Genomic DNA, 114,403 nt, shown 5'->3' on the forward strand with positions numbered 1-114,403 from the left:
CCACGGGCATCGCCGTGGCGCTTGTGCTGCACGCTGAACAGCCCCGCCAGCGGCAGGGATTGCAACAGCAGATCGCTCACGACAGCTCCGCGTACAGGTTCAGTTGATCGAGGGTGACGGCCCTCAAGTCATCGCCGCGCTTCCACGCCAGGTGCCACTCCAGGGTGTGCTCCAGGCATTCACGCAGCGACCAGCGGGTGCGCCAGCCGAGCAGTTGCCGGGCACGGCCACTGTCCAGGCGCAGGACGCCGGCTTCGTGCAACTCGCTTGGCTCGACCCGCATACCCGGCGCGTCCGGCCATTGCCGGGACAGGTGAGTGACGACATCGCCAACGCTGCACATATCGCCTTCGTTCGGACCGAAGTTCCAGGCGCCGGAAAACTCCGGGCCGTTGCTGTACAACCGGTGCGCCAGCAACAGGTAGCCGGCCAGCGGCTCCAGGGCGTGTTGCCACGGGCGGACCGCCTGTGGATAACGCAGGATCACCGGCTCGCCGGCGGACCACGCCTTGAGCACGTCGGGAATCAGCCGCTCTGCGGCGAAGTCGCCGCCACCGAGGACGTTGCCGGCCCGCGCCGTGGCCAGGGCCAGGCCGTGTTCGGCATGGCTCGCCGGCGGGAAGAAGGACGCGCTGTACGACTGCGCCAACAGTTCGCAGCAGGCCTTGCTGCTGCTGTAGGGATCGTGCCCGCCCAGCGCTTCGTTCTCACGGTACGGCCACGGCCATTCCTGGTTGGCGTAGACCTTGTCGGTGGTGACCAGCACTACCGAGCGCACGCCGCCGATCTGGCGGATCGCTTCCAGCAGGTTGAGGGTGCCGATGACGTTGCTGGAATAGGTACCCAGCGGATCGCGGTACGCCTCGCGCACCAGCGGTTGCGCGGCCAGGTGCAGGACGATTTCCGGCTTCGCCTCGGCCACCACTTCCAGCAGCGCGCCGAGATCACGCAAGTCACCGCGGACGTCCTTGATGTCGCGGCCGACGTTGGCCAGTTCGAACAGGCTCGGCTCGGTGGCGGGGTCAAGAGCAAAGCCGGTGACCTCCGCCCCCAGCTCACGCAGCCACAGTGCCAGCCAACTGCCCTTGAAGCCGGTGTGGCCCGTCAGCAGGACGCGCTTGCCTTCCCAGAATTCACGACTCACGCCCACTGTTTCCATGGTGCCTCCCCGCTCTGCCAGAGTTGTTCCAGGTGATTCTTGTCACGCAGGGTGTCCATCGGATGCCAGAAGCCGTCGTGCTGGAACGCCTGCAACTGGTCTTCGGCGGCCAGTTGAATCAGCGGCTCGGATTCCCAGGAGGTCTGGTCGTCGGCGATATACGGCAGCACCTTCGGCGAGAGCACGAAGAAGCCGCCGTTGATCCAGCCGCCATCACCGCGGGGTTTCTCGATGAAGCCGCTGACCTTGTCGCCGTCACGCTCCAGCGCGCCGTAGCGTCCGGGCGGCTGCACTGCGGTAACCGTGGCGAGCTTGCCGTGCTCCAGATGGAAATCCACCAGCGCGCCGATGTTGATATCCGACACGCCGTCGCCGTAGGTGAAGCAGAATGCCTGTTCGCCTTCCAGGTAACGCGAGGCGCGGCGCAGACGGCCGCCGGTCATGGTTTCTTCCCCGGTATCGACCAGGGTGACGCGCCAGGGCTCGCTGTAGTTCTGATGGACGTCCATGCGGTTGTTGCACATGTCGAACGTGACGTCGGAGGTATGCAGGAAGTAGTTGGCGAAGAAGTCCTTGATCGCGTAGCCCTTGTAGCCGAGGCAGATCACGAAGTCGTGGATCCCGTGGGCCGAATACTGCTTCATGATGTGCCAGAGAATTGGCTTCCCGCCGATTTCGATCATCGGCTTGGGTTTGAGGTGCGACTCTTCGCTGATGCGCGTGCCCAGTCCACCGGCCAGTATTACCGCCTTCATGTCATCCCCTCTTGTTCGTCACCGGCTCGCGCGCGGCGGGCCGTCCTTATAAATCACGCGCGACGTGGCAGCGCGGGATTTATGGCGATATCAGAGGGGACTTGCAGGAAACGCGCCAAGCCGGGGGCGGTGTGAGGCCGGCGGATTGAGGCAGGTCAGTGAAAGATTGGGTTCGTTGGTGGCCTCATCGCTGGCAAGCCAGCTCCCACAGTGAGGACCGAGAATCCTGTGGGAGCTGGCTTGCCAGCGATGAGACCCGAGCCTCACCACACCTCTCAGCTCGGCATCCACCCGTCATACCAGACCTGAATATTCTCCGGCCGCAACACGTAGTTGCGCATCACCTCGTCATGCAACTGGTCGCCCATCCGGTAGCTGGCATCGGGGTCAGCCAGGTGCATGCGGATTGCCTCCAGCCATTCTTCGGTGGAGTTGCTCTTGACCCGGGTGCACGGCAGGTAGCCGCGATAGGCCGCGGTGTCGGTGACGATCACTGGATAACCGCAGGCGCCGTATTCAAGCAGGCGCAGGTTGCTCTTGCAGTCGTTGAAGATGTGGAATTCCAGCGGCGCCAACGCCAGGTCGAGGTTGAGGCTGGTCAGCTTGGCCGGGTAGGCCGACAGGCCCACCGGTGGATGGAACTCATGGATGTACGGCCGCAGGTCCGGCGGGCACATGCCGAAGAACACCCACTCGACCTCGTTGGCCAAGGTCTTGACCACGTCGGCAATGACTTCCAGGTCGCCGGTGTGGCTGGTGCCGCCACCCCAGCCAACCCGTGGCTTTTTCGAAGTACGGCGCTGGCCACGACGGCCGACCCACAGTTCTTCTGCAAGCAGGTTAGGCAGCACGCGAATGTCGTGGTGGGTGTCGCGCAGGGCATCGGCCAGCGGTTCGGTGGAAACCACCAGACGGTCGCAGCGGGCGATGCCACGACGCAGCGAGCCTTCGAGGTCGCGCGGGGTATGCTTGAGGTGGCCGTTTTTCTTCGGCACCTTGATCACGTAGTCATCCAGTTCGTAGATGACGAAGCCCTTGGAGTAGTTCTTCAGCCGCTCGATTTCCTTGATGAAACCTTCGGTGTAGCGTCCCTGGAGAATCACCACATCCGGCGAACTGCGTTCCAGCTCGACGCTGGTGGGAATCTCGAAATACTGCTGCTGGGTGACCCAGCCCGCCGCTTCCAGTTCGGTCAGCGGCTTGGTTACCCGGTAATGGCCGACCGCGGTCTTGTTCATCGGCAAGGCCAGTACGTGGGGCAGCGAACGGCCGAGGAACGGCAGCCAGCCTTCCTTGAGCCCGGGCTCCAGGCGGAAGGCCGAGCCCTTGAGGGTCAGGTTGATGTTGTAGGCCGGATCGCGGGCGATGATCGGCATCCAGTCACGCTGGAACGCCTCATGCTGTTCGGCCAGGACCACCTGCCGCGCCGCTTCCTTCTGCGGATCCGGCGCAGGTCCCGGCGGGGTGTCCAGCACCAGTCGCGCACGCGGCGTCCAGACGCTGAGGTAACCGGCCTGGCGCATACGCAGGCTGAGGTCGACATCGCTGAACGCGGCGTTGAAGCGGGCGTCATTCAAGCCGCCCAGTTCCAGGAACAGATGTTTGCGCAGCAGCACGCATTCAGCGCTGAGCACCGTGTAGTTCTGCGCCACTTGCAGGCGTTGCATGTAGCCGCCCGCCTGAACCATTTCGCCCACGAACGGCGAATACACCGAGCCGCGCAAGCCCAGCACGCCCCCCGCGTTGACCACCAGACCTTCGGCGTTGCACAGCTCGGCGCCGACCATCCCCACTTCCGGACGCTGGCCGTGGGCAAGCAAGACGTCTAGCCAGTCGCCGTCGGTGACAACGGTGAACGGGTTGAGCATCAGCAAGTAATCGCCACGGGCATGCTGCGCGGCCAGGTTCTGCTGTGCGGCGAACGAGGTTTCCTCGTCCAGCGACAATACCCGCAGGCGCTCGCCACCCATCTGCGCCATGGCCGCCAGCCAGACGCGGGATTCCTCGCGTTCACTGGCGTTGTCCAGCACCAGTACTTCGTAGTGAGGGTACGTGGTCTTGCCCAGCACGCTTTCCAGACAGCGCTCCAGCGCGGCCACCTGGTCGCGGAAGCTGATGATCAGGGTCACCAGCGGCTGTGAGGCGTGCAGGTAGCGAATCTGGTTGATCGCACCGCCCGCTTCATTTTCCAGGCGGTAGTCCAGGCCCAGGCGCTGCAGGTGAGCCTGTAGCACACGCGGGTTTTCCGCGACCACCGGCGCCGAGGACAGCCAAGCGGCGTAGCCAAACGCAGACTCCACCAGCACTTCGGGAATGTGCTCGATGGTTTGCGGGCCCTGGCTTTCGACCAGACGCCACAGCAGGTCATGGGGTGCCAGTTCGCGATAGCCCGCAGCAAAGCCGCCGGCCGCGAGGAATTGCGTGCGGGAGAACGCCAGCACTCGGCCGGTGAAGGGATAGGCCCGCTGCAGGTCGAGGTTGAAGTCAGGCTTGAACACCGGATCCTGCGACTCGCCCTCCAGCAGCCCGCCCTCGTCGCCATAGCAACAGGCGATCTGCGGCAAGCGCACCGCGCGCTCGGCCAGCAGCATCAGGCTGAACTCGCTCAGACGGTCACCCGCGCGCAGCAGATAGAACCAGTCGACACCTTCCAGTTCGGGCAGCAGCTCATTGAGTTGCTGCCCCCAGTCCGCTTGCAGCGGGCGGCCGATCAGGGTGTCGTCGAGACTGGACGCAACGCGGGCGCTGGACAGCACCAGTGTGCTGGCCGCGCCGTAGCATTGACGGTTGATGCTCTCCACGGTGCGTTGCAGCGCCGGGCTGTCGCCCTCGGCATCAATCACCACCACGGCGATTCGCGGGCGCCAGTCCCAGTGTTCGCTCAGGCGCATCAACCGGCGCAGGACAAGGGGATCCTGACGGCAGCCCAGCCACTTGCCATAGAGGTCGGCAAAGGTGTCGCTGTCGAAACCCACCTGCGATTCCTGGATCGCCTGCAAGCCGCGCAGTACGTGAACCAGGAACAGGTTTTCCCATGTCCGCGGCACCACCCGGCCATCCACCGGCAACACATGAATCCGCGCCCAGCCAGTAAAACTCTCGGTGGCCGGCGGGCGCGCGGCGAGCATGCTGCGCAGCCACTGCAACTCGGCGACACGTGCCGCCACCATCTGCGGTTGCTGGCGCAACTGGTCGGGGTGGATGCGCTCGATGCAGTGCATCTGCGCCGTCACCACCAGATTGCCGCGACGCAGCAGGCAGATGAACAGCGCGAAGTCGAGCAGCGCAACGAAGCCCGCCTGCACCAGTGCCGGCAGCAGTTCGTTGAGGTCGCTGGTGCGCATCAGGGTATTGCTGAAACCACCGATGAAGTTCAGCGGATTGCTGTCGAAGAAATCCAGCAGGTCGTCGCCGTTGTAAACCGTGGCGCCCCAACTGAACCAGCTGTTTTCCAGGCGCTGAGACAGCGCGAAGTCCTGACCGTCGGCGAGGTTGCGGCGAGTGGTGACCAGGCTGACGTCGTCGTTGGCGAGGAACAGGCGCATCTCGCTGCTGATGCAATCGGCCATCAACCGATCGTCGTCGCAGAGGAATTGCACGTAGTCGCCCCGCGCCAGTTCAAGCCCCGCCAGCAGGTTGCCGCCCAGGCCCAGTGGCTGTGGGTTGCGCTGGTAGTAGAGCGGGCAGCGGGCGAGCGGGTCCAGCTCATCCACCAGCGCCTTGATTTCGTCGCCTTCGCTATCGTCGCAGACGATGACTTCGAGGTTTTCGTAGTTCTGGGCCAGGGCACTGACCAGCGCCGCACGGAAGAAACGGGGATTGCAGGCGGGAATGACGAGACTGACAAGAGGCGCTGGGTTCACGACGAAGACTCTCGACCGGTGACTGCCCTCGGAGGAAATTCAGAACAGTCTGGACCGTGGGGATAAGGAAGGCGAGCCGCCGTCCCGAACCAACGGGACAGCGGGCATGCAGCAGTTACAGAACCTTGAACAGGCTCAACTGGCTAACGCGGCTGAAGGCCATTTGCGAGGCTTCAAGCATGGTCTTTTGCAGGGTCAGGCGGGTCATCACCTCGGCCGGATCGGAATCACGAATCGACGACTGGGTGGTGGAGTTGGCAATGCTCAGGCTTTCGTTGGCCAGCTCTTGCAGGTCCAGCGCCTTGCCCCGTGCACCGATCGAGGTGACGGTGTAGGCCACTTGGTTCTGCCCGCTGCCGATGTTGGCGATGGCCGAGTCGAGTGCAGCGCGCAGTTCCTGCGAGGCCTTTTCGCTGCCGTCGATCGGTTTCTCCAGCGCCTGGCGCAACTGGCTGACGGTGTCGAGGATGTTCTGGGTATGGTGCTTGTTGACCGTCACGCTGTACTGCTCGCCGTCGACCGGCGTAGCGCTGAAATCGAACTTGACCCCGGCGGCGGTGACGGAGGTAGCACCCGCCGCCACCGTACCGTTGGCGACCGGACGGCTGCCGGAGGACAGCGGTTGGGCATAGAGCTCATAGTTGCCGCCAGTGGTGAACTTGATCACCGCACCTTCCGGGAAGGACTTGGCGTAGAGGTCCGCGTCGACCACCGAGGTACCGGTCATCTGCACGCCGGAACCGTTGCCCGGGCTTGCGGTGCCGGTGATGGTGTCCGGCTTGGACTGCAGGGTGAACTGGTGTCCCGTGATCAACGCGTCGGTCTCGCCGCTCTTCAGGTTGAAGTTCAACTTCAGGTCGACACCGCGGAAGCTCACGGCGACCCCGCCGGCAGTGGTTGAGTTGAACACGCCGTTGCCGCTGGCCTCGGAGGTGTAGTCGTTGCCAGCCTGGTCCTTGATCGAGAACTGGGTCGGGCTGACCATGGTGATGACGTACGGCTCGTCGGCACGGAAGGCATCGTTGTAGTTGATATCAGCGGACACCTGGCCATTGGACAGCGCCACCCGTACATCCGCAGCGTTGGTCGGTGAGGTGACGGTGGTCTGCGTGCGGCTGGTGTTCAGCGCTTGCTGGAAGGTCGCCCAGCCGCTGTCGTTGCCTGCCATGGTCAGCATGTCGCCAACTTGCAGTTGCAGTTGGGTCTGGTCGCCCTGGTAGCTGTAGGTGCCATCGGCGTTGCGCACGAACGGCTGGGTATCACCCTTGGAACCGGAGAACAGGTACTGACCGTTCTCATCGCGGGTGTTCATCAGGCTCAGCAACTGCTCTTCGAGCTTGCCCAGTTCAGTGGCAGTGGCTTTACGCTCGGTGTCGGTGAAGCCTGCGTTACCCGCGCCCAGCGCCAGTTCGTTGACCCGCTGCAGGATGGTGTTGATCGAGTTGAGCGTGGTCTCGGACTGACTCAGGCTGTTGCGAATCATGCCGGTGTTGGTGTCGTACTGGGCCAGCATCGAACTCTGGTGATCGAGTTGCAGCAGACGGGCCGCGCCCACCGGATCGTCAGCGGCGGTACGCACGCGGATCAGGTCGCTGGCCTCTTCGCCGGTCTTCACCACGTTGGAGTAGTTCCGCTGATAGTTGGAAGCGCTGGTTTCGTAATACTGGGAAGTAGAGATACGCACGGTCTACGACTCCTTAAAGAGCACTGATCAGCGTGGAAAACATTTCCTGCGCCGCTTTGATGATCTGCGACGAGGCGGTGTAGTACTGCTGGTACTTGACCAGGTTGCCGGCTTCTTCATCCAGCTGCACACCCGACAGCGAGTCGCGGGAGGCCTTGGCCTGGGTCAGGATGGCAGTGGTCGCCGAGCTGTCCATCTGCGCCTGCTTGGTCTTGGCGCCAACGCTCTCCACCAGCTTGCCGTAGGCATCGGTCAGGCTGACGCCCTTGGTGGCGCTGCCGACATCGACGGTCTGGGCTTTTTGCAGTTCGAGCAGCGACAGGCCGTTACGGTTGTCCGAGGAGCCTGCGCCGGTCAGGGCAATGCTGTAGCTGTCGTTTTTCTTCGGCGAGCCGGCGACATCCATCTGGAAGCTGAAGGTCTTCTGGACGCCGTTGGCATCTTCGATTGCCGCACCGTTGGCATCGACCATCGGTACGTTGATCTGCAGGGTGTTGTTCTGGCCAGGCACGAACGTGCCGCTGCCGATCGGGTCACCCTTGGAGTCGACCACCGAGTAGGTCTGCGGAGTGACAGTTTCATCACCGAACACCAGGCGCACCGGCGTCGAGTACTTGATGCCGGTCTGCAATTCCAGGCGCTGGGCCGGGTCGGCGATATCGAGCACCGATTTCAGCACCGGCTGGGTGATCACGCCGGTACCAGTGTTGCTGCCACCGGTCGTCGCCGTCAGCGGCGCGGCCACGGCCAGGCGCTTGGAGTCGGTCATCACCACTTCGAGGGACGCAGCAGCGTTACGGGTCGGGGTGATCTTGAAACTGTCGCCGGCTTTGACCGTACCGCCGTTCAGGTCGAGGCTGAAGCCGTCGATCACTGCGGGCGGATCGTCATTGATGTTGAAGGTGCCCATGTTGGTGTTATCGGGCAGCTTGCGAACGATGAAGCTGCCCGCGGTCGGCTGGTCGGTGATGGTCACCTGGTAGTCGCTGGTGGTCAGCCGGCCAGTGTCCTTGATCACCACGTTGAGGTTGGTCGAGCTGGCATCGTTGCCGGTCATGGCAATGCTGCGCCCGACCATCGCCGCCGCGCTGTTGATGTCGCTGAACAGGGCCGCACCGAATTCGCCGTTCTTGTCGATGCCCTGGGCCAGCTGCGAGTTCATCTTCTCGGCCATGACCAGCGCGATACGACCAATCTCGTTCTGGGCAGGCACCAGGGTCTCGGTGCGATAACGCAGCAGACCGCCGATTTCGCCGCCGGTCAGGGAGTTGGTCACATCGACGAAGGAGTTGTTGTAGCTGAGCTTGATCGACACCTGGCTCGGGTCGGTGGTGCTGGTCACGGTGCTGAGGGTGTTGACGGAGGTACCCAGTACCAGCGACTGGCCGTTGGCCAGGGTGATGTCGATATTGCCGTTGCGCTGGCTGGTCTGCACGCCTACTAGCTCGGACAGTTGGCGAACGGTCTCGTCGCGCTGGTCCATCAGGTCGTTGGGCTGGCCATTGAGGGCCGCCACCTTGGCGATCTGGTCGTTGAGCGAAGCAACGGTCTTGGCCAGGTTGTTGACCTGTTCGGTCATCGACTTCAGGTTGCCGTTGATGTTGCTGTTCTGTTCCTTGAACTGCGCGGCAATGGTGTTGAAGCGGTTGGCCAGATTCTGCGAGTTGGTCAGCAGCAACTGCCGCGAGGCATCGTCGTTGGGCTTGGCGGAAAGGCCCTGCAGCGACGTGAAGAAGTTGGTCAGCGCGCCGGTGACGCCGGTGTTGGCATCGGACAGCAGGTTGTCCACCGAGGTGATCTGGCTCAGGTACGACGCGGCATCGCTGTTGAGCGAGGTGCTGGTCTGCAACTGGTTGTCGAGGAAGGCGTTGTACACCCGGCGCACGTCAGCCAGGGTGGTACCGGTACCGATGAACACCTGGCCATAGCGGACCGAGCCGTTAGTGGTCTGGACGTTCTGCTGGCGCGAATAGCCCGCCACATCGGCATTGGCGATGTTGTTACCCGTGGTATGCAGCCCCGATTGAGCGGCCCCAAGCCCCGACATCCCGATACTGATCAAACTCGCCATGGTTCAAACCTTATAGTTTCGTAGTTGCGCCAATCGCCGCGTAGCTATCGTACGACTTCATCTGTTTTGCGATCTGCGAGATCTTGCTGGCGTAGTCCGGGTCGGTTGCGTACCCGGCTTTTTGCAGCTCTCGCACAAACTGTTCTGGGTTATCGGCCGACTTCACTGCTTCTTGATAGCGGCTGTTGTTCTGCAACAGGCTGACCAGATCGTGGAAGCTGTCCTGGTAGGAATCGTAGGAACGGAACGCCGCCGTTTCCTTGACGAACTGGCCGTCGCGGAATTCGCTGGTGATCGCCCGCGCCGAATCGCCCTGCCAGTTGCCGGTGGCCTTGATGCCAAACAGGTTGTGGCTGCTGCTGCCATCGGAGGAGCGCATGACCGATTTGCCCCAGCCGGTTTCCAGCGCAGCCTGGGCCACCAGGTAGCGCGGATCGATACCGATGCGCTTGGCGGCCTGCTCGGCCATCGGCAGCATGGTGCTGACGAATTCGTCGCTCGACGAGAACGCTTTCTGCGCCGGCGCCAGCGGTGGCTGAGCCACGGCACGACCATAGATGCGCATCGCGCCGGGTGCGGCGAATGTCTGCGCCGGCTCCCAGTCGCCCTTGATCACGGCATCGGTCATCGCCGTGGTGCGCTGCGGCAATGCCGCGGTATTGGTGGTTGCCGCGGCGGCATCGGCCGACGGCACGATACCGGCCAGCAGGCGGTCGGTCAGCTTGCCCGGCAACGCCAGGCGCCGGGAGTTGAGCGCAGCCACATCGTTGCGGGTGGTGCCGGTTTCTTCGGCATTGCGCACCGGTTCGGCGACCTTGCTCGCCCACAGCGCACGCTGCTGCACATCAACCCGCGGGAACGGACTGGTGTTGACGCTCACGCCCTTCTGCTTGGACAACTGACGCATCAGCACGTCCTGCAGACCAATGCCGCCGCCCTCGCGGGACAGACTCACCGACAGTTGCTGGTCGTACATCTGTTGGTACTGCTTGGTGGTCTCGGTGTTGAGCGGGTTGTCCTTGGCCAGCACATCGGTGGCCGAACGCACTGACTTGAGCATTTCGTTGAGGAACAACGACTCGAATTCCTGCGCCACCTTGCGCAGGTTGCCTTCGCTGTCGCGGTCGCCGACCTTCATCGAGTTGAGGCGATTGAGGTCGGTATAGGCACCGCTGTCGGTGGCGCTGTAGTTGGTGCTTTTAGGCATGTCCATACGCGCGAGGCCTCAGATCACGATCAGGTCGGCCTGCAAGGCGCCGGCCTGTTTCAGGGCTTCGAGGATTGCCATCAGGTCGCTCGGCGCGGCGCCGACCTGGTTGACGGCACGGACGATCTCGTCAAGCGTGGTGCCCGGGCCGAACTTGAACATCGGCTTGGCTTCCTGCTCGGCATTGACCCGCGAACGCGGTACCACGGCAGTCTGGCCGTTGGAGAACGCGCCCGGCTGGCTGACGATCGGGTCTTCGGTAATGGTCACGGTCAGGCTGCCGTGGGTTACCGCAGCCGGCGACACTTTGACGTTCTGGCCAATGACGATGGTGCCGGTACGCGAGTTGATGATGACCTTGGCCACCGCCTGACCCGGATCGATTTCCAGGTTCTCGAGGATCGACAGGTAATCGACCCGCTGCCCCGGATCCAGCGGCGCGGTGACCCGCACCGAACCGCCATCCACCGCCTGGGCAACGCCCGGGCCGAGCAGCTCGTTGACCTTGTCGACGATGCGCTTGGCCGTAGTGAAGTCCGGACGATTGAGGTTCAGGGTCAGGCTGTTGCCCTGGTTGAAACCGCTGGGCACGGCGCGCTCCACCGAGGCACCGCCTGGAATGCGACCGGCCGACGGCACGTTGACGGTGATCTTCGATCCGTCACGACCCTCGGCGTCGAAACCGCCCACCACCAGGTTGCCCTGGGCGATGGCGTAGACGTTGCCGTCGATACCCTTGAGCGGCGTCATCAGCAGACTACCGCCACGCAGGCTCTTGGAGTTACCGATGGAGGACACGGTGATGTCGACCACCTGGCCCGGCTTGGCGAACGGCGGCAGGTCGGCATGAATCGACACCGCAGCGACGTTTTTCAACTGCACGTTGCCCGAGCCGGCCGGCACCTTGATGCCGAACTGCGAGAGCATGTTGTTGAAGGTCTGCAGGGTGAACGGGGTCTGGGTGGTCTGGTCACCCGTACCGTTCAAGCCCACGACCAGGCCGTAACCAATCAACTGGTTGGAGCGCACGCCGGAAATACTGGCGATGTCCTTCAGGCGCTCGGCGTGGGCGCTGAACGCCGCACTGAGCAGAAGGGTCGCGGCAAGCAGTTGCTTGAAGTTGAACATGGGCATCCGGACCTAGAACGGGAAAAGCGGGCTGAGGAAGAAGCGGTCGAACCATCCCGGCTGGCTGGCGTCGGCGAAGGAACCGGTTCCCGAATAGGTGATGCGCGCATCGGCGACCCGGGTCGACGGCACGGTGTTGTCGGTGGCGATGTCGTCGGCGCGAACCATGCCGGCGATGCGGACCAGTTCGTCACCGGTATTGAGCGTCATCCATTTCTCGCCGCGCACGGCAATGATGCCGTTGGGCAACACGTCGGCCACGGTGACAGTGATCGAGCCGGTCAGGGTGTTGCCCTGGGCCGCCTTGCTGTCGCCCTTGGTGGTGCGGTCGCCGCTGTAGCCGGCGCTGAGGCTCAGGTCGTTGCTGCCGATCGGGTTGTTGGTGGTCAGGCTCGAACCGAACAACGAGGTCAGACCCAGCTCGGCATTGCTGTTCTTGGCGATCTGCGAGTTGGCGTTCTTGCTGGCCTGGGTGCGCTCGTTCAGGGTGATGGTGATGATGTCACCGACCCGGAACGCCTTGCGGTCGCTGTACAGGTTCTGCTCGAAGCCCGCCTGGTAGATCGAGCCGTTGTTGGCCGCCGCCGGCAGGGGCGTACGCGGTAATACCGGCGCGTAGTACGGATCGTTGGGCTTGGGCGTCGGCGCGACGCAACCAGCCAGCAACACCGCCCCCCCCAGGGCGAATACGGATAGCAAACGGCTCATGACTCTGACCTCACGGTGTAACAGCTACTTCAATTACAGGTTCTGGGTAACGTACGAGAGCATCTGGTCGGCGGTGGAAATGACCTTGGAGTTCATTTCGTAGGCGCGCTGGGTGGTGATCATGTTGACCAGCTCTTCCACGGTGCTGACGTTGGAGTTTTCCAGGGTCTGCTGCAGGGTGGTGCCGAAGCCGTTGAGGCCCGGGGTACCAATTTGCGGCGCGCCGCTGGCGGCGGTTTCCAGGAACAGGTTGCCACCCATGGCCTGCAGGCCGGCCGGGTTGATGAAGTCGGCGGTCTGGATGTTGCCGATGACCTGCGCAGCCGGGCTGCCGGCGGTGGTGATCGACACGGTGCCGTCCTGACCAACGGTGAAGGTCTGCGCATCCGGCGGCACGACAACAGCCGGTTCCAGGGCGAAGCCGTTGGCAGTAACGACCTGACCATCGGAGTTCAGGTGGAAGGTGCCATCACGGGTGTAGGAAACGGTGCCATCCGGCTGCAGAACCTGGAAGAAACCACGGCCGTTGACCGCGAGGTCCAGCGGGTTCTCGGTGGTTTGCAGGCTGCCGGTCATGAAGTTTTTCTGGGTGCCGACGATGCGCACACCGGTACCCACCTGCAGACCCGACGGCAGTTCGCTGTCCTGGGTCGACTGGGCACCTGGCTGGCGCTTGACCTGATAGAGCAGGTCCTGGAACTCGGCGCGATCACGCTTGAAGCCGGTGGTCGAGACGTTCGCCAGGTTGTTGGAGATGACGGTGAGGTTGGTGTCCTGGGCGGACAGACCGGTTTTACTGACCCAAAGAGCCGGAAGCATGCTGTTCTCCTCGTACGCCTGTTTTACGGCGCTACGCCTGTGTAATTAGCTGATTTGCAAAACCCGAGCCATGGCTTCGTCGCCTTCCTTGGCCGTGTTCATCATCTTGACGTGCAGTTCGAACTGCCGGGCCAGGGCGAGGACCGAGGTCATCTCTTCCACGGCATTGACGTTGCTTGCTTCCAGAAAGCCGGACACCACCTGCACATTGGCATCGGCGTCGGCAGGCTGGCCGCTCTTGGTATGGATCAGGCCATCGAGGCCTTTGGTCATGGTCTTCAGGTCCGGATTGACCAGCTTGATCCGGTCAACCTCAGCCATCACCCGCGGACCTTCGCCCATGGCGCGGATGCTGATGGTGCCGTCCTGGCCAATCTCGACCTTCTGCTCTGGTGGCACGGCGATCGGACCACCGTTGCCCATCACCGGCATGCCGTTGCCGGCGCGCAGGACGCCAACGGCGTCAATGTTCAGGCTCGCGGTACGCACATAGGCTTCGCTGCCGTCGGGCGCCTGTACGGCAATGAAGCCGTCGCCGCCGATGGCAACGTCCATGTCACGGCCGGTTTCCTGCAGCGCACCGGGGCTGAAATCGGTCGCCGGGCGCTCGGTCATGGCATAGGCCCGCGCCGGAAAGCTGTCACCGAAAACCGGCATCGAACGCGCCTGCTCCAGGTCACGCTGAAAACCGCTGGTGGAAATGTTCGCCAGGTTGTTGGCGTGGGCCCGCTGGGCCAGCGCGTTCTGGCTGGCGCCGGTCATGGCCACGTATAGCATCTTGTCCACAGTCATCCTCCGCTGCGCTGGCGAACACTTGCCGTTCACCGCTGCTCTGGCACGGTGAAGCAATTTTCGAACCAATTAATGAAGTGCGTGCAAAAGCCCAGTGTTTTCGGGCTTTTGTCGATTGAGGGTGATTTCAGCCAAACAGAGAAAGACAAATTATCGGCGGCGAGCTGCCGCCAGCGGCAAGATCCCGCCCCCGGACAATCAGGGACGGCACCCGGCATTGTTAAAGGGCCCGGCAAACTGCCGCCAACCCTCTCCCGGCGAATGCTGCGAACACACCAGACGCCCATCGGCCTGGCTTTCCCAGCGGTACCAGGGCGCCATTGCCGCCCAGGACTGGGCCGCCAACAGTACCAGCACAAGACACAGGGATCGCTTCATCACACACCTCCGAAAACAACGAACCCCCGCCCGGATCGGGAAGGGGCTCGCGTAACGCTCAGGGCACCGGATCGACCGGCGCCACCGTCATCAGGTCATCTGGATGATGGTCTGCATGATGGAGCTCTGAGTGGAGATGGTCTTGGCGTTGGCCTGGTAGTTGGACTGCGCCTTCACCAGTTCGACCAGCTCCTGGGTCAGGTTGACGTTGGACTCCTCCAGGGAGTTGGACTGGATCGAACCCAGGGTGCCGGTCTTCGGCGTATCGACACCAGGAATGCCCGACGCGTAGGTCTCTTTCCAGCGCGTACCGCCCTGCTGCTGCAGACCCTGCTCGTTGGCGAAGCTGGCGATTGCCACCTGGCCAATGGCGCGAGACTGCTGGTTGCTGAAGCTTGCGAACATGACACCGGTGGAGTCGATGCTCAGGCTCGACAGGATACCGGTGGCATAGCCGTCCTGGGACTGCGACAAGCGCGCGGTCTCGGTGTTGTAGGAGGACGTCGAGTTCATGTCCACGCGGATGCCGTCGGCATTGCCGACGGAACCGTTCGGGCTCCAGGTACCGGTAGTAGCGTTGTACGCCGACGGAATCCAGCCCTTCAGGGTGAAGACGTTGTTGACCACCGCGAAGCTGTCATCCGGAGCGGTCGTACCGGTCATGGTGTTGATGGTGCCGTCGGACTTGAAGGTCATGCTGCCCACCAGCGGCGTGGTGCTCGCCGGGTTCTGCGGGTTGCGACCGTCGACCAGGGTGTACATGGTCCAGGTGTTCTGATCGGTCTTGCGATAGTACTGCTCCATGGTGTGTTTATTACCCTGGCTATCGTAGATCTCGGTCGAGAACTTCTTGTTGTACGTGGTCTCGTCGGTTGGCACGAAGGTCGGGCCGGCCGGCGTTGCGGTCGGCAGCGGAATGCTGTCGGCCGAGGAGTTCAGGTTGATGCCCTGGTCGATCAGGCTGGTGGCCTTCGGCGCCAGTGCGGAGGTATCGATCTTCAGGTCGGTCAGGCCGGACTTGAGGATGGTGCCGTTTTCGTCCGCGGCATAACCCTGCAGGCGTACGCCGTCGTTAGTGACGACGTAGTTGTCCTTGTTGGTCTGGAAGGCGCCGGAACGGGTGTAGCTCAGCGAACCGTTGTCGCTGAGGATGAAGTAACCCTGACCCTGGATACCCATGTCCAGCACGTTGCCGGTGTTGTTGATGTCACCCTGGCCGAACTGTTGCGAGACCGCAGCCAGACGCACGCCGTTACCGACGGTCTTGCTGCCGACGCCCAGCTTGCTGGCCGAGTAAACGTCTTCGAACTCCGCGCGGGAGGATTTGAAACCGGTGGTCGCGACGTTGGCAATGTTGTTGCCGGTAACGTCGAGCTGCTTGCTGGCTGCATAGAGACCGCTAAGGCCGATATTGAAAGACATCTTTCCACTCCTGTGCCGCGTTAGCCGGCTCTATATACCGATGGTTTGGACTTTGGACAGCGCGACGCTGCCCTGACCGGCGAGGTTCAACATCATCTCGCCCCCTGTCTGACTGATGGTGACGCTGCTGACCGTGGCCGGCAGCAAGGTGTACATTTCCATGGCCTTGCCATCGACGGTGGTGGTGGCCTTGAAGTTGTAGGTCCCCGGCGAAAGCACTTCGCCACTTGCGTTCTTGCCGTCCCAGACGAACGCGGCGTTGCCGGCCGCTTGTGCACCCATGTCGATGGTACGCACGACGTTGCCGTCCTTGTCGGTGATGGAGAGCGTGACACTGCTCACCGACTGCGGCACCACGACTGAACCGCTCAGGCTCTTGGTGGTATCAACCACGGCCTTGTCGGTCTGGGCGATCACCGAGCGACCCACCAGCGACGACGCCTGCAGCGCCTGCGACGATTTGTAGTTGCCGGAAATCGCGGTCACCGACTCGTTCAGCGAGGTGATGCCTTCCAGGCTGCTGAACTGCGCCAACTGAGCGACGAACTCGCTGTTGTCCTGCGGATCGAGCGGGTTCTGGTGCTGCATCTGGGTAACCAGCAACTGCAGGAACGCATCCTTGCCCAGCGTCTTACCGCCGGTCGAGCTGTTGGTAGCGGAGGCGACACCCGTTTGAGTCGTCGTGGTCTTCGCCGACGCCTTGATGACGTCGTTCAGGTTAACCCCTGCGGTTGTATCGTTGACGCTGGCCATTGGCGCGGTCCCCTATCACTGACCCAGGGTCAGGACTTTCTGCATCATGGTCTTGGCCGTGTTCATCAACTCGGCGTTGGTCTGGAAGGAACGACTGGCCGAGATCATGTCAGCCATTTCCTCGACGACATTGACGTTCGGGTAGTAGACGTAGCCGTCCTTGTTCGCCGCCGGATGGTTCGGCTCGTAGCGGGCTTCGAGATTGCTCTGGTCCTCGACCACGCCAAGCACCTGCACGCCCTGCCCTGCCGCATCCTGGTCCTGGAACAGCGACTGGCTGCCGTTCTGTGCCTGCTGGAAGGTGGTGGCGAACACCGGATGACGGGCGCGGTAGGTCTGGTCGATGCTCGACGAGACGGTCTCGGCGTTGGCGATGTTCGAAGCGACGGTGTTCAGACGGGTGGTCTGGGCGCTCATGCCGCTACCGGCGATATTGAAAACACTGGCGAGGGACATGGATTACTCTCCGCGCAGGGCCGAAACCAGCCCTTTGAATTTACTGTTGAGCAGCGTGAAGCTGGCCTGGAAACCGACCGAGTTCTCGGCATAGCTCGATTGCTCAAGCTGCGCATCGACGGTGTTCTGGTCGATCGACGGCTGCATCGGCGTGCGGTATTGCAGCGCTTCGTCGCTGAGGGTCACGCCTTCGGCTTCGATGTGCTTGGAATTGGTCCGGTCCAGGGCGAAGTGGCCGTTCTTGACCTTGTCGGTCTCGGCCTGCAGGACGGACGAGAAGTCCATGTCCCGCGCCTTGAAGTTCGGCGTATCGGCGTTGGCGATGTTGTTGGCCAGCACTTCGGCGCGCTGGGCGCGGAAGCCGAGGGCCTTTTCATGGATGCCAAGCGCTTTGTCGAAACTGATGCTCATGTCGGGGAAACCTTCGAAGGTTGGCCGGATGGTTCGTTGCCGATGAAAGAGCAAGTCCCATGCCAAAACACTAAACCCCAGTAAAACCGGGGCTTTTGCCGAAATGCCGCACGCGGCAATGCCAGAAAAGCGGCAATGGATTTCCGCTTGCCGCCAGCAAAGCGGCAATGCCGCGAGTTGCCGCTTGCCGATGGCCGCCGCTGAAAGGGTTCTGTTGTGGCAACCGAGCGCACGGAACGCTGGCGTCAAAAGGATGTCATTTCAATGGCAGGTTCGTTACCATCCGCCGCGCTCGTTGCGTGGCTCTAGCGCCGCCATTACCAGCCAGGCCTGTACCACGCAAGGACGCACCGTGAATCCCAAGACGTTTAAGGAATGAACTGTGGCCTCCCCGATTTTCCGCAAAACCCTGCTCGCCCTGGCGGTAACCGCCACCACCCTGCCTGCCTGGGCACAGACCGTGCAGTTGACCAATGCCGGTTTCCTCAGCGAACGCCAGACTTACAGCGAAAACCTCGAAATCACCGGCACCTACACCGGCGGTAGCGACGAGGACGCCATCGAATTCAATGGCAGCCACCTGCAGAAAGACCTGATCCTCAACGCCACTATCAATAGCACCGGCGACTTCGCCGGCGGCGTGGACATGGATGTCTACGAAGACGGCAATATCTGGATCAACAACCGCATCGACGGCAGCGTGATCAACAAAGGCAGCATCAGCGCGATCGGCGGCGGCGCCAACGCTCTGATGATCGACCCGGCCATCATCGGCGGCAGTGTGATCAACGAAGGCCTGCTGCTGGCCAAGGGTGAACCCCTGACCGACGATGGCGGCACCGACGTGGCCCGCGCCATCGATATGAGCGGCTCGACCACCATCAAGGGCGATCTGGTGAACGCCGCTACCGGCCGTATCATCGCCGAAGGCCGTGACGCCAAGGGCATCAACCTGGAAGGCGGCGAAATTGTTGGCAAGGTCATCAACCGCGGCCTGATTCAGGTCACCGGTGCAGGCGCCACCGCCATCGACGTCACCTCGAACGAGCGCTGGCAGCAGGTCGACATGACCGACCTGGCCGGTATCGAGAACCACGGCACCATCATCGCCAGCGGCGACGACGCCGAAGGCATCCGCATCGATGGCGCCAGCTTCACCAGCGAAGAAAATCATCTGATCAACACCGGCACGATCCAGGCTACCGACGCCGCTATCGTTATCGGCGGGTTTGACGTTGACCTGGAAAACGACCCCACCGGTCAACGCGGTCAATACGCTCCGCTGCGGATCATCAACAGCGGCAAACTGATCTCCGAAGATGAAGCCGTCGACGCCAGCGAAAGCCGCGGCCGCGTTACTCTGGAGCTGCGCAACGGCAGCCAGGTCGTCGGCAACCTGATCGACCTGTCCAACGTAGGTGTGACCGGCAACGTCGACTTCACCGGCACCAGCGCCGAAGCCGATGGCTACAACATCCGCATGAAAGACACCGGCAGCTGGTTCGAAGTGGGTGATGCGCCAGGCAATCCGACATCGCAACTGAACCTGCTCGGCACGCACACCAGCCTCTACGGCAACCTGTACATGGCCACCAACTCGACACTGGGCCTGAACCTGAGCAGCGCCACCAACCCAGATGTCGCGGTGTTGAGCGTCACCGGCATCGCCGAGTTCGACAAGAATGTGAAGGTCCTGCTGGCCGCCCAAGGCGCAGACTTCTCCGCCAACGGCAGCACCTACAAGTTGATCGAAGCCGGCCGGATCGATTTGCTGGACGAAAACGACAAAATCGACCCGAACGCCAAGTTCAACCTGGCCAGCTCCTCGGCCCTGCTGAAAATCGACAGCTACAGCGTCGAGAACAACACCCTGGTAGCCACCGTCACCGGCAAGGGCAAGGAAGAAGTTGAGCAGATCATCGTCGGCAACGGCGGTTCGGCTAACAGCCAGAAAGCCATTGGCAGCCTGGTCAACGATGGCGTGATCAACCGCATCCGCGCGCAGAACCCGAACGACCCGCTGCTGCAGGCCCTGCTCAATACCGACGAAGCGCAACTGACTCAACTGGCCGAGCAACTGTCGCCAGAAGTGAACGGCGGCGCCACCCAGGCTGCAACCACCAGCCAGAGCCTGGTCAGCAACGTCACCGGCAGCCGCACCAGCAGCCTGCGCGGCGCATCGTCCGGCGAAGGCTTCAAGGAAGCTGGCGTCTGGGTCCAGAGCCTGTACAGCGACGCCTCGCAAGACCTGCGTGACGGCGTGGCCGGCTACAACGCCTACAGCCGCGGTATCGCAGTGGGTGCGGACGGCAAGCTGAACGACCAGCTGACCCTGGGCCTGGCCTACAGCTTCATCAACACCGACGTGAACGGCAAAAGCGGCAACAAGACCGAAGTCGACAGCCACGCCTTCACCCTGTACGGCGGCTACGAGCTGGGCAACTACTTCGTCGATGCCAGCCTGACCTACGGCGTCAACGACAACGACAGCAAGCGCAGCATCGCCGGCACCCAGGCCAAGGCCAGCTATGACAGCGACCTGCTGGGTCTGAACCTGGTCGGCGGTTACACCTGGAAAATCAGCCCGCAAATACTGGTCGAACCACGTCTGGCCGCGCGTTACAGCCAGGTCAACATCGACGGCTACCGCGAGAAGGGTTCTTCGGCCGCATTGAAAGTCGAAGACCAGCGCTACGAAGCCATCGAACTGGGCGCTGGCGTCCGGGTAGCCGGCAGCTACGCACTGGGCGCAGGCACGCTGGAGCCGCAGGTCAAGCTGATGGCTTATCACGACTTCGCCGCCGACCAGTCCAGCAGCACCTCGACCTTCCTGCTGGGCAACACGCCGTTCGTGACCACCGGCGCCAAAGCCGTACGCAACAGCTACGAAGCCGGTATCGGTACCGACTACAAGCTGGGCGCAGTGACCCTGGGCGTGAACTACGACTACGTCGGCAAGTCGGGCTTCGACGCTGACGTGTTCAGTGCCAAGGTACGTTACGACTTCTGATGCCGGTTGCGATCAGTTGAAATGAAAAAGCCCCCGGTCGCGAGACCGGGGGCTTTTCATTTGGTGCGGTTCAGAACAGCAACCGACAATCCCGCTTACTTGGCCTGGTAGATGATCCCCGGGCTGCACTGGACCATCTGGTAATGGTCCGGCAGGCCGTTCAACGCCTCGGAGGCGCCGAGGAACAAGTAGCCACCTGGTTTCAGCGTTGCGTGGATACGGGTCAGGATGTCTTTCTTGACCTGGGCCGAGAAGTAGATCAGCACGTTACGGCAGAACACCACGTCGAACTTGCCCAGCGCAGCGTAGCTGTCGAGCAGGTTGAAGGAGCGGAACTCTACACGGCTGCGGATCGGTGCCTTGATCGCAAAGCGGCCTGCGCCCTTGGGATCGAAATAGCGTTGCAGGCGTTCCTGGGACAGGCCGCGCGCGATCGCCAGGCTGTCGTACTCGCCGGTCTTGCAGTTGGCCAGCATCGCGCCGGAAAGATCGGTCGCAACAATCTGCGCGCCCGCTTTCATTTGGCCGAGGTTGCCACGCTCGAACTCGTCGAGGGTCATGGAAATCGAATACGGCTCCTGACCGGACGAGCAGGCCGCCGACCAGATGCGCAGGCGCTGACCCGGATTGTTGCGGACCAACTCCGGCAACACCTTGTTCTTCAGCACTTCAAAGGGATAGGTATCGCGAAACCAGAGCGTTTCGTTGGTGGTCATGGCATCAACCACCTGCTCGCGCAAACCGCTGCGCGGCTGGTTCTGGATACGCTGTACCAGTTCGGTCAGCGTCTTGATGCCCTGCTGTTCCATCAGCTTGTTGAGACGGCTGGAAACCAGGTACTGCTTATTTTCGCCCAGCAGGATGCCACAGGCTTTTTCCAGGAAGACCCGGAACTGCTCGAAATCCAAATTACCCGTAGACAATGGTGCCGCCTCTTAAATCATGCACAACACCAGGGGCCGCGACCCCTGGCCGTTATTAGTGTGTGGCCTTGATCCGGTCAACCACGCGCTGAGCCAGGTCGTCAGGCCTGAACTTGGCGAGGAAGTCGTCTGCACCGACCTTCTTGACCATCGCCTGGTTGAAAACACCAGACAGTGAAGTATGCAGGATGATGTGCAGTTTTTGCATGCGCGGGTCGTTGCGGATTTCCGCGGTCAGCGTGTAACCGTCCATCTCCGGCATCTCGATGTCGGAAATCATCATCAGGAACTCTTCTTCCGGACGCTTGCCTTCATCAACCATCTTGCGCAGGTACTCCAGCGCCTGACGACCGTCGTTGAGCGCAACCACCTCGACACCGACAGTCTGCAGACAGCGACTCACCTGCTTGCGCGCCACCGACGAGTCGTCGACGGTGAGCACCCGCAACGACACCGCCTTGCTCTGCACCTCGGGATCGATCACGCCGGAAGACACCGATTCGGAACTTGGTGCCACTTCGGCAAGGATCTTCTCGACGTCGATGATCTCGACCATCTTGTTGTCGACCCGGGTCACCGCCGTGAGGTAGTGATCGCGGCCGGTTCCCTTGGGTGGCGGATGGATCTCTTCCCAGTTCATGTTGACGATGCGTTCGACCGAATGCACCAGGAACCCTTGGGTCTTGGTGTTGTACTCGGTAATGATGACGAAACTCTTGCTCGAATCCTCATTCAGACCGGGCAAGCCGGTCGCCATCGCCAGATCCAGAATCGGGATGGTCGCCCCACGAATATTCGCAACACCGCGCACAACCCGGCTGGATTTTGGCAGAAGCGTCAGGCTCGGGCATTGCAGCACTTCCCGGACCTTGAAGACGTTGATCCCGTACAACTGATTGCCATTAAGGCGAAACAGCAGCAGTTCAAGACGATTCTGACCAACCAGTTGCGTGCGCTGGTTCACCGAATCCATAACACCAGCCATGCCAGACTCCTCAACCGAAGCTCGGGGCAGCGCACCAGGTCGGCACGCGCCTTGCTTTTTTAACTGTATGAAAACGAAAACGACATTTTTCCGACGCCTGCACCGCCATCTGCCCGGCTTCCTTGCTGCGCTGTGCTTTTTGACTCCCGGCGCTCGAACTCTGGCTGACACCTTCACCTTGCCTGAACAGCTTATCGGTGTCACCCAGGGGTTTCTTGAATTCACTGTTGAAGACTATCTGGAAAAGAGCCAGACCGAAGGCCGCTACGAGATCCAGGTCAACAACCTCGACCCGCGTCTGCGCATGCCGCTGTGCAGCGAACAACTGGGCGCCAACCTGGAAAGTCCGGCGCAGCCGCTGGGCCGGGTAACCGTGCGGGTGCGCTGTGATGGCAGCTCGCCTTGGACGGTGTTCGTTCCCGCCCAGGTCAAGCTGTACCGCGACGTGGTGGTGGTCACCCGCCCCCTCAAGCGCGAAGCCGTGGTCAGCGAAGAGGACATCGCCCTGCGTGAGCGCGACGTCGGCCTGCTTGGCCAGGGTTTCCTCGCCAGCCTCGACCAGGCACTGGGACAGAAGGTTATCCGACCAATGGTCATCGACCAGGTCATCACCCCGGTTCACCTGGAGCAGGCCGAGGTGATCCGCAAGGGTGACCATGTCGTCATCACCGCCCGCAGCGGCACGTTGAGCGTGCGCATGCCCGGCGAAGCCTTGACCAAAGGCGGCATAAGCGAGCAAATTCGCGTGCGCAACCTCAACTCCAAGCGCGTGGTGAAGGCCAGGGTAACCGGTCCCGGCCAGGTGGAGGTTGCCATGTGACCTTGTGCCGCATCGCACGCACGGCTGATGAAAGCTGGCGATCAGGAACTGCATTTCCTAAACTGTGTCCCAGTACGGGCTGATGGACCTGCCGCGAAGGATCATTCATTCGCGCCTAAAGTTTTTTTCGGGTCGGCCGAAAAAAGGGCAAGCGTCCAAATTCCCAGAGGTTTTCTGATCATGGTCATCGACTTCAGTCGTTTGAATAATTCCCCGTCAGTGACGGGCGGCCTGCGCACTGGCAATAGCCAGGAAAGCGCCGCCAGCAACCGCGCAGGCCAGTCCGAAGCAGTTGCCAGCACCGCCCAGAGCGGGGAAACGGTACACCTCAGCCACGAGGCACAGCAGTTGCAACAGGTCAGCGACAAGCTGCGCGACCAGCCTATCGTCAACAGCGACCGTGTGGCCGCGTTGAAACAGGCGATCGCCGACGGTAGCTACCAGGTCGACGCCAACCGTGTCGCCAGCAAACTGCTTAATTTCGAAGCTCAGCGCTAGCCCTCTGGCGCGCTGACTTCAAGGACGCTACGACTCCAAGAGCCAGCCATGCACGACACTACCCTGCTGCAACTGATCGAAGACGATATCGGCCCGGCACAACAACTGCTCCAGCTCCTGCAGGACGAATACGTCGCCCTGCACGGCCGGGACATGCCGGTGCTGGAAAATATCCTGGCCTACAAGCAATCGCTGGTAGTGCTACTTGATCAGCAGGGCCGTCGGCGCAGTGAACTGCTCACCAGTCTGGGCCTGCCCCCAGACCGCACCGGCGTCGAGAAACTGGCCAGCCAGTCGCACCTGGGTGCGCAATTGCTGCAGCAACTCGATGTGCTGGGCAATCTGCTCAACGAATGCAAGACCATCAACGAACGTAACGGTCAATCCATCGTTCTGCAGCAGGCCACCACGGCCAACCAGATCAGAATCCTCATGGGCGGTGAAGCCCCTTCGCTCTACGACAGCCGGGGCTCCACCTCGCCACTTGCCAAGCCTCGTGCGCTCAGCCAGGCGTGACCCTCTATCAAGGCACAACACATGCTGGCAGAATGCTGGCTGCGTGTGTCGTTTTTGCCTGGAGATTCATCAACCGTGTTCAATGACGTAGAAGCTCCGCAGCCTCCGAAGGTCTTCACCACGCCTTTGGAAATTGCCGCCAACTTGCGGATGCTGCAAGAGAGCCATGATCCGCTGATCATTACCTTCCATGAGCGCAGTCAGCGTTTCCAGAGTTACGTGGTCGACGTAGACCGCGACAACAACGTCCTGTCCCTGGACGAAATGATTCCTCGCGACGGCGAGCGTTTCCTGGAAAACGGCGAACCCTTCCGGGTCGAAGGCTTCCATGACGGTGTACGGATCGCCTGGGAATGCAACGAGCCACTGACGGTCGTGACTGCCGATAATGCCCGTTTCTACCGCGGCTCCCTGCCTGCCGAAGTGACCTATCACCAGCGTCGCAACGCTTTCCGCGCCGCGCTGAAACTGTCGCAACTGGTGGACGTCGTACTCGACGGCGAGAAGCTGAAGGGCGCTGGCGCCATTCGCGGCAAGCTGCTGGACGTTTCCGCCACCGGCTGCAAGCTGCGCTTCGAAGGCAATATCGAAGAGCGTCTGCAATTGGGTCAGGTCTACGAGAAATTCGCTGCGGGCAGCCCGCTGGGCCTGAGCAATATGTCGGTCGAACTGCGCCACCTGCATTTCGAAGAGCGCCTGGGCGCCACCTTCGCCGGTATCCGCTTCCACAACGTCACCGGCCAGATGCAACGCAAGATCGAAAGTTTCGTCTATCAACTGCAGCGCGAAGCTCGCCGTTTCGACAAAGACGACTACTAAGTACCCCTTGGGACCGCGATGCGGTCCCAGTCTTTCCAGATCACACCGGCTTCTGTTCTTCCCCTTCCTTGCCGGCATCTTCCTCTTCTTCCTCGGTATCCTCCGCCGCCACTGGCGTCTGCATCTGATCCTGCACCACCTGCTCCGTCACCCGTGGGTCCAGGGCCGCGGCAAGGGGCGAGCTGGCGGCTGGCATGGCCACGTGGGACAGCGGCGCATCATCGACCTGATGCAGCCCGGTAACCGCCTTCGGCCGAATCCGCCAGACCAGCACCAGCGCAAAGAAGGTGAAGAAGGCGTAGAGCATCTGCTCGCCGAAGGCCTTCATCAGCACACCCGCAGCCAGCGGCCCGATGCTCGCGCCAACGCCGTAGGTGACCAGCAGCATGGCGGTCAGCGACACGCGCCGCTCGCTCTCCACATGGTCGTTGGAGAACGCCACAGCCAGCGGGTACAGGCAGAACTGCAACAGCGACACCACAAACCCGGCGACGAACAGCACCACCATCGGCACCTCCGGCAGCACGGCAAGCGGCAACGAAGCCACCGCCAGGCCCACCGCGACACTGCGGATCAGCACCGCCCGGTCATAGCGATCGGACAACCAGCCCAGCGGCCATTGCACCAAAAGGCCGGCAAAAATGCAGCAGCCCATGAACAAACCCACTTGCTCGGTGCTCAGGCCCTGCCGCGAGGCGTACAACGGCGCCAGACCATAAAAGGACCCGACGATCAACCCCGAACCCAGCACTGTGCTCAGGGACTGCGGTACGCGCTTGATGAAGAACCGCGGCTCCATGGCGGCCGGCCGCAACGGCGCCGGGTGGATGCGCCGGGTCAACGCCACCGGCACCAGGCACAGGGCGAAGCACATGGCGACCAGCATCAGCAGTTCAAGGCCCAGTTGCGGATGCGCCACCAGAATCAACTGACCCAGCACCAGGCCGAGGTAGGAGGCAATCATGTAGCCGCTGAACACCGCGCCGCGCTGCTTGGCGTCGGCCTGTTCGTTCAGCCAGCTCTCGATGACCATGTACTGGCACATCATGCCGAGGCCGACGATGACCCGTAAAAACAGCCAGGCCGGCAGCCAGCTGACCAGGCCATGACCAAGCACCGCCGCGCCGACGATCCCCGCACAGGTGGCGTAGGCGCGAATATGACCGACCCGGGCGATCAGCCGGTGGCCGATCTTGCCGCCAAGGGCCAGGCCGAAATAGTTGGCCGCCATCAGCGCACCGACCCAGAGACTGTCCACATGGTCGGCACTCAGGCGCAGGGCCAGGTACGTACTCAACAGACCGGAACCGATCAACATCATCAAAGCGGCGAAGTACAACGCGCGAAAAGACTTCCAGATTGTGCGCATCAGCGTCCCGAACGGCCTCTTGAGCAGATGGAAAAACTGCGTGAAAGCATAAGTGATTATTCCTGCCACAGGCTCGGGCACGGAGAAAAAAACAAGAGGCCGATCACGTTACCGGGATCGGCCTCTTTTACTGGGTGGTTCTACCGCAACCTGCGTTCGGTCAGGCCTGGGCGGCCAGCACACGTCGCTCCCACGGGGTGATTTCATCGAAGAAGCTGGTCAGCTCCATGGTCTTGGTGGCGTGGTAGCCCTCGATGAACTCCTTGCCGAACAACTCGCGCGCTAGGTCGCTGCGCTTGAGCCGGTCGAGCGCCGCATGCAGGGTGCATGGCAATGACAAATGGTCCGGCACTTCGAACTCGCCCTGGATCGCCGGCGCCGGTTGCAGACGCTGCTCGATGCCGTGCAGGCCGGCGGCAAGGCTGGCGGCAATCGCCAGGTAAGGGTTGGCATCGGCACCGGGCAGGCGGTTCTCGACCCGCCGCGCCACCGGCGAACTGGCCGGAATCCGTAAGCCCGCAGCACGATTGTCCTCGGACCAGCAGGCGTTGTTCGGCGACGCATACGGGTGGCACAGGCGCTGGTAGGAGTTGACGTTGGGCGCGAACAGCGCAGTGAAATCCGCCAGACAAGCCTGCTGGCCGCCGATGAAGTGGTAGAACGCATCGGTCGGCTTGCCGTCGGCATCGCTGAAGGCATTTTTGCCGCTGTCGATGTGCACCACGCTCTGGTGGATATGCATCGAGCTGCCCGGGGTTTTCGCCAGCGGCTTGGCCATGCACACCACGGTCAACCCGTGCTTGAGCGCAACCTCCTTGAGCAGGTGCTTGAACAGGAAGGTCTGGTCGGCCAGCAGCAGCGGATCACCGTGCAGCAGGTTGATCTCGAACTGGCTCACGCCCATTTCGTGCATGAAGGTATCGCGCGGCAGCCCAAGCGCCGCCATGCAGCGGTAGACCTCCTGGAAGAACGGCCGCAGGCCATTGTTGGAACTGACGCTGAAGGCCGAGTGACCGTCCTCGCGGCGCCGGTCCAGTCCAACGGGGGGCTGGAATGGCTGAGTGGGGTCGCTGTTGGGCGCGAAGACGAAAAACTCCAGTTCAGTGGCCACCACCGGCGCCAGGCCGAGGGCGGCGTAGCGGGCGATCACCGCCTTGAGCTGGCAGCGGGTCGACAGGCCGGAGCCTTCGCCGCTCAGTTCGCTGGCGTCGCAGATGGCCAGGGCACGGGGTTGATCACTCCAGGGCAGCAAGTGGATCTGCGTCGGATCGGCGACCAGCGCCAGGTCCCCGTCATCACTGCCGTAGAAGCGGGCCGGCGGGTAGCCGCCCATGATGCATTGCAACAACACGCCGCGGGCCAATTGCAGGCGTCGACCTTCGAGGAAACCCTCGGCGGTCATCACCTTGCCGCGCGGTACGCCATTGAGGTCTGGCGTGACGCATTCGATTTCATCAATGCCCGTCAAACGCTCGGCCAGGGAGCGCTGGTCATTGGTCGTCATGACTCTATCCTTGTTGTTTTCGCATGCCGGAAACGGCGACCCCCACAACATACTCAGCCACTGTTAAAAATATCAAGCATATAAGTGGCCAATTGATCGTGATTTTCTACACTCCCCGGAGACTGATCGCTGCTGGCTCCTGCTCAGAAACCTAGCGAGCCTCACGCAACGTCAACCCATTCGCCGGCAACGGCAGCGCCGTCTTGTAGCGCACCTGCTTGAGGGCAAAGCTTGAACGGATATTGGCCACGCCCGGCAGCCGGGTCAGGTAATCGAGAAACCGCTCCAGCGCCTGGATGCTCGGCAGCAATACCCGCAACAGGTAGTCCGGGTCGCCGGTCATCAGGTAGCACTCCATCACTTCCGGGCGCTCGGCGATTTCTTCCTCGAAGCGGTGCAGCGACTGCTCCACCTGCTTTTCCAGGCTGACATGGATAAACACGTTCACATCCAGCCCCAGCACTTCCGGGGCCAGGAGGGTCACTTGCTGGCGAATCACCCCCGACTCCTCCAGCGCCTTGACCCGGTTGAAACACGGTGTGGGCGAGAGGTTCACCGAGCGCGCCAGCTCGGCGTTGGTGATGCGGGCATTTTCCTGAAGGCTGTTGAGAATGCCGATGTCGGTCCGATCCAGTTTCCGCATGAGAATAATTACCCTGCCGATTGTTATTTTGCAGAATATTTATCCGCGTACCGTGGCAAAGGCAACCAACATCAGAAAAATATTCTTTCGGGGGCGGAATATCATGTAGCCAAGACTGACTCTCTGGTCACAAGCCGGGTTCAGTAGCGACCGCTTCAAAGCTCAACAAAAACACAAGACAGAGCGAGCGTAAAAAAGCATGAACGAGTACGCCCCCCTGCGTCTGCATGTGCCCGAGCCTACAGGCCGGCCAGGCTGCCAGACCGACTTTTCCTACCTGCGCCTGGCCGATGCCGGCCTGGTCCGTAAACCCGCTATCGACGTCGAACCTGCCGACACCGCCGACCTGGCCTACAGCCTGATCCGCGTGCTCGATGACAAGGGCAATGCCCTCGGCCCATGGGCCGAAGACATCGACCCGCAGGTGCTGCGCCGCGGCATGCGCACCATGATGAAAACCCGGCTGTTCGACAGCCGCATGGTGGTCGCGCAGCGCCAGAAGAAGATGTCCTTCTACATGCAGAGCCTCGGCGAGGAAGCCATCGGCAGTGCCCAGGCGGCAGCGCTGAACCGCACGGACATGTGCTTCCCGACCTACCGCCAGCAAAGCATCCTGATGGCCCGCGACGTGTCGCTGGTGGAAATGATCTGCCAGTTGCTGTCCAACGAGCGCGACCCGCTCAAGGGTCGCCAGTTGCCAATCATGTATTCGGTGCGCGAGGCCGGCTTCTTCACCATCAGCGGCAACCTCGCCACCCAGTTCGTCCAGGCTGTCGGCTGGGCCATGGCCTCGGCCATCAAGGGTGATACCAAGATCGCCTCGGCCTGGATCGGCGACGGCGCCACCGCCGAATCCGACTTCCACACCGCCCTCACCTTCGCCCACGTCTACCGCGCGCCGGTGATCCTCAACGTGGTCAACAACCAGTGGGCGATCTCCACCTTCCAGGCCATCGCCGGCGGTGAGGCGACCACCTTCGCCGGCCGTGGCGTCGGTTGCGGCATCGCGTCGCTGCGGGTCGACGGCAACGACTTCATCGCGGTCTACGCCGCCTCGCGCTGGGCCGCCGAACGCGCCCGTCGTGGCCATGGCCCGACCCTGATCGAGTGGGTCACCTACCGCGCCGGTCCGCACTCCACCTCGGACGATCCGTCCAAGTACCGTCCCGCCGACGACTGGAGCCACTTCCCGCTGGGCGACCCGATCGCCCGTCTCAAGCAGCACCTGATTGCCGCCGGCCAGTGGTCCGAAGAGGAACACCAGGCGGTCACCGCCGAACTGGAAGCCGAGATCATCAAAGCGCAGAAGGAAGCCGAGCAGTACGGCACCCTCGCCGGTGGGCAGATGCCGAGCCCCGCCTCGATGTTCGAGGACGTCTACAAGGAAATGCCGGAGCACCTGCGCCGGCAGCGCCAGGAACTGGGGATCTGAGATGAACGATCACAACACTTCAATCCAGTTGGAAACCGCCATGGCGACTACCACCATGACCATGATCCAGGCCCTGCGCTCGGCCATGGACATCATGCTTGAGCGCGACGACAACGTGGTCATCTACGGCCAGGACGTCGGTTACTTCGGCGGGGTATTCCGCTGCACCGAAGGCCTGCAGACCAAGTACGGCAAGTCGCGGGTATTCGATGCGCCGATCTCGGAAAGCGGCATCGTCGGCACCGCCGTGGGCATGGGTGCCTATGGCCTGCGTCCGGTGGTGGAAATCCAGTTCGCCGACTATTTCTACCCCGCCTCCGACCAGATCGTTTCGGAGATGGCGCGCTTGCGTTATCGCTCGGCCGGCGAGTTCGTGTCCCCACTGACCCTGCGCATGCCCTGCGGCGGCGGTATCTATGGCGGCCAGACCCACAGCCAGAGCCCCGAGGCCATGTTCACCCAGGTCTGCGGCCTGCGCACCGTGATGCCGTCCAACCCCTACGATGCCAAGGGGCTGTTGATCGCTTCGATCGAATGCGATGACCCGGTGATCTTCCTCGAACCCAAGCGCCTGTATAACGGCCCGTTCGACGGCCACCACGACCGCCCGGTTACCCCCTGGTCGAAACACCCGGCCAGCGCCGTGCCGGACGGCTACTACAACGTGCCGCTGGACAAGGCGGCGATCACCCGTCCCGGCAACGACGTCACCGTGCTGACCTATGGCACCACCGTCTATGTCTCCCAGGTTGCCGCCGAGGAAACCGGTATCGATGCCGAAGTCATCGACCTGCGCAGCCTGTGGCCGCTGGACCTGGAAACCATCGTCGAGTCGGTGAAGAAGACCGGCCGCTGCGTGGTCGTCCATGAAGCCACCCGCACCTGCGGCTTTGGCGCCGAACTGGTGGCGCTGGTGCAGGAACATTGCTTCCACCACCTGGAGGCGCCGATCGAGCGCGTCACCGGCTGGGATACCCCCTACCCGCATGCACAGGAGTGGGCGTACTTCCCCGGTCCTTCTCGGGTTGGCGCGGCATTGAAACGGGTCATGGAGGTCTGAATGGGAACGCACGTCATCAAGATGCCGGACATTGGCGAAGGCATCGCACAAGTTGAACTGGTGGAATGGTTCGTCAAGGTCGGCGATACCGTCACCGAAGACCAGATTGTCGCCGATGTCATGACCGACAAGGCCACGGTTGAAATCCCTTCGCCGGTCACCGGCAAGGTCCTGGCCCTCGGCGGCCAGCCCGGCGAAGTCATGGCGGTGGGCAGCGAGCTGATCCGCATTGAAGTGGAAGGCGCCGGCAACCACCAGGAAGGCGCCAGCAAACCGGCGGCCGCAGTAGTCCCCGAGGCGAAACCCGCCACACCGATCGAGACGCCTCCACCCGTGGCAGCCGCGCCTGTCGCCGCTGCCAGCCCGGCCCGCAGCAGCGCGCCCGAAGCGGCGATCGTCCCGCGTGCGGCCAATGAACGTCCGCTGGCTTCCCCGGCCGTGCGCAAGCGCGCCTGGGACGCCGGCATCGAGTTGCGTTATGTGCACGGCAGCGGCCCGGCCGGGCGCATCCTCCACGAAGACCTCGACGCGTTCCTCACCCAGCCGACCCGCAGCCAGGCAGCACCGAGCGGCTACGCCAAGCGCGAGGACAGCGAGCAGATCCCGGTGATCGGCCTGCGCCGCAAGATTGCCCAGCGCATGCAGGACGCCAAGCGCCGCGTCGCGCATTTCAGCTATGTCGAGGAAATCGACGTCACCGCGCTCGAAGAGCTGCGCGTGCACCTGAACAAGAAATGGGGTGACAGCCGCGGCAAGCTGACCCTGCTGCCGTTTCTGGTGCGGGCCATGGTGGTGGCCCTGCGCGAATTCCCGCAGATCAACGCGACCTATGACGATGAAGGCCAGGTCATCACCCGTCACGGCGCGGTGCATGTGGGCATCGCCACCCAAGGCGACAACGGCCTGATGGTTCCGGTGGTGCGCCATGCCGAAGCCGGCAGCCTGTGGGACAACGCCAGCGAGATCGTCCGCCTGGCCAACGCGGCCCGCAACAACAAGGCCAGCCGCGAAGAACTGAGCGGCTCGACCATCACCCTGACCAGCCTCGGCGCCTTGGGCGGGATTGTCAGCACGCCGGTGGTCAACACCCCGGAAGTGGCGATCGTCGGCGTCAACCGCATCGTCGAACGGCCAATGGTGGTCAACGGCCAGATCGTTATCCGCAAGATGATGAACCTCTCCAGCTCGTTCGATCACCGGGTGGTCGACGGCATGGATGCCGCGCTCTTCATCCAGGCCATCCGTGGCCTGCTCGAACAACCCGCCAGCCTGTTTGTGGAGTGACCATGCAGACCCTCAATACCACGCTGCTGATCATTGGCGGCGGCCCCGGCGGCTACATCGCAGCGATCCGCGCCGGGCAACTGGGCATTCCCACGGTACTGGTGGAAGGCCAGGCACTGGGCGGCACCTGCCTGAACATTGGCTGCATTCCGTCCAAGGCGCTGATCCACGTAGCCGAGCAGTTTCACCAGACCCAACAGCACAGCGAGCACTCGAACCTGGGCATCAAGGTCCAGCCGCCAACGCTGGACATCGGCCAGAGCGTTGCCTGGAAAAACGGCATCGTCGACCGCCTGACCAGCGGCGTCGCAGCGCTGCTGAAAAAGAACGACGTGAAGGTGATTCACGGCTGGGCCAAGATCATCGACGGCAAGCATGTCGAGATCGACGGCCAGGACCTGCGCATCCAGTGCGAGCACCTGCTGCTGGCGACCGGTTCCAGCAGCGTCGAGCTGCCGATGCTGCCGCTGGGCGGCGCGGTGATCTCGTCTACCGAAGCCCTGTCACCGAGCCAGTTGCCCAAGCGCCTGGCGGTGGTGGGCGGCGGTTATATCGGCCTGGAGCTGGGTATCGTCTACCGCAAGCTCGGGGTCGAGGTCAGCGTGGTGGAAGCGCGCGAGCGCATCCTGCCAACCTATGACGCCGAGCTGACCCAGCCGGTGGCCGAGTCGCTGAAAAAGCTTGGCGTAAAGCTGTACCTGGGACACAGCGTCGAAGGCTTCGACGCCGCCGAAAAACGCCTGCGGGTGCGCACGCCGGACGGCGCAGAACTCTCGCTGGAAACCGATCAGGTGCTGGTGGCGGTGGGCCGTCGTCCGCGCAGCCAGGGTTTCAACCTTGAGGCCCTGGCGCTGAAAATGAACGGCGCCGCCATCGCCATCGACAACCGCTGCCAGACCAGCATGCGCAACGTCTGGGCGATTGGCGACCTGACCGGAGAGCCGATGCTGGCGCACCGCGCCATGGCTCAGGGCGAGATGGTTGCCGAGCTGATTGCCGGCAAGCAACGCGCGTTCACACCGGCGGCAATTGCTGCGGTGTGCTTCACCGATCCGGAGCTGGTGGTGGCCGGCAAGACCCCGGAAGCAGCGAAAGACGAAGGGCTCGACTGTCTGGTGGCGCAATTCCCGTTCGCCGCCAATGGCCGGGCGATGACCCTGGAGTCGAAGAGCGGCTTCGTGCGCGTGGTGGCGCGCCGCGACAATCACTTGATCGTCGGTTGGCAGGCGGTGGGGGTTGGCGTGTCGGAACTGTCCACGGCGTTTGCCCAGTCACTGGAAATGGGCGCGCGGCTGGAGGATGTGGCAGGGACGATCCATGCGCATCCGACGCTGGGTGAGGCGGTGCAGGAAGCGGCGTTGCGGGCGCTGGGGCACGCGTTGCATATCTGATCGGCGTTTGCTTGAAAAAGCCGGGGCCGCTGTGCGGCCCTTCGCGGGTAAACCCGCTCCTACAGAGGCATGTGCTGTTGTAGGAGCGAGCTTGCTCGCGAAGGGCCGCGCAGCGGTCCCGGCTTATTTGATCTGGAATAGATCAGACGCGGAAGTAACCCACCGAAGAATCAAACGGCAGGCGCTTCAGCTCGACCTTGTTCAGGTCCAGCACATCGCGCAGCGCAGCGGTTTCGCCAGGGAAGTTGCGGTAGGCGACTTCGTCCAGCACCACGATGGCGCCCTTCGGCATGTACGGCAGGAAGGTTTCCAGCGCAACCTTGGTCGAGGAATACAGGTCGGTGTCGAGGATCAGCATCGCCACCACCAGGTCAGGACGGGTCTTGACGAAGGCCGGCACGGTTTCAAGGATGTCGCCCTTGACGATCTCGCAACGCGGGATGCGGTTGACCGGGCGAACCAGGTCGTTGGCGTCGATCATGTCCTGGATCAGGGTCTCGTCGGTATCGGAGAACATGCTCTCGTTGATATCCGCCGGGTCTTCCTTCTGGTCGATGCTGGCAAAGCCCTGGAAGGTGTCGAAACCGATGATCGAACGGTTGATCGCATACGGCTCGAGAATCATCGACAACTGCATGTACAGCATCAACGAATTGCCCTTGTAGACGCCGCACTCGACGATGGCGCCAGGAATGTCCTGGACCATCTTGAACAGCTCGATGCGTGACAGGGCCGCGGTCACCGCGATGCGGTTGGCGAACACGAAGGGGGCGTCAGCCACGTATTGGGCATCGACGCGGCTCAGCACGCTGGCGCGCTTTTCGTTGTACTCGACCTCGGCAGCAGTCAGGCGACGCTTGGTCATGGGTTAACTCCCTGGAATTGCGAAAAGTCGCTGGCATGGAAAAGGTCTTTGAAGCCGGCCTCGACGTCGAAACAGCCGTTGTCGACGTTCGGCGCGCCGCGCTTCTGAATCAGGTCCTGCAGGTGGATCAGGCGGAAGTCCACGCTGAACCGGATCCTGTCGGTGTGGTTGGCCACGGTGCCGTGCAGGTGCGAGCCGGAGAACATCAGCATCTCGCCGCTGTTGGCGGCGACGCGGATTTCCGCGCTGTTGTCGATGTTTTCCAGCGGCACCGGGTGCACCCGGGCTTCCTCGGTGATGTTGTCCTTGGCCTTCAGGCGCTGGTTGTTGATCCAGTCGGTCAGGCTCCAGGTGTGCGAGGAGTTTTGCACCGGCTTGGTGAAGTAAGCCGGGTTGATCATCATGGTCTGCTCGGGCTCGATGCTGTAGATCGGCATCCAGGTGTTCAACTGGCAATCGACGCTGCCGTACCAGGTGTCGCGGTGCGCCTTGTAGGCGTAGCTGACGCCGGCGTGCAGGTAGTCGTAGTTCGGCACTACGCGCACCCGTGGCACGTCGAAGATGTAGTCGCTCGGATCGGCACCGATTTCAAGGATGTAGTCGCGGATCAGCGCCTTGGCCTGCGGGCCATTGGTGAACTTGCGCTTGAGCCGGGTGACGTGCTCGACGAAGGTTTCCACCGGCATCTTCTTGTGCAGCGACAGGTGATCGAGCTCGCCGTCGAAGGCTTCGGTGATGCTGTGCCGGGCCAGCGCACACAGTTCGTGGGCGCTGCGCAGGTTGGTATCGAGGAAGATGTCGCCCGCGTAGACGCGCTCGCGGAATGCCGGCTTCTTCTGCAACTGGTTGATGTAAAGATTCATACGCCTCTTCCTCATAAAGACCAATGCCCGCCACTCAGGACGGACCATGAATTGAAGTGGACGCAAGGCGACGTCACTCTGCCTGTCCGGCAGGGAACTTCAACCCCATGGGGGTCCGGGTCGTGGCCCGGATGTAGTGCTCTTTGGATCGGCACCGGGTGCGCAAACTTTAATGCCGCCCGGCGGTACAAGACTTGCCGCAAGCGGCAAACGTCTTCCGCCGTACAACCGCACCGCACGGCTGAAAGGCCCGTGCTGCGGGGACTCTCCAGACTGGCACAGCAATTGCGATATCGCGCCTGATCCAGTGTCCCACTCCAAGGAGAATGATCCCGTGAGCATCATCAATGGCCATGGCTGGCAGAATATCGCGGTGAGCCAGCACCGCACCCTCGCTGCCATCCCCGGCGCCGACGCGCAAGCTTACCAGTCGGAAACGGCCACCGCGTCGGCGGTTTCCACGGTCAGCAGCGCGACCGCCTCCGGCAGCGCTTCGAACTCGACGTACCAGGACGCTCAAGATGCCCAGGACGAGGCCTTCGCCAAGCTCAAGGTGATCCTGCAGAATTCGGGGTCCAGCGAGTCTGACGAATCCACCGGCGTGACGGCGTCCGGCGCCAGCACCACGAGCAGCAGCGCCGCCCAGGAGTTTCGCGATTACATGGCCCTGTCGCCGGCCGAGAAGATCCGCCTGAAGATGCTCAACGAGCTGGGGCTGACAGAGGACGACTACGAGGCGTTGCCGCCGGAGAAGAAAGAGAAGATCGACCTGGCGATTGCCCAGCGCATCAAGGATGAAACCGAGCTGAAGTCCATGGGCCAGGCAGAACCACAGATGCAGGCGGCGATGGCAGCACAGAACCTGAGCGCGTCACTGAGCGAACGACCGCAGGACGCAGCCGATCCGGCGCAGGCGCGCAAGGACAAGGAGGATCGGGAGGATCCGTTGAATATGTGATCGGCGGAGTGGTGATGGCCAGAAACCGGACCATGACCACCTGGCACATGTCTGAAGTTTTCCAGTGCTCTTGAGATCGAGCGCCGCCCTCGCGGCGCATCGCCGGCAAGCCGGCTCCCACCTGTACCGATGAAATCTGTGGGAGCCGGCTTGCCGGCGATGCGCCGCGAGGGCGGCGCTCGATCTTGAAGGCGCTTAAAAACTGTCGGCTGACACCGTGTTGCCGTCACCCGCCTCAGGCAATCGGAATCAACGGATCCGCCGCCGCCAATGCCACCGCCCGCTCCGCTACCGGCGGGTAGATCCACACGGTGTTGATCTGGGTCTTGAGCTGCTTGCCCTCCTCTTTCACCAGTTTCACCTCGCGCCCCCAGCCTTCGGTGAACACCGCGCCCCAGGCGCCGAGGTCCAGGCAAGTCACGTACTTGGGCTGGCTGTAGATGACCGGCGCTACACCCAGCAGGTCCGCCGCGACGTTGTTGCCGGCATGGCGGCCCAGCGGAATAGCGTGCTGGCAGGTCATCAACGCATGGTTACCGAGGTCGTCGCTGGCTGCGTAGGCAGTATCGCCGGCGGCATAGATATCGGCCTGCCCTACCACCTTCAAAGCGCCATCCACATGCAGCCGGCCCTGGCGATCACGCTCGCCGGGAATCTGCGCGGTCAGGTCGCTGGCCCGGACGCCGGTGGTCCAGATCACGGTGCTGGCCTCGATGCGCTGGCCGTCCGACAAGGTCACGCCCTCGGCATCCACCGCTTCCACCGACGACTTCAAGCGCCACTGCACACCCAACTCGGCACTGGCCTCGGCGATCGAGCCGGCAATTTCGTTGCCCATGGACGCGCCAATGGCCTCGCCACGGTCAACGATGATCACGTTCACCTCGGCGTCTTCGCCCAGCACCGCACGCAGGCGGGCCGGCATTTCGGTCGCGGTCTCGATGCCGGTGAAGCCGCCACCGGCGACCACCACGGTATTGCGCGCCGCCGAAGCCGGGCGCTGCGCCAGTGACTTCAGGTGCGTTTCCAGGCGCAGCGCTTCTTCGAGCTGATCAACATCGAACGCATGCTCGGCCACACCCGCCAGGTCCGGCCGGGCCAGGACGCTACCGGTGGCCAATACCAGCTTGTCGTAGTGGCTGACCGCGGTATTGCCCTGGGCATCCCGGTACTCGACGCGCTTGCCAGCCACATCGATGCGCTGTGCGGCGCCCTCGATGAAACGCACACCCACCGCGTCGAACAACGCGCCCAGCGGCGCCACGGTGCGGGCGACATCCGCTTCGTAGAAACGCGGGCGGATGCGCAGTTCGGCCTGGGGTGCGAGGACACTTACGGCAACGTCCGTGCGGCCATGGATGTCCAGCAGGCGCGTGGCGCTCAGGGCACTCCACAGTCCACCAAAACCGGCACCGAGAATCAGGATGTGCTGTTGCATTGTTCTGCTCCGCTTGTAGAAGGGTTCGAATTCACAACTACGACTTTATTGGTCGTAGTTAATAAAAACAAGCCGCCACTCGTCGCCAGCCGCCGGGTTGCGCCGTGGAAACCGCCTTAAAGCCACAGAATCAGCGGCTATAGGCGCTCTGAAAAATTTTCGGGCAGACGGAAGGTGACCGCCGGCTTTGCTCGGCAGCCACAGAGACTGGTAACATTTGCGACCAGTTCAGTCGGAGATAACGTGATGTCGCTTTACAGCGCGGGTGTCGAATACGGCATTCACTGCCTGATATTCCTGGTGGGTGACGGCGGCGAGAGCCGCGAGGCCAGCGTGCGTGATCTCGCCGAACTGCAAGGCGTGCCGCTGGACTACCTGGCGAAGATTTTCACCAAGCTGGCCAAGGGCAAGCTGGTGGCGGCCACCGAAGGCGTCCGCGGCGGCTTCCGCCTGGCCCGCCCCGCCGACGAAATCACCTTGCTGGACATCGTCAACGCGATCGACGGGCGCAAGCTGATCTTCGATTGCCGCGAGATTCGTGGTCGCTGCGCGCTGTTCGACGGCGAGCCGCCTGAGTGGGCGACCGAAGGGCCCTGCGCGGTTCACGCGGCGATGATCACCGCGCAGAAACGCATGGAAGAAGCGCTGGCCCAGCAGACCGTGCTCGACCTCGCGCGCAAGGTCGGACGCAAGGCCCCCGCCGGCTTCGGGGCGAAAGTCGGCGACTGGATGAGTGAGCGGCGCGAGAAGAAAAATGCGGGCGACATCCCGCTGACCGAAGTCTGATCAGAGACTCCGGTCACGCAGGTACTGAATCAGAAGCGGTATTCCACGCCCGCCCCCGCGTACCACGAGCGGCCCGGCGCCGCCTCGTAGTACCGGCCATTGCCGTCACCGACAATCACCGAGCCGACATACTGCCGGTCCAGCAGGTTATCCAGCCGCACCATTTCATAGACCGTGAAGCGGTCCAGTTGCTGCTCCATCCGCGCCCGCCAGTTGAACACGGTGTACGCCGGCGCAGCCTTCTGGTCATTGCTGTCTTCGACATACACCTGGCTGCGGTACTGGCCTTCCAGCGCAGTGCTCAACCCCGCCACCGGCTTCCACACCAGTTCACCGAACAGGCTGTCCTTCGGCACGCCCGGCAGGCGGTTGCCTTTCTCGATCTGGCTGGTGCCGCCAATGACGTCGTCGCGGTAGGTGGCATCGAGGTGGGTGTAGGCCAGGTTCAGTTCCCAATCCGCCGCCAACTGCTGTTGCAAGCCGACTTCCAGGCCGCGACGCAGGGTCTTGCCGGCGTTGGTGTAGCTGGTCCGTCCGGAATTGGAACCCGCGACCACGAGTTCATCGTCGGTGTGGATCTCGAAGACCGCCACATTCAAGCGGCTCCGCTCGGTGAGCCGGGCCTTGAGACCGATCTCGTACTGGGTGCTGGTGGCCGGTGGCCGGTTGCAGGCCGAAGTTGAAGGTCTCGGAAACGCCAGGCGCATAGGCCATTTCCGCCTGGGTCGGCGTTTCGAAGGCTTTGCCGGCGCTGACATAGCCGTGCAGGTCCGGGGTGAAGGCGTACATCACCGACAGGCTCGGGGTGGTGCGCTGGTATTTCTTCGAGCCGCTGGAATCGCCATTGGACAGGTAGTGGTCATCCACCTCCATCTCCATGCTGCTGCGGCGCAGGCCGGCATCCAGGGTCCAGCGGTCCAGCTCCCAATGGGCCTGGACATAGGGATCTAGGCTCGTAGCGGTATCGACTTCGTCGCGACGCAGTTCGCCCTTCACGCCGAGCTGGGTGCCGCTGTAGTTCTGGTAGCCACGGCGGTCATCACGGCTCTGGTCGTAGTCTGCGCCGAAGGTCAGGGTCAGCGCACCCGGAACGGCCGTGATCGGCTGGATCCAGCGCAATGTGCCGCCATGGAACTCGCGGTCGAAGTCGACCACGCCGCCGCCCCGCTCGTTGGCCGGGGTGCCCTTGGGAATCGACAGGTACTGGATCACGCTGCGCTTGCCGGCGTAGGCGTTGAACTGCAGGGTCGCGTCGCCGAAATCGCGTTCGTAGTTCAAGCCCACCTGCTGGTGGTGGATGCTCTTGCGGGTGTTGTATTGCTCGGCCTGCGGGATCACCGAACGCGGATCCTGCTTGTAGCCGCTCCAGGTCTGACCCAGCGGATCCTGGGTGCCGTTCTGCTCCAGGGTGTTGAAGATCAGCGCCAGACGACTGTCCTCGTCGGGGCGGATGTGGACCTTGGCGAACGTCTGGTCACGCCGCGCCGCGCTGTGGTCGCGGTAACCATCGGTGTCCATGCGCGACGCATCCAGCACGAAGCCGGCCTGGTCGTTGCCGCCCTGGCTGTAGAGGCGGTTCTTGAGAAAACCGTCGCTGCCTAGCAAGGTGCTCGCGCCGATCGTCGCCGGGCCACTGCCATCCTTGCTGAACATCTGGATCACCCCGCCGGCATTGCTGCCGTAGAGGGCGGACGCGGGGCCGCGCAGGACTTCGACGCGGTCCGCCACATCCAGATTGAGCGAGGCCGCCTGCCCCTGCCCGTCCGGCGTGCTGGCGGGAATGCCGTCGCTTAGCACCTTGATACCGCGAATGCCGAACGCGGCGCGGGCGCCGTAACCGCGGGTCGACACTTGCAGGTCCTGGGCATAGTTCTGGCGGTTCTGCACCACCACGCCGGGCACGCGGGAAAGGGCTTCGGAAAGATTGACGCCGGCCTGCCCCTCGGCGAATTGGTCACGGGTGACGATGTCGAGCGAGGCCGGCACATCGAAGGTGGAGGCCGGGACGTAGGTGCCGGTCACAGCCAGCGGGTCGAGGGTGACGGTCTGTTCCTGGGCGAGCGCCGGAACGCTGGCGGCCAGGCAGACAAAATAAAGGGAAGCGCGGACGCTGCGGTCCTGAGGTTGGATCGACATGGAAAAAAATCTGCGAAAACGACATCGGAAAAGCCCGCCGGGGCGGACGGGCTTCAGAGAACGGCCGTGACTCGAAAACACTGAGCCACGGCCGGATTGGCATTCTACTTCGTCGCGCCGGGCAGCGCGTAGGCGATCACGTAGTCACCACGGTTGTCGTTGGTGCCGGTGCGGGTTGCGCCACCGACAGTGACGACGATGTACTGCTTGCCATCGCGGCCGACGTAGGACATCGGCGCACCTTGCCCGCCGACCGGCAGGCGGCCGCGCCAGACTTCTTCACCAGTCTCGTTGTCCAGCGCGCGGATGTAGTAATCCAGGGTGCCGTGGAAGAAGGTCAGGCCACCCTTGGTCACCAGCGGACCGCCCATGGTCGGCATGCCCAGCGGGATATGCACACCCGGGACGATGCCTTTCACCGGTGCATCTTCGATGCTGCCCATCGGTACCTGCCATTTGGTCTTGCCATTGTTCAGGTCGATGGCGGTCATGGTGCCGAACGGCGGCTTGAAGCACGGAACGCCCAATGGCGAGACGAACATCGAACGCTCGACGCCCCACGGCGTACCCAGTTGCTCGGAGTACTCACCCTCGGTGCTTGGCTTCAGGCCGGTGCGCCTGGCGTCTTCACGCTTGATGAAACGGCCCCATTGCGCCATGCGGATATCGTTGACGATCAGGGTGCCGGTGGAGGCGTCGAGTGCACCGCCGCCCCAGTTGAAGCCGCCGTAGTAACCCGGATAGATCAGGGTCGCCTGGCCTTCCACCAGCGGGGTGAACTCGCCTTCCCAGCGCATGGCCTTGAAGTCGATGCGGCACATCAACTGGTCGAAGACGGTGCCACCCCACATGTCCGATTCCTTGAAGCGCTCGGTACCGACGGAGAGCTGCGAGTACGGCTGGGTTGGCGAAATGCGCATGCCCGGGACACCGTCGGTGGCAACCTGGCGCTGCTCCACCGGGAACACCGGCGTGCCGTCACGACGATCGAGCACGAAGATCTGGCCGCGCTTGGTCAGGGCAATCACCACGGGGATCTTGCCGCCTTGCTTGTTGGGCAGGTCGTAGAGGATCGGCTGAGCCGACACGTCGTAGTCGAACATGTCGTTGTTGGCGGTGCGGAAGTGCCACTTGTCCACGCCAGTGTTGACGTCGATGGCCACGATGGAATCGTTGTACTCATCGGAGCCAGGGTTGCGATCGCCGTTCCAGAAGTCCGGGGTCTGGTTGCCGGTCGGGATGTAGGCCAGACCCAGCACCGGATCGTAGGACGCAGTGCCCCAGAAGTTCGGCGAGTCGCTCGGGTAGTTCTCGCCTTCCGGCAGCGGCACGCCGCGCTTCGGATTCAATGCGTCCCAGGCCCACAGCAGCTCGCCGGTACGCACGTCGAAACCACGGGTCACGCCCGATGGCTCGCCGGTCTTGAGGTTGTCGTTGATCTTGCCGCCGACGATGACCACATTGCCGGCCACCAGTGGCGCCGATGTCAGGTAGTAGGAACCGTCGGTGTTAGGGCCGATGCCCTTGAGCAGATCAACTTCACCGTGCACACCGAAGCTTTCGCACGGCTTGCCGGTTTGCGCATCGAGGGCGATCAGGCGCGCATCGACGGTGGTGGTGATGATGCGACGACGGCACTCGGCAGGCTCGGCCGCGGCGGTGGCGACGGTCGGTTCGGCAGGCGTCGAAGCGTTCTGCGGCGCCTTGTCGGCATCGTAGTAGCCCACGCCACGGCAGCGCTTCCACGCCTTGTTGGACGGTGTGTCCTTGACCTGCGGATCGTATTTCCACTTCTCGGCACCGCTGATCGGGTCGAGGGCAAATACCTTGTTCAGCGGCGTGCACAGGTAGACGGTGTCGTCGACCTTGAGCGGCGTGCCCTGATATTCAGCGCCGTTGATAGCCATGTCGCCGGTACGGAAGGTCCAGGCCACCTGCAGGTCTTTGACGTTGCCCTTGTTGATCTGGTCGAACTGCGCGAAGCGCTCGCCATGGGTGCCACGGCCGTAGGCGGTCCAGTCCTGGCCATCGGCCTCACCGGCGTCCGCCGCCACCACGGGCGAGGTGCTGCCCTTTTCGGCCACCACGGTCGGGTGCGGCTTGAACATGCCAACGCCGAAACCGACCAGGCTGGCGATCAGCGCCAGGCTGATGCCGGCGCGAGTACCGCTGCCCAGGAACGCGCGGTTGCCGTCCAGCAGCGGCACCAGCAAGGTGAGCACCAAGGCAATGACGATGAACGTCACCAGGCGGGGTACCAGTTGCCAGAAGTCGAGCCCGACCTCGGCGAACGCCCAGACGGCGGTGATCAGCAACAGCGCCAGCGCGATCCAGGTCGCCGCGAGCTTGCGTCGTACCAGGCAAACACCGGTGGCGGCCATCAGCACGCCGGCCAGCAGGTAATACCCACTGCCTCCCAGGGAGATCAGTTTGCCGCCGCCCAGGGCCAGGCCGGCCCCGAGCACGGTCAAGATCGCGCCGATGGCTATCGGGACGATGCCTTTCAATTTCATATTCATTCCTACGTTCTTGCGGCCTCAGCCATTCATTCAGATCGATGCCCAGCCGCTACAGCGAACGGGCATCCCCAGGAAGCCTCTGCCGTACAAGCAGCCGACCGGTCCTTGGCCTAAGCGCCGCAATCCATGAGAGCGCTCTCATTTTGTGTGGGATTACGACACGCAACGCCTGTTGCAGACGTGTCGAAACAAATGAGAGCGCTCTCATAATCGAGGCAAAAAATGGCGACCGGTCCTGGTCGCCATGCAAACGGGCGGAATGTTATGGATTGTTACATTCTGAGTCAATCTGACGCAGGGAGAAAATGAGAATAATTATTGACTGAGTGCTGGCGCGGCTGTGGAGGTCCGCACGATCAGCTCGGCCGACATGTCTACCCTGCGCTTGCGCGCGGCAGTGCCGGCCAGGATGGTGCGCAGCGATTCCACCGCGGCCTTGGCCTGCGCCTCGGTGTCCTGCTTGAGCGTGGTCAGGGAAAACAGGGCATTGGCCGCATCGGGAATATCGTCGAAACCCACCACCGACACATCATTCGGCACCGACAGCCCCATGCCCTTGAGCCGGTCCAGCACGCCCAGCGCGATGAAGTCGTTGGACGCGAAAATCGCCGTGGGCGGAGTCTGACTGGCGAACAGCGCATCCACCCCTGCCCTGCCGAAAGCGGCATTGTGCTTGCCGCGAATCAACACCGGCTCAAGACCGGCTTCGCGCATGAAGCGGCTGTAGGCGTTGGCCCGCTCTTTCGAAGACGGCTCGCGGCCACCGGCCAGGTGCGCGATACGCCGATGGCCCAGGCCATACAGGTGTTCCATGGCAAGGCGGACGCCGCTGTCATCATCCACGGCAATCGAAATGACCTCGGGATGCGCCACCCGCTTGCTGCCGATGAACACGCACGGCAGCTTGTCGGCGATTTCGCCGATCACCTTGGGATGGTGGGCCGAGCCCAGCAGGATAATGCCCGCCGCTCGCAGGCTGAGCAGCCGCTCGACTTCCTGCAAGGCGGCACCGTCGTCCACCGAGCGCAGCGAGGTGATCGCGTCGAAACCGGCGGCCAGCAAATGCCGGTCCACTGCCTGGGCCAACTGGATGTGAAAGGGATTGTTCGGGTCGCCGATGATCAGGCCGACAATCGACGAACGCGACTCCGCCAGGCTGCGCGCCGCGAGGTTGGGCCGGTAGTTCAGGTGGGCGGCGATGGCATCGATGCGTTCGCGGGTTTCCGGACGCACCCCGGGATCGCCTCGCAGGGCACGGGAGACCTGGGCGCGGGACATCCCCGCGGCCTTGGCAACGTCATCCAGGGTAGTGAAGGGTTTGGCCATTTTTCTCGACGACTCCAGCGCAAAGCCCCTGGCACCGCGGGGCGGCGGGAGGATAGCACAGCAGGCCGCGGCGTCCGCCGTCAGCGCCTGAGCATCCGGTCAAGTTCGGCAAGCCTGTACTCCTGCAGATCAGCCCGGATAAGGTATTCGCCCATGACCGATACCGACACGAAACACATCCCCGTTTTCAAAGAGACGGCCGAGATTCTCAGCGTTACCGCCCGGGTCTACGCGGATGGACAACGGCTGCCCGAGCACTGGCACGAAGGCGCCCAGCTCATCTACGCCAGCGAAGGTGTCATGGAGCTGACGTGCGCTCGCGGGTTCTGGGTGATCTCACCGAATCAGGCCCTGTGGATGCCCACTGGCCTGCCCCACAGCCTCAAGGCACGGGGAACGGTGCGCTTGCGCACGGTCTACCTGAAGACCGAAGCGCTAGGCGTACAACTGCCGGAAACACCGCAAAGCCTGATGGTCAGCCCGCTGCTGCGTGAGCTGGTGCTGCGTGCCGAAAGCGTGACATCGGCGTCGCCACCGGACAGCCGGGAGGCGCACCTGATGCACCTGCTGGTGGATGAAATCCGTCTGGCCCATGAAGTGCCGCTACGGCTGCCCATGCCGAAAGACGCGAGGCTGCAGAAGGTATGCCTCGCGCTTCTGCAAGCCCCCGGTGATGCTCGAAACCTGGAGGACTGGGGGCATTGGGTCGGCGCATCGAGCAGAACCCTTGCCCGCCTGTTTCAGGCGGAACTGCGTTCGTCCTTCATGCTGTGGCGACAGCACGCGAGGATATTTGCGGCGATCCCGATGCTGGACCAAGGGCTTTCCATCTCGCGGATTGCGGCCGATCTGGGCTACGAGTCCGCCGGCTCATTTTCCACTGCATTCCGCCGACTGATGGGCGTCGCACCGCGTGAGTACCGCCGGCGATCTGGCTGATGCGCCAAGCAATCTGTCTGTCTGGCGAATATGTACTGCGCCTTTGCTGATTAGGATTTCCCTGGCTCGATGACCTTCAGGAGGTAGCCATGGTTTCTTTTGTCCGCGAAACCCATCGCATCAGCGCCAATGGCGTAGCGCTCGATGGATGGTTGTATGTGCCCCAGGCACAGGGCCCCTTCCCGGCCATCGTCATGAGTCATGGCTTTGCCGCCGTCAAAGAGCTGTACATCGACACCTTCGCCGAGGCGTTTGCCCAGGCCGGTTTCGTGGTGGTGCTGTATGACCACCGGAACTTCGGCAAGAGCGGCGGCGAGGTTCGTGGGGAAATCATCCCGTCCGAGCAAGTGGACGACATGCGTGAGGTGGTGACCTGGCTTTCCTTGCGACCGGAAGTGAACGCCGAGCGGATTGGCGTGTGGGGATCGAGTTTCAGCGGAGGGCATGCGATCACCCTCGGTGCGCTGGATCGCCGGATTCGCTGCGTCGTTTCCCAGGTCCCGACAATCAGCGGCTATCAGAACCTGCTCCGCCGCGCGGGCGTTCATATTCACAGCGCACTGGAAGGTTTCGAGAATGACCGGGCCGCCCGCTATCGCGGAGAGCACCCCGGCTACCGCCATGTAATCGCCCAGGACGGTGAGCCTGGCATCTTCTCCAGCGATGGCGCAGAGGCGTTTTTCAGTGCTGCCTGGAGATTGGCGGAGGGCTGGCAGAATCGGGTCACGGTGCGGTCCAGTGAGAAAGCCAGCGAGTATGAGCCGGGGCTGCTGATAGAGCGCGTCAGTCCAACCCCTCTGCTGATGCTGGTGGCGGAAAAGGACACCGTCACCCCCACCGACCTGGCGCTGGCCGCCTACGGTCGCGCACTCGAACCCAAGCGGCTGTGCATGCTTGCGGATGCTCACTTCGATCCTTATGTGAAGCATGCGGCGCTGGCGAAGCGGGAAGCTCTGGACTGGTTCGTGCGGTTTCTGGGCTGAAGGATTGGGCATGCAACGGGGGTCCGAGCATCAACGCCGCACTGAAAAACATATGTCGTACGACAACATCGCTTTTTTACAGGCCACCACCAACCGCTCTAAATCCTGACTTAGCGCCAATAATTCTTTGCCACCCCTCCAATTTCCTCAGAAAATCCCTGATCAAGTTCTAGCAATCTGGCAAGTTGTACGATAACGTAAGACAACAGTTCAGCCACACCCCTATTTACCCGACCCGAGGTTTTCAAACAATGACGCCACAAGAACTGAAATCCGTCCTGTCCCACGGGCTGTTGTCTTTCCCGGTCACCGACTTCAATGCCCAGGGCGACTTCCATCGCGCCGGCTACATCAAGCGCCTGGAATGGCTGGCCCCGTACGGCGCCAGCGCGCTGTTCGCCGCGGGCGGCACCGGTGAGTTCTTCTCCCTGGCCGCCAGCGAATACAGCGAAGTGATCAAGACTGCGGTAGACACCTGCGCAGGCTCGGTGCCGATCCTCGCCGGTGTCGGTGGCTCGACCCGCCAGGCCATCGAATACGCTCAGGAAGCCGAGCGCCTGGGCGCCAAAGGCCTGTTGCTGCTGCCGCACTACCTGACCGAAGCCAGCCAGGACGGCGTCGCCGACCACGTCGAAGCGGTGTGCAAATCGGTGAACATCGGTGTGGTGGTCTACAACCGCAACGTCTGCCGCCTCAACGCCAGCCACCTGGAACGCCTGGCCGAACGCTGCCCGAACCTGATCGGCTACAAGGACGGTCTGGGCGATATCGAACTGATGGTGTCAATCCGTCGCCGCCTGGGCGATCGTTTCAGCTACCTCGGCGGCCTGCCGACCGCTGAAGTCTATGCCGAGGCTTACAAGGCCCTGGGCGTGCCTGTGTACTCCTCGGCGGTGTTCAACTTCGTGCCGAAGACCGCGATGGACTTCTACCACGCTGTTGCCCGCGACGATCACGCCACCGTCTCCAGGCTGATCGACGACTTCTTCCTGCCGTACCTGGACATCCGTAACCGCAAGTCCGGTTACGCAGTGAGCATCGTCAAGGCCGGCGCCCGCATCGCCGGCTACGACGCAGGCCCGGTCCGCACGCCACTGACCGACCTGACCGGCGAAGAGTACGAAATGCTCGCCGCGCTGATGCACAAGCAAGGCGCTCAGTAAGGGTTTGCCGCCCGGCCGCGCCTGCGTGCGCGAGCCGGCGGCACAGGCATTGTCCGCGGGCTGCCGCGCGTCACGTCAGGGCGCGCTGCGGCCCGAACCCACTGGCTGTGATAACGAAAATGGCCAACTCATACAGTTGACCGAACATTACGACTCACCGCGCTCATACGCCTGCCGCAGGCGCTCGCGACTATTGCCCAGGTGCAGGTACATGGCCGCGCGGGCCGACTCCGAATCCCGGGAGGCGATGGCGCTGTAGATCTGCTCGTGTTCGCGCTCAAGCCGCTCCAGGTACTGACGCGGGTCGTCAGCACGGATATAGGTGCGGGTGTTGAGACGGGCCCGCGGAATCACCTTGGCCCCCAGATGGCCGAGGATATCGGTGAAGTAGCGGTTGCCGGTCGCTTCGGCAATCAGCAGATGGAAGGCGAAATCGGCGCCCGCCGAATCGCTGCCGCTGGCCATCAAACCGTTGAGCCCGTCCAGCGCCTCGCGCAGGCTGGCCAGTTGCTCGCTGGTGCGGCGCTGCGCCGCCAGGGCTGCGGACTCCACTTCCAGACTGATCCGAAATTCCATGACCGCCAGCACATCGGCCAGGGTCATCACGGTGTCGCTCGGAATGTTGAACAAGCCCGAACTCGGCGACTCCAGCACAAAGCTGCCGATGCCGTGGCGGGTTTCCACCTGGCCGGCAGCCTGCAGACGGGAAATCGCCTCGCGCACCACGGTGCGACTGACGCCGAAATGCTCCATCACTTGCGCTTCACTCGGCAACCTTTCGCCCGGTTTGAGCAGGCCGTCGCGAACCTGCCCGGTCAGGGCAGCCACCAGTTCTTCGGCCAGGCTACGGCGTCTGCGCAAGGGTTGCGAGAAGGTGCTGTTGTTACTCATAGAGTGCGCGGCTAACGGGAACGAGGGGGCGCATCATAGCCAAGGCAAACGCGGGCGGTCATCACCGCTGTCAACTAAAAACGCTCAACAGCTTGATCGCCGCCAGGTGCAGTGGATAAAAGGCATAGCCCCAGCGTCCGACAGGGCGCACGGCGCGGCGCACATCCAACTGCAAAAGCCCCAGCCCGAACGGTGCACACAGAAACGCCGTGGCCAGGACCACGATCGATATCGGCTGCAAAGCGTTGTGCAGAATCCAGCCATTGGTGAGGTTGCCGCCCACCGCCAACGCGCCGGCCAGCCACACGTAGCGCCGGTGGTGCAAGGCCAGGACGAACGCCGCCGGCAGCAACACCCCCGGCCATCCGTACATCAACCGGTCGCTGGCGAATACCGCGATCAGCAGCGCCGCCAACGCCAGCAGTCCGGCCTGCCGCGTGCGGTGGTGCACACCCCAGGCGACCAGCAGGCCGAGGGTCAGGGTTGGCATCACGTTGAGGGTCTGCGAGCCGCTGTCCAGCCAGCGGTACGGCAGCTCCGACAGCAGCGAAAAACCCAGGCACCAGCCCAGATAACGCAGGTTGGCGGGGGTGAACAGCGCGCCGGGAAGCGCGCGGGCGACATTGGCGGCAATCGCCAGGCAGAAAAACGGAAACGCCAGCCGCCCCACCACGAACAGCCAATGCTGCTCGGGCCAGAGGTAGCGCAGGTGATCGCCGACCATGGTGACGATCGCCAGCCACTTCAGCAGATCAAGGGAGGCCGAGCGGGCGGGTCGAACCAATGAATGCTCCTTCGCGGGTTGGCCATCAGCGCTGTAGCATACGCGACCCTTCGTGCTGATCGAGACCCGACATGGACCGTCCACCCCGCCTCCTGCCCATCCTGACGCTCTGCCTGCTGCCGCTCGCCGATGCCGCGGCGCGAGAAGCGCAACCTTGCCCCCAACCACTGCTCGATTCGCTGGCCGCCCAACTGCAGCAGCAGGGCTGGACCACACCGACCGATGACAGTGACGGCCCAGTGCTCGCGGCGGCCTGCAAGCGCTGGCCGGATGACCCGGCGCTGTCGGTGGTCGCGGTGGCCTACCGTGACGCCGACGATCACCAGCCACCCGGCGAACGCAGCCCGCACCTGCTGGTGGCGAAAGTCGATAGCGACAGCGGGCGACTGCGCGAGCGCCTCGACCAGGACATGGCGGAAGATGCCGCGCTGGAGTTCGGCGCCAGCAGCCTGTGGCTGGACACCGCCCGCTATCGCCTCGCCCCCGAGGTACGCGCCTTCGGCGTGGTCATGACCAGCACCGCCCGCGGCGCCAGTTGCCCCGATGCCGGCTACAGCAACCTGCTCACCCTCGTGGTGCCCGACGCCGATCGGTTGCGCCCGGTACTCACCACCCACCTGAGCAACTGGACCACCCTGAAAGGCGTCAGTTGCAGCGAAGGTTTTGAAATGGAGCAGGCCACCCTGACCTTCCGCGTTGGCACGCAGCGCTCGCAGGGTTATGCCGACCTGATCGTCCAGGCCCAGGTCAGCAGTGGCTACGCCAAGCCGGTGTCGCGCACGGTCAGCAAGACCCTGCAGTACGACGACAACCGCTACCCGCTCGACGAATACCCGTCCTTCTGGTGGAGCAATCCGCAGCCATGAGCATGACCCGACGGCTTATCTCGCGGCGCGAAACAGGCCGTCGCGAAAGGCCTTCGGCGTAACTCCGACGACTTTCTTGAAGGCCCGCGCCATGTGGCTCTGGTCGAAGAAGCCGCACGCCACCGAGGCTTCCGCCAGGTCCATGCCGGCACGCAGCAGCGCCTGCACCCGCGCCACCCGTTTCTGGATCTGGTAGCTGTGCGGCGCCACGCCCACCTCGCGTTTGAACACGCGGATCAGGTAGAGCGGGTCCATGCCCGCTTCCAGCCCGAGGGTTTCCAGCGACAGGTTGTGCTCCAGCTCGCTGTCCAGCCGGCTGCGAATCCGTCGCACCGCGTCGCGCTCGGAGCGCCCCTGCCCGGCCAGCTCGACACCGTGACGCTGGAACAACCCGGCCAGCGCCTCGATCAGCACCGTCTCGCGCTCCAGCGGCATCGCCGAGGCCGCGAGGGTGCTGTGGGCCGCGAGCAGGGCGTTGGCCAGCGCGGGATCATCGGCCATCGGCTCGCGGAACAAGTGCACATGACTGGCACCGTCACGCCCTTGCAGCACCACATCGTTCAGCCAGCTCGGCTCGATATAGAGCATGCGGTAGACCCAGCCGGCGTCGTCCACCGGCACACCATCGTGGATTTCACCGGGCGTGAGGGTCACCACCGTGCCGGCCGTGCCGAAATGGTTGGTGCCGCGGTAGTAGAGCTTTTCCACGCCCTGGGTAATTACCCCCAGCGCGTAACGGTCGTGGGAATGACGGCCAAAGTGCTGATTGCTGTAGCGGGCGCTGAGCAGCTCGCAGCGGCCTTCAGGGATGCGCAGGAATCGGGAGAAGTCGCCGGTGGGCTCGACACTGCGGTTGTGCGGCCTGTCATTCATGTCGCTGTCCAGTTTCGTACAATCGCCGTGTGAAACAGCTTGTTAAGTTTGCTTTCCATTCAAACCTAACAGGCGGCTCACTCCCATGGCAATCAAGCTGGCAATCGGTGATTTCAACAAGTCTTCCTGGTCGTTGCGCGCATGGCTGGTGCTGCACGCGGCCGGGGTCGAGTTCGACACCCAACAGGTCCTGCTCGACCAGAGCGACACCCACGCCAATATCCTCAAACTGTCGCCGTCGGGCAAAGTCCCGGCGCTGCAGGTCGATGACCTGGTGATCAACGACAGCCTGGCCATCGCCGAGTACATCGCCGAAATCCATCCGCAGGCCAACCTCTGGCCCGACGACCGTGCACTGCGCGCCCTCGCCCGGGCCGCCGCTGCGGAAATGCACTCGGGCTTCGTCAACCTGCGCACGCAGATGTCCTTCGGCCTGAACACCGGCGACACCAGCGAAGCGCTGCTCGACGCGACCCGCGAAGAAATCGCGCGGATCTTCCAGATCTGGGGCGACCTGCGCGCCCGCAGCGGCCACGGCACTTACCTGTGCGGCGAGCACTTCGGCATCGTCGACGCTATGTACGCGCCGATCGTGTTTCGCTTCCGTCGTTTCGGCATCGCCCTGCCGGCACCCTTGCAGGCGTACGCCGATGCGATCCTCGCTTACCCGCACATCCGCACCTGGCTGCAACTGGCCTCCACCCGGCCCTGAGCCGGATTGAATGACGCTTAACGTCGAGTCACTGTCATGCACAACAAACGCGCTTTACTTGAACTGACCCTGGGCGGTCTGATGCTCAGCCTCTCGGCGCTGGCCGTGGCTTTCGCCAACATCGGCGCGGGCGGTGCGGGGTTCTACCGCATGCTGTTCGCCTCGATGCTGTTCTACCTCAGCCTGAAATGGCGCAAGGTCCCGGTGCGCCTGCCCAGCCGCAAGGCCGTGACACTCACCGCACTGGCCGGGGTCTTCCTGGCCATCGACCTGATCCTCTGGCACCACAGCATCTACATTGTCGGCCCCGGTATTGGCTCGATCCTGACCAACTGCCAGGTGTTCTTCATGACCCTGCTCGGCCTTTATCTGCTGAAGGAAAAGCCGTCGCTGAACTTCGCCATCGCCATCGTCCTGGCCTTCTTCGGTCTGTACTTGCTGCTGGCCCCGGAAATGAGCAGCAGCCTCGGCACCAAAGGCGTGATCTTCGGCATCGCTTCGGGCCTGGCCTACGCCATCTGCGTCTACTACCTCAAAGCCGCCAGCAACCTGCCCGATGGCGGCGGCGACAAGATCGCGCAAATGCTCAACCTGAGCATCTGGGCCGGCCTGGTGATGCTCGGCTACGCCCTGCTGACCGGGGAAAGCCTGGCCATCGTCGACGGCCAGACCCTGCTCATGCTGGTGATCTACGGCGTCATGGTGCAGTTCGTCGGCTGGCTGATGGTCAACCGCTCCATCGGCTTCATCAGCCTCGGCCTGGCCGGCCTGATTCTGCTGCTGGAGCCGGTCATCACCTACTTCGTCGACGTGGTATTCCTGCACAAACCCAGCTCCGCGGTGCAGATCGGCGGGGCGCTGTTGACGGTGGTGGCGGTGTACATCGGCTCGTTGAAGCCGCCGGAAAAGGTGCGATCGGTGACAGGGGAGGTCTGACGCAGGTCTGCGATCAACTATGCAGGGAGCCTGTTCATGGGGCCGCGCCTGATCTGCGCAGCGCGCCCGATGACAGGCTATTATTGCGCCCGGCCCCCAGGACCTATTCGATCATTCAAGGAAGTGCTTCATGCAGATCAGCCAAGGACAACGTGTGCCGTTGTCGAGCCTTATCCAGGATCACAGCCTGTCGTTCTCGATCCAGATCCACTCGCCGCACACCATCGACCTCGCCTGCTTTGGCCTGGATACTCGCGGCCAGTTGTCAGATGATCGCTACATGACCTTCTTCAACCAGCCCACCACGCCGTGCAACAGCGTGCGCCAGACCGGGCCTGGCGATTTCGCGCTGAACCTCGGCAGCCTGCCGCCCTCGATCGACCGTCTGGTGTTCACCGCCGCCATCGACGGCCATGGCGCGATGCGTGACATCCAGCCAAGTTCGTTCAGCATCAAGAACAGTGGCGGACAAGTGGTTGCCACCTGCCCGTTCAGCGCCAGCACGTTCAGCGGCGAGAAAGCCATCATGGTGGCGGACATCTACCGCAAGGACGGTCAATGGCGACTCGCGTCCAACCTGCAAGGCTTCAACGAAGGCCTCGGGGCGCTAGTGAAGCACTTCGGTGGAGAGGTCGCTGATGAACCTGTCGCACCGCCTGCCGTCATCCAGTCCACCGTGTCGCTGGAGAAAAAGGTCGCGGCCGCGGCCCCGCAACTGCTCAGCCTGGCGAAGAAGGCGCAGGTCAGTCTGGAAAAGGCCAAGCTCACCCATGTAAAGGCTCGCGTGGCACTGGTACTCGATGCATCAGGCTCGATGAACGGCCAGTACTCCAAGGGGCGGGTGCAGGAAGTCGTCAACCGTCTGCTGCCGCTGGCCGTCCACTTCGATGATGATGGCTCCATCGATTGCTGGGCGTTCGCGTCCAGGCCGCAGAAACTGTCCGAGATCACGCTCGCCAATTACAAGGACTTCATCGCCCGTGACAAGGGTGGCTGGCGCGATTGGGACTTGGGCAGCCGGGTCAACGACGAGCCCAAGGTCATGGAGCAGGTGATCCAGCATTACTTGGCGTCCAACGACCGCTCCCCGGTGTATGTGCTGTTCATCAGTGATGGCGGCGTGCACGAGAATCGCAAGATCACCACACTGATGAGCGAAGCGGCAAAGCTGCCGCTCTATTGGCAGTTCGTCGGCCTGGGCGGAAACGGTTACGGCATCCTCGAAAAGCTCGACGACATGAAGGGGCGCGTTGTCGATAACTGCGGTTTCTTCGCGCTGGACGACCTCCAGCAAATCTCGGAAGAGCAGCTTTACGACCAGTTGATGGCAGAGTTCCCCGGCTGGCTCAAGGAAGCCACCGCGAAAAACATCATTCGTTGACCAGGTGAGCGGACATAAAAAATCCGATACCAGGAGCTGGTATCGGATTTTCTGGAAACTCCGGTTTTGACTCAAATCACCAAGTAAACAGCACTGCTGTAAAACCGGGACTCAGGCCAATCGGGAGCATCAGCCAATGCTTACGCCATGGGCTTCAGCCAGCGGCTTCAGGCCACCGACGAAACCTTGACCGATTGCCTTGAACTTGAACTCGTCGTTGTGACGATACAGCTCACCGAAGATCATTGCGGTTTCGGTGGAAGCGTCCTCGGACAGGTCGTAGCGCGCGATTTCCTTGCCATCAGCCTTGTTCAGCACACGGATATAGGCGTTGGAAACCTGACCGAAGGATTGCTTGCGACCATCGGCATCGTGAATGGTGACCGCAAAGACCAGCTTCTTCACTTCAGCAGCCAGGCTGGTCAGTTTCACGACAACCTGTTCGTCATCGCCTTCGCCCTGACCCGAGCGGTTGTCGCCCAGGTGCTCGACGGAACCGTCGGCCGACTTCTTGTTGTTGTAGAAGATGAAGCTGCTGTCATTCAGCACCTTGCCGCTTTCACCGGTGATGAAGATGGAGGCATCGAGGTCGAACTCGGTGCCGTCGGTGACGCGAGGGTCCCAGCCCAGGCCCACGATGACTTCGCTCAGGCCTGGCGCCTCTTTCGACAGCGAGACGTTACCGCCCTTGGACAAACTTACAGCCATGATGTGATTCCTTGTTCAGTTGAGGAGACGATTAGAAGTTCAGACCGTAGCCGTTGGCCAGCGCGCGCAGGCCGCCGGCGTAACCCTGACCGACTGCACGGAATTTCCACTCGCCATTGTTGCGATACAGTTCCGCGAAGATCATCGCGGTTTCCACCGAAGCGTCTTCTGCCAGGTCATAGCGAACCACTTCGGCGCCGGTGACCTCGTTGACGATGCGGATGAACGAATTGCTGACCTGGCCGAAATTCTGCTTGCGGGCTTCGGCGTCATGGATGGTGACAGTGAACGCGATCTTGTCGATGTCAGCCGGAACGCGGCTCAGGTCAACCTTGACCACTTCGTCATCACCCTCGCCGAGACCGGTGCGGTTGTCGCCGGTGTGCTCGACCGAACCGTCCGGGCTTTTCAACTGGTTGTAGAAAATGAAATCGGATTCGCCGCGAACCTTGCCGCTGGCGCCCAGCAGGAAGGCGCTGGCGTCCAGGTCAAACTCGGTACCATCGGTAGCACGCGGGTCCCAGCCAAGGCCGACCAGAATCTTGGTCAGGCTCGGATCGGTTTTCGAGAGGGACAGGTTGCCGCCTTTTTGAAGAGTCAGTGCCATGAATACAACTCCTTGTGATTGCTACTGATTACTGCTGTCAGCCGACGCATCTTCCTTTTCGGGGAAGGCTACGCTGGCCAGGATGCCGATGACCAAAACGGCCATCACGATAAGCAAGCTAGTGTTCGGATCGATGCTGATGCCGTGGTGGAACAGGTGATCAGTGGCGTTCAGGCCGAGCTTGGCCGCGATGAAGAACAGCAGCACGATAACCGCTTTTTCCAGGTGTACCAGATAACGCTTCAGCGCTTCCAGAACGAAGTACAGGGTCCGTAGACCGAGGATTGCGAACAGCATGGCGGAGTAGACGATCAGGGGCTCGCGGCTCACGGCGATGACCGCCGGAACCGAGTCGAACGCGAACAGAACGTCCGAAACCTCGACCACTACCAGACAGAGGAACAGCGGGGTCGCGAAAATTCCGCCCTTGGCTGCCAGGCTCATGCCCTTGTTCTCGGGCTTCTGAATTTCCACTTCGAGCGCTTTGCGACTGACGAAGAAGTTGTGACCGTACAGCTTTGGCCATACCGGGAACAGCTTCTTGGCAAAACGGTAGGCGATATGCTGGGAATAGTCTTCCTCACCTTCATCGTCGCCGCCACTTCTGAGCATCATGACCGCGGTCCAGGCGACGATCAGCGCGAAGACGATTTCCACCCACGGACCGAAGGCCAGCAGCCCCGTACCGATGGCCACGAACACACCACGGAAAACGATGGCGCCGATGATGCCCCAGTAAAGGATGCGGTGACGCAAGCCATCCGGAACCTTGAACCAGGCGAAAATGGCCATGAACACGAACAGGTTGTCCACGGACAGCACCTTCTCCAGCGCGTAGCCGGTAACGAAAAGGCTGGCCGCTTCAGGGCCATGCTGGACGTACAGAAAGCCGGCGAAGGCGAGGGAAATCGCGACCCAGAACACCGACCAGATCGACGCACCGGTCAGGGTGATTGGTTTGTCATTACGGTGAGTAACCATGTCCAGCAATAGAGCGCCGAGCGCGATGCCGACAAAGACCGCCATGGTCAGCGGCGGGAAGCCAATATGAGATTCCACGTTTCAGCTCCTCAGAGTTCGAAATCGGCCGGGTTCAGACCCAGCTCAAGGCAGATCAGGCGGCAGGCAGCCTTTTCCTTCGCATCGAAGTCGCCATCGGATGCTCCGATGGCACAGGCAACGCGAACCAGCAGACGTGCCTCGGCATCCTTACCTTTGATCTTGCCGATGCTTTTCAGAGCTTCAGCCTGGCCAATCTGGAAGTCGAACTCGAACTTGCCACAGGCATCGGTAAATACCTTGATCACATCGTTGAGGTTGAAGACTTTCAACTCAGGCGAATTGTTGATGAAGCCCGCCATCTTCGCCTTTTCTTCAGACTTGATCTCTCCATCCGCTGCGGAAATCAGCGCACAGGCATTGGCGGCGGCTTCCATGAAGGACCGGTTCTTGATCTTGCCGACTTCGGTCGTCAAGGTTTCACGGGCTTTCGCCGCGTTGGTTTTGAGCCACTCGAGCATTGCTTGTTTCCTCGTTCAGCGCAGCCAGATGGCTGCGCCGGATCAGTTGTTCATTTCGAGCCGGCGGACCAGCGCATGCCCCAGCCGTAGGCTTCGTCCATTTTGCGGTGCCCCTGGTGGAAGTCGACCCGGCGGGTAACCTTGACGCCTCCACCGACGTTCTCGAGCATCGCGATCGCGCACATGCCCAGGCTGCCGCCTTCTTCATTGAGACGAACCTCGATTTCCGGCTGACCGGGGACGAAGATCGTGACGACACCGTCAGTAGCCCGCCAGTTGGGCGCACCTTCGTAGATGAAGGCGTAGATCAGGATGCGGCGAATCTCGCTCCACTTCTTGCCGTTGATATGCAGCCATTCGCCACCGGCGACCGATCCTGTGCGGTCGTCCCCCATGAGCTGGATGAAGGGGGCGTAGTCCAGATCGCCAAAGCTGTTGCCGAGAGCCTGGACCGCTCCTTTTTCACCATCCTGAAGTTCGTAGAGACAGCCCACGTCCAGGTCGATGGATTTGTTGCGACTGAAGAAACCGCCGCCGCTGCCACGGTGCCAGTTCAGGTTGACCTTGATTTCGCCGAAACCGGCAGCGGTTTTCTCCAGGCTGATGCTGGAGCGGGTTTTATCCAGGGTGACCTTGCTGAGACTGACCGAGGACTTCGGCGCGGCAGGTACCGGCGGGACCGGAGCCGGAGCCGGAGTCGGGCTCGCAGCCGGCGCGGGGCTCGCCGGCGCCGCGACCTCAACGCCAAAATGCTTGGCCAGTGGTTCCAGGCCGCCGGCAAAGCCCTGGCCCACGCAGCGGAATTTCCACACACCCTGGCGCAGATAGAACTCGCCGAGAATCAACGCCGTCTCGCTCATGCCACGGGTAGGAATCTGTGCTTCGATACCACCGCTGACCGCCAGCGACAGCGTGGACACACGATCGAAACTCGCCTTGTTCTCGTGGATGGTCGCCGTCAGCGCGACTTTTTCCACGGACGTATCGAGACGTGCAAGATCCAGGGTAAATTCGGCCCGCCCCGGCGAGGTCGCACTCAACTGGATCGCCCCACCGAGAATGCCGGTCTGCCCATAGAAGCACATGTCACCGTCACCACGAACCTTGCCCGCACTGCCCAGCGCGAAGGCGGAAACATCGATATCAGCGCCAGGAATGGGCGAATAATTGATATCGACACGCAGTTGGCCGGAGGCTACCGGCGCATTACCACCAGGCGTCAGGGTAGTCATCCGCGCACCGCCCGGATGGCCAGGTCGACCAGCTCTTCGGCAGTACGGCCATTGGTGGACTGGCCGATGGCCTTGAACTGCCAGCCACCGCTGTCACGGCTGAGGCTGGCCATTACCACACCGGTATGCCCGCCTTTCTCGGCCAGGTTGAAACGCGCCAGTTCCTTGCGGGTGGACTGGTCCAACACGCGGCAGTAGGCGTTCTGAACCTGCTCGAAGGTCTGCCCGCGGAAGCTGTTGACGGTGAACACCAGGTACTGAACGGTGGCGGGCAGGCGCTGCAAGTCGACGTAGATGGTTTCATCGTCGCCATCGCCTTCGCCCGTGAGATTGTCGCCGGAATGGTTGATCGAGCCGTCCCGGGACTGCAACTGACGGAACCAGACCACATCAACCGGATTCAGGCCAGCGTCCAGAACGATGCACGACGCATCGAGATCGATCGATTCGTTACCACCCAATAGCTTGGAAAAGAAGCCTGTCGGTTTCACGGGATCCCAACCCAGCCCCAGGCTGACCGAGGTCAAGCCAGTGCCGGCAGTTTTCTCCAGCGAGATGCTCTGATTTTTGCTCAGGGTGAGTGCCATGCTTACGCTCCATGTTGATCTTTGGTGTTCCGTTGAGAGTCGGGTAGGTTCCCGGCTTTGCCAAATTGCGCGCGGGATCGCCGCCACGCAGGGTGAAAATGACGCCAGTGGGGATCCTGGGCTGCGGCCAGCAGTTCGTGGTCGCCACGGGTATCGCCCCAGGCCCTGAGACGGTATTGGGTCAATGGGCCATAGACCGCTTCGAGCCGAAGGACCTTGTGTTCACAGCGGCAGTTGTTGCCGTTGATTCGGCCGGTCAGGCGGTCATCAATCACTTCAAGCTCGGTGCCGATCAGCTTGACCCCAAGGCGATTTGCAAAGGGCTGCAGCACCAGCGCGGGCGACGCCGAGCACAGCGTGACCTCGGCCCCGGAGGCCAGTTCGGACTCCACCGCGCGCAGGCCGGAGGGGCGCATGAGCCGGGACCAACTGTGTTCACAGAACGCCACGGAACGGCTTCTCAACCAGGAAGCCTCCACACCGGTCAGGAATGCACTGATCAGATGAGCCTTGAGTTCATCCCGGGTCATGCCTCGAATGACATACCTGAGGCCGGGCAGCACCAGCTTGAGGACGCGGCGCAAAAACTCGCGCTTGCCGAAGGCGAAGCGCAGAAACGGGACGAAGCTATCGTGCCGGGTCAACGTGCCATCGAAGTCGAACACCGAGAGCACCTTTGCTCCTTCAGGGCCGGCTTCGAGCATATCCAGACTCATCCATTGATCTCCGCGAGACGGAACCCGGGTTCGCCGCCACTCGCTTCCGCGGGCTTGACCCCATGCCATTTGGCGCGTTCGAGAATGTTCGTCGCCCACTTGTAATGAGTGGCCGGCTCGCACATGGCATCGTTGTGCCGAAAAACGGCAGGAGCCACGTCATTGGCGATCAACCGGGCGCAATTGAGATCCTCGAGGCTGACTCGGAGCGCGTCTTGAATAAGGCTGATCTGGCTGGGGTGGATGGCGGTTTTTCCGACTAACCCATGAGAAATATCCAGTTCCAGCTCCTCCTTCAATAACAGCGGCGTCGCCAGTTGCTCGAACACCGGTGCCGTCAGCGCGAAACCTTGCGCCCCCATAATTCCGGCGAGCATGGGAATGACGTAGCTCATCGGCGTGTTGTACAGCGTGGTCAAAGGATTGCGACGCAGTCCCAGACAACCCATCAGGTCGTTGCCACCGATCCGCAGCGCGATGATCCGCTGGTTGAGGCTGGACTTGAGCGCTTGGCCCAATTCCACCATGGCACCGGGGTTATAGACGTCTGCGGTTTCCAGGGTTGGCATCAGGTACAGGTCCGGATTGCTGATCGCCTGCTCCCATGCCGGGAGCGATAGCAGGGTCAGCTTCGGCACGACGAAACCATCGACATGCTTCATCAATGGCCAGTCATTGAGGATCGCGGCCATCGCTGCGTCGCGTGGTCGAACGAAGAGCAACGGCCCATGCTCGGGACGCCCACCACAGGCATTGATAGCCAGGAGCAACGCCTTGAGGTTTTCCAGCGCGCTTTCGACGTCGATTGACGATACGGCATCTTCAAGGCAAACAACGAGAGAACGCAGCTCGGGATACTTGACGCCGAAAACCACCTCGAGCATGTCACCACGAGTGGCCGGCATATAAAGCGTCGCTCCCAGAGCGAACGGGGAAATCGCCCTCATCAGCTGACGCTCCGGATAATGGTCACCGCGCGATAAGGCCCCAACTCCGCACCCGCTTCCTCGACCGTCACTCCGGCGCTGTCCGTCAGGTGCATCAGCAACTGGACATCCTCATCATCGCGGCTGCGTACCAGCACGTGTTCGGGCACGCGGCGCAAGACCGCCCGGGTAGCCTCGGCGATACCCGGTTTGATTCGATTGAGGTTGCTGATGGCGAACCGGGCGGCAAGGGCCGTCACCACACCGTCCGCGCCGAGTTGCAACTCCCGCCTCTGTTCAACGGTCCAGGCTGTTGCAGTCAACGTTTCACCCAAGGTGCGGCGCTCGCCCTCGATCTGGTCGACGAACTCACGGGTCACGTCATGCGCTTGCAGGTGGTCGTAGACGATGCAGCCATGCAGGCCGCCCTGCGCTGGCCAGATGGAGCGAGATACCAGGCCGGAGACCGTTGCCCCAAGGATTCCCGAGGGGATGAGCCAATCATCCGAGGACGACGCCAACCAGGCACGCCCGCAGGGATCAGCCAGAACCACAAGGCGAGGCTCTGGCGCAAAGCGCTCGTCCCCGGCAAGGGTTCGCTTGAGCTCGCCCGAAATGGCTCCCTTTCCGGTCCAGCCATCGACGAAGACGATATTCTCGGCACCATGCGCCTGGATGATTGCCTCCAGGGCCACGCGATCGATCCCGCGGTCACGAATGATACTGACGCCATAGTGATGGGCATCGCGGCCGATTCCCGTCAGTGCACGACGCAACAGGACGCCCAACGGCAGGCCGGCACGAACGAAGGAAACCAGGGCAATGGACGGACCATGGCAAGCGGCATTCAGTGCCTGGGCCAGCGCCTGAACATCCGTTGCCATGCGTTTGCCGTTCTGGGCCAGTGCTCGCGCATAAAGCGTCATATGCATGGCCGTCGGCACGGGCTCCATGCCAATCATGTCTGAATAGTGTTTCTGCTTGGTCTGGATCAGGCGCTCCTTTTCCTCGACGTCTGTAACCTGCATCTGCATGGCCTGCAGAAGAAAATGCACGTCCGCCGACGCGTAACTACCGCTGCCCACGGTCATCAGGCTTGCGAGAAGGTCAGTCACGGATCAGTTTCTCCACGGCATCCGCCAGCTGGCTGCGCGACGGAGTTGCCCACCAGTGACAGAGGTCCATGAATCCAAGATCGGTGATGCTGTCACCAAAACCCAATACCGGTCGCTCGCCATTCACATCGCGGTCACGGCGCAACCATTCCTCGACAGCCACACGCTTGGCCAGGTGCTCAGGCAGGAACGCAAGGTTGTTGCCGTTGCCATGGACATGCATGCCCTTCAGCAAACCCCGGGACTGGACGTGAGCCAGCACATCAGCCAGCACCGCGTCATCGGATTCGTTATGTTTGGTCACCACGTAGTGGCGCAGCCCCTCCTCTTCCACTACCCAGCCACGCAGGGAATGGCCAAGTTCTTCGCCGATCTGCAACGTCGCCTCACTCAGCAGCGGCAAGCGGTCCTGAAATGCTCCCAGGGTATCGCTCATCCGCGTGTGCCAATCCTGATCGAGCGAACCGTCGCGGTGCAGCATGGTGCCGCCGTGCGAGCAAATGGCCCCCTGGGTGAAAGGCAGGCTCACGCGGCTGTACGCCTCGACACTGCGTGCCGTTACCGGAACGACATCGGCGCAGTCCAGCAACCAGTTGACGAACGCGTGCTGGACGGGGTTCATGTAGCCGTTGGGTTGGCCGTTCACATCGAGCGTCGCCGGCGTTCTCGGCGCCCCTTCCGGCATTTTGCGCGCGGTCTGAAACAGCGTGTCATCGAGGTCAACGAAGATCAGCGGGCGATTATTGGCCATCGACGATAACCTCCGCGCCCAGCGCAGCCACCAACTCCGCCGAAACCGCCGGAAGTGGTGTTTCCGTACATATCAATACCCGGTCGAACTGGCCGGGCTCGACGTTGTAGAGGAAGTTCGGGATACCCAGGCCATAGTTGTCGGAAAACGACAGCGCATGTTCGATGGAGTGGCCAATGGCAATGGGGGAGCGTGTGGTGGAACTGAAATGAACATCGGCGCCCGCGCGCTCCAGGCGCTCAGCCAGCAGGAAAGGACGCCAGACGAATTCGCTGGTACCAATCACGATGATGCGTTCACCGGCACGAACCTGCAGATCTGGCGCAAGGCTATCTTCCACGTGGCTCACGCCCAGACGCCCCCAATCGCGATCCGGCGACAGCGGCCAGTCGCCCATCGACACAGTGCCGACGTCCGGCATATCCGGCAAAGGTGCATGCAGATCCTCATGAAACTGGTAGGAACCTTTCATGAGTGCGACCGAGCTTGCCGATGCTCCGATGATTTCCTGCGCGGCGCCTGCCGACCAGTCCGTCAGCACGCAGGTCACCACCCGCTCGATATGACTCAGGCCAGCATCGACAAGAGCACGATGCAGGTTGACGAACGTCTTGCCGGTTGAGGCTTCGTCATCAACCAGCACGAGGGATCGAGCCTTGAGCATGCGCTCACGAAGATCCGGATCGACGGGCAGGTGGATGAGGTGGGCACTGGCGTGGCTGTGCTCTTCCTCGAATCGGGTGAACAGTTCGGTGCCCACCGGATGACGGGTGCTGACCAGATACACCGTGTCAGCACGTGTCGCACTGTAGGCGCGGTGCACACCGGCGCCCAGGCCTACCGCCGTTTCGGCCATGCCTATTACCAGCACCGGCCCCGGGAGATCGGCCGGAATTTCAGCTGCCAGGCTTTCGAAAGAAGCGCGCATGATGGACGGACGCACGGGTATATGACGCCCCAGCACCTTTGAAACAAAAAGAAATGCCCGCTTGGGATTTCGGCGCTCCGCAAAGCCGAACAACTCGGCCGGAGTCAGGACAGCGTCGTCAACATTGACTTCGAGCACTCCCCGCTTGAGTTGAGCGCTAAGGGATGTGGGTACTACGTTGCTTTCCATGACTGCTTCCTGATCTGGTGCGAGGTCGGTGACCTGACACCGCTTTCCTGGGGTTCAACTCAAGTGTTGCTACGGGTTACGCGCTTCGATTTTCCATAGGCCATGCTGCACCTCGCGGGTGATCTGCGCAGTGGTGAAGGTGGCGCCGGAGTCAGATCGAAGAGCCTGGATGCCGCACGCATCCAGGAAAGCCAACGTGAGGCCGGCCTTCACCGCGAAATTCATGTTCTGTGCGTCAGGCACCGTGGAAGTCACCATGCCGATGACAGCACCCGAAGTGTCAAAAAGCGGACTGCCGCTGGAGCCTGGCTGAATGGGGGCTGTGAACTGCAATACGCTCGCATCGTTATGCAAGCCGAATAGCGCAGACACTCCGCCCTGAGTCGCATGGATACCGCCACCGGCGAGCCCCGCCAGGGGAAAGCCCAGTGCCACGACCGGTTCTCCCAGATCACAACGGGCACTGTCACGGAACGAGACTGGCTTGAGCATTGGCGAGTTCTGCACCCGTAGCAGTGCCAGGTCATTGCGGCGATCCACTACCACCGGCTCGGCACGGTGTCTTCCCTCGAACGAAGAAACATGAATTTCCTGCATGTTTTCAATGACATGTGCGCAGGTGAGGATGTGTGTGGTGGTTACTGCAAACCCGGTCCCGGTTGCGCTGCTGCCTGCCCGGTTCGCATCGGAAGGCGACGGCCGTCGGTGAGGATGGGCATCGTCGATTTCCAGGCCGATCCTGCGCCCCAAGGCCGCCAGCCCATAAGCGGAGCCTTCCGCCAACGCACGAAACTTCCAAGCCTGATTACGAGAATAGAATTCGCCAATGATGATGGCTGACTCACCATTCGCGCTGAGATTCAGATGGGACTCGATTTGACCGTCGAGCTGCAGCCGCAACGAGCGAAGCTCGCTGACCGGGCCGGCAGCAGAGAAGGTGTAGACCACAAGGAGCAAACGGTCCGCACCAGTTGGCAGCGCGGCGAGATTAAGCGTACAACCCGGGTGCTCAGGTCTGCCGACCCAATCCATCCAGGGCTGCTCAAGGTGGAACAGTGCGGGCTCACCTTTGGGGAGGCGCTTATCATCCGTAGGGAGCAGCGCGATCGCAGCATACTCTCCAAAACCGGAGGTATTCGCACACTCAATAGTCCACGAACACTGAGGCGATCCCAACGAAGTATTCGCGCCAAGCGCTAGCGCTATCATGCCTGAATCGCTCCTTGATTTTGAATCAGTCCAACTCATGCCGAAATGATATCGAGGCTGAGTTGGGTTAAATATCAGTTCGCCACCGGCACCGCAACGGTCACGGCTTTGACTCTGACGTTTGCCTGCCAATCGGTTGCAGGCTCGGGCAACCCAAGTTGACGAGTGGCGAAGATTCCGGGGAGGTTGATACCTGTGTGGCGCGTATACCCAATGCCCCCGGAATAACGCGGATTGATTTCCAGCAGATGCGGAACGCCATCAGCATTATCCCGCGTCTGAACATTGACCAGCCCATCGCATTTGAAGTGAGCAGCGGCACTCAGCGCGAGTTCAACTGCGGCGGAATTTCTCTCAAATGTCTGATGCAGGCCTTGCTTGCGCCGGCCAACATAGGCAACGGGACGCCCAGACTCACACACCATATCGACAGAACACTCCGCGCCGTTCATGTAAGGCATCACAAGCATGGGGGGCCGGTCGGCCTGGGTGCTGTACGCCGCGAGATAGGTCTCGAAATTGACATCCCGTGCGTCAGGGTTGGCGAAGCAGCGGAACGGGTCGACCGACTCCTTGAACCGCCAGAAACCTTGACCATAGATGCCCACCGCCGGCTTCACGCACACCTCGCCCTGCGCCCGAAAAATCTCATAGGCATCCACCAGTTCACGGGCATTGTTCACGGTGATCGCCGGAACACAGTTCAACCCGGCTCTCTCGGCCTCGGCCGTGAACCTGCTCTTGTCGTCAACCAGATCAAATGTTTCCAGGGACAGACCTCCAGTGACGAGCTTCAAACCGGCGGACTCGAAACGGTGTCTCTCAGCCTCAAGGATACGCCCTGCCCTTCCCGTCAGAATCACCTTGATGCCATGGGCTTCAGACGTCTGGATAATCCAGTCGATACGTTGCTGATCGTCCTTCGGTTCCACAAAGGCGACATCAGCAATACTGGTGATTTCCGGACGATCCTGACGATGGGATGCAAAGATTTTCACTTCAGAAGGAAGCGCATCACGGGCGCCCAGAATAATGTCACGCTGGCTGGACTGCCCTTCAAGGAACCAGATCAAGATGCAAATCCTCAATGTTTTGTTCTGAACAACGGCAGCCGCTGATTCAAGCCGAGGAAAAAGCACTGACTGGCGTCAGCAGCTCTTTACCGGCGAGCATTCTACTCAACCTGTCAACGCGGTGCGCCTGGTTGGGCAGGAACACTTTGCCACTGAATGTGTACAACCACGACCACGGCATGCTGGCGATTACCCATCACCGCGACAATCGACTGTTAGATGGATGTGAGTGGGAAAGTTCTACTGGTACTCAGTAAATAAATACCGAGATAAAGAAGTCGCGAATGAGCAATGAGCCAAGAGATGGCGTCTCTGAGCAGAGTTGAACTGCCGCGTTCCCATCACCAGAAGAAGTCTTTCAAATCAAACAGGTCAACGCGACCTGAAACGGGAGGAGTGTAACCGCCCTTGTGTGACGTAATTACGGGGCTCTGCCTGACTTGGCTAAAGCCCCATCACAAGGGTGCGGCAAGGTTGGACAGACAGGCTCAGGCATGAACCCACAGATTGAGATTGTCATCAGCTTTCACCGTCAGTGCCTGCAACGCCTGCCCCAGGCAAGGCCCGAGCAGGCAGGCGCCGTCGGCGGGATCAAACAACGCACCGTGGGCAAAACAGACAATGTGACGACCATCACCCGACATGAACCGGTCCTTGCGGTACTGCATGGCAACGTCGAGGTGGGGGCAAAGATTGCGGTAAGCCTTCACCTCACCCTGCCACAGCAGCCCGATGACCGTGTCGCGCCCCTGCTGCCAAGGATCAAAGCCACGGGCCTGGCCTTCCAGCAGTTGCTCACGGTGGCAAAGAAATGTGGCCACGGCTGACCTCTCGCATCTGACGAACAGAAAAGCGGCACTGCCGGCAGTGCCGCGCTCAGGATCAAATAGGCTCGGCAGTGCGCGCCAGCATGGCCTTGGTCAGGCCGATGCGGTCGAAAGCGGCATCCTTCGCCATCTCTCGCTCACCCGCCATGATCGAGTTTTCGGCAATGTATTTGCAGCGGTCGAAACGACGCATCATGAACCGTTGCAGGCGGGTGCGCAGATCCCCCTCGCCGAACAATTCCTCAGCCAGGACCAGCGCGTCCTCGATCGCCATGCCGGCGCCCTGCCCAAGGTGCGGCGTAGTGGCGTGGGCCGCGTCACCGATGAGCACGACGCGGTCCTTGAACCACGGATCATCGACGAACAACACTTCCATCGGTTTGTAGATCACCTGGCTGTTGTCGGTGATCTGCTCGCGCAACTCGCCCACCAGCCCGCCGATACCGGCAAGGCGGTCACGCATGGTGGCGGCCAGTTGATCCTGCTCGTACCAGGGGTTGTTCGGCTCGTGGGAGGTGGAGAACATGTACATCAGGTTGTCGGCCAGCGGTACCAGCCCGGCGTTGCCTTCGGCACCGGTGTAGCTGGCGAGGTGGTCGATGGACGGGTGGCGCGGGAAGTTATAGCGCCACACGGCCTGGCCGGTGAAGCGCGGGGTGTAGGTATCGCCGTAAAGCATGCCGCGAACCTTCGAATACACCCCGTCGGCGCCGACCATCAGGTCGTAGCGGCCTGAGCTGCCATCGGTGAAAGTGACGTTCAGATCACGCGGGAATTCCTCGTACGTCTCCACTGTCACACCGAGGCGCACCTGGGTGCCCAGTTCGATGGCGGTATCACTCAAGACCTGATGCAGGGCCAGCCGGGAGATGCCGACGTTGGCGGGGTATTGCGGCCCTGCGAGGCGTTGCCCGGGGATGCGTGCCAGAGCCTTGCCCTGCAGGTCGTAGATACCGACGTCCTCGAAGGCATAGGCGGCATCGAGGTACCGGTCCAGCACCCCGAGGCGGGCCATTTCCCGGACCACGTTGCTCTGCTGGATGATGCCGACGCCGTAGACCGTCCACTCGGACTTGATTTCCACCAGATCGACCTCGACCCCTTGGCGGCGCAGTGCAATCGCCGCGCAAAGGCCACCGATGCCTCCGCCCACGATCAGTACTTTGTTGATATCGCTCATGCGTGAATCCTTTGTTCTTGTTGTGTGGACCGGCCCTCCGGGCCCGTCGCCACAGCCTTTTCCGGCTCACGCGACGGCCACCATCGGGAGCCTGGAAGCACAGGCTAGAAACACGCGAACAATTTGACTAATCGTTACTGGGGATGCAGGGTATCGCGAAAATAAATACAACAAGAGATTGCCTGCCATGCGCTTCAAACACCTGGATCTGAACCTCCTGGTGGCGCTGGATGTATTGCTCGAAGAGCAGAACATCACGCGTGCCGCCGAGCGTCTGCACATGACTCAATCAGCCACCAGCGGCGTACTCGGTCGCTTGCGGACCTACTTCGAAGACGACTTGCTGGTGCAGGTCGGACGCAAAATGATGCTCACGCCCCTGGCCCGCGACCTGGAGATTCCGGTGCGTGAAGTGCTGCTGAAAATCCAGACCTCGATCACCGCCAAGCCGGTGCACGACATCGCCGAGAGCAAGCGCCATTTCCGCATCATGGCCTCGGACTATTTGATCAGCGTGTTGTTCGCCGAAGTGATCCGCGAGATCAACCAGCAGGCGCCCATGGTCACCTTCGAACTGATCAGCCCCGGCGAAACCGCCCGGGAAATGCTGATGCGCGGCGAAGTCGACCTGATGATCGCGCCGGAGCACTACATCGCGAAGGAACACCCGTCACAGTTGCTGTTCGATGAGCAGCATGTCTGCGTGATCTGCCAGGACAACCACGTGGTGGGTGAGCGCCTGACGCTGGAGCAATACCTGGAACTGGGGCATGTCTCGGTGGTGTTCGGACGCACCCGCACCCCTGGTATCGAGGAGTGGTTCATGAGCGAGTACGGCTGCAAACGCCGCATCGAAGTCATCACCCACGACTTCAACACCCTGCCGCAACTGGTGATCGGCACCCAGCGGGTCGCCACGGTTCACAGCCGCCTCGCCCATCTCTACGCGCGCAACCTGCCGCTGCGTATCGTGCCGCCACCGGTCAATCTCCCCGTCATGCAGGAGTTCATGAGCTGGCATCGCAGCCTGGACCGTGACCCCGTGCTGGCCTGGCTGCGCGAAAAACTGCTGGACATGGCCAGCCGTCCGACCACGCCGCTGGCCGCGTGAACACCTGCGCTATGCGCCACGCCGAAATGCCCCCAGCGCCTGCCCCAGGCTGGCGCTGAGGCGCTGCAGGCTGCCGCAGGCCTCTTCGAGACGGGCGCAATCTTCGGCATTCTGCTCCACCACCCGCTCCACCTCTCCCGCCGCACCGTCTACGCGACCCGCCAGATGATGCTGGGTCCGCGCCGCCTCGGCGATGTGCCGGCCGGCGTTCTCGACGTCGACAATGCTGCTGGTGATCGCCGCCAGAACCGCGCTGGCCCGCGCGGTCAGCTCGACGCCTTCGCCCGTCAGGCGCTGGCTGTCATCCAGGCTCGCCGCAGCGTCCCGGGTCACCTGCCCCAGACGCTGGATCATGTCGTCGATTTCCCCCGTGGAAGCGCGGGTGCGGCTGGCCAGCCCGCGAACCTCGTCCGCCACCACGGCGAAACCACGGCCATGTTCACCGGCCCGCGCCGCTTCGATCGCCGCATTGAGGGCGAGCAGGTTGGTCTGCTCGGCAACCGCGCTGATCACATCAAGGACGCCCGTGATGGCCTCGCTCTGGCTTTGCAAAAGCTGCATGGCAACGCTCCCGGCGCCCATTTCCCGTGACAGACGCTGCAGGCTCTGACTGGCCTCGCGCACCAGGCGGTCACCCTCATGAATCAAGGCACTGGCCTCGCCCAGACTGGCCTGGCTGCCATCCACCCGCTGGTTGACCTGAACGGTCGCCTGGGTCATCGCCTGCATCGCTTGCAGCACATCGCCCGTCTGCTGGCGCTGGGCCCGCACACCCCGTCCGGTACGCTCAACCATTTCGGCCAGGGTTTCAGCGGCAGCGTCGAGCTGATCGGCATCCTCGCCGATCCGCCCGACCAGTTCGCGCAAGGCCTGCAACATCACACCAATCGCTTCGTTCAATTGCCCCAGTTCATCACTGCGCCCCAACCGCGGCGGTCGCCCCTGCAAATCCCCCGCAGCAACCCGCTGGGCCAGCGCCAGCATCTGCCGCACCGGCACGGCGATGGAGCGGCGGATCAGCACACAGGCCCCCACACTCGACAGCAATGCCAGCACCAGCATTGTCGCCAGTTGCAGGTCCAGGCGTCGGCGCTGCGCATTCCAGGCGCTGGATGCCCGCACGCGCTCGTCATCCAGCGCCTGGATGGCCTGCTGCGCCGAGGTGTTCATGCTGCCCTGCTGCGTCAGTGCCTGCTCACCGCTGCTGATGTAGCGCAGAAACGCCTGTCGGTATTCCTCCAGCGCCGTGGCGGCTTCGCCCAGGCTTTGCCGGCGATCGCCCTCCAACTGCGCGGCCAGATTGTTCAAGGCGCTGCCGAGCTCACTGACTCGGTTGACCCAGTCATCGCGATAGCGCTGCTGCGGATCGAGGATGAAATACAGCTCGCTGTCGCGCAGATTGGCCAGGCGCTCGCGCAACGTCGCGGCATCTTCCAGAAGCTGCATGGCGGTCGCGCCTGGCGGTCGATCCAGCTCCAGTCCGGTATTGATATCGTCCAACTGATCGATGAACAGCGCGGCAAAACGCTGCCCCGCACTCTGCGCCAGCGCCTGCATGCGCAGCCGCGCGTCCTGGGCTTGCAGCCGCGCAGTTGCATAGGCCCGGAAGCCTTGCAAGTAGTCGTCGCTACGCTCACGCAGGGTGCGCTCGAACGCTTCCCCGGACTGAGCCTCGGACACCTGGCCCTGCAACAGGTGCAAAGCCGCCTCCAGGTGATCGGCTGATTCGGGGCTGGCGAGCAGCGCGAATTCCTTCTCGGCTTGTCTCGCCTGCGCCAGGTGATTGTGCAGGCGCTCCAGCGCACTCAAGCGGGCGCTACTGGCCTGATTGACCTGCAGCGCATACCAGGCGGCCAGCCCCATGCCCAGGGTGCAGAAAAGTACCAGGGCAAAACCCAGCGACAACTTGCCGCCAACGCTGAGCCGGCCCAGCGTGGCACCAATCGTCGTGGTCGGGAGCGTTTCGAATACGGTGGTAACAGACAAGGGCATCCTCCTTGGGAACCTGCGCGTCGTGCACGGCCGCGTACCCTAGCCTCCCCCTCCAGCAGGCAACCAATCGAGACTGGCGATGTGAACCATCGGCAATCGCCATGCCTGCGACCGCCCCGCCCGCAGGTATCGCCGCTCCAGATAGCTGGCATCCGAACAAGCGATTTGTCCACTTCCTGACCCCATGCGAGCTTGCAATCACCGCCCGAAGGGTGGTCGTCGCCTGCTTCGCGTCATCAGCGGTGGCCTGACGGCGTGCCGTCGATACCTGCCTTGCGCGCCCGAAGCTGCTGGCGATCCGCATAACAAGAAGGAAAACACTATGTTCCGCTACTTCCCGACCAACTACGTTTGGAACCTGTCGGTGAACCTGGCCCTGGAAATGGGCGCACGCATCGGCGAGATCGTCGAAATGTGCGAGCCCCTGCTGGAGGCCGCCAAGCAACCCGACGCCGAAGGCACACGGGCCTTTCGTCAGACCTGGGCCGAAATGGCCGACAAGCTCTGCGACATGGCCCGCGAGGATGAAGCGCTCGGGCGGCTGCTCTCCGCCGGCGAAAAATACAACCGCGCCGCGACCTATTACCTGACGTGCGAACGCCTCCAGGCCCACGGCGCCCCCGGGCGCATGGCGCTCTATCAGCGTTTTCTCGACACCTTCGCCCGTGGCGTGGCGCTGTCGAAAGAGAACTGCGAGCGCGTCGAAATTCCGTACGAAGGCAAGGTGATCTCCGGCCTCTATGTCCGTGCCGAAGGCGTCAGCGGCCCGGCGCCGATCCTGGTTCAACTCAACGGCCTGGATTCCACCAAGGAGATGAAGTACCGCGTCGGCCTGCCAGCCTGGCTGGCCAAGCGTGGCGTCGCCTCGCTACTGATCGACCAGCCAGGCACCGGCGAGGCGCTGCGCCTGCACGACCTCAAGGCCCGCTACGACGCCGAGCACTGGGCCAGCCGCGTGGTCGACTGGCTGGAAGACCGCCAGGACATCGATCCGCGGCGTATCGGCTGCGAAGGCGTGTCGCTCGGTGGTTACTACTGCCCGCGCGCCGTCGCCTTCGAACCGCGCTTCGCCTGCGGCGTGGTGTGGGGCGCCAACCATGACTGGCGCGACGTGCAGAAGCGCCGCCTGGAGCGCGAAGGCAGCTTCCCGGTTCCGCACTACTGGGAGCACGTTCGCTGGGTCTGGGGCGGCAAGGACATCGAAGAATTCATGCAGATCGCCGAGAACGTCCACCTCGACGGCGTGGTGGAAAAAATCCGCGTGCCGTTCCTGGTGACCCACGGCGAACAGGACTCGCAAATCCCGCTCAAGTGGGCGCACCGCACCTACGAACAACTGGTCAACAGCCCGAAACGCGAACTGAAGATTTTCACCTCCCGCGAAGGCGGCGTGCAGCACTCCAGCTTCGACAACTCCATCAACGCCGGCCAGTTCATCGCCGACTGGGTTGCCGAGAACCTCGGCCGCCGCACCGCCTGAATGCAGAGAAGACAAAAAATCATGAACATCATCGGACCCGATTACCTGGTGTTCGGCGTCGACAACGTCGCCGACTGTGTGCAGTACATGACCGACTACGGCCTCAAGCCTTGTGACCTGGATGAAAACGGCGGCTACCTCGAAGCCCTGGATGGCACCGGCGTGCTGATCCGTCCCCGCAACGACCCGCGCCTGCCGGCGGCAATGGAAACCGCCACGACCCTGCGCGAAACCGTTTATGGCGTGGCTGACGAAGCCACCCTGCAGGCTATCGAGGCCGAGCTGAGCAAAGATCGCGCGGTGGTGCGCGGCGAAGACGGCGTGCTGCGTTGCGTGGACGACATGGGCTTCGCCCTGGGCTTTCGCATCACCCAGCGCCGCACGCTCGACCTGCCTGGTGAAGCCAGCCATGCGCCTGGCGCGCCTGCCGCACGGCCAATCAACGCGCTGGGCGCCAGCGACGACATGCCAGCGCTGCCGCGCAGCCTTTCCCACGTGGTGTATTTCGTTCCGGATCCGGCCAGGGCGGAGGCCTTCTACCAGCGCCTCGGTTTCGTCTGCACCGACCGTTTCGCCGACACCGGTCCGTTCCTGCGCCCGGGCGGAACCCAGGACCACCACACCCTGTTCCTGATCCAGACGCCACCGTTCATGAAGGGCATCGAGCACTTCACCTTCCACATGGGCGGCCCGACCGAAGTGCTGGTGGCCGGGACCCGGTTCGTGGAAAAAGGTTATGAATCGTTCTGGGGACCGGGACGCCACCAACTGGGTTCCAACTGGTTCTGGTACTTCAACAGCCCCATGGGCTGCCATGTCGAATACGACGCCGACATGGACCTGCATGACGAACACTGGACCGCCCGCACCGCCGCTCCTGGCGCGGACAACTCGCAGTATTTCCTCTTCCACTATCAGGAGAAATGGTTCCCTGGCGGGCCGCCAGCCAAGCATTGAATCGGGGTTTTAACGTGGTGAATCGGGGCGTCGGATGACGCCCCTTTTTTTGCTTGCCCAGGTGTCGTGGCTGTGCACTTATCCATTCGGCTACACCGCGGGGCCCGCCCCCCCTGTGGGAGCTGGCTTGCCAGCGATGGCGGTGGTGAAGTCACCGACGTCATCGCTGGCAAGCCAGCTCCCACAGGGCCGGCAGTGTCGCCATTTCAAGTGGAGAAGCCTGCACCACCGAGGTGAAGAACCGCTCCCGTTCAGCTCACGGCCCCTTGGCCTGAGGTGGAAACACCACCCCGACCTCCTTCGCATACACCTGCCATGCACGCTTCAGCCGCTCGAACGTTTCCGGCTCGCGCGCGGCAAGGTCCTCGACCTCGCCGCGGTCACGGGCGACGTCGAACAGTTGCCAGCGCAAAGGCTGCGGCGCTTCGCCCGGCATGGCCCAGGGGCGCAGTCCCAGCAGTTTCAGGTTGCCTTCGCGGTAGTACAGACTGCCGAACAATTCACCCGCCAGTACAGGCGATGCCGGCGCCTTGCCTTCCAGCATCGGCAACATCGAGCGGCCGGTGATCGGGTGTTTCGGCTGCCCCTGGTAACGGTCACCCGGGTCGGGCAGGCCGGCGAGCGCGAGGAAGGTCGGCGCCAGGTCATCGACCCGCGCCACGCTACGCTCCAGCCCTTGGCGAGCCAGCGCCTGCGGCAGATGGATAATGGCCGGCACGCTGATGCCGCCCTCGGCGGTACTGCCCTTGAACAGGCGCAACGGCGCGGCACTGACCTCCGCCCAGCGCAGGCCGTAGTCGACCTGCGAACCGCGTCGGCCAAGGTTCTCCAGGCGGTTGTCGGTGTCCGGGCCCGCCGGGTAGAACTGCTCATGCCGTTCGCCAGCAGCGCCGTTGTCCGACATGAACACGATCAGGGTGTTGTCGTACTGCCCGGTGCTTTTCAGATAATCCAGCAGCCGACCGATGTTGTGGTCGAGGTTGCCGACCATCGCCGCGTAGATCTCCATTTTACGCGCCTCACTGCGGCGCTGATCCGCGCTCAGTTGTTCCCAGCCAGGCAGGTTCGGCGCGACCGGTAAACGCTGCGCCGCAACAAAGTCCGCCGGTAGCAGGCCCTTCTCCCGCAGCCGCTCGATCCGTGCCTCGCGGACCTTGTCGTAGCCTTCGTCGTAACGCCCGCGGTAAACATCACGCCAGGCATCCGGCGCCTGCAACGGCCAATGCGGCGAGGTGTAGGCGGCGTAGGCGAAGAACGGCTTGCCGCTGCCCTGCCCCTGGCGCAGGTAGTCGATCAGCTTGTCGGTGTAGAAGTCCGAGGAGTAGAAATCGTCCGGCAGTTCCACCGGCTTGCCGTTCTCGCGATAAGTGATCTGCTCGATTTTCGCCATGGGCTGCGCCGGTGGCTTGAAGTGCACACCACCGCCTTCGAGCAAGGTGAACGACTGCTCGAATCCGCGTCGGTCAGGGCCCTGTTCAGGCGTCAGGCCGAGGTGCCATTTGCCCACCATGCTGGTGCGGTAGCCGCCGTCGCGCAACAGCTCGGCAATCGAATGGGCCTGCTGGTTGAGGTAGCCCTCATAGCCCGGTTTGCCCTGCTGGAACGGCTGGATGCCCTCAGCCATGGTGCCCAGCCCGACCAGGTGATTGTCGGTGCCGGACATCAGCATCGAGCGGGTCGGCGAGCAAGTCGGGGCCGCGTACATGTTGGTCAGTTGCAGCCCTGTGGACGCCAGTTGATCCAGCACCGGCGTGTCGATCTCGCCACCGAAGGCGCCGAGATCGGAATAGCCGAGGTCATCGGCGACGATCAGCAGGATATTGGGCCGCTCGGCAGTCGCAGCAAAGGTCGGCGCCGCGCATGCCAGCGCGGCGAGGAGAAAGGGAAAGCGCACGCGAACCTCACTTTTTATTCTTCGAAGATGGCAACGGCACGGACAAACCCGGCGGAGGCGTGTTTGATCTTGTACGGGAAGCACGACACCAGAAAACCATTGGCCGGCAAGCTGTCGAGATTGGCGAGCTTTTCCATCTGCCCGTAGCCGATATCGCGACCCGCCTTGTGCCCTTCCCAGATGATCGAGGCATCACCGCTTTCGGCGAAGCGCTGGCGGGTAAAGCTGAACGGCGCGTCCCAGCTCCAGGCGTCGGTGCCGACCACGCGTACCCCGCGATCGAGCAGATACAGGGTTGCCTCGCGGCCCATGCCGATCCCCGCATCCAGGTAGCCCGGCTGGCCGAACAGGCTGCCGGCGCGGGTGTTGATCAGCACGATATCCAGCGGCTGCAACCTGTGACCGATGCGTTGCAGTTCGGCCTCGACCTCGGCGGCGCTGACGATATGGCCATCCGGCAGATGCCGGAAGTCCAGCTTCACCCCCGGTTGCAGGCACCAGTCCAGCGGCAGCTCATCGATGCCGAAGGCCGGCTTGCCGCCGTCGGTGGTCGAGGCGTAATGCCAGGGCGCATCCATGTGCGTGCCGCTGTGGGTGGTGATGGAGAGGCGCTCGGCGGCCCAGGATTCCTGGCCGGGCATCTGATCAAGGGTCAGGCCGGGAAACATCGCGGCCATTTCCGGCCAGCCTTGCTGGTGGTCCATGTAGTCGATTTTCGGCAGCAGCGGCGGTGGGTCGGTGTAGGGGTTGTTGTCCAGGGTTACCGACAGATCGACCAGGCGGCGCTTTCGGGTCTGGAGCGGGTTCAGGGACAAAGTCATCGCAGTTCCTCTCAAGCGGTTGCAGCGGTCACGCGGGAAACGCGCGGGCGCTGAGTAAGGTCAAGCGCGTGGCGAACCAGCGCCCGCGCCGTGCCGTCGTGACGAAAGCCACGCTCGCGGGCCAGCGGGGTTCGCAAAGGTGGAAAACGTCCGAACAGGGCTTCGAGGGCCGCATCCGGCTGGAAGCTGATCAGCGACCGGCGCTCCTCGCCGAACACCTCGGCCAGGGCATCCACCACATCGCCAATGGACAGGTGCAGGACCGGCAGTTGCCAGACCCGCGACGGCGCGTCCGTCGCGAGGTCGAACCCGGCGGCATGCAGCAGGTTATCCACGCAGCAGGACGCGGACATCCACCAGGACGTGGCCTCGGCTGACACCGGGCACTGATAGGGTTCACCCGCAGCGAAACGCTGCAGAAGCACGCTCATGAAGGCCGAGCGCAGGCCGTTGCCGTCACCCGGCCGGGCGACGATGCCGGGCAGGCGCAGGGCGCGGCCATCGACCTCGCCGCGACGGCCGAGATCGTTCAGATGGTTTTCGATCATCAGCTTGTGGGCGCCATAGGACAGCGCTGGTCGCGGCCGGTGATGCTCGTCCATCCGCGCCGGCAGATCGCCGCCGTAGACCGCCACGCTGCTGGCGTACACCAGTACTGGAAGCTGCTGCGAGTGACGCAACAGGTCCAGCAACTGCAGGGTGGCGAGCAGGTTCACCTGCCGGCCCAGCTCATAATTTTCCTCGGCGGCGCCACCGGCAATGCTGACCAGATGGAAGACCACATCGACGCCATCGGCCAGCCCCCGGCGCAGCAGCGCGGGGTCGGTGATGCTGCCGCTCAGATGGCGCAGGCGACGATCATCCGGAAAACCGTCGAGGCGCTGATCAAGCAGTATCAGCGCCTCGATGCGACGCCCTCGCAGTTGCCCGACCGCCAGCAGCCGCTGCACCAATTGGCGACCGAGAAAGCCCGCGGCGCCAGTGACCATCACGCGCATGCTGCACCCGCCTTGACCACCTGCTGGTCAATGCTGCCGAACAGCGCCGTGCCGTCAGCGCCGCGAACCTCCATGCGCACCCGTTCGCCAAAGCGCATGAACGCCGTGCGTGGCGCGCCGTGCTCGATCATTTCCACCGCGCGGCGCTCGGCAATGCACGCCGAGCCGACACTGCGATCGGCGTTGGAGACCGTGCCGGAACCGATCAGGGTGCCGGCGCTCAGGCGGCGGGTCAGGGCCGCATGAGCGATCAACCGGTGAAAACCGAAATGCATCGCGCCGCCATGGGGATGACCGAACCACTCGCCGTTGCGCGTCACGTTCAGCGGCAGGTGCACGCGGCCGTCGCGCCAGTCCTCGCCCAACTCATCCGGGGTCACCGCCACCGGCGCAAAACTGGAGGACGACTTGGCCTGGATAAAGCCGAAACCGGTCTTCATTTCCCGTGGCGCCAAGGCCCGCAAGCTGACGTCGTTGACCTGAAGAATCAGCCGCACATGCGCCAGCGCCTCGGCGGCGGAACAGCCCATTGGCACTTCATCCACCAGCACCGCGAACTCGCCCTCGAAATCGATGCCATGGGCTTCGCTGGGCAACGCGATGTCCTGCCGCGGCCCGAGGAAGTCATCGCCCGCACCTTGATACATCAGCGGCGTGTCCTCGACACCTTCGATGGGGTCGAGCTGGAATGCCCGCTGCATCAGCTCTCCATGGCTGAGAAAACACGAGCCATCCAGCCATTGCCAGGCCCGCGGCAACGGCGCCATGACCTGCTCGGGATCGAAGGCGAAAGCGCCCTCGACATCGCCGTGATTCAGGGCCTCGTAGCGCGCCTGCAACACCGGTTCGACGCGGGCCCAGTCGTCGATGGCCGCCTGCAACGTTGGGGCGATATCAGTGACTTGCACCGCCCTCTCCAGGTCTCGGGACACCAGCAGCAGGCGACCGTCGCGGCTGCCATCGGCCAAGGTTGCCAGCTTCATGGCAGCACCTCGCGCAGGCTGTCGGCATAGCGCCCGTCGAGCAGAATGAAGACCATCCGCGCCATCGCCTCGGTGCGGTTGCTCCAGGCGTGATTGGTGCCGCGCTGGACCACGATGTCGCCGCGCTTGAGGTGCACGTCTTCATCGTCCAGCACCAGCCACACCTCACCTTCGGTGACGATGCCGTAGTCGAGGGTTTCGGTCCGGTGCATCAGCTTGTGCTTCGAATCGCGCTGGCCGGTGCCGGCATGGGCTTCGCCGATTTCGGCAAAGACCGCCGCGGCGCTGGCGTCGCTGACCTGGTTCTGCACGCTGTCGGGCGGGATGTCCACGACGCGGATCAGGCTGCCCAACGTAGAAGGGCTGAGCACCAGCGGCTTGAGCGTCGGGTCCGCGCCGTTGTCCAGGGTGGCCGGGCTCGTGTCGCTGTTCCAGATTTCATGGAAAACCGTACCGGGCACGGCCTTGAGATCGAAGCTGTTGGGCACCGCGCCGACCAGCGCCGCAAGCGCTGTGCCTTCGGCGCTGTGGCCCGTGACAACGCGTTTGAAAGGGGGAAGTGATTGCATGGGTACTCCGTTCAATTGCCATCGCCGATGGTGGTTCCACCATCGACTATCAGGTTCTGTCCACTGATGAAGGCGCCGCCGGGGGTGGCGAGCAGCAACGCCAGTGCCGCCACCTCATCGGCGGTGCCGACACGGCGCAAAGGGGTGAGCGCCAGGCGGCGCTGCATGATGTCCGCGTTGTCAGTCATTGGCCGGGCAAAGGCGGTTTCGATCACGCCCGGGCTGATGGCGTTGACCCGGATATTGGCCGGCCCCCACTCCACCGCCAGGTTGCGCGCCAACTGCACCAGCGCCGCCTTGGTCAGCCCATACGCTCCAAGCGCCTTGTTACCGCGCACGCCGGCAATACTCGCCATCAGCACCACGCTGCCACCGCCGCGCTCGGCCATGGCGGGCAACAGGGCAGCACTCAGCCACAGAGCACTTTCAAGATTGACGCCGAGAGTGATGCGCCACTGCGGCTCATCGAGGCTGTGCAACGGGCCAAAGTGCGGCGCCACGCCGGCATTGCACACCAGCACATCGACGGCGCCGGCGTGATGGGCCAGGGCGAGGACCTGTTGACGATCAGTGAGGTCGGCCGCGAAGGCGCTGACGGCAATGCCTTCCTCGCTCAGTTCGGCAGCAACCCGCTGGCAGTCATCCTCGCGCTCGCTATTGATCACCAGGCGGGCGCCGGCCTGTCCATACAAGCGCGCGATGGCCAGGCCAATGCCGCGGGTGGCGCCGGTCACCAGTGCCCGTTTGCCTTCAAGGGAAAACAGCGAATGAATGCTCATGTTCGCGTCCTCACGGCAAGGTCGGCGCAGGCGCGGCCTGCGGCGCTATCCAGCGCGGCAACAGCAGGCAGCTCAGGGCCAGGAGCAGTTGCGCCAGGCCCACCAGCGCCAGTGCGTCCGGCAGGGCCTGGTGATTGCCGCCGGTCAGTCCGAGTACCAGCAGCGGGCTGGCGAACTCGCCGGCGAACAGCGCGGCGGTGAAGCCTCCGGTCGCCCGCCCGCGCTGGGCGAAACTGGCGCGCGACATGATCCAGGTGATCAGCGTTGGCAACATCAGTCCGATGCCCAGGCCGTTGAGGGCGACCGCCAGGGTCAGCAACGCTGGACTCCCGGCCCGCGCCATCAGCCATCCGCCAAGCCCGGCTGTGACGAACGCCAGAAGCAGAAGGTGCTGCCGGGCACAGCGATGGAACAGACGGAAACTCAGGGCGCCAAGCATCACACCCAACTGGTTGGCGCCCATGACCATGCCGATCTGCTGCGGTGAATCGACCTGCAACAGTCCCAGCAGAAAGCCCGCCTGCACCGGCACGATGAACAGGCTGGCACCGGCCAGCAGGCTGAACAGGTACAGCGGCAACAAGGTGCTCCAGGGAAACCCGCTGCTTTCGGCCTCGACCTGAATCGCCGATGCCTGACGCTCCCACAACAGCCACGCCATCAGCGGCAAGAACAGCAGACCGACGCCATACAGGGTGTAAGGGGTGCGCCAATCGTCCTGCCCCAACGCGCCGCCAACGCTGATGAACACCGCCGCCGATAGCGAAGTGCAGACCATCTGCAAGGCGAACAAACGCTCACGCCGGGCGCCCTGGTAATAGTCGCCAATCAGGGTGGTGCAGCAGGTCATGATCCCCGCCTCCGCCAGGCCCAGACCGGCACGGCTGGCGACGATCGCCGGCAACGATTCCAGCCACAGCGGCAGCAGACCGAACAGGCTGTACAGCAGCATCGAGCCCAGCAGCAAAGGCTTGCGCCCGAGGCGGTCGGCGATCAGTCCGGCGAACGGCGCCAGTAACGCAATCACCAGCGCCGGAATGGTCAGGCTCACCGGCACCAGCACGGCAACCAGCGGATCGTTGGCGAAGTGCTCGTGCATGCGCGGCAGCACCGGCGCCAGCAACACGGCACCCAGCACCGGCAGGCAACTGCCGAGCAACAGCAACAGCGATTGCGGCAAGCCCGCCTGGGTTTGATTACGCATGGGTCACCTCCTGGGCGGCGGGCGTTTGCACAGTGTCTGCGGCGGACCGCTCGCGCACCGGCAACAGAAAACGCGCCAATGCCGGCAGCAGCACCAGCGCGCCGACCATGTTCCAGACGAACATGAAGGCCAGCAGCACGCCCATGTCGGCCTGGAACTTGATGGGCGAGAACATCCAGGTGCCGACGCCGATGGCCAGTGTCACGCCGGTCAGCATCACCACCTTGCCGGTGGACACCAGGGCGCGGTAATACGCCTCGGAAAGACTGGCGCCCTGGCGCAAATGGCCGAGCAGGATGCTCATCACGTACAGCGCGTAATCGACCCCGATACCAACACCCAGGGCGATCACCGGCAGCGTGGCGACCTTGACCCCGATACCGAGCCAGACCATCAGCGCCTCGCACAGAATGGACGTGAGCATCAGCGGGATCACCGCACACACGGTGGCGCGCCAGGAGCGGAAGGTCACCAGGCAGAGCAGGATCACCGCCCCGTAGACCCAGAACAGCATCTCGCGGTTGGCCTCGCGCACGACGATATTGGTGGCCGCCTCGATCCCGGCATTGCCGGCGGCGAGCAGGAATTTCACCTCATCGGTGTTGTTGGCCGCAGCGAATCCTTCGACATGCTCGACCAGCCGGGTCAGGGTTTCGGCCTTGTGGTCGCTGAGGTAGACGTACAGCGTCAGCAGGCTGCAGGACTCGTTGTACAAACCGCGTGGCGCGCTGGCGGTGATCATGTTGAGCATCGCCTGGTTGTTCTGCAGCTCGTACCATTTCGGGTTGCCTTCGGACAACCCGACCAGCATCCGTCGATTGAGCAGCGCCAGCGAGTTGGTCGAGTCCACGCCCGGCAGGCTGCGCAGTTGCCAGTCCAGTTCATCGACCTTGCGCAGCACGTCGTAGCGGGCGCAGGCACCGGCAGGCGTCTGCACCATGACCGCGAACAGGTCGCTGCTGGCACCGTAGGCCTGGGTCATGAAGGCGTCGTCACGGTTGTAGCGCGAGTCGGCGCGCAGCTCCGGCGCGCCGGCATCGAGGTCGCCGATGGCCAGGTGCAGGCTGACCAGAAAACCGAGCACGGCCATGACCAGGCTGACGCCGATGCACAGCGTCGCCCACGGCTTGCGGGTGAACAGGTCGAGAAAACGCCAGAACGGATGGCGCGCCTTGCCGCTCTCCTCGGCACGTTCGCTGCGCAGGCTGAGTTCGGCGGCACGTGGACTGACGCCGACATACGACAGCAGCACCGGCAGCAAGATGAGGTTGGTGAAAATCAGCACCGCCACGCCAATGCTGGCGATGATCGCCAGGTCCTGGATGACCTTGATCTGGATGATCATCAGCACAGCAAAACCCACGGCATCGCAGAGCAACGCGGTAAGCCCGGCCAGGAACAGGCGGCGGAAGGTGAAGCGCGCCGCCACCACGCGGTGCATGCCGCGACCGATGTCCTGCATGATGCCGTTCATCTTCTGCGCGCCGTGGCTCATGCCGATGGCGAACACCAGGAACGGCACCAGCACCGAATAGGGGTCGAGCTGGAAGCCCAGCAACGGCAGCAAGCCCAGTTGCCAGACCACCGCCACCAGCGAACAGGCCACCACCAGCAAGGTGCTGCGCACGCAACGGGTGTAGGCGTAGAGCACCGCGGTGGTGATCAGGATGGCCACGGCGAAGAACAGCAGAATTTGCTGCAGCCCTTCGATCAGGTCGCCGACTTTCTTGGCGAAGCCGGTGATGTGGATGTCGACGCTATCGCCCTGGAACTTCGCCCGCAAGGCTTCAAGGCGCTCGGACAGCACCGCGTAGTCCAGCGCCTGGCCGTCAGGGGTGCGCGCCAGCAACGGCACATAAATGATGCTGGAGCGCTGGTCGAACGCCACCAGTTGGCCGATCTCGTTGGACACCTGCACATTGCGCCGCAGTTCGCCCAGAGACTTCGGGCTGCCGTCATAGTCGTCGGGGATCACCGGGCCGCCGTCCAGGCCGTCCTCGGTGACCGAGACCCAGCGGGTTGCCGGGGTCCACAGCGATTTCATGTAGGCACGGTCGACACCCGGCAGCAGGTAGATCTGCTCGCTGAGGGCCTGCAGCGTGCGCAGGTAGCCGGCGTCATAGATATCGCCCTTGGGATTCGCCACAGCAATGCGCAAGGCATTGCCCAGGCCCGACAACTCCTGCTGCCGTTCCAGGTAATTGGCGATATAGGGATGCCCGGTCGGGATCATCTTTTCGAAGCTGGCATTGAGTTCCAGGCGTGCCGACTGCCAGCCCAGCAGGACGGTGGTCAGCAGGCACAGCAGCAAGACCCAGTGGCGATGGTTGAACAGGGCCCGCTCGACCAGCGAGCCGGAGCGTGGATCGAACGCCTCCGGGCCGCTGGGGGCGGGAGGGCGACTTGCGCAATTCATGAGGGTCACTCCGAAGCGGAAACAGCGGGCGGCGCGACGCGCGAAAGCCCGGTAAAGCCGGCGAACACCAGGCTGCCATCGGCGGCCTGGATAGCGGCCGACACCGGTTTGCGCAGCGGCTCGAAGACAGCGGCAAAGCCGTCGGGCGAGCTGGCGAACAAGCCGCCCGCCTGGTTGGCCAGCAGCACGCTGCCGTCGCCCAGGGTGATGGCGTCGCTGAAGGACACCGCGGCCAACGCCGGCAGGGCTTCAGCCTCTGGCGCATCGGCGGCGAGGACGAAGGCATTGCCCTTGAGCCCACCGATCAGCAGTGCGCCATCGCCCCGGGGGGCCAGGGTGAACAGGCTGCCGCTGTAGGGGCTGGGCAGCGGATGGAAGTCCTCGCCGTCGGCGGAACGGGCCAGGTAACCCTGCTCGCCGGCCAATACCCAGGCATCACCCTGGCGAGCGACCGCGTACAGGTGCAGGCCCTCCGGGTTGTCGATCCGGCCCATCAGCGAATGCCAATGGTTGCCGCCGTCGGTGCTGCGCATGGCCAGGCCATAGGCACCGACAACCAGCACGTTGGCGGCATCGCTGGCAGCGATGGCCAGAAACGGTTTGTCCGGTTGTTCTGCGGCGATGCGTTGCGCGGTGTCCAGGCGCAACTGCGCCGCCGCCTCATCCGCCGCGCCGGGCAAGGCACGGCTGGCCTCTTCCAGCTCCAGTCGAGCGGCTTCCCGGCCGTCCAGTTGCAAGGCCCAGCTTTCGCCGCCGTCGCGGGTCGCCAGCACCACCCCGGCATGCCCCACCGCCCACCCACTGCGCGCATCGGCGAACTGCACGGCGGTCAGGCCCACCGAGACCGGCACCGGCACCTGCCGCCATTGCCGGCCATTGTCATCGGACAGCAGGACCAACCCGCGCTCGCCCACCGCCACCAGCCGTTCGCCAGCCCGGGCCAGCGCGGTGTACACCGCCCTTTGCGGGTTCGGCACCTGGCTCGCCGGGCTCTCCAGCACATCGCCTACCTTCAGGCGGTGCACCGACGCCTGGGCGAAGCACTGCGACGCCATCGGCAAGGCGAGGGCCAGCAACAGGCCGCTCAACTGAAGCACTCTGTTCATATCTACCTCGAATCCAGTCCTGGGCGGGAGAGCGACGCGCGCCCTCCCCTCGGCTCATCAGCGCACGCCGCGTCCGGCCATGGCTGCCGGGGAAAACTCGGCGGCCTTGTAGCGATCGACGATGGCGTATTGCTGGTCCTTGCCGGTGTAGAGGTTCTGGATAAACCAGGCCCCGGACACCAGGTCGTAGAAGCCCGAGGACAACTGCGCCACGGCCGGCAGGTCAGGCATCACCGACGGCAGCGACCAGAGGGTCTTGGCCAGTTGGCCATTGGCGTCCCAACGATCGCCGAGCATCGCCTGCCAGGTGTCCTCGTCGAGGTAGTAACGGCCCTTCGGCAACTGGTGGCGCTTGCCCGGTGCCAGGTCGGCTTCCACCACCCAGACGCGGTGCAGTTCCCAGCGCACGTAGTCGGGATTGAGGTGGTGCTTGGCGAACAGGTCTTCGGGCTTCGCGGCGGTCTGGATCTTGTTGGTGTTGTAGGGGATGTACATCTCCTGCTTGCCCACCAGCTTCCAGTCGAAGCGGTCCATACGGCCCTGGAACACGCTGAGTTCATCGAACGACATGACCCCGGCGGTGGCCGGCGTCGGCGTGTCGCAACAGGCGTTGGGCAACTTGCGCACACGGCGTTGGCCGGTGAGGTAGACGTGGGCCTGGGACTTGTCGCCGTTGATGTTGGTGCGACCCATGATCTGCTCGCCCGCGCGCAGCGCCGGACCGACGTTGAGCAGGCGGAACAGCCAGTAGTCGCCATCGAAACTGGCGGCGTTGCCATCCGGGTAGTAGTACGGCATCTCCTGGATGGCCTTGCCGTCAGTGGTCATCACCTGGGCGCCGTCGGCGGTCATCAGGTAGTGGCGGAAGTCCATGGCCAGCGAGGTGCCGCGCCAGTTCAACAGGTGGTTCCACATCGCTTCCGCGCCATTTTTCGGCAGCGGGAACGGAATACCGCCATAGGCGTTTTCCGGTACCGGTCCGGCGCTGCTGTCCACCAGCCTGGCCTCGCGGGCGTTCTTCAGGGTGTTGTCATAGACCCATTGCGGCGCGGCGGCAGTGCGGCGGGTCGGGTAGACGTCAATGCGGTAGCTTTCCGGGTAGCGCTTGAACATGGCCTTGGTGCCATCGCTGAGCTTGCCGGCGTACTGGTCCAGGTTCTTCGCGGTGATGCTGTACAGCGGCTTGTCGGCGGTAAAGGGATCGCTGCGCTTGCCGCCCTGTTTGAAGGACGGGTCCACCTTGGTGTAGCCGCCGTCCCAGGCCGGAATGCTGCCGTCGGCGTTGCCGGCACGCTCGGCGCCCATGGGCGTCAGTTGCTTGCCGAGGTCATCGGGGCTGGCGGCCTGGGCCGGTTGCAGGCTCAGGGCCGCGGCGCCGAGCACGGCGACGCAGAAGGTCTTGAGAGAAAAAGGCAAGGTCATGAACGTCCCCTCAGAATGTTGTTTTAACCGAGAAGGCCAGGTAGTCCCGGTCTTTCAGTGCTTGTTTGAAGGTGAACTGCGACAGCGAATTGAGGTTGGTGTCCTCGGGGCCGTAGTAGTGGGTGTAGGTCAGGCCGAAGGTGACCCGGTCGAGGTAGGTGGCGGTGACGCCGATATTCATATCGCCACCGCGGTCGGGGCCGAAACTGCCGACCACCGCCGACTTGCCCATGGGGAAGTAGCTGATGCCCAGCGGTACGCTGAGGTCGATGCCGGGGAACAACTGGCGATACGTCGGGGTGTAGACCAGCTTGAGGCCGACGCCATCGTCGGTGGCGCCGGGGTCCAGCGCGGCGCGGTTCTTGGTCACGCTGAGCAGACGGTTCCAGGCGACCTCGCCCACCAGACTGGCTTCGTTGGCGACAAACGACGGGCCCAGCGAGGCGATCATGTTCAGGTTCAGGTGCGCGGTGCGGCCGACGGCATACAGCGGATGGTCGTCGTTGTCCGCGACCATGCCCGGCGTGACGGTCTGGCCGTTGGACACCAGCGGCATGTTCCAGCGCATCGACGCCTCACCGGCGAAGCTGAATTCATCGAGGCTGGTGGCGAAGCTGGCGCCCAGCGCACGGATATTTTCCGGGTACACCCAGTAGTACTCGCCGATCTGCCCGGTGGCGAAGTTCGGGCCGGTGGCGTTGGGTTTCAGGTACAGCTTGGGCGACTTGTCGTGGTACTGGATCGCATACAGACCGTACTCGACGGTATCCGCGGTGTAGCGCAACTGCAGGCCGCCCTGCCCCGAGCTTTTCGCTTCCTTGTCGTTACCGTGGAAGAACGCCGCCGGGCTGTTCGGGTTGCCACCGAGGAACGCCGGGAACGGTGCGCCGGTAATCAGCCGCTCGTTGCCTTGGCCGATGGTGTCGCTGACCGAGAAATAACTGCCAGCCCCCGGCAGCCGGGTTTCTTCCCACTCGAACTGGTAGTAGGCGCCGAGCGATAGCGCGTCGGTCAGTTGGAAGGTGCCGGAGAGCTGGCTGACCGGGCGAGTGATTTCCTTGAACTGGGTGTTGGGCACCGACACGGCCTTGACCACGTCCACCGGCGCCATGCCGCCGGCAATGCCGTTGGCGCCGAAGAACAGGCTCTCGCCCCAGATCAGCCCGTGACGACCGAGCCGCACCGAGGCGGCGCGGTCCGCCACATCACCGTTCCAGTACACGAACGCATCCAGCAGTTCGGCATCGCCGCCGTGCAGGTGACGGGTGTCGTCGCTGAACTGGTCATACGCCACCGAGCGCACGTTGGCCCGGGACGGATCATTGTTGTCGTTGTCCTTCTGGTACTCGTTGTCGAACCAGCCGGCGCCGCTGAACCGCGCGCCGAAATCGCGGTAACCGATATCCAGTTCGGAGAGGATGTCCAGGCGATTGGAGATCAGGCCCTTGTTGAAATTGCGGTCACCGTCGTCCTGGTTCAGGGCGACCTGGCCAGTGGTGAGTTTGCTGCTCTGGTCCTGGGTGCGCCAGGCGGCGCTGTACTTGAGTGTGTTGTCCCAGCGCAGGCTCAGGTCCGGGTTGCCGGTCTGGATCTCGAACGCCTGGGCGGACGGAAGACCGACGACCAGCGCCGCTGCGAGCGTCAGGGTGAAGGGCGCACGCCGCGATGCGGCGATGGAGCGAATAGCCATCGAACTAACCCTCTTTTATTGTTTTTGTTGGCATTTTTTCTCTGCCACCACCGGCCGGTAAGGCAGCCGGACCGGTACGGTCGAAATGCCGAGGTGGCGCCATCCGGCGGGATAGACCGGGCGACGGGCACAGGTTGACTTGAGCCGCGGGCTCTGACTAATCGCTTGTCGGGATGTGACCTATCGAGCAGCGCGATACCTGAAACGCGCTGTTACACCGGGCGTGAGCGGCCGGATCCATCACCAACCGGGATGCCTGGCATCGGCAATCGCGATACCTGTGCGGCGGGCCATGGCGCCGGGCGTTTGCCGGTTTTCAGGAGAGGACGGGGATTGACGCCGCAAGGGTGCGACGGGAAGGTATCGACAAAACAACTACAAGAACCGTGAGCCATCACCATGCGTTTTCACCACCTGGATCTCAATCTCCTGGTCGCGCTAGATGTGCTGCTGGAAGAGCAGAACATCACCCGCACCGCCGAACGCCTGCACATGACCCAATCGGCCACCAGCGGTGTGCTGGGCCGCCTGCGAACGTTCTTCGAAGACGAATTGCTGGTGCAGGTCGGGCGCAAGATGCAGCCCACACCCTATGCGCTGGAACTGGCGGGGCCGGTGCGTGAAGTGCTGCTGACCATCCGCTCGTCGATCACCGCCAGACCGGTGTTCGACCCTGCCAGCAGCAAGCGGCATTTTCGCCTGGTGACCTCGGATTACCTGATCAGCGTGCTGTTTGCCCAGGTCATTCAGAAGATCCACCAGCAAGCGCCACACATCACCTTCGAGATCATCAGCCCCGGCGACAACAGTGGCGAGCTGCTGATGCGCGGCGAGGTGGACATGATGATTGTCCCCGAGCGCTACATCATCGATGACCATCCCGCGCAGTTGCTGTTCGAGGAAGACCATGTCTGCGTGGTATGGCGCGATAACCCTGCCGTCGGCGACAGCCTGACGCTGGAGCAGTACCTGGAGATGGGGCACATCTCGGTGGGCTTCGGCCGCAACCGGCACCTCAGCATCGAGGACTGGATCATGAACCAGTACGGCGTCAACCGCCGGCTGGAGGTAATCAGCAACGACTTCAACACCCTGCCACAGTTGTTGGTGGGCACCCCTCGCCTGGCGACCATGCACCGCCGCCTGGCCCGGCTCTATGCGCGCTACCTGCCGCTGCGCATCCTGCCCACGCCGATGGAAATTCCGGTGATGCGCGAATTCATGCTGTGGCACCGGAGCATGGAGGGCGACCCCATGCACCGTTGGTTGCGCGAGCGCATTCGCGACTGCATCCAGCGCATCGACCAGCAGGAAGGCGACTGGCTGGCAACCGGCTGAACTGCACTGATCACGGCGCCAGCGTCGGACTGGCGTTCGCCTATCCCGCGGTGCGGGTGCCGTGGAACGACGCGATTCGCCACCCCGCCTCATCCCGTGTCCAGACTTGCGTGGCAAACCCCTCGGCGCGCACCGGCTCGCCACCTCCGCGCTTTTGCAGCAGGTTGCATTGCGGCCCGCTCATCAACGCCAGGCTGTCGCCAAACAGACGCACCACCAGCTCACCCCGCTCCACCGCCAGGTAGCGCACCGCCTGGCGGGCATAGTCCAGGTACTGCGCCTTGTCCTGCACCAGCCCGGTGGTGTGGACATACAGCAGTTCATCGGCAAACAGGCTGTCGAGCCGGGCATGGTCTTCTTCGACCAAGGCGCGCTGGCGTTCGGTTTCCAGACGCAGGAGGTCATCAACGGTATTCATGGGCATTTTCCTTGCGGGGTGATTGGGAGGCGCATCCTCACCTCACCCTCGCCCTGGGGAAAAATCGCCAATCCCCATGCCTGCCATCGCCACTCCCGATACCTGCTTCGGTCCGCCGCTGTATTTCTCCCTCGCCCAGGCGCTGCGCGGCTTGTCGCCAGCTATCAACGGCGTCGATGGTTGGCCATCGACAGCATCTGATGGTGCACCCAAGGACTGGCGCCCTAGCCTGCGGAAAAACAAGACGAGGAGATTCCCAACCATGAGCGCCCTGCACCTGCACTGCTCCACCCTGTTCGATGGCACCGGACTGGACGTCCGCCAGCAGCAGACCCTGATCATCGACAACGGCGTGATCCGCCATGTCGGCCCGACGGCCCAGGCGCCACGACCAGCGGCGGGCGATCGGGAAGTCCGTGGCGATTTCGTCATGCCGGGCCTGGTGGACGTCCACACCCACCTGGCGTTCGGCAACGCGCAGAGCGAGGAAGACATCGACATCTGGACCAGTGACGAATTTCGCGCCTTGCGCGGGCTGTTCTTCTCTCAGCACGTGCTGGCCGCCGGCGTCACGTCCATGATCTGTCCCGGCGACAGCGGTCAACTCAGCATCGCCGTGCGCAACACGGTCAACGCGGGCCTGTTTGACGGGCCGCGGATTGCCGCCAGCAGCCGTGTGATCACCAACCGGCAGAGCCTCAACGACTGGTTCCCGAGCCGCGTCGGTGCACCGGAATATTTCACCGCTGCCCTGGTCACCAGCCGTACCGACGCCATCGCGGAAATCCGCAAGCAGGCCAAGGATGGCGTGGACCTGATCAAGATCGCCATGGACGGCACGCAGCGTCGTCCCAACGGCGAAATCATCGCCGCCTTCACCGCCGACGAAACCCGGGAGATGGTCGAGGAAGCCCACCGCCTCGGTTGCCGCGTGGCCACTCACGCCTACGGCCGCGAGGCCGTGATGTATGCGGCCAAGGCAGGCGTGGACCTGGTCTTCCATGCCTTCTACATGGACGATGCCTGCATCGAGGCACTGCTCGAAGCCGGCACCGTACTGGCTCCGACAATGACCTTCCCGCAGAACACCGTGGACTTTTGCCAGCCCCACGACCCGGCCATCACCACCGGCTACGCCGGTTACTGCGCACGCACTCTGGAAGTCGGTACACCGGTGCTCAAGCGGGCCAAGGCCGCCGGTATCCCCTTTGCCTGCGGCAGCGACAGCGGCTTTGCGGTCACGCCCTACGGCGAATGGCATGCCCGTGAGCTGGAACTGCTGGTCCGCCGCCTGGACTTCACTCCAGCAGAAGCACTGTTTGCCGCAACCAACGTCGGCGCTCGCCTGATGCCCCGTGGCGAAACGCTCGGCACCCTGGAGCCGGGCAAGCAGGCCGACCTGCTGATACTCGACGGCTCGCCGCTGGATGACATCCGCATCCTGCAGGACCGCAACCGCCTGCTGGCCGTCTACAAAGCCGGGGAGCCGGTGAGCCTGCAACGGACCGCCTACAACCCCAAACAAGTGTCGGACTTCAACACCTTGAAGTGGACCGATCTCTACACCCGCAACCGCGTCGCGGAACTCGGCAAATGGAGCCAATGAACATGACCTGCCTCGACGTCGAACACGCCGCGCGCCTGGCCGCGGCCACCCTTCGCCATGCCCGTAACCTGGGCCTGCGCCCAGTGGCTGCGGCGGTACTCGATAGCGCCGGCCACCCGCTGGCGGTGCTGCGCGATGAGCACGCCAGCTTCCTGCGCCCGCAAATCGCCACCGGCAAGGCACGCGGTTGTCTGGGCATGGGCATGGGCGGCCGGGAACTGGCACGCCGGGCCCAGGCGATGCCCGCGTTCTTCGATGCGATCAACAGCCTGACCGATGGCGAGGTGATCCCCGTCGCCGGTGGAATATTGCTGCGCGATGCCGAAGGCCACTTGCTCGGTGCCCTCGGCGTCAGCGGCGATACCTCGGACAACGACGAGCGTTGTGCGCTGCTGGCCATCGCAGAAGTCGGCTTGCACGGCGAGACCGGCGACCCTCAGCCCTGACTCAGCAAGGCGGCTTGCTCCACCAGCACCTGGCGGAACCAGGCCAGCGTCGGGTCGCACGCCTGCTGCGGGTGCCACTGCAGCGCCTGGGAGGCTGGCGGAAAGTCGATGGGCGCCGGCAGCACGCGCAACGGATAACGCCGCGCCAGCGCCTCGGCCTGACGGCGGAAAAGCGTGGCGACCCGTGGGGTTTCAATCACGAACTCCGCCATCAAGGCGAAGCTCTGCACCGTCGCGACCACCCGCCGCTCGATACCGATGTCCCGCAGGTGCTGGGTGTCCAGCGAAAGGCTCTGTCCGTCGGCGAACTCTCGCTGCACATGCTCGGCGGCGCGGTAACCGGCGAGGTCCAGGTCATTGCCCTGTAGCCAGTGCTCGGCGCAGACGATGCAACAGAGTTCGTCATCGAGCAGCGGAATATGGGGATAAGCGGGATTGACCCGCCGTTGCGGCACGATCACCAGATCACTGCGGCGATACTCCAGCGCTTCGGCCACCTGGTCGCCGTCGCGCGGCAGTGACAAGTCCCGCACCACCAGCGATGCGCCGGGCGCCAGGCGGCGTAATTCGCGGCTGACAGCGGGTATCAGCGTCGCCGCCACATAGTCCGACGCCACCAGGGTGAAACGCCGTTCACAGCGGGCAGGATCGAAGTCGGCGGTGGTTTCCACGAGTTCGCCGGCCAGGTCGAGAACATCGCGCACCTTGGGTGCCAACTGACGCGCCAACGGGGTGAGCTGCAGGCCACGACCGAGGGGAACCAGCAACGGGTCCTGAAAATGCTCGCGCAGCCGCGCCAGTGCGGCACTGGTTGCCGACTGGCCGAGGTTCAGGCGCTGGGCCGCTCTGCTGACGCTGCATTCTTCCAGCAGCACATTCAAAGCGACCAGCAGGTTCAGATCGAGACGACGGTAGCGCATGGGCGACTTATACCCTGACGGTTAGCCGCGCGCGCGCCTGTTTCGCGCTGCCAGGTATCGCGACAGGCGATACCTGGGCTCAGCACCGCCAGCCAGGACTCACCAGATTTTCAGGGTGTAGTCGATATTGATCCGGGTTTCGTTATCACTTCTGAAGGTCGAACCCGCGTCCTGCTGATTTCGGTAGAACGCTTCCCTGACCCGAAACACCAGGTCTTTGGCCGGCCCGGACTGTATGACATAGGCCAGCTCGAAATCCTTCGACGACTCTTTGAGGTCGCGGCCGCCCAAGGCCGGCAGGTCGATGCTGTCGCCGTGCAGGTAACGCATCATTCCGGTCAGCCCCGGAATGCCGACGCCGGCAAAGTCATAGTCATACCTGACCGCCCAGGTGCGTTCGCCAGGGTTGACGAAGTCCGCGCTCATGGTGCCGTCGCTGAGCACGGCAGGCTCTCCGCCGGCGATATAAGGGAACGCACTGTCGCCAAACTGGCGCATGTGGCCCACTCCCAGGCTGTGAGCGCCCCACCGATAACTGAACATGCCGCCAACGTTCAGGTTGTCGATGCTGCCGGCCTTGGCCCGACCATCCTCCCGACTGTTGAAGACCCGGATATCAGACTTGAACGTGCCCTCTCCCATCGGTGCCAGGTGGAGCACGCCGAGGAAGTCCTGGGTGTAGATGTCATCCAGTTCGGCCCGCAGCAGGCGCAAGGTGAGATTGGTCGCTGGCCGGTACTCCCCGCCATAGAAATCGAAACGCTCGGAGGTGGCGCCAGGGCGGAAGCGACCGTTCGGCGAGGCCAGCCCGATAGGCCCGTAGTCGGTGGAGTCGCGCAGGTTCACCCGGTCCATTCGCCCTACGTGAATCGTCACTCCGTCCCACTCATCGGAGATCAAGTACGCACCACGGAAGGATTGGGGCAGCAGACGAGCCGGGCTCGCGGTTATCACAGGCAAGGACGGAAACTGAGTGCCTATCGACAGCTTGCTCTTCGAAACCTTGGCTTTGAACGTAATGCCCAGTTCGGAGTATTCATCCCGGGCCTCTCGCGTTACCGGGTTGTAGGAGAGCAGTTGGGTTGCCGTGCGATCAGGCGAGGAGTCGAGCTTGAGCCCCAGCAGGCCGGTCGCATCCAGGCCGAAACCCACGGTTCCCTCAGTGAAGCCGGAGCTGGCTTTGAGGATGAATCCCTGAGCCCACTCACGCGCAGCCGGGTAAGGCGATTCGCCCTTGTAGTCGCGGTCCAGGTAAAAATTGCGAGCAGTGAGCGTCGCACTGCTGTTGTCGATGAAACCGGCGCTCGCACTTTGCGCCAGCAGGCCCAGGAGGATGCCCCAGCCGACAGGCATGAGGGCAGAAACGGGAGTATTCATTCAGCGTCACCTTATTGTTGTTATTGGTGATGGACTCAGGAGGCGAGCGGGTGCACAGCGGGTAGCGGCGAACGCCTTTGCATCAGCCACACGGCAATGGCCGCGACAAGGAATGCGCTGGCGAACAGAAGGTAGAGATCGGCTGGCTGCCAATGGGCGTCGATCAGTCCGCCCGCCACCAGGGGAGACAGGATGGCCCCGATCCTGCCCACGCCGATTCCCCAGCCAAGCGCCGTGACGCGCTGTTCGGGCCCGTAGATACCGGGGGTAAGCGCGTAAAGACCGGCGACACAGCCATTCACCAGCACGCCGATCATCAGCACCAGAACAAACGCTACGTTGAGGTTGGACGTGAAGTGAACGAAGACCGCAAGCAAGAGTGCGTTGAGTATCAGGTAGCTCATCAGGACCCGGGACAGTCGATACCGCGCCGCCAGCAGTCCGATCAGGGACGTTCCGACGATACCGCCCAGATTCAGCAGCACCCCGCCGGTGATGCCCTGCTGGTTGGACAGCCCTGCGGAAACCAGCAGCTTGGGCGTCCAGCTCATGACGAAGTAAAAGCCGAACATGACCAGGAAAAAGCCCGCCCAGACCAGCAAGGTCGAACGCAACAGCTCTTTCGAGAAAAGCGCCGTGAAGCCTGACGAAGCCAGGGCAAGCGCGGCAGGCTTGGGCAGATCCTCGACCGGTTCGATGCCAGTGCGGCGCAGTAGCCGGTTGACCCTGCTCCACGCATCACGGGGCTGGCGTGCCAGCAAGTAGGCGATGGACTCAGGCAGCAGGAAATACATCACCGGCAACGTCAGCAATGTGGCGATGCCGCCATACAGGAACACCGAGCGCCAGCCTGCATCGGGAATGATCTGCGCAGCGAAGATCCCGCCTAGCGTGGCACCCAGTGCGTAAGCCGTGGATTGCAGGCTGATGGCCAGGCTTCGCCATTTCTTGTTGGCGTACTCGCCGGCGATCACATAGCTGCTCGCAAGGATGCCGCCGATTCCCAGCCCGGTGAGCAAGCGCAGCGCACCCAGCATGGTCACCGAAGATGCCTGGGACGAAGCCAGCATTCCGATGCCTGCGACCGAGATGCACAGCAGGATCAACGGACGGCGCCCAAAGCGGTCGGCCCAAGGCGCGATGAACAACGAGCCGAGTGCCATTCCGACCAGCCCGGCACTCAGTAGATAGCCTATTTCGATCCCGCTGAGCCCCCATTCGCTGGACACTGAGGACGCGGTAAATGCCATGACCAGCACATCGAACCCATCAAGCATGTTGATCAGAAAACACAGGGAAACGACCAGCCACTGGAAGCGGCACATGTCCTTACTGTCCAGTTGTTCGGCGATAGGCTGATTCATTGTTTTGCCTCCCGGTTACGAGAGCCGAAGGGATTGTTGCGGGCGACCGTAATCACCCTGCGATGGAGGGAACGTGAGATTTGCATTGGAGACCTTCTTGTTTTTCTTATGTGTGCAACGCAAGGGCTCGGCCTGGATCGCCGAGCGTGGATGGCTGCCGGTCAATGCCACATCTGATCGACAGCCAGAGACGCGGATCAACCCGAACCCGGCATCCTGTGCGGGTCGATCCCCATCAGGCAGACGCCTGGCGTAGCTGCTCGATGATCTTGCGTGCGCGGTTGGCACCGACATCCACATGGATATCGATCATCGGCCGAGGGCCGAAACCGAGCATGTTCTTGTACTGGGCCTCGATCACCACCTTGTCTTCGTCGAACGTCATCTCGGTCTGCTCTACGACCTTGGCTTTGATCGCTTCGACATTGCTTTTGGGGTTGGTCGCAATGGTCCAGAAGTAATGGCTGGTCGTCTCGGTCTCTGGCGTCACACCATGGAAACCGCGCATGTGGAAACCGCCACGACGCGGGTCGTCGAGGGCCTCCGTTCCGGCATCGACCGCGCCGGTCCAAATGCGCAGATGCGTGACCAGAAATTCGATCTCCTGCCAGCGATCGACCTTGTCCTTGAAGGGATACGCCGCACTGTAGGTCGGTGGCGGCTGCGACCCGGGCATATGGCGGACCACTCTCACCGAGGTGTCATCGCTGTCAACCCGCATCTGCGCATTCATGTGCACGCTGGCGTTGCCGCCGATGGTCCGCAGATGCACGTAGCCCAGGTGGCTCAGGTCCAGCAGGTTGTCGTGGATCAGTTGATACGGCGCATCGTAGTGATAGATGCCGCCTTCGAAGACGTACTCACCGCTGCTGTGAACCTCGTAAGCCGGTGGCTCGATCGTTGGCTGTGGCTGCGAGGCACTGCCGAACCAGATCCAGATGATCTGGTCGCGCTCTTGAACGGGATACGCCAGGACCCTGGCCTTGCTCGGAACCTTCGCCTGGCCCGGCACTTCAAGACACTGCCCCATGGCGTCGAACAAAAGGCCGTGATAGCCGCAACGCAGGCCTTGTTCCTCCAGCGTTCCACTGGACAGCGGAAGCGCCCGGTGACAGCAGCGATCCTCCAGTGCGGCGGCCTTGCCATCAGCGGTGCGGAACAGCACCACCGGCTTGCCCAGCAACGTCCGGCCAAGCGGTTTGTCCTTGAGTTCCCAGGCGAAGCCGGCGACGTACCATTGGTTCAGCGGGAACTTCGGTTCTTCGGCGGTCGCGCCAACCTCATAGGCAAGGGCCTGAGCATGCGATGCACTCATAACGATTTCCTTCATCGGTTTCTTGTTGGGGTTCACAGGTCCAGCACCAGGCGCGGACTGTTCGAGCGTGAGCAGCAAGGGGTGAAACTGTCGTTGCGGGCGTGTTCCGCAGCAGTCATGAACTGATCGCGATGGTCAGGCTCACCAGCCAGCACCCCTGTCATGCAGGCGCCGCAGATGCCCTGCTCACAGGAGCTTTCAATTTCGATAGCGTTCTCCAGCAGCACCTCAAGGACGGTCTGCTTGGCAGGAATGGTGAGCACACGACCGGAACGCGCGAGTTCGACTTCAAATGCACGGTCGCCCTCAAGCACTTGGGGTGGTGCGGCGAAGTCCTCACGATGGATCTGCTGATCGCTCCAGCCGCAGGACTGAGCCGTGGACTGCACATGCGCCATGAAGCCCGCGGGGCCGCACACATAAAGCTGGTCACCCGCCGAAGGGCACGCGAGCACTTGCGCCGCGTTGAACCGCTGCTCGACAGGGCCGTCGTCCACATGCAACCGAAGGTGGTGACTGAAAGGCGGACTGCTCAATAACTCAACAAAGGCCAGGCGTTGCGCCGAACGCCCGCAGTAATGCAGTTCGAAATCCTTGCCGGCGGCAATCAGGGCATGGGCCATGGCCAGGATCGGCGTGATGCCGATGCCGCCCGCAAACAGCAGATAGCGCTCCCCCGTCAGATCGAGGTCGAACAGGTTTCTGGGCGTGCCGATTGTGAGCCGGGCACCCTGCCCCACCTCCAGGTGCATGCCCCTTGACCCACCACGCGATTCGGCCTCAAAGAGCACGGCAATCATGTAACGACCTTGCTCCTGCGGGGAATTGCACAGCGAATACTGCCGAACCACACCTGGCGCAACGTGAACATCGACATGCGAACCCGCAGTGAACGCGGGCAATGCGGCCCCATTCACGGCGAGCAGTTCGAAGCTGCAAACGCCGTCGGCTTCGATGATTTTCTGTGACACACAAACTTCGAGCATGAGCCTGCCCTCACCACGGTTATGCAGTGTTTGAAAAATGAGTACGGAAATGCCGGGCACACCGGCGAGAGAGCGGGGGTTTACGGATCAGGCAGGAACGAAGGGCACAGGCGAGTCATGACACGGAACCTCTGGTTTTTGTTGTAGTGTCGCGTGCGCTTATGATGCGGACGCGTAATCCTCAGGTGATTTTCATCCTAGCCATTTTAGTTGCGGTGTCAACTAATTTCATTTCACTGCACTGCACGGGTACCTTTCCTGCCATGCCACACACGCCACTGAATCTGGATCGCTACGTACCGGCGCTGCTGACCTTCCTGACCAACAAAATGTCGAGCGGCGCATCAGCCTGCTACCGCAAGCATTTCGGGATTGGCATCGTCGAATGGCGACTGCTGGCGATGCTCGCGGTTGAAAACAACATCAGCGCAAACCGCATGGTTCAGGTCATCGGACTGGACAAGAGCGCCATCAGCCGGGCGCTGCAAACCCTGGAACGGGATGGGCACGTATCGACTGAGGTGGATGCAAAGGATGCGCGCCGCTATACCGTCTCGCTCACGACTGCGGGACGTGAGCTGCATGATCGGGTACTGGTCACCGCGCTGGAGCGGGAGCGCTTGTTGCTGGGGGATCTGACAGAAACAGAGGTGGAAACACTCATCGGTTTTCTGCACCGGATGACTGCTCAGTTGGACAAGGTGAATGCGGTGGAGCCGGAGGAGTGAAATCGAGATGGTGTCCCAGGGCCGGTTCGAACGGCCAACCTTCCCCTTAGGAGGGGGATGCTCTATCCAATTGAGCTACTGGGACACAAGCCGGCAGCGGACGCCGCGCGGCGGAAGGCGTGCATGTTAACCAGCAGGGAGCTATTTGTCATGCCGTGAATCGGGCTTTTTGCCTGCCGACGTCACGTCGCGTGCAGGACGGATCGTGCATTCTGCAACAAAGCATAAAGCCATCATTGCAGGATGCACGAAGCCTTCAGCCAGAAAATCAATTAACTCATTGATTTAAAAGGAAAAATTTAAACATTTCGATTGGCACGACAACTGCTGGATCAACCACAATGGAATGTATTGATCCCACAGCCCCGGAACCCACGCCATGAATCACGTCCTCATTGCCTTGAACGCCCTTGCCCTGACGGCCGTGATCGGGTTGAACCTCATGCCCTCGACAACCTCTGTCGACACGGTGAATTACCAAACCTCGATGCAGCCGAGCCGTGCAGTTCTGGGTGAGACGCCGCAGCAGTCCGCTACTCCGGTCGCGGAACACACGCTCTCCTTCTAAGCGGCGCCGATTTCCACCTCTCGCAGTATCGCGACCAGGCGCTGCACGGCAGCGTCCAGCGTTGTCGAATTATCCAGCAGATAAATGCCCTCATCGAACTGACCTGCAATCCGCAGGTTGCGCGCCAGTCGATCCTCGATTTCTTCGACGCCTTCCCGGGCGCGGCGCAGCAGTCGCTCTCTCAAGACTTCTGCAGACACCGCCAGAAGAATCGGCACCAGGTCAGGATACTTCGCACGCGCCGCCAGCAAATGGGCACGGGACCCGTTGACCAGTACCGACCGGCCTTCAGCAAGCCAGGTATCGATCTCCACAGGGATGCCGTACGAAAGGCCATTGGCCTGCCAATCCAGCGCGAAAGCCCCATTCGAACGTAGCGTGGCGAACTGCCATGGCGATACACTATGTGCCACTTCGCCCACCGCCTCGGCGGAACGAGTAATGACGCGTCGGGCGACAGCCACCCCCAACGCCTGCAACGCAGGTCGTGCGTGATCAATCACACTGTCCTTGCCAGACCCGGAGGGTCCCATCAGGTAGATCAACCTGCCGTGGGCGGCCAACGGGTCGTCGCCCCTTGCGTCATGCTGCATAGCCACTATGCTCATAGATAGGAAAGCCCGCGCATTCTAGGCGCTTTCCATGACCTTTTCGCCTGTTGCTGATGGCAGGTAAAAAGGTGTCTGAAGCGGGTAAGTGGCCGACACAAAACTTTTCAAACCAGTACTCATTTCTGATAATTGGTACTGGCAAAAAGCCTCCACCCGGTTCAATATTTGTCACAGAATTGACGCCAAGGAACCGGCGACAATGAGGCATCATAACGGCCTCATTCACAATTCAGGTTGAACATTTGACCGTGATGATGGTCGTAGTCTCATCGCGCGGCCAATTTCAAGAACCGCTTCCCCTGAACTAAACCGGTCAATTATATGCGCCCAATGAAACAGGCTATCTACTCAAGCCGCACCGCAGACAAATTCGTCGTCCGCCTACCCGACGGAATGCGTGAGCGCATTGCCGAGGTTGCGCGTAACCATCACCGCAGCATGAACTCCGAGATCATTGCCCGCCTGGAACAGAGCCTTATCCAGGAAGGCGCACTGGGCGACGAGCTGAGCATGCGCCTGGACAGCCCGGAACTGTCCCTGCATGAACGCGAGCTGCTGCAACGCTTCCGTCAACTGTCCCATCGCCAGCAAAACGCCCTGGTTGCTCTGATCGCCCACGACGTAGAGATGGCAGCGGACGCTTCCTGACCCTCTTTCTTCCTGAACCCGCTTCAGAACAAAACGCCCGGCGCACTGCATCGGGCGTTTTGCTTTTCAGCGCTCACAAAAAAGCCAGCATTTCTGCTGGCTTTCTTTTGCTTCAGTTGGGCGTTACAGCAGGAACACTGTGGCCAGACCGAGGAAGATGAAGAAGCCGCCACTGTCGGTCACTGCGGTAATCATCACGCTGGAGCCCATGGCAGGATCTCGTCCGAGGCGTACCAGGGTCATCGGAATGAGTACACCCATAAGCGCCGCCAGCAACAGGTTGAGCGTCATCGCCGCCATCATCACCAGGCCCAGCGACCAGCTGCTATACAGCAGGAAGGCGACTACTCCGATTACCCCGCCCCAGATCAGGCCGTTGAGCAGCGAGACCGCCAGCTCCTTGCGCATCAAGCGCGTGGTGTTGCCGGGGCTGACCTGATCCAGCGCCATGGCCCGCACGATCATGGTGATGGTCTGGTTACCGGAGTTACCACCAATACCGGCCACGATCGGCATCAATGCCGCCAGTGCCACCAGCTTCTCGATCGAACCCTCGAACAGGCCAATCACCCGCGAGGCAAGGAAGGCAGTGATGAGGTTGATCGCCAGCCAGGCCCAGCGGTTACGCAAAGAACGCCAGACCGATGCGAAGATATCTTCTTCTTCGCGCAGACCCGCCATGTTCAGCACTTCGCTTTCGCTTTCTTCGCGAATCAGGTCGACCATCTCGTCGATGGTCAGACGGCCAATCAGGCGGTCGTTCTTGTCGACTACGGGCGCCGATACCAGGTCATAACGTTCGAACGCCTGGGCCGCGTCATAGGCGTCCTCGTCCGGGTGGAAGCTGACCGGGTCGCTGGCCATTACTTCGGAAACCTGCTTGTCCGGGTCGTTGACCAGCAAGCGCTTGATCGGCAGCACGCCTTTGAGGATGCCGTCGTAATCGACCACGAAGAGCTTGTCGGTATGTCCGGGCAACTCCTTGAGCCGGCGCAGGTAACGCAGAACCACTTCCAGGCTGACGTCTTCGCGGATGGTGACCATCTCGAAGTCCATCAACGCACCCACCTGCTCCTCGTCGTAGCTCAGGGCTGAGCGCACACGCTCACGCTGCTGGCCATCGAGGGTTTCCATCAACTCATGGACAACGTCGCGGGGCAGTTCAGGGGCGAGGTCGGCGAGTTCGTCGGCGTCCATTTCCTTGGCGGCGGCGAGCAACTCATGATCGTCCATGTCGGCGATCAGGGTTTCACGCACCGCGTCGGATACTTCGAGGAGAATGTCGCCGTCTCGCTCAGCCTTGACCAACTGCCAGACCGTCAGGCGATCGTCGAGGGGCAATGCTTCGAGAATGTGGGCAACGTCGGCGGAGTGCAGGTCATCAAGCTTGCGTTGCAGCTCGACCAGATTCTGCCGGTGAACCAGGTTTTCTACCCGGTCTTGATGATGGCCTTCCTGGCGGTGAGTGAGATCCTCAACCACGCGCTGGCGGTGCAGCAACTCGACCACTTGGGCCAGGCGATCCTGCAGGCTATCTTGCGTCTTTTTTACTTCGACTTCAGTCATAGGCGAACTCCACTCCCAGCAGCGGAGCACGCCGGGAGATCAATCAGTCACATCGTGATTGGCAAAACGAGCTATTGAGTAACTACTGGGTAAGTCCATGGTGGTATTCCACAAGCCCCGGCGGGGCTGACGGGCGCAATCATACACCGCTTGAGCTGCCAGGGGCTGAAAATATCGGCGAAAACAATCGTTTGCGAAAATGACCGAAGCAAACGCCCGAATCCATCAATGCGACGGCAGGCACCCGAAAAAGAGCACATGCGCTAACTAAAAATTAGCACGCCCTATCGACTGCTCGATGACATTTTATTAATCGGAGAAATAATCGCGGAAAACAAAAAGCCCGCCATTAAGGCGGGCTCTTCGTTATATGGTGCACTCGACAGGATTCGAACCTGTGACCGCTCGGTTCGTAGCCGAGTACTCTATCCAGCTGAGCTACGAGTGCAGGGTGGTACTTGATGGACCAGATCACCTCTGGTTGAAGCAGAAGCAACTTCCTGCTGGAAACCGCTTCTTTATATGGTGCACTCGACAGGATTCGAACCTGTGACCGCTCGGTTCGTAGCCGAGTACTCTATCCAGCTGAGCTACGAGTGCATTTGAAGCCGCGCATTATAGTTCGCTTAATCGTTTTTACAAGTGCTTTTTCGTTTAATTTCAACGACTTAGCAATTTGAATCAGATTACAGCGCCCTACATTAATAATGGCGGAGAAGGGGGGATTCGAACCCCCGATACCCTTGTGAGGTATACTCCCTTAGCAGGGGAGCGCCTTCGGCCACTCGGCCACCTCTCCGCAACACGGGGCGTATAATAACCAGAGCTTTCCCCGTTTGCAAACTCTTTTTTGAAAAAAAATCGATAAAAATTAATGGGTTGGTTCTTCGTCCTTCTCTTTCTTGATCCGAAGGTAGATTTCCTCACGGTGTACGGCCACTTCCTTGGGGGCGTTCACGCCGATCCGCACTTGATTTCCTTTGACGCCGAGCACGGTCACGGTGATTTCGCCATCGCCAATAATCAGGCTCTCTGCGCACCGACGAGTCAGAATCAACATACCTTTCTCCTCACGCAATTCAGTTCAGGGACAACAGTCTGCAAAAAAAAGGGCTTCAGCCCACAACCAGGATGGCTATCGACCTACGCCTAAGTATTGACCAGTGCGGACAAAAGAACAGATTCCACACCAGCCAAAAAAGAAGGGGCGCGGCCTGGCCGCGCCCCTGGGGACCAACGCTTACTCGCCCTGACGGGACGGTGCGTCCAGCTCGAAAGCCGTATGCAGCGCGCGTACGGCCAGTTCCAGGTACTTCTCTTCGATGACCACGGAGACCTTGATCTCGGAAGTAGAGATCATCTGGATATTGATGCTCTCCTTGGCCAGCGCTTCGAACATGCGGCTGGCAACGCCCGCGTGAGAGCGCATGCCGACGCCGACGATCGACACCTTGGCGATCTTGGTGTCACCAATGATCTCCCGAGCGCCGATTTCACGTGCGGTGTTCTCCAGCACTTGCTGCGCCTTGGCGTAGTCGTTGCGGTGCACGGTGAAGGTGAAGTCGGTGGTGTTATCGTGCGAAACGTTCTGCACGATCATGTCGACTTCGATGTTGGCGGCGCTGATCGGGCCGAGGATCTTGAAGGCAACGCCCGGAGTATCCGGCACGCCACGGATGGTCAGCTTGGCTTCATCGCGGTTGAAGGCGATGCCGGAAATGATCGGCTGTTCCATGGATTCCTCTTCATCAATAGTAATGAGGGTACCCGGACCCTCCTGGAAGCTGTGCAGCACGCGCAGCGGAACGTTGTACTTGCCGGCGAACTCGACGGCACGAATCTGCAGCACCTTGGAACCGAGGCTGGCCATTTCCAGCATCTCTTCGAAGGTGATCTTGTCCAGACGCTGAGCCTGGGACACGACGCGCGGGTCGGTGGTGTAGACACCGTCCACGTCGGTGTAGATCTGGCACTCATCAGCCTTCAGCGCTGCCGCAAGGGCCACGCCGGTGGTGTCGGAGCCGCCACGACCGAGGGTGGTGATGTTGCCGTGCTCATCGACACCCTGGAAACCTGCGACCACAACCACGCGGCCGGCCTTGAGGTCGCCACGGATCTTCTGATCGTCGATTTGCAGAATGCGCGCCTTGTTGTGCGCGCTGTCGGTGAGAATCCGCACCTGGTTGCCGGTGTAGGAAACCGCCGGAACGCCACGCTTCATCAGTGCCATGGCGAGCAAGGCGATAGTCACCTGCTCACCAGTGGAAACGATCACATCCAGTTCACGTGGAACCGGCTGATCGCTGATCTGCTTGGCAAGGTCGATCAGGCGGTTGGTTTCGCCGCTCATCGCCGACAGCACAACCACCAGGTCATCGCCAGCTTCGCGGAATTTCTTGACCTTTTCGGCAACCTGCTCGATTCGCTCGATTGTGCCGACCGAAGTACCGCCAAATTTCTGTACGATCAACGCCATTTCAAAGCCGCCTCAGCCCGTGAAGGGCACCCAATAAACAATCACAACGCCCGCGGCCCGCCACTAGACGACGGGCCGCAGGCGCCTCAGACACCCTGCTCTACGAATGGCACGGTCAGGGCCAGTGCGCCGTCCAGCGCCGCGGCGTCCACGCCACCGCCCTGCGCCATGTCCGGACGACCACCGCCCTTGCCGCCCACCGCCGCAGCGGCTTGCTTCATCAAATCACCGGCTTTGAGTTGGCCGGTAAGGTCCTTGGTCACGCCTGCGACCAGTACGACCTTCTCTTCGTGGACACTGCCGAGCAGGATCACTGCGCGGCCGAGTTTGTTCTTCAGTTGATCGACCAGCGCCAGCAGGGCCTTGCCATCCTGACCGTCGAGACGCGCTGCCAGCACCTTGACGCCCTTGACGTCCACCGCGCTGTTGGCCAGGTCGTCACCGGCGGCACTGGCGGCCTTGGCCTGCAGTTGCTCCAGTTGTTTTTCCAACTGGCGGTTGCGCTCGAGCACAGCCGACAGCTTGTCGATCAGGTTGTCGCGACTGCCCTTGACCAGTTGCGCGGCTTCCTTCAACTGCTCTTCAGCACTGTTCAGGTAAGCCAGCGCCGCAGCGCCGGTGACCGCTTCGATACGACGCACGCCAGAGGCCACGCCGCCTTCGCTGATGATCTTGAGCAGACCGATATCACCGGTGCGCTTGGCATGGATACCACCGCACAGTTCAACCGAGAAGTCGCCGCCCATGCTCAGGACGCGCACATTGTCGCCGTACTTCTCGCCGAACAGCGCCATGGCGCCTTTGCGCTTGGCGGTTTCAATATCGGTCTCTTCGGTTTGCACCTCGGAGTTCTTGCGCACTTCGCGGTTGACGATCTCTTCCAGCGCCTTGATCTGCTCTGGCTTGATCGCTTCGAAGTGGCTGAAGTCGAAACGCAGACGCTGGCTGTCCACCAGCGAGCCTTTCTGTTGTACGTGATCGCCGAGGACCTGGCGCAGCGCAGCGTGCAGCAGGTGAGTGGCAGAGTGGTTGAGCGAGGTGGCGTGCTGGACGTCGGCATCGACCTTGGCTTCAACCTGGGCGCCAACGCTCAGGCTGCCGCTGGCAACGATGCCGTGGTGCAGGAACGCGCCACCGGTCTTGGTGGTATCACGCACGTCGAAACGCACGGCGCCAGCCAGCAGGTAGCCGGTGTCGCCCACCTGGCCGCCGGATTCGGCGTAGAACGGTGTGCGATCGAGGATCACCACGCCCTCCTCGCCTTCACCCAGTTGCTGGACGGACTGACCGTCCTTGTACAACGCGACGATCCTGGCGCTGTCTTCTGTGGTGTTGTAGCCGGTGAACACGGTGTCCACATCAACCTTGACCAGGCTGTTGTAGTCCAGGCCGAAGGAGCTGGCGGAGCGGGCGCGCTCGCGCTGGGCGTCCATTTCACGCTCGAAGCCTGCTTCGTCGATGGTCAGCTCGCGCTCGCGGGCGATGTCGGCGGTCAGGTCCATCGGGAAGCCGTAGGTGTCGTACAGCTTGAACACCACGTCGCCCGGCACCACGTTGCCTTTGAGTTCGGCCAGGTCCTGCTCGAGAATCTTCAGACCCTGCTCCAGGGTCTTGGCGAACTGCTCTTCTTCGGTTTTCAGCACGCGCTCGATGTGCGCCTGCTGGGATTTCAGCTCAGGGAAGGCTTCGCCCATCTCGCCCGCCAGCGCGGCGACAATCTGGTAGAAGAAGCTGCCCTTGGCGCCGAGCTTGTTGCCGTGACGGCAAGCGCGGCGAATGATGCGACGCAGCACGTAGCCGCGGCCTTCGTTCGATGGCAGCACGCCGTCAGCGATCAGGAAACCGCAGGAACGAATGTGGTCGGCGACAACCTTGAGCGACGGCTGGGCGTCGTTGCTGCAGCCGATGGCCTTGGCCGAAGCGGCCAGCAGGCTTTGGAACAGGTCGATCTCATAGTTCGAGTGAACGTGCTGCAGGACCGCGCTGATGCGTTCCAGGCCCATGCCGGTGTCCACCGAAGGCGCCGGCAGCGGGTGCAGGACGCCATCCGCGGTGCGGTTGAACTGCATGAAAACGTTGTTCCAGATCTCGATGTAGCGGTCACCGTCTTCTTCCGGCGAGCCGGGCGGGCCGCCCCAGATGTCGGCGCCGTGGTCGTAGAAGATCTCGGTGCACGGGCCGCACGGACCGGTATCGCCCATGGTCCAGAAGTTGTCGGAGGCGTAAGGCGCGCCCTTGTTGTCGCCGATGCGGACCATGCGCTCGGCCGGAACGCCGACTTCCTTGGTCCAGATGTCATAGGCTTCGTCGTCGGAGGCGTAGACCGTGACCCAGAGCTTTTCCTTCGGCAGGTTCAGCCACTTGTCCGAGGTCAGGAAGGTCCAGGCGTAGGTGATCGCGTCACGCTTGAAATAGTCGCCGAAACTGAAGTTGCCCAGCATTTCGAAGAAAGTGTGGTGGCGCGCCGTGTAGCCGACGTTTTCCAGGTCGTTGTGCTTGCCGCCGGCACGCACGCATTTCTGGCTGCTGACCGCGCGGGTGTAGGCGCGCTTTTCCTGGCCGAGGAAGCAGTCCTTGAACTGGTTCATACCGGCGTTGGTGAACAGCAGGGTCGGGTCGTTGCCCGGAATCAGGGAGCTGGAGGCGACTCGGGTGTGTCCCTGCTCTTCGAAGAATCGAAGGAAGGCTTCACGGATTTCTGCGCTTTTCATAGGTTCTTCCACGGAAACGGCGGCCTGAGGCAAATGTGCGCGTCAAATAGACGAAACGACGGCAAAGGGCCGCATTATATCTAGCCTGATTGCCAGTTGCAGTGTGTTTATACGATGGAAGCATGCATTCAGGATGAAATGCCGTTTATCCAGGCGATTTAGTTAGCAGGCTATACGTTCCGCCAAAAACTATGTTACAAACGGCGTCGCCATCACAGGTGATGGCAACGTTCTCAGGGCGGGGTGCAATTCCCCACCGGCGGTAATTGCGCGCAATGCGCATAGCCCGCGAGCGCTTGCAGGCACAGCCTGCAAGGTCAGCAGACCCGGTGTGATTCCGGGGCCGACGGTCATAGTCCGGATAAAGAGAGAACGGGATAGACACCGCTGTGTCCGTTCGTCCACGCATTGGCAGGACGACCATCCCATTCGATCCATCTGCCCTGTTTCTCATACAAACAGGAGTCCGTTTCAATGCAACCAACCCCAATCGACAGCAAATCCCACGGCAACGAACGTATCGCTTTCGTCCAGGCATGCTGGCACAAAGATATTGTTGATCAGAGCCGTAAAGGTTTCGTCGAAGAAATGGCCAAGCACGGCTATCAGGCCGGTGATATCGATTTCTATGAAGTCGGCGGCGCCTTCGAGATCCCGCTGCACGCCAAGCTGCTGGCCCGCAGCGGCCGCTATGGCGCCATCGTCGCCGCCGGCCTGGTGGTGGACGGCGGCCTGTACCGTCACGAGTTCGTCGCCCAATCGGTGATCAGCGGCCTGATGCAAGTTCAACTGGAAACCGAAGTGCCGGTGTTCTCGGTGGTGCTGACCCCGCACCACTTCCATGCTGGCGACGAGCATCAGAAGTTCTTCTTCGAGCATTTCGTGCTCAAGGGCCAGGAAGCGGCGACCACCTGCGCTGATACGCTATTGAAATTGCGAGCCCTGCGCCGCAACGAAACACCGCAGAAGCTGGCGGTATAAATGAAAAAGGCCGCGGATTACTCCGCGGCCTTTTTCGTTGTCCTGACTTGATCGCTGGCAAGCCAGCTCCCACAAGGTAATGCAGCCCAAACGGTTCTGGTGGGCGCTGGCTTGCCGGCGATTACTGCCCCAGGTCCTCAGCCGAGGCCGGAACGATCAGGATTCCGGCCCGAAGCCCATTCTTCACCTTGGGGTTGGGGAAGATGATGCGAGCCCCCTCCTCCTCCACAATCCAGCGCATCCCGGCCAGGTCTTCGGCCAGCAGATAGCCCTTGGACAACTCCGAAAAGTTCTCGATGTCCGCTGGCAAGTGCAGGTGGAAGCTGTCGCTGTGCTTGATGATCTCGCGGGCGACGCTGAACAGTTGCAACCCATCAAGCCCGTCCGCCTGCTCAGGCTCGACGCCCTCGATGATCTGGATCAGCCGCGCCTGGAGCCGATCGAGATTGACCTGCTCGTTCTGCCCGAAAGGCCGCGCCTTGCCAAGCTCCAGGGTGAAGGCCTCAGCTTCGAGCTGCTCGTAGGTGAAGGCCGTAAAGGTGATGGAGGTCTTGCTCTGCAGCAGCACCGCTTCCATGCCGGCGGCGCGCAGGCGGGCCAGTTCGCGGCGGGAGTGCTGACGCCCTTCCTTATAAGGATAGAGGGCGAACTGCTCGATCTTCGAACCGCGAATGGCGGTGTGCAAGTCGTAGTGCAACCGGGTACGCCCCGGCAGACTGAAAAAGGTGGTCGCCAGGCGTTCCAGCTCGCAGGCGCGCAACGCCTCCGATCCGCTGGACAGCTCATGGCGGCCGTTGAACAGGCGATTGACGTCCTGCTCAAGGTAACGCTCACCCCGCCGAATCGCCTCGGGGTTGCCGAACAGGAACAGCATCCGCGCCCGGGGCTTCACGTCACCGCGGGCAATGCCGTGCAGCAGCTCATCGAGCAGTTCGATGGGCGCGGTTTCATTGCCGTGGATGCCGGCGGACAGCAGGATGTCCAGGCCGATATCCCGCGACTCGGGCGGGCGGACTTCAAGCGCCCCCTCGGCGAGCCAGCGCAAGCGCACGCCCTCGACCGTCAACTGGGTCTTCTCTGCCGGTTCACGACCGGCAAGGGTCAGCTCAAGCAGTTTGCCGAGGGCGAGCATGGTGTCGTTCCTTAGTGATGATGTCCGCAATCGGGACCGTGGACGTGATCGTCATCGTCGCCGGCATCGGCCGGCTCCATTTCCAGTTCCAGGCTGACCAGATTGGTGGCCAGTGGGCGCAGCAGCAGCGTGGCGAACTCAGTGTCGCCCTCGTCCACGTCGACGCCGATCAGCAACTGGCCGCGGCCATCCTGTTGAATCCAGACTTCCTTGCCTTGCCAGATCACCGCAAAGCGGCTGGTGGAGGCTTCGCGCTGGTTGCCATCTTCATCTTCAAGGATCAGTTGCAGGGCGTCAGACATGTTCGAGTGCTCTTTCAGGGTTGGAGTTGGAACGGATAAACCGAGCCCAGTTGCAGAATCCGGGTCAGTTCATCCAGTGCCGTACGACACTCCACCAGCAGTTGCGGATCGGCCAGGTCGCTTTCGACAAGGCGGTCGCGGTAATGCTTGTCGACCCATTGGGTCAGGGTGTCGTACAACGGCGCCGTCATGATAACCCCTGGATTGACCGCCGCCAGTTCCGTTTCATTCAGCGCCACGCGCAGGCGCAGGCAAGCCGGACCACCGCCGTTCTGCATACTCTGCTTGAGGTCGAAGACCCGCACCTCGCTGATCGCGCCGCCCTGGCCGGCCAGCGCCGACAGGTAAGCCCAGACCCGTTCGTTGTTGCGGCATTCTTCCGGCACCACCAGCAGCATCGAACCGTCATCGCGGGACAACAACTGGCTGTTGAACAGGTAGGAACGCACGGCGTCCTCCACCGAAACCTGGGCACGCGGCACGCAGATCGCCTTGAAGTCACCGCCACGCGCGGCCAGCTTGGCCTTCAGTTCAGCCAGTACCCGCTCGGTCTCGAGGAAGGCGTCTTCGTGGTAGAACAGCACTTCGCCGTTGCCGACCGCGATCACGTCGTTATGGAACACACCTTGGTCGATGACCGACGGATTCTGCTGAGCATAGACCACGCCGTCATCGCTCAAGCCATGCAGACGGGCAACGGCCTGGGACGCTTCGAGGGTCTGCCGCGCCGGGTATTTTTGTGGCGCCGGGTAGCGGGTATCGAAGGCACTGCGGCCGAAAACGAAGAACTCGACGCCCGGCTCGCCGTAGGCACGGCAGAAGCGGGTGTGGTTGGCCGCGCCTTCATCGCCGAACTGCGCCACCGCCGGCAACGCGGCGTGGTGGGCGAAGTGCTGCTGGTTGGCGAACATGGCGCCCAGCACGCGACTGGTGGTCGGGTGCTCGATGCTGCGGTGGTATTTGCAGTTCAGGTTGGCGGCGGTGAAATGCACGCGGCCGTCTGCGGTGTCGGCACTGGGGCTGACCGTCGCGGCGTTGGCCACCCACATGCTCGACGCCGAGCAACTGGCGACCAGCAGCGGCATGGCTTCTTTCGCCGCACGCTGGATGACTTCGGCATCGCTGCCGCTGAAGCCCAGGCTGCGCAGCGCGGCCACGTCCGGACGCTCTTGCGGGGCCAGCACGCCTTGCTTGAAGCCCATGTCCGCCAGCGCTTTCATCTTCGCCAGGCCCTGACGCGCCGCTTCACGCGGGTTCGAGCCCTGCTGGCTGTTGCTCTGCGAGGCAACGTTGCCGTAGGACAGGCCGCCGTAGTTGTGCGTCGGCCCGACCAGACCATCAAAATTCACTTCAAACGATTTCATCGGCTAAGGCTCCGTGAACCTGTTGTTATAGGGCGACGCCGGGCGTCAGCGTGGCAGGCAGGACAAGGCTGGCGGATTCCAGCGACGCCACCGGGTAGGCGCAGTAATCCGCCGCGTAATAGGCACTGGCGCGGTGATTGCCGCTGGCGCCGATGCCACCGAACGGCGCGCTGCTGGCGGCGCCGGTCAGTTGTTTGTTCCAGTTGACGATACCGGCGCGGCTTTCCAGCCAGAACTGCTGGTAACGCGCATGGGAATCCGACAACAAGCCTGCGGCGAGGCCGTACTGGGTGTTGTTGGCTTCGGCGATGGCTGCCGGGAAATCGCTGTAACGGATCACTTGCAGCAACGGGCCGAAGAACTCTTCGTCCGGGCGATCAGCCACGGCGCTGACATCGACAATGCCCGGGGTCAGCAACGCGGCGCCGGCTTGCGGCTGGGTCATTTCCAGCAATGCAGTGGCGCCGTTGGCGAGCAGGTGCGCCTGGGCATCCATCAAGGCTTTGGCTGCCGCCAGGGAAACCACCGAACCCATGAACGGCGCCGGTTGCTGGTCGAAAGCACCAACCGAAATGTTCTTGCTCACTTCCACCAAGCGCTTGAGCAGCGTGTCGCCCCAGGCGCCTTGCGGCACCAGCAGGCGGCGCGCGCAGGTGCAGCGCTGGCCGGCGGAGATGAAGGCGGACTGGATGATGGTGTAGACTGCGGCGTCCAGGTCCTTGACCTCGTCCACCACCAGCGGGTTGTTGCCGCCCATCTCCAGCGCCAGGATCTTGTCCGGGCGGCCAGCGAACTGCTGGTGCAGCAGGTTGCCGGTGCGGCTGGAGCCGGTGAAGAACAGGCCGTCGATACCCGGATTGGCAGCCAAAGCCACGCCGGTTTCCCGAGCGCCCTGGACCAGGTTGAGCACGCCCGCCGGAAGGCCGGCGTCGTTCCAGCACTTGACCGTCAGTTCAGCGACCTTGGGCGTCAGTTCGCTGGGCTTGAACACCACGGCGTTACCCGCCAACAGTGCCGGCACGATGTGACCGTTGGGCAAGTGGCCCGGGAAATTGTAAGGCCCGAACACCGCCACCACGCCATGCGGCTTGTGGCGCAAGACGGCCGTGGCGTCGGCCAGCGGGCCGCTCTTCTCGCCGGTACGCTCGCGGTAGCTCTGCACCGAGATCGCCACCTTGTTGACCATGCTGGTCACTTCGGTCGTGGCTTCCCACAGCGGCTTGCCGGTTTCCTCACCGATGCAGCGGGCCAGCTCGTCGGCATTGGCCTTGAGTTGCGCGGCAAAGGCTTCGAGGACAGCAATGCGCATATCCAGCGACTGCCGGGCCCAGCTCGGGAACGCCTGGCGTGCCGCCGAAACGGCCTGCCCGACCTGTTCCGCAGTGGCGCCCTGCCCTTGCCAGACCACGGCCTGACTGACCGGGTCCAGTGATTGAAGGGCCTCGCCCTGACCGGCCAGCCATTGGCCTGCGATGTAGTGAGTGCTCATTATTTGGCCTCCCGGGCAGCGGACAGCGGAACCGCACGAACCTGGTCGCCAACGCTCAGACGCAGGCGCTTGGCAGTCTGTGGATCGACCACCAGGGTGCCGGCCGCCAGCCGCGCAGGTGCTGCGGCGATGCGGCAGTCTTCACGCTTGCGGTTGTGGATGATGTAAGGGGTGGCATCGTCGCCCGGCGTACCAACGGCCAGCACCAGGGTCTGGCTGTCCTGCACCGCACGGATCTTGCTGGTCTGGCACTCGATGGCCGGGCCGGCGTCGAAGATGTCGACGTAGCCCTGATAACTGAAACCTTCGCTCTTGAGCATCGCCAGCGCTGGCTCAGTGTCGCTGTGGACACGTCCGATAACGTTGCGCGCCGCTTCCGAAAGGAAGCAGGTATAGAGCGGGAACTTGGGCATCAGCTCGGCAATGAACGCCTTGTTGCCGACGCCGGTGAGGTAATCAGCCTGGCTGAATTCCATCTTGAAGAAGTGCCGGCCCAGGCTTTCCCAGAATGGCGAACGACCCAGCTCGTCGGACATGCCACGCATTTCGGCAATGATCTTGTTACCGAACAGCTCGGAGAACTCGGCAATGAACAACATCCGCGCCTTGGACAGCAGTCGGCCATTCAGGCCTGTGCGGCTGTCGGCCCGCAGGAACAGCGAGCACAGTTCGGAGTTGCCGGTCAGGTCGTTGGCCAGGAACAGCGTCGGGATCTCCCGGTAGATGTTCAGTTCCTGGGACGCGCTGACGGTCAGGCCGACCCGGTAGTTGTACCAGGGCTCGCGCAGGCCGACGGCACCGGCAATGGCGGAAATGCCCACGACCACGCCGTCATCGTTTTCCAGCACGAACAGGTAGTCCGCGTCGGCACGCTCGGCCTCGCCGCGAAAGGTCTTCTCGGCCCAGCCAACCCGGTGGGCCAGGCGCTCTTCGTTGGCCGGCAAGGTGGTCAGGCCGGTGCCAGTGCTGCGCGCCAGCTCGATCAGCGCCGGTAGGTCGCTGCTGCGTACGGGACGAACGATCATGCTATCTCCTCGGGCAGGCGCCTGCTGGCACCTGCGAAACTCGGCCGAATTCTTGGTATCAAACCGCGACCAGGCGCACGCTGGCGCCCTCGCCAACGCCCAGCGCTTCAAGGGCGTCCGGACTCAGGTGAACCGGTTTGCCCGGCACCCAGTCCAGTTCCAGCAGTACCGCGCGGTAATCCTGCAACTGGCCGTTGGATACCAGGTACTGACGACCGCCCTTGGTCGGCTGCTCCTGCAGCTTGACCGGTACGACCCGGCTCTGGGCAATCGAACGGATGCCGGACACCCGTGCATGCAGGGTCGGGCCGCCGTCGAAAATGTCGATGTAGTGGTCGGTCTCGAAGCCTTCGCGCATCAGGATGTCGAAGGTGATCTGCGCCCGCGGATGAACCTGGCCCATGGCTTCCTGCGCCTCGTCCGGCAGCAGTGGCACGTAGATCGGGTAATGCGGCATCAGCTCGGCGAGGAAGGTACGGCTCTTCAGGCCGCACAGGCGCTCGGCCTCGGCGTAGTTGAGATCGAAGAAGTTGCGGCCGATGGCGTCCCAGAACGGCGAGTCGCCGTTCTCGTCACTGTAGCCGACGATTTCGGTGACCACCGAATCGGCGAAACGCTCGGGATGGGCGGCCATGAACAGCAGGCGACCACGGGAGTTCAGCTCGGCCCAGGCGCTGTTCACCAGCTCCGGCAGCACATAGAAACTGGTCAGCAGGCTATTGCCGGTGAGGTCGTGGCACTGCGAAAGCACGTGGATCTTGTTGTGGATCTTCAGCTCGCGGGACGCATGCACGAAGGTCTCGTTGCGAAAGCTGTAGAACGGCTCGGAATAACCGGCCGAGGCGACGATGGCCGAACAACCGACCAGCTTGCCGGTGGCGCTGTCTTCGAGGACGAAGAAGTAGCTCTCCTCGCCATTGAAACTGACTTCGGCGGCGAACGAGGTCTCGGAGGCGGCGATCTTGTCGCTCAGGCGACCGGCATCATCCGGCAGGGACGTGACACCAATGGGACTGTCCGCAGCCAGACGCTGTACTTCACCCAGGTCAGCCATTTGCGCGGGGCGCATCACCAGCATGGTGTCACTCCTTTCGGGTATACGGGCCGACAACGGTCGGCGCAAAAAAAGCGGCGTGTGCACGACAGGCACAGGCCACATGAAATCGGTTCGCTGGCCGGTGACGGCCAGCGACGGTACAGCAGAGGCTTATCAGGCCTGGGTCAGCTTGGCGGCAGCGCGCTCGAAACGGTCGAGGCCTTCATCGATGTCAGCATCTTCCACCACCAGGCTCGGGGCGAAGCGCACGACATCCGGGCCGGCCTGCAGGACCATCAGGCCCTCTTGCTCGGCGGCGTTGAACACGTCCTTGGCCTTGCCTTTCCAGGCATCGGTCAGCACGCAACCGATCAGCAGACCGCGACCGCGGACCAGGCTGAACAGGCCGTATTTCTCACCGATCTGTTCCAGACGGGACTTGAAGCGTTCGTGCTTGGCCTTCACGCCTGCCAGCACCTCAGGAGTGTTGACGATGTCCAGCACGGCGTTGGCGACGGCGCAGCCCAGCGGGTTACCGCCGTAGGTGGTGCCGTGGGTGCCGACGGCCAGGTGCTTGGCCAGGTCTTCGGTGGTCAGCATCGCGGCGATCGGGAAGCCGCCGCCAAGGCTCTTGGCGCTGGTGAGGATGTCCGGGACCACGCCGTAGTGCATGTAGGCAAACAGATCGCCGGTCCGGCCGACGCCGGTCTGCACTTCGTCGAAAATC

102 protein-coding genes, 4 tRNA genes, 2 pseudogenes and 1 riboswitch (2 of these 109 cut by a window edge) are annotated in these 114,403 nt (G+C 62.5%); of the genes and pseudogenes, 28 read left to right on the forward strand and 80 right to left on the reverse strand.

Features of this window, described 5'->3' with window-relative positions:
* From DM374_RS08480 to flgB, 16 genes are all read right to left on the reverse strand, one after another.
* A protein-coding gene (locus tag DM374_RS08480) for a dTDP-4-dehydrorhamnose 3,5-epimerase family protein (protein ID WP_110969455.1) crosses the window boundary here: on the reverse strand, positions 1 to 80 show its beginning. The gene continues 481 nt to the left of window position 1, outside the view; 80 of the gene's 561 nt are visible here — the first part of the coding sequence; its start codon is at positions 78 to 80; its stop codon lies off the left edge, out of view.
* Positions 77 to 1,159 carry a CDP-glucose 4,6-dehydratase gene (rfbG, locus tag DM374_RS08485; protein WP_110969456.1) on the reverse strand — a complete coding sequence of 361 codons (1,083 nt, stop codon included), beginning with the start codon at positions 1,157 to 1,159 and terminating at the stop codon, positions 77 to 79. Before rfbG ends, DM374_RS08480 begins: the two co-directional genes overlap by 4 nt.
* Positions 1,141 to 1,914: a glucose-1-phosphate cytidylyltransferase gene (gene rfbF, locus DM374_RS08490; RefSeq protein WP_095156935.1), complete on the reverse strand. Its 774-nt coding sequence runs from the start codon at positions 1,912 to 1,914 to the stop codon at positions 1,141 to 1,143. Before rfbF ends, rfbG begins: the two co-directional genes overlap by 19 nt.
* 275 nt (positions 1,915 to 2,189) lie before the next feature.
* On the reverse strand, positions 2,190 to 5,777 hold the full coding sequence (locus DM374_RS08495) for a glycosyltransferase (RefSeq protein WP_110969457.1): 3,588 nt from the start codon (positions 5,775 to 5,777) through the stop codon (positions 2,190 to 2,192).
* 115 nt (positions 5,778 to 5,892) lie between these two features.
* Entirely contained in the window at positions 5,893 to 7,461 is a 1,569-nt protein-coding gene (locus tag DM374_RS08500) for a flagellar hook-associated protein 3 (protein WP_110969458.1), read from the reverse strand.
* Positions 7,462 to 7,474: 13 nt separating this feature from the next.
* Complete coding sequence (flgK, locus tag DM374_RS08505) at positions 7,475 to 9,532, reverse strand: flagellar hook-associated protein FlgK (RefSeq protein WP_110969459.1); 2,058 nt, start codon at positions 9,530 to 9,532, stop codon at positions 7,475 to 7,477.
* 10 nt (positions 9,533 to 9,542) lie between these two features.
* On the reverse strand, positions 9,543 to 10,745 hold the full coding sequence (flgJ, locus tag DM374_RS08510) for a flagellar assembly peptidoglycan hydrolase FlgJ (RefSeq protein WP_110969460.1): 1,203 nt from the start codon (positions 10,743 to 10,745) through the stop codon (positions 9,543 to 9,545).
* Between the two features lie 12 nt (positions 10,746 to 10,757).
* A complete protein-coding gene (locus tag DM374_RS08515) occupies positions 10,758 to 11,867 on the reverse strand; it encodes a flagellar basal body P-ring protein FlgI (protein ID WP_095156930.1) in 1,110 nt (369 codons plus the stop codon).
* 12 nt (positions 11,868 to 11,879) lie between these two features.
* On the reverse strand, positions 11,880 to 12,575 hold the full coding sequence (flgH, locus tag DM374_RS08520; protein ID WP_095156929.1) for a flagellar basal body L-ring protein FlgH: 696 nt from the start codon (positions 12,573 to 12,575) through the stop codon (positions 11,880 to 11,882).
* A gap of 33 nt (positions 12,576 to 12,608) precedes the next feature.
* Positions 12,609 to 13,394, reverse strand: a complete 786-nt coding sequence (flgG, locus tag DM374_RS08525; RefSeq protein ID WP_095156928.1) for a flagellar basal-body rod protein FlgG — start codon at positions 13,392 to 13,394, stop codon at positions 12,609 to 12,611.
* 45 nt (positions 13,395 to 13,439) lie between these two features.
* Positions 13,440 to 14,180, reverse strand: a complete 741-nt coding sequence (locus DM374_RS08530; protein WP_110969461.1) for a flagellar basal body rod protein FlgF — start codon at positions 14,178 to 14,180, stop codon at positions 13,440 to 13,442.
* Positions 14,181 to 14,384: 204 nt separating this feature from the next.
* Positions 14,385 to 14,564, reverse strand: a complete 180-nt coding sequence (locus DM374_RS33680) for a hypothetical protein (RefSeq protein WP_095156926.1) — start codon at positions 14,562 to 14,564, stop codon at positions 14,385 to 14,387.
* 90 nt (positions 14,565 to 14,654) lie between these two features.
* Positions 14,655 to 15,986: a flagellar hook protein FlgE gene (gene flgE / locus DM374_RS08540; protein ID WP_110969462.1), complete on the reverse strand. Its 1,332-nt coding sequence runs from the start codon at positions 15,984 to 15,986 to the stop codon at positions 14,655 to 14,657.
* Positions 15,987 to 16,016: 30 nt separating this feature from the next.
* Entirely contained in the window at positions 16,017 to 16,739 is a 723-nt protein-coding gene (gene flgD, locus DM374_RS08545; RefSeq protein ID WP_110969463.1) for a flagellar hook assembly protein FlgD, read from the reverse strand.
* Between the two features lie 15 nt (positions 16,740 to 16,754).
* A complete protein-coding gene (gene flgC / locus DM374_RS08550; protein ID WP_009402938.1) occupies positions 16,755 to 17,195 on the reverse strand; it encodes a flagellar basal body rod protein FlgC in 441 nt (146 codons plus the stop codon).
* Between the two features lie 3 nt (positions 17,196 to 17,198).
* A complete protein-coding gene (gene flgB, locus DM374_RS08555) occupies positions 17,199 to 17,606 on the reverse strand; it encodes a flagellar basal body rod protein FlgB (protein WP_095156923.1) in 408 nt (135 codons plus the stop codon).
* A gap of 382 nt (positions 17,607 to 17,988) precedes the next feature.
* Here flgB and DM374_RS08560 point away from each other — a divergent pair, with 382 nt between their 5' ends.
* On the forward strand, positions 17,989 to 20,616 hold the full coding sequence (locus tag DM374_RS08560) for an autotransporter family protein (RefSeq protein WP_225422460.1): 2,628 nt from the start codon (positions 17,989 to 17,991) through the stop codon (positions 20,614 to 20,616).
* Positions 20,617 to 20,711: 95 nt separating this feature from the next.
* On the opposite strand, the gene cheR is transcribed toward DM374_RS08560, so the two are convergent.
* Both cheR and DM374_RS08570 read right to left on the reverse strand, forming a co-directional pair.
* On the reverse strand, positions 20,712 to 21,539 hold the full coding sequence (cheR, locus tag DM374_RS08565) for a protein-glutamate O-methyltransferase CheR (RefSeq protein ID WP_095156922.1): 828 nt from the start codon (positions 21,537 to 21,539) through the stop codon (positions 20,712 to 20,714).
* A gap of 55 nt (positions 21,540 to 21,594) precedes the next feature.
* Positions 21,595 to 22,524: a chemotaxis protein CheV gene (locus DM374_RS08570; RefSeq protein ID WP_110969464.1), complete on the reverse strand. Its 930-nt coding sequence runs from the start codon at positions 22,522 to 22,524 to the stop codon at positions 21,595 to 21,597.
* Positions 22,525 to 22,591: 67 nt separating this feature from the next.
* Between DM374_RS08570 and flgA the strand changes: the two genes are divergently transcribed.
* The 4 genes from flgA to DM374_RS08590 all read left to right on the forward strand — a co-directional run bounded on the left by flgA (position 22,592) and on the right by DM374_RS08590 (position 25,177).
* The gene (flgA, locus tag DM374_RS08575) at positions 22,592 to 23,344 is read left to right on the forward strand and encodes a flagellar basal body P-ring formation chaperone FlgA (protein ID WP_110969465.1); all 753 of its coding nucleotides are present in this window, start codon (positions 22,592 to 22,594) and stop codon (positions 23,342 to 23,344) included.
* A gap of 180 nt (positions 23,345 to 23,524) precedes the next feature.
* A complete protein-coding gene (gene flgM, locus DM374_RS08580) occupies positions 23,525 to 23,842 on the forward strand; it encodes a flagellar biosynthesis anti-sigma factor FlgM (protein WP_095156919.1) in 318 nt (105 codons plus the stop codon).
* Between the two features lie 48 nt (positions 23,843 to 23,890).
* On the forward strand, positions 23,891 to 24,358 hold the full coding sequence (locus DM374_RS08585; protein ID WP_095156918.1) for a flagella synthesis protein FlgN: 468 nt from the start codon (positions 23,891 to 23,893) through the stop codon (positions 24,356 to 24,358).
* Between the two features lie 75 nt (positions 24,359 to 24,433).
* Entirely contained in the window at positions 24,434 to 25,177 is a 744-nt protein-coding gene (locus DM374_RS08590; RefSeq protein WP_095156917.1) for a flagellar brake protein, read from the forward strand.
* Positions 25,178 to 25,217: 40 nt separating this feature from the next.
* Here the strand turns inward: DM374_RS08590 and DM374_RS08595 are convergent, their stop codons facing one another.
* The 3 genes from DM374_RS08595 to bkdR all read right to left on the reverse strand — a co-directional run bounded on the left by DM374_RS08595 (position 25,218) and on the right by bkdR (position 28,693).
* On the reverse strand, positions 25,218 to 26,546 hold the full coding sequence (locus DM374_RS08595) for an MFS transporter (RefSeq protein WP_110969466.1): 1,329 nt from the start codon (positions 26,544 to 26,546) through the stop codon (positions 25,218 to 25,220).
* A 160-nt stretch (positions 26,547 to 26,706) separates the two neighbouring features.
* On the reverse strand, positions 26,707 to 27,948 hold the full coding sequence (locus tag DM374_RS08600) for a glutamine synthetase family protein (RefSeq protein ID WP_177431536.1): 1,242 nt from the start codon (positions 27,946 to 27,948) through the stop codon (positions 26,707 to 26,709).
* A 253-nt stretch (positions 27,949 to 28,201) separates the two neighbouring features.
* The gene (bkdR, locus tag DM374_RS08605) at positions 28,202 to 28,693 is read right to left on the reverse strand and encodes a Bkd operon transcriptional regulator BkdR (RefSeq protein WP_095156914.1); all 492 of its coding nucleotides are present in this window, start codon (positions 28,691 to 28,693) and stop codon (positions 28,202 to 28,204) included.
* A 199-nt stretch (positions 28,694 to 28,892) separates the two neighbouring features.
* Here bkdR and DM374_RS08610 point away from each other — a divergent pair, with 199 nt between their 5' ends.
* From DM374_RS08610 to lpdA, 4 genes are read left to right on the forward strand one after another with little or no spacing between them, the layout of a single operon-like run.
* Complete coding sequence (locus tag DM374_RS08610) at positions 28,893 to 30,125, forward strand: 3-methyl-2-oxobutanoate dehydrogenase (2-methylpropanoyl-transferring) subunit alpha (RefSeq protein WP_095156913.1); 1,233 nt, start codon at positions 28,893 to 28,895, stop codon at positions 30,123 to 30,125.
* A 1-nt stretch (position 30,126) separates the two neighbouring features.
* The gene (locus tag DM374_RS08615) at positions 30,127 to 31,185 is read left to right on the forward strand and encodes an alpha-ketoacid dehydrogenase subunit beta (protein ID WP_110969468.1); all 1,059 of its coding nucleotides are present in this window, start codon (positions 30,127 to 30,129) and stop codon (positions 31,183 to 31,185) included.
* Positions 31,186 to 32,469, forward strand: a complete 1,284-nt coding sequence (locus tag DM374_RS08620; RefSeq protein ID WP_110969469.1) for a dihydrolipoamide acetyltransferase family protein — start codon at positions 31,186 to 31,188, stop codon at positions 32,467 to 32,469.
* A gap of 2 nt (positions 32,470 to 32,471) precedes the next feature.
* Complete coding sequence (gene lpdA / locus DM374_RS08625; protein WP_110969470.1) at positions 32,472 to 33,860, forward strand: dihydrolipoyl dehydrogenase; 1,389 nt, start codon at positions 32,472 to 32,474, stop codon at positions 33,858 to 33,860.
* A 142-nt stretch (positions 33,861 to 34,002) separates the two neighbouring features.
* Here the strand turns inward: lpdA and DM374_RS08630 are convergent, their stop codons facing one another.
* Positions 34,003 to 34,725 carry a TylF/MycF/NovP-related O-methyltransferase gene (locus DM374_RS08630; RefSeq protein ID WP_095156909.1) on the reverse strand — a complete coding sequence of 241 codons (723 nt, stop codon included), beginning with the start codon at positions 34,723 to 34,725 and terminating at the stop codon, positions 34,003 to 34,005.
* On the reverse strand, positions 34,722 to 35,588 hold the full coding sequence (locus DM374_RS08635; protein ID WP_110969471.1) for a phytanoyl-CoA dioxygenase family protein: 867 nt from the start codon (positions 35,586 to 35,588) through the stop codon (positions 34,722 to 34,724). The genes DM374_RS08630 and DM374_RS08635 overlap by 4 nt, the downstream gene beginning before the upstream one ends.
* A gap of 334 nt (positions 35,589 to 35,922) precedes the next feature.
* On the opposite strand from DM374_RS08635, the gene DM374_RS08640 reads away from it, so the two are divergent.
* Positions 35,923 to 36,546, forward strand: coding sequence for a hypothetical protein (locus DM374_RS08640; RefSeq protein WP_110969472.1), 624 nt, complete (start codon positions 35,923 to 35,925; stop codon positions 36,544 to 36,546).
* A 235-nt stretch (positions 36,547 to 36,781) separates the two neighbouring features.
* Here the strand turns inward: DM374_RS08640 and DM374_RS08645 are convergent, their stop codons facing one another.
* Positions 36,782 to 37,984 carry an NAD(P)/FAD-dependent oxidoreductase gene (locus tag DM374_RS08645; protein ID WP_110969473.1) on the reverse strand — a complete coding sequence of 401 codons (1,203 nt, stop codon included), beginning with the start codon at positions 37,982 to 37,984 and terminating at the stop codon, positions 36,782 to 36,784.
* A gap of 246 nt (positions 37,985 to 38,230) precedes the next feature.
* On the opposite strand from DM374_RS08645, the gene DM374_RS08650 reads away from it, so the two are divergent.
* Entirely contained in the window at positions 38,231 to 38,770 is a 540-nt protein-coding gene (locus DM374_RS08650) for an RrF2 family transcriptional regulator (protein ID WP_110969474.1), read from the forward strand.
* Between the two features lie 29 nt (positions 38,771 to 38,799).
* On the opposite strand, the pseudogene DM374_RS08655 reads toward DM374_RS08650, so the two are convergent.
* The 3 genes and pseudogenes from DM374_RS08655 to DM374_RS08665 form a co-directional block, all read right to left on the reverse strand.
* Positions 38,800 to 40,906, reverse strand: a pseudogene (locus DM374_RS08655) (TonB-dependent receptor family protein).
* Between the two features lie 104 nt (positions 40,907 to 41,010).
* On the reverse strand, positions 41,011 to 43,425 hold the full coding sequence (locus DM374_RS08660; RefSeq protein WP_177431533.1) for a membrane-bound PQQ-dependent dehydrogenase, glucose/quinate/shikimate family: 2,415 nt from the start codon (positions 43,423 to 43,425) through the stop codon (positions 41,011 to 41,013).
* Positions 43,426 to 43,740: 315 nt separating this feature from the next.
* Positions 43,741 to 44,751, reverse strand: coding sequence for a LacI family DNA-binding transcriptional regulator (locus DM374_RS08665; protein ID WP_110969475.1), 1,011 nt, complete (start codon positions 44,749 to 44,751; stop codon positions 43,741 to 43,743).
* 153 nt (positions 44,752 to 44,904) lie between these two features.
* On the opposite strand from DM374_RS08665, the gene DM374_RS08670 reads away from it, so the two are divergent.
* From DM374_RS08670 to kdgD, 3 genes are all read left to right on the forward strand, one after another.
* Positions 44,905 to 45,690 carry an AraC family transcriptional regulator gene (locus DM374_RS08670; RefSeq protein ID WP_110969476.1) on the forward strand — a complete coding sequence of 262 codons (786 nt, stop codon included), beginning with the start codon at positions 44,905 to 44,907 and terminating at the stop codon, positions 45,688 to 45,690.
* Between the two features lie 89 nt (positions 45,691 to 45,779).
* Positions 45,780 to 46,673, forward strand: coding sequence for an alpha/beta hydrolase (locus DM374_RS08675; RefSeq protein WP_110969477.1), 894 nt, complete (start codon positions 45,780 to 45,782; stop codon positions 46,671 to 46,673).
* A gap of 251 nt (positions 46,674 to 46,924) precedes the next feature.
* Complete coding sequence (gene kdgD, locus DM374_RS08680) at positions 46,925 to 47,836, forward strand: 5-dehydro-4-deoxyglucarate dehydratase (protein WP_110969478.1); 912 nt, start codon at positions 46,925 to 46,927, stop codon at positions 47,834 to 47,836.
* 147 nt (positions 47,837 to 47,983) lie between these two features.
* Here kdgD and DM374_RS08685 read toward each other — a convergent pair whose 3' ends face one another.
* Positions 47,984 to 48,727, reverse strand: a complete 744-nt coding sequence (locus tag DM374_RS08685) for a FadR/GntR family transcriptional regulator (protein WP_110969479.1) — start codon at positions 48,725 to 48,727, stop codon at positions 47,984 to 47,986.
* 70 nt (positions 48,728 to 48,797) lie between these two features.
* Positions 48,798 to 49,511 (reverse strand): TraX family protein, encoded by a 714-nt coding sequence (locus DM374_RS08690; RefSeq protein ID WP_225422461.1) that lies wholly within the window; start codon positions 49,509 to 49,511, stop codon positions 48,798 to 48,800.
* A 71-nt stretch (positions 49,512 to 49,582) separates the two neighbouring features.
* On the opposite strand from DM374_RS08690, the gene DM374_RS08695 reads away from it, so the two are divergent.
* A complete protein-coding gene (locus DM374_RS08695; RefSeq protein WP_110969480.1) occupies positions 49,583 to 50,377 on the forward strand; it encodes a PA3715 family protein in 795 nt (264 codons plus the stop codon).
* A 15-nt stretch (positions 50,378 to 50,392) separates the two neighbouring features.
* Here the strand turns inward: DM374_RS08695 and DM374_RS08700 are convergent, their stop codons facing one another.
* Positions 50,393 to 51,250: an AraC family transcriptional regulator gene (locus DM374_RS08700; RefSeq protein ID WP_110969481.1), complete on the reverse strand. Its 858-nt coding sequence runs from the start codon at positions 51,248 to 51,250 to the stop codon at positions 50,393 to 50,395.
* Positions 51,251 to 51,335: 85 nt separating this feature from the next.
* Between DM374_RS08700 and DM374_RS08705 the strand changes: the two genes are divergently transcribed.
* From DM374_RS08705 to DM374_RS08715, 3 genes are all read left to right on the forward strand, one after another.
* Positions 51,336 to 51,962: a glutathione S-transferase family protein gene (locus DM374_RS08705; RefSeq protein ID WP_110969482.1), complete on the forward strand. Its 627-nt coding sequence runs from the start codon at positions 51,336 to 51,338 to the stop codon at positions 51,960 to 51,962.
* Positions 51,963 to 51,998: 36 nt separating this feature from the next.
* Positions 51,999 to 52,898, forward strand: a complete 900-nt coding sequence (locus DM374_RS08710) for a DMT family transporter (protein WP_110969483.1) — start codon at positions 51,999 to 52,001, stop codon at positions 52,896 to 52,898.
* Positions 52,899 to 53,028: 130 nt separating this feature from the next.
* Positions 53,029 to 54,279: a VWA domain-containing protein gene (locus tag DM374_RS08715; protein ID WP_110969484.1), complete on the forward strand. Its 1,251-nt coding sequence runs from the start codon at positions 53,029 to 53,031 to the stop codon at positions 54,277 to 54,279.
* 129 nt (positions 54,280 to 54,408) lie between these two features.
* On the opposite strand, the gene DM374_RS08720 is transcribed toward DM374_RS08715, so the two are convergent.
* The 15 genes from DM374_RS08720 to DM374_RS08790 all read right to left on the reverse strand — a co-directional run bounded on the left by DM374_RS08720 (position 54,409) and on the right by DM374_RS08790 (position 67,847).
* Positions 54,409 to 54,987, reverse strand: coding sequence for a TerD family protein (locus DM374_RS08720; protein WP_110969485.1), 579 nt, complete (start codon positions 54,985 to 54,987; stop codon positions 54,409 to 54,411).
* A gap of 31 nt (positions 54,988 to 55,018) precedes the next feature.
* Entirely contained in the window at positions 55,019 to 55,594 is a 576-nt protein-coding gene (locus DM374_RS08725) for a TerD family protein (RefSeq protein ID WP_110969486.1), read from the reverse strand.
* Positions 55,595 to 55,615: 21 nt separating this feature from the next.
* On the reverse strand, positions 55,616 to 56,620 hold the full coding sequence (locus DM374_RS08730; RefSeq protein WP_177431537.1) for a TerC/Alx family metal homeostasis membrane protein: 1,005 nt from the start codon (positions 56,618 to 56,620) through the stop codon (positions 55,616 to 55,618).
* A 44-nt stretch (positions 56,621 to 56,664) separates the two neighbouring features.
* Positions 56,665 to 57,114: a tellurite resistance TerB family protein gene (locus tag DM374_RS08735; RefSeq protein WP_110969488.1), complete on the reverse strand. Its 450-nt coding sequence runs from the start codon at positions 57,112 to 57,114 to the stop codon at positions 56,665 to 56,667.
* Positions 57,115 to 57,164: 50 nt separating this feature from the next.
* The gene (locus DM374_RS08740; protein ID WP_110969489.1) at positions 57,165 to 58,346 is read right to left on the reverse strand and encodes a TerD family protein; all 1,182 of its coding nucleotides are present in this window, start codon (positions 58,344 to 58,346) and stop codon (positions 57,165 to 57,167) included.
* The gene (locus DM374_RS08745; RefSeq protein ID WP_110969490.1) at positions 58,343 to 58,933 is read right to left on the reverse strand and encodes a TerD family protein; all 591 of its coding nucleotides are present in this window, start codon (positions 58,931 to 58,933) and stop codon (positions 58,343 to 58,345) included. The genes DM374_RS08740 and DM374_RS08745 overlap by 4 nt, the downstream gene beginning before the upstream one ends.
* Before the next feature lie 2 nt (positions 58,934 to 58,935).
* A complete protein-coding gene (locus tag DM374_RS08750) occupies positions 58,936 to 59,649 on the reverse strand; it encodes an HAD family hydrolase (protein ID WP_110969491.1) in 714 nt (237 codons plus the stop codon).
* On the reverse strand, positions 59,646 to 60,596 hold the full coding sequence (locus DM374_RS08755) for an HpcH/HpaI aldolase/citrate lyase family protein (RefSeq protein WP_110969492.1): 951 nt from the start codon (positions 60,594 to 60,596) through the stop codon (positions 59,646 to 59,648). The genes DM374_RS08750 and DM374_RS08755 overlap by 4 nt, the downstream gene beginning before the upstream one ends.
* Positions 60,596 to 61,690 carry a cysteine protease StiP family protein gene (locus DM374_RS08760; protein WP_110969493.1) on the reverse strand — a complete coding sequence of 365 codons (1,095 nt, stop codon included), beginning with the start codon at positions 61,688 to 61,690 and terminating at the stop codon, positions 60,596 to 60,598. The genes DM374_RS08755 and DM374_RS08760 overlap by 1 nt, the downstream gene beginning before the upstream one ends.
* Positions 61,683 to 62,441 (reverse strand): trehalose phosphatase, encoded by a 759-nt coding sequence (locus tag DM374_RS08765; RefSeq protein WP_110969494.1) that lies wholly within the window; start codon positions 62,439 to 62,441, stop codon positions 61,683 to 61,685. The genes DM374_RS08760 and DM374_RS08765 overlap by 8 nt, the downstream gene beginning before the upstream one ends.
* Positions 62,431 to 63,558 (reverse strand): phosphoribosyltransferase domain-containing protein, encoded by a 1,128-nt coding sequence (locus DM374_RS08770; RefSeq protein ID WP_110969495.1) that lies wholly within the window; start codon positions 63,556 to 63,558, stop codon positions 62,431 to 62,433. The genes DM374_RS08765 and DM374_RS08770 overlap by 11 nt, the downstream gene beginning before the upstream one ends.
* A gap of 69 nt (positions 63,559 to 63,627) precedes the next feature.
* Complete coding sequence (locus DM374_RS08775) at positions 63,628 to 64,767, reverse strand: trypsin-like peptidase domain-containing protein (protein WP_110969496.1); 1,140 nt, start codon at positions 64,765 to 64,767, stop codon at positions 63,628 to 63,630.
* Positions 64,768 to 64,841: 74 nt separating this feature from the next.
* Complete coding sequence (locus DM374_RS08780; protein WP_177431534.1) at positions 64,842 to 65,840, reverse strand: ATP-grasp domain-containing protein; 999 nt, start codon at positions 65,838 to 65,840, stop codon at positions 64,842 to 64,844.
* A gap of 488 nt (positions 65,841 to 66,328) precedes the next feature.
* On the reverse strand, positions 66,329 to 66,661 hold the full coding sequence (locus tag DM374_RS08785) for a Rieske (2Fe-2S) protein (RefSeq protein ID WP_110969497.1): 333 nt from the start codon (positions 66,659 to 66,661) through the stop codon (positions 66,329 to 66,331).
* Positions 66,662 to 66,722: 61 nt separating this feature from the next.
* Positions 66,723 to 67,847, reverse strand: coding sequence for an FAD-dependent oxidoreductase (locus tag DM374_RS08790; RefSeq protein ID WP_110969498.1), 1,125 nt, complete (start codon positions 67,845 to 67,847; stop codon positions 66,723 to 66,725).
* 187 nt (positions 67,848 to 68,034) lie between these two features.
* Here DM374_RS08790 and DM374_RS08795 point away from each other — a divergent pair, with 187 nt between their 5' ends.
* On the forward strand, positions 68,035 to 68,958 hold the full coding sequence (locus DM374_RS08795) for a LysR family transcriptional regulator (protein ID WP_110969499.1): 924 nt from the start codon (positions 68,035 to 68,037) through the stop codon (positions 68,956 to 68,958).
* A gap of 9 nt (positions 68,959 to 68,967) precedes the next feature.
* On the opposite strand, the gene DM374_RS34275 is transcribed toward DM374_RS08795, so the two are convergent.
* A complete protein-coding gene (locus DM374_RS34275) occupies positions 68,968 to 69,837 on the reverse strand; it encodes a methyl-accepting chemotaxis protein (protein ID WP_404821328.1) in 870 nt (289 codons plus the stop codon).
* Positions 69,829 to 70,950: pseudogene (locus DM374_RS34280) on the reverse strand (HAMP domain-containing protein); the annotation flags it as partial. The gene DM374_RS34275 and the pseudogene DM374_RS34280, both read right to left, overlap by 9 nt.
* Positions 70,951 to 71,272: 322 nt before the next feature.
* Between DM374_RS34280 and DM374_RS08805 the strand changes: the two are divergent.
* Together DM374_RS08805 and DM374_RS08810 are read left to right on the forward strand one after the other, a co-directional pair.
* Positions 71,273 to 72,430 carry an alpha/beta hydrolase family protein gene (locus DM374_RS08805; protein ID WP_110969501.1) on the forward strand — a complete coding sequence of 386 codons (1,158 nt, stop codon included), beginning with the start codon at positions 71,273 to 71,275 and terminating at the stop codon, positions 72,428 to 72,430.
* Positions 72,431 to 72,451: 21 nt separating this feature from the next.
* Positions 72,452 to 73,387 carry a VOC family protein gene (locus tag DM374_RS08810; protein WP_110969502.1) on the forward strand — a complete coding sequence of 312 codons (936 nt, stop codon included), beginning with the start codon at positions 72,452 to 72,454 and terminating at the stop codon, positions 73,385 to 73,387.
* Between the two features lie 256 nt (positions 73,388 to 73,643).
* On the opposite strand, the gene DM374_RS08815 is transcribed toward DM374_RS08810, so the two are convergent.
* Genes DM374_RS08815 through DM374_RS08865 form a run of 11 tightly spaced genes read right to left on the reverse strand, consistent with a single transcriptional unit; the run spans position 73,644 to position 87,269 of the window.
* Positions 73,644 to 75,281 (reverse strand): arylsulfatase, encoded by a 1,638-nt coding sequence (locus DM374_RS08815; RefSeq protein WP_110969503.1) that lies wholly within the window; start codon positions 75,279 to 75,281, stop codon positions 73,644 to 73,646.
* 14 nt (positions 75,282 to 75,295) lie between these two features.
* Positions 75,296 to 76,102 (reverse strand): cyclase family protein, encoded by an 807-nt coding sequence (locus tag DM374_RS08820; protein WP_110969504.1) that lies wholly within the window; start codon positions 76,100 to 76,102, stop codon positions 75,296 to 75,298.
* 11 nt (positions 76,103 to 76,113) lie between these two features.
* Complete coding sequence (locus DM374_RS08825; RefSeq protein ID WP_110969505.1) at positions 76,114 to 77,100, reverse strand: NAD-dependent epimerase/dehydratase family protein; 987 nt, start codon at positions 77,098 to 77,100, stop codon at positions 76,114 to 76,116.
* Complete coding sequence (locus DM374_RS08830; protein WP_110969506.1) at positions 77,091 to 78,083, reverse strand: fumarylacetoacetate hydrolase family protein; 993 nt, start codon at positions 78,081 to 78,083, stop codon at positions 77,091 to 77,093. Before DM374_RS08830 ends, DM374_RS08825 begins: the two co-directional genes overlap by 10 nt.
* Positions 78,080 to 78,652 (reverse strand): cupin domain-containing protein, encoded by a 573-nt coding sequence (locus DM374_RS08835; RefSeq protein ID WP_110969507.1) that lies wholly within the window; start codon positions 78,650 to 78,652, stop codon positions 78,080 to 78,082. The genes DM374_RS08830 and DM374_RS08835 overlap by 4 nt, the downstream gene beginning before the upstream one ends.
* Before the next feature lie 11 nt (positions 78,653 to 78,663).
* Positions 78,664 to 79,431, reverse strand: a complete 768-nt coding sequence (locus DM374_RS08840) for an SDR family NAD(P)-dependent oxidoreductase (RefSeq protein WP_110969508.1) — start codon at positions 79,429 to 79,431, stop codon at positions 78,664 to 78,666.
* Between the two features lie 10 nt (positions 79,432 to 79,441).
* Positions 79,442 to 80,635, reverse strand: coding sequence for an MFS transporter (locus DM374_RS08845; protein WP_110969509.1), 1,194 nt, complete (start codon positions 80,633 to 80,635; stop codon positions 79,442 to 79,444).
* Positions 80,628 to 83,051: an efflux RND transporter permease subunit gene (locus tag DM374_RS08850; protein WP_110969510.1), complete on the reverse strand. Its 2,424-nt coding sequence runs from the start codon at positions 83,049 to 83,051 to the stop codon at positions 80,628 to 80,630. The genes DM374_RS08845 and DM374_RS08850 overlap by 8 nt, the downstream gene beginning before the upstream one ends.
* Positions 83,052 to 83,056: 5 nt before the next feature.
* Positions 83,057 to 84,157, reverse strand: coding sequence for a WD40/YVTN/BNR-like repeat-containing protein (locus DM374_RS08855; protein WP_110969511.1), 1,101 nt, complete (start codon positions 84,155 to 84,157; stop codon positions 83,057 to 83,059).
* 57 nt (positions 84,158 to 84,214) lie between these two features.
* Entirely contained in the window at positions 84,215 to 85,579 is a 1,365-nt protein-coding gene (locus tag DM374_RS08860) for a DUF1329 domain-containing protein (RefSeq protein ID WP_110969512.1), read from the reverse strand.
* A gap of 10 nt (positions 85,580 to 85,589) precedes the next feature.
* Positions 85,590 to 87,269, reverse strand: coding sequence for a DUF1302 domain-containing protein (locus DM374_RS08865; protein ID WP_110969513.1), 1,680 nt, complete (start codon positions 87,267 to 87,269; stop codon positions 85,590 to 85,592).
* 399 nt (positions 87,270 to 87,668) lie between these two features.
* On the opposite strand from DM374_RS08865, the gene DM374_RS08870 reads away from it, so the two are divergent.
* Positions 87,669 to 88,607, forward strand: coding sequence for a LysR family transcriptional regulator (locus DM374_RS08870; RefSeq protein WP_110969514.1), 939 nt, complete (start codon positions 87,669 to 87,671; stop codon positions 88,605 to 88,607).
* A gap of 40 nt (positions 88,608 to 88,647) precedes the next feature.
* On the opposite strand, the gene DM374_RS08875 is transcribed toward DM374_RS08870, so the two are convergent.
* Complete coding sequence (locus DM374_RS08875; RefSeq protein WP_110969515.1) at positions 88,648 to 89,025, reverse strand: nuclear transport factor 2 family protein; 378 nt, start codon at positions 89,023 to 89,025, stop codon at positions 88,648 to 88,650.
* Between the two features lie 262 nt (positions 89,026 to 89,287).
* Here DM374_RS08875 and DM374_RS08880 point away from each other — a divergent pair, with 262 nt between their 5' ends.
* A complete protein-coding gene (locus DM374_RS08880; protein WP_110969516.1) occupies positions 89,288 to 90,631 on the forward strand; it encodes a metal-dependent hydrolase family protein in 1,344 nt (447 codons plus the stop codon).
* A gap of 2 nt (positions 90,632 to 90,633) precedes the next feature.
* Positions 90,634 to 91,077 (forward strand): GlcG/HbpS family heme-binding protein, encoded by a 444-nt coding sequence (locus DM374_RS08885; RefSeq protein WP_110969517.1) that lies wholly within the window; start codon positions 90,634 to 90,636, stop codon positions 91,075 to 91,077.
* Here DM374_RS08885 and DM374_RS08890 read toward each other — a convergent pair.
* The 5 genes from DM374_RS08890 to DM374_RS08910 form a co-directional block, all read right to left on the reverse strand.
* Positions 91,068 to 91,997 carry a LysR family transcriptional regulator gene (locus tag DM374_RS08890; RefSeq protein WP_110969518.1) on the reverse strand — a complete coding sequence of 310 codons (930 nt, stop codon included), beginning with the start codon at positions 91,995 to 91,997 and terminating at the stop codon, positions 91,068 to 91,070. The two genes, DM374_RS08885 and DM374_RS08890, sit on opposite strands and share 10 nt — an antisense overlap.
* 99 nt (positions 91,998 to 92,096) lie before the next feature.
* The gene (locus DM374_RS08895) at positions 92,097 to 93,374 is read right to left on the reverse strand and encodes an OprD family porin (protein WP_110969519.1); all 1,278 of its coding nucleotides are present in this window, start codon (positions 93,372 to 93,374) and stop codon (positions 92,097 to 92,099) included.
* A gap of 35 nt (positions 93,375 to 93,409) precedes the next feature.
* A complete protein-coding gene (locus DM374_RS08900) occupies positions 93,410 to 94,738 on the reverse strand; it encodes an MFS transporter (RefSeq protein ID WP_110969520.1) in 1,329 nt (442 codons plus the stop codon).
* Between the two features lie 235 nt (positions 94,739 to 94,973).
* Positions 94,974 to 96,053 (reverse strand): aromatic ring-hydroxylating dioxygenase subunit alpha, encoded by a 1,080-nt coding sequence (locus tag DM374_RS08905; protein WP_110969521.1) that lies wholly within the window; start codon positions 96,051 to 96,053, stop codon positions 94,974 to 94,976.
* 32 nt (positions 96,054 to 96,085) lie between these two features.
* Positions 96,086 to 97,039: a PDR/VanB family oxidoreductase gene (locus DM374_RS08910; protein WP_110969522.1), complete on the reverse strand. Its 954-nt coding sequence runs from the start codon at positions 97,037 to 97,039 to the stop codon at positions 96,086 to 96,088.
* Between the two features lie 161 nt (positions 97,040 to 97,200).
* On the opposite strand from DM374_RS08910, the gene DM374_RS08915 reads away from it, so the two are divergent.
* Complete coding sequence (locus DM374_RS08915) at positions 97,201 to 97,767, forward strand: MarR family winged helix-turn-helix transcriptional regulator (RefSeq protein ID WP_318531808.1); 567 nt, start codon at positions 97,201 to 97,203, stop codon at positions 97,765 to 97,767.
* Between the two features lie 8 nt (positions 97,768 to 97,775).
* Here the strand turns inward: DM374_RS08915 and DM374_RS08920 are convergent.
* Positions 97,776 to 97,852: transfer RNA gene (locus DM374_RS08920), tRNA-Arg, on the reverse strand.
* A gap of 294 nt (positions 97,853 to 98,146) precedes the next feature.
* On the opposite strand from DM374_RS08920, the gene DM374_RS08925 reads away from it, so the two are divergent.
* Positions 98,147 to 98,335: a hypothetical protein gene (locus tag DM374_RS08925; RefSeq protein ID WP_110969524.1), complete on the forward strand. Its 189-nt coding sequence runs from the start codon at positions 98,147 to 98,149 to the stop codon at positions 98,333 to 98,335.
* Here the strand turns inward: DM374_RS08925 and phnN are convergent.
* Positions 98,332 to 98,928, reverse strand: coding sequence for a phosphonate metabolism protein/1,5-bisphosphokinase (PRPP-forming) PhnN (phnN, locus tag DM374_RS08930; protein WP_110969525.1), 597 nt, complete (start codon positions 98,926 to 98,928; stop codon positions 98,332 to 98,334). The two genes, DM374_RS08925 and phnN, sit on opposite strands and share 4 nt — an antisense overlap.
* Before the next feature lie 339 nt (positions 98,929 to 99,267).
* Between phnN and DM374_RS08940 the strand changes: the two genes are divergently transcribed.
* Positions 99,268 to 99,594: an Arc family DNA-binding protein gene (locus DM374_RS08940; protein WP_003254499.1), complete on the forward strand. Its 327-nt coding sequence runs from the start codon at positions 99,268 to 99,270 to the stop codon at positions 99,592 to 99,594.
* A 123-nt stretch (positions 99,595 to 99,717) separates the two neighbouring features.
* Here DM374_RS08940 and mgtE read toward each other — a convergent pair whose 3' ends face one another.
* The 7 genes from mgtE to alaS all read right to left on the reverse strand — a co-directional run bounded on the left by mgtE (position 99,718) and on the right by alaS (position 106,347).
* Positions 99,718 to 101,160: a magnesium transporter gene (gene mgtE / locus DM374_RS08945; RefSeq protein ID WP_110969527.1), complete on the reverse strand. Its 1,443-nt coding sequence runs from the start codon at positions 101,158 to 101,160 to the stop codon at positions 99,718 to 99,720.
* 371 nt (positions 101,161 to 101,531) lie between these two features.
* Positions 101,532 to 101,608, reverse strand: a tRNA-Arg gene (locus tag DM374_RS08950).
* A gap of 75 nt (positions 101,609 to 101,683) precedes the next feature.
* Positions 101,684 to 101,760: transfer RNA gene (locus DM374_RS08955), tRNA-Arg, on the reverse strand.
* Positions 101,761 to 101,868: 108 nt separating this feature from the next.
* Positions 101,869 to 101,959, reverse strand: a tRNA-Ser gene (locus DM374_RS08960).
* Positions 101,960 to 102,031: 72 nt separating this feature from the next.
* Positions 102,032 to 102,220 carry a carbon storage regulator CsrA gene (gene csrA / locus DM374_RS08965; RefSeq protein WP_010226667.1) on the reverse strand — a complete coding sequence of 63 codons (189 nt, stop codon included), beginning with the start codon at positions 102,218 to 102,220 and terminating at the stop codon, positions 102,032 to 102,034.
* Between the two features lie 180 nt (positions 102,221 to 102,400).
* The gene (locus DM374_RS08970; protein WP_095156839.1) at positions 102,401 to 103,636 is read right to left on the reverse strand and encodes an aspartate kinase; all 1,236 of its coding nucleotides are present in this window, start codon (positions 103,634 to 103,636) and stop codon (positions 102,401 to 102,403) included.
* An 86-nt stretch (positions 103,637 to 103,722) separates the two neighbouring features.
* Positions 103,723 to 106,347, reverse strand: a complete 2,625-nt coding sequence (gene alaS, locus DM374_RS08975; protein ID WP_110969528.1) for an alanine--tRNA ligase — start codon at positions 106,345 to 106,347, stop codon at positions 103,723 to 103,725.
* Between the two features lie 225 nt (positions 106,348 to 106,572).
* Positions 106,573 to 106,725, forward strand: a riboswitch (FMN riboswitch).
* Between the two features lie 96 nt (positions 106,726 to 106,821).
* On the opposite strand from alaS, the gene DM374_RS08980 reads away from it, so the two are divergent.
* Entirely contained in the window at positions 106,822 to 107,328 is a 507-nt protein-coding gene (locus DM374_RS08980; RefSeq protein ID WP_110969529.1) for a 6,7-dimethyl-8-ribityllumazine synthase, read from the forward strand.
* 121 nt (positions 107,329 to 107,449) lie between these two features.
* Here the strand turns inward: DM374_RS08980 and astE are convergent, their stop codons facing one another.
* The 7 genes from astE to DM374_RS09015 all read right to left on the reverse strand — a co-directional run.
* Positions 107,450 to 108,460 carry a succinylglutamate desuccinylase gene (gene astE, locus DM374_RS08985; protein WP_110969530.1) on the reverse strand — a complete coding sequence of 337 codons (1,011 nt, stop codon included), beginning with the start codon at positions 108,458 to 108,460 and terminating at the stop codon, positions 107,450 to 107,452.
* An 11-nt stretch (positions 108,461 to 108,471) separates the two neighbouring features.
* Positions 108,472 to 108,762 (reverse strand): topoisomerase II, encoded by a 291-nt coding sequence (locus DM374_RS08990; RefSeq protein WP_110969531.1) that lies wholly within the window; start codon positions 108,760 to 108,762, stop codon positions 108,472 to 108,474.
* A gap of 14 nt (positions 108,763 to 108,776) precedes the next feature.
* Entirely contained in the window at positions 108,777 to 110,126 is a 1,350-nt protein-coding gene (astB, locus tag DM374_RS08995; protein ID WP_110969532.1) for an N-succinylarginine dihydrolase, read from the reverse strand.
* A 25-nt stretch (positions 110,127 to 110,151) separates the two neighbouring features.
* Entirely contained in the window at positions 110,152 to 111,618 is a 1,467-nt protein-coding gene (gene astD, locus DM374_RS09000; protein ID WP_177431538.1) for a succinylglutamate-semialdehyde dehydrogenase, read from the reverse strand.
* Positions 111,615 to 112,640, reverse strand: coding sequence for an arginine N-succinyltransferase (astA, locus tag DM374_RS09005; RefSeq protein WP_110969534.1), 1,026 nt, complete (start codon positions 112,638 to 112,640; stop codon positions 111,615 to 111,617). Before astA ends, astD begins: the two co-directional genes overlap by 4 nt.
* 58 nt (positions 112,641 to 112,698) lie before the next feature.
* A complete protein-coding gene (aruF, locus tag DM374_RS09010; RefSeq protein ID WP_095156831.1) occupies positions 112,699 to 113,718 on the reverse strand; it encodes an arginine/ornithine succinyltransferase subunit alpha in 1,020 nt (339 codons plus the stop codon).
* Positions 113,719 to 113,850: 132 nt separating this feature from the next.
* Positions 113,851 to 114,403 carry the end of an aspartate aminotransferase family protein gene (locus tag DM374_RS09015; protein ID WP_110969535.1) on the reverse strand. 668 nt of this gene lie beyond the right edge of the window, so 553 of the gene's 1,221 nt are visible here — the last part of the coding sequence; its start codon lies beyond the right edge, outside the window; it ends in the stop codon at positions 113,851 to 113,853.

The sequence above is a fragment of the Pseudomonas huaxiensis genome, from assembly GCF_003231275.1.
Lineage (GTDB): Bacteria > Pseudomonadota > Gammaproteobacteria > Pseudomonadales > Pseudomonadaceae > Aquipseudomonas > Aquipseudomonas huaxiensis.

Excerpts from the sequence above, each read along its gene's own strand:
- rfbG (WP_110969456.1), bottom strand. The coding sequence starts at position 1,159 with ATGGAAACAGTGGGCGTGAGTCGTGAATTCTGGGAAGGCAAGCGCGTC.
- rfbF (WP_095156935.1), bottom strand. The coding sequence starts at position 1,914 with ATGAAGGCGGTAATACTGGCCGGTGGACTGGGCACGCGCATCAGCGAA.
- flgK (WP_110969459.1), bottom strand. The coding sequence starts at position 9,532 with ATGGCGAGTTTGATCAGTATCGGGATGTCGGGGCTTGGGGCCGCTCAA.
- flgJ (WP_110969460.1), bottom strand. The coding sequence starts at position 10,745 with ATGGACATGCCTAAAAGCACCAACTACAGCGCCACCGACAGCGGTGCC.
- DM374_RS08515 (WP_095156930.1), bottom strand. The coding sequence starts at position 11,867 with ATGTTCAACTTCAAGCAACTGCTTGCCGCGACCCTTCTGCTCAGTGCG.
- flgH (WP_095156929.1), bottom strand. The coding sequence starts at position 12,575 with ATGAGCCGTTTGCTATCCGTATTCGCCCTGGGGGGGGCGGTGTTGCTG.
- flgG (WP_095156928.1), bottom strand. The coding sequence starts at position 13,394 with ATGCTTCCGGCTCTTTGGGTCAGTAAAACCGGTCTGTCCGCCCAGGAC.
- DM374_RS33680 (WP_095156926.1), bottom strand. The coding sequence starts at position 14,564 with ATGAAGCGATCCCTGTGTCTTGTGCTGGTACTGTTGGCGGCCCAGTCC.
- flgE (WP_110969462.1), bottom strand. The coding sequence starts at position 15,986 with ATGTCTTTCAATATCGGCCTTAGCGGTCTCTATGCAGCCAGCAAGCAG.
- flgD (WP_110969463.1), bottom strand. The coding sequence starts at position 16,739 with ATGGCCAGCGTCAACGATACAACCGCAGGGGTTAACCTGAACGACGTC.
- flgC (WP_009402938.1), bottom strand. The coding sequence starts at position 17,195 with ATGTCCCTCGCCAGTGTTTTCAATATCGCCGGTAGCGGCATGAGCGCC.
- flgB (WP_095156923.1), bottom strand. The coding sequence starts at position 17,606 with ATGAGCATCAGTTTCGACAAAGCGCTTGGCATCCATGAAAAGGCCCTC.
- DM374_RS08570 (WP_110969464.1), bottom strand. The coding sequence starts at position 22,524 with ATGGCTGGTGTTATGGATTCGGTGAACCAGCGCACGCAACTGGTTGGT.
- flgA (WP_110969465.1), top strand. The coding sequence starts at position 22,592 with ATGAAAACGAAAACGACATTTTTCCGACGCCTGCACCGCCATCTGCCC.
- flgM (WP_095156919.1), top strand. The coding sequence starts at position 23,525 with ATGGTCATCGACTTCAGTCGTTTGAATAATTCCCCGTCAGTGACGGGC.
- DM374_RS08585 (WP_095156918.1), top strand. The coding sequence starts at position 23,891 with ATGCACGACACTACCCTGCTGCAACTGATCGAAGACGATATCGGCCCG.
- DM374_RS08595 (WP_110969466.1), bottom strand. The coding sequence starts at position 26,546 with ATGCGCACAATCTGGAAGTCTTTTCGCGCGTTGTACTTCGCCGCTTTG.
- DM374_RS08600 (WP_177431536.1), bottom strand. The coding sequence starts at position 27,948 with ATGACCGCCGAGGGTTTCCTCGAAGGTCGACGCCTGCAATTGGCCCGC.
- bkdR (WP_095156914.1), bottom strand. The coding sequence starts at position 28,693 with ATGCGGAAACTGGATCGGACCGACATCGGCATTCTCAACAGCCTTCAG.
- DM374_RS08610 (WP_095156913.1), top strand. The coding sequence starts at position 28,893 with ATGAACGAGTACGCCCCCCTGCGTCTGCATGTGCCCGAGCCTACAGGC.
- DM374_RS08615 (WP_110969468.1), top strand. The coding sequence starts at position 30,127 with ATGAACGATCACAACACTTCAATCCAGTTGGAAACCGCCATGGCGACT.
- DM374_RS08620 (WP_110969469.1), top strand. The coding sequence starts at position 31,186 with ATGGGAACGCACGTCATCAAGATGCCGGACATTGGCGAAGGCATCGCA.
- lpdA (WP_110969470.1), top strand. The coding sequence starts at position 32,472 with ATGCAGACCCTCAATACCACGCTGCTGATCATTGGCGGCGGCCCCGGC.
- DM374_RS08630 (WP_095156909.1), bottom strand. The coding sequence starts at position 34,725 with ATGACCAAGCGTCGCCTGACTGCTGCCGAGGTCGAGTACAACGAAAAG.
- DM374_RS08635 (WP_110969471.1), bottom strand. The coding sequence starts at position 35,588 with ATGAATCTTTACATCAACCAGTTGCAGAAGAAGCCGGCATTCCGCGAG.
- DM374_RS08645 (WP_110969473.1), bottom strand. The coding sequence starts at position 37,984 with ATGCAACAGCACATCCTGATTCTCGGTGCCGGTTTTGGTGGACTGTGG.
- DM374_RS08650 (WP_110969474.1), top strand. The coding sequence starts at position 38,231 with ATGTCGCTTTACAGCGCGGGTGTCGAATACGGCATTCACTGCCTGATA.
- DM374_RS08660 (WP_177431533.1), bottom strand. The coding sequence starts at position 43,425 with ATGAATATGAAATTGAAAGGCATCGTCCCGATAGCCATCGGCGCGATC.
- DM374_RS08665 (WP_110969475.1), bottom strand. The coding sequence starts at position 44,751 with ATGGCCAAACCCTTCACTACCCTGGATGACGTTGCCAAGGCCGCGGGG.
- DM374_RS08670 (WP_110969476.1), top strand. The coding sequence starts at position 44,905 with ATGACCGATACCGACACGAAACACATCCCCGTTTTCAAAGAGACGGCC.
- DM374_RS08675 (WP_110969477.1), top strand. The coding sequence starts at position 45,780 with ATGGTTTCTTTTGTCCGCGAAACCCATCGCATCAGCGCCAATGGCGTA.
- kdgD (WP_110969478.1), top strand. The coding sequence starts at position 46,925 with ATGACGCCACAAGAACTGAAATCCGTCCTGTCCCACGGGCTGTTGTCT.
- DM374_RS08685 (WP_110969479.1), bottom strand. The coding sequence starts at position 48,727 with ATGAGTAACAACAGCACCTTCTCGCAACCCTTGCGCAGACGCCGTAGC.
- DM374_RS08695 (WP_110969480.1), top strand. The coding sequence starts at position 49,583 with ATGGACCGTCCACCCCGCCTCCTGCCCATCCTGACGCTCTGCCTGCTG.
- DM374_RS08700 (WP_110969481.1), bottom strand. The coding sequence starts at position 51,250 with ATGAATGACAGGCCGCACAACCGCAGTGTCGAGCCCACCGGCGACTTC.
- DM374_RS08705 (WP_110969482.1), top strand. The coding sequence starts at position 51,336 with ATGGCAATCAAGCTGGCAATCGGTGATTTCAACAAGTCTTCCTGGTCG.
- DM374_RS08710 (WP_110969483.1), top strand. The coding sequence starts at position 51,999 with ATGCACAACAAACGCGCTTTACTTGAACTGACCCTGGGCGGTCTGATG.
- DM374_RS08715 (WP_110969484.1), top strand. The coding sequence starts at position 53,029 with ATGCAGATCAGCCAAGGACAACGTGTGCCGTTGTCGAGCCTTATCCAG.
- DM374_RS08720 (WP_110969485.1), bottom strand. The coding sequence starts at position 54,987 with ATGGCTGTAAGTTTGTCCAAGGGCGGTAACGTCTCGCTGTCGAAAGAG.
- DM374_RS08725 (WP_110969486.1), bottom strand. The coding sequence starts at position 55,594 with ATGGCACTGACTCTTCAAAAAGGCGGCAACCTGTCCCTCTCGAAAACC.
- DM374_RS08730 (WP_177431537.1), bottom strand. The coding sequence starts at position 56,620 with ATGGCGGTCTTTGTCGGCATCGCGCTCGGCGCTCTATTGCTGGACATG.
- DM374_RS08735 (WP_110969488.1), bottom strand. The coding sequence starts at position 57,114 with ATGCTCGAGTGGCTCAAAACCAACGCGGCGAAAGCCCGTGAAACCTTG.
- DM374_RS08740 (WP_110969489.1), bottom strand. The coding sequence starts at position 58,346 with ATGACTACCCTGACGCCTGGTGGTAATGCGCCGGTAGCCTCCGGCCAA.
- DM374_RS08745 (WP_110969490.1), bottom strand. The coding sequence starts at position 58,933 with ATGGCACTCACCCTGAGCAAAAATCAGAGCATCTCGCTGGAGAAAACT.
- DM374_RS08750 (WP_110969491.1), bottom strand. The coding sequence starts at position 59,649 with ATGAGTCTGGATATGCTCGAAGCCGGCCCTGAAGGAGCAAAGGTGCTC.
- DM374_RS08755 (WP_110969492.1), bottom strand. The coding sequence starts at position 60,596 with ATGAGGGCGATTTCCCCGTTCGCTCTGGGAGCGACGCTTTATATGCCG.
- DM374_RS08765 (WP_110969494.1), bottom strand. The coding sequence starts at position 62,441 with ATGGCCAATAATCGCCCGCTGATCTTCGTTGACCTCGATGACACGCTG.
- DM374_RS08770 (WP_110969495.1), bottom strand. The coding sequence starts at position 63,558 with ATGGAAAGCAACGTAGTACCCACATCCCTTAGCGCTCAACTCAAGCGG.
- DM374_RS08775 (WP_110969496.1), bottom strand. The coding sequence starts at position 64,767 with ATGATAGCGCTAGCGCTTGGCGCGAATACTTCGTTGGGATCGCCTCAG.
- DM374_RS08790 (WP_110969498.1), bottom strand. The coding sequence starts at position 67,847 with ATGAGCGATATCAACAAAGTACTGATCGTGGGCGGAGGCATCGGTGGC.
- DM374_RS08795 (WP_110969499.1), top strand. The coding sequence starts at position 68,035 with ATGCGCTTCAAACACCTGGATCTGAACCTCCTGGTGGCGCTGGATGTA.
- DM374_RS34275 (WP_404821328.1), bottom strand. The coding sequence starts at position 69,837 with ATGTTGCAGGCCTTGCGCGAACTGGTCGGGCGGATCGGCGAGGATGCC.
- DM374_RS08805 (WP_110969501.1), top strand. The coding sequence starts at position 71,273 with ATGTTCCGCTACTTCCCGACCAACTACGTTTGGAACCTGTCGGTGAAC.
- DM374_RS08810 (WP_110969502.1), top strand. The coding sequence starts at position 72,452 with ATGAACATCATCGGACCCGATTACCTGGTGTTCGGCGTCGACAACGTC.
- DM374_RS08820 (WP_110969504.1), bottom strand. The coding sequence starts at position 76,102 with ATGACTTTGTCCCTGAACCCGCTCCAGACCCGAAAGCGCCGCCTGGTC.
- DM374_RS08825 (WP_110969505.1), bottom strand. The coding sequence starts at position 77,100 with ATGCGCGTGATGGTCACTGGCGCCGCGGGCTTTCTCGGTCGCCAATTG.
- DM374_RS08830 (WP_110969506.1), bottom strand. The coding sequence starts at position 78,083 with ATGAAGCTGGCAACCTTGGCCGATGGCAGCCGCGACGGTCGCCTGCTG.
- DM374_RS08835 (WP_110969507.1), bottom strand. The coding sequence starts at position 78,652 with ATGCAATCACTTCCCCCTTTCAAACGCGTTGTCACGGGCCACAGCGCC.
- DM374_RS08840 (WP_110969508.1), bottom strand. The coding sequence starts at position 79,431 with ATGAGCATTCATTCGCTGTTTTCCCTTGAAGGCAAACGGGCACTGGTG.
- DM374_RS08845 (WP_110969509.1), bottom strand. The coding sequence starts at position 80,635 with ATGCGTAATCAAACCCAGGCGGGCTTGCCGCAATCGCTGTTGCTGTTG.
- DM374_RS08850 (WP_110969510.1), bottom strand. The coding sequence starts at position 83,051 with ATGAATTGCGCAAGTCGCCCTCCCGCCCCCAGCGGCCCGGAGGCGTTC.
- DM374_RS08855 (WP_110969511.1), bottom strand. The coding sequence starts at position 84,157 with ATGAACAGAGTGCTTCAGTTGAGCGGCCTGTTGCTGGCCCTCGCCTTG.
- DM374_RS08860 (WP_110969512.1), bottom strand. The coding sequence starts at position 85,579 with ATGACCTTGCCTTTTTCTCTCAAGACCTTCTGCGTCGCCGTGCTCGGC.
- DM374_RS08865 (WP_110969513.1), bottom strand. The coding sequence starts at position 87,269 with ATGGCTATTCGCTCCATCGCCGCATCGCGGCGTGCGCCCTTCACCCTG.
- DM374_RS08870 (WP_110969514.1), top strand. The coding sequence starts at position 87,669 with ATGCGTTTTCACCACCTGGATCTCAATCTCCTGGTCGCGCTAGATGTG.
- DM374_RS08875 (WP_110969515.1), bottom strand. The coding sequence starts at position 89,025 with ATGAATACCGTTGATGACCTCCTGCGTCTGGAAACCGAACGCCAGCGC.
- DM374_RS08880 (WP_110969516.1), top strand. The coding sequence starts at position 89,288 with ATGAGCGCCCTGCACCTGCACTGCTCCACCCTGTTCGATGGCACCGGA.
- DM374_RS08885 (WP_110969517.1), top strand. The coding sequence starts at position 90,634 with ATGACCTGCCTCGACGTCGAACACGCCGCGCGCCTGGCCGCGGCCACC.
- DM374_RS08890 (WP_110969518.1), bottom strand. The coding sequence starts at position 91,997 with ATGCGCTACCGTCGTCTCGATCTGAACCTGCTGGTCGCTTTGAATGTG.
- DM374_RS08895 (WP_110969519.1), bottom strand. The coding sequence starts at position 93,374 with ATGAATACTCCCGTTTCTGCCCTCATGCCTGTCGGCTGGGGCATCCTC.
- DM374_RS08900 (WP_110969520.1), bottom strand. The coding sequence starts at position 94,738 with ATGAATCAGCCTATCGCCGAACAACTGGACAGTAAGGACATGTGCCGC.
- DM374_RS08905 (WP_110969521.1), bottom strand. The coding sequence starts at position 96,053 with ATGAGTGCATCGCATGCTCAGGCCCTTGCCTATGAGGTTGGCGCGACC.
- DM374_RS08910 (WP_110969522.1), bottom strand. The coding sequence starts at position 97,039 with ATGCTCGAAGTTTGTGTGTCACAGAAAATCATCGAAGCCGACGGCGTT.
- DM374_RS08915 (WP_318531808.1), top strand. The coding sequence starts at position 97,201 with ATGATGCGGACGCGTAATCCTCAGGTGATTTTCATCCTAGCCATTTTA.
- DM374_RS08925 (WP_110969524.1), top strand. The coding sequence starts at position 98,147 with ATGAATCACGTCCTCATTGCCTTGAACGCCCTTGCCCTGACGGCCGTG.
- phnN (WP_110969525.1), bottom strand. The coding sequence starts at position 98,928 with ATGCAGCATGACGCAAGGGGCGACGACCCGTTGGCCGCCCACGGCAGG.
- DM374_RS08940 (WP_003254499.1), top strand. The coding sequence starts at position 99,268 with ATGCGCCCAATGAAACAGGCTATCTACTCAAGCCGCACCGCAGACAAA.
- mgtE (WP_110969527.1), bottom strand. The coding sequence starts at position 101,160 with ATGACTGAAGTCGAAGTAAAAAAGACGCAAGATAGCCTGCAGGATCGC.
- csrA (WP_010226667.1), bottom strand. The coding sequence starts at position 102,220 with ATGTTGATTCTGACTCGTCGGTGCGCAGAGAGCCTGATTATTGGCGAT.
- DM374_RS08970 (WP_095156839.1), bottom strand. The coding sequence starts at position 103,636 with ATGGCGTTGATCGTACAGAAATTTGGCGGTACTTCGGTCGGCACAATC.
- alaS (WP_110969528.1), bottom strand. The coding sequence starts at position 106,347 with ATGAAAAGCGCAGAAATCCGTGAAGCCTTCCTTCGATTCTTCGAAGAG.
- DM374_RS08980 (WP_110969529.1), top strand. The coding sequence starts at position 106,822 with ATGCAACCAACCCCAATCGACAGCAAATCCCACGGCAACGAACGTATC.
- astE (WP_110969530.1), bottom strand. The coding sequence starts at position 108,460 with ATGCTCGCCCTCGGCAAACTGCTTGAGCTGACCCTTGCCGGTCGTGAA.
- DM374_RS08990 (WP_110969531.1), bottom strand. The coding sequence starts at position 108,762 with ATGTCTGACGCCCTGCAACTGATCCTTGAAGATGAAGATGGCAACCAG.
- astB (WP_110969532.1), bottom strand. The coding sequence starts at position 110,126 with ATGAAATCGTTTGAAGTGAATTTTGATGGTCTGGTCGGGCCGACGCAC.
- astA (WP_110969534.1), bottom strand. The coding sequence starts at position 112,640 with ATGATCGTTCGTCCCGTACGCAGCAGCGACCTACCGGCGCTGATCGAG.
- aruF (WP_095156831.1), bottom strand. The coding sequence starts at position 113,718 with ATGCTGGTGATGCGCCCCGCGCAAATGGCTGACCTGGGTGAAGTACAG.